Here is a 93,564-nt window from a genome sequence, read left to right as displayed (position 1 = left end):
ACAGGTCGTGGTCTCCGAACGTTGAGTTCGGAGACCACGGCTTTTTTGCGTTGTGTCACGTGGAGTTCATGTGGCGTGGACAACATCCGTGGCATGGGATCGACACGGTTGACCGCCGCAGGTGTCCGGGCCGGGGATGACGTGGTGCTGCCGTCCTTCGGGGGCGAGGAGGCAGCCGAGGCCGTGCGGGGGGTGGGCGCCCGACCGGTGTTCGCGGACATCGATCCGCTGAGCCTCTGCCTGGACCCGAAGTCAGCCGAGGCCGCCGTGACACCGCGTACCAGCGCCATCGCACCCGTACATCTCTTCGGGCATCCCGCGGACATGGTGTGCCTGCTCGAAGCAGGCCAGCGACTCGGGCTGCCGGTCGTGGAGTTCGGCGGCCCGGACGTGGGGTCGCGGGTGACGGCGGTGGACGCCGTGCGGCGCCGGCAGCATGCCGCATATCTCGACCGGCGACTGCGCGGGGTGGAGATACCCCACGTGGCACAGGGAGTTGAGCACGCGTACACGGACTATGTGGTGCGGGTGCCGGGGAACGGGCGGCCCGACCGTGACGCGTTCAAGCAGGCGTTGCGCGGGCGCGGGGTGCGGTGCCACGTACCGGTGAAGAATCCGGCGCACCGACTGCCGCAGTTCCAGGTGGACTTGTGGCTGCCGGAGACCGAGCGGGCCGTCGCGGAGACGCTGGCGCTGCCGCTCTGGGCGGGGATGACCAAGCGGGATCTGCACCGGATGGTGTCGGCCTGCAATGCGCTCGGGGGACTGCTCAGCGAACCGGCCTGAACAGGTGCGGAAGACGTCGGCGGGTGGTCGAGAGCACCCGCCGATGTCGTGTAAGGTTTACACCGCTGCGAACGCGAGAGCGAAGCGGCAGGCCCCAATAGCTCAGTCGGCAGAGCGTCTCCATGGTAAGGAGAAGGTCAGCGGTTCGATTCCGCTTTGGGGCTCTCACGAAGGAAGTTGAGCAATGAGAAGGCCCCCGCCGGAAGGCGGGGGCCTTCTTAGTTTTCCCACTCGGTCACTCGGTGGGGACGCGCATCGCGAGGATCGCCATGTCGTCGGACGGCGCGTCGCTGGCGAAGCGCTCCACGGCGCGCATGATGCGCGCGGCGACGGCGCCCGCGTTGAGCCCCGTACAGGTGGTGAGGACGTCGGCGAGGCCGTCGTCGCCCAGCATGCGGGTGCCCTCACGGCGTTCGGTGACGCCGTCGGTGACGCAGAGGAGGACGTCGCCCGGGTCGAGGGTGACGGTCTGCTCGTACAGCTCCAGGTCGTCCATGACGCCCAGCAGGGGCTGGGGTTCGGCGGCCGGCTCGACGGTACCGTCGGGGCGCAGTCGCAGGGGCAGCGGATGGCCGGCGCAGACGACCTTGAGCTCGGCGCTGCCGTCCTCCTGCGGGCGCATCTCGCCGTACAGCAGGGTCAGGAAGCGGCTGCGGGCGCCCTCGTCGAGGATGGCGGCGTTGAGGCGTTCCAGGACGGCGGGGCCGCCGAGGCCCTCGCGGCCCAGGAGGCGCAGGGCGTGCCGGGCCAGGCCGGTGACGGCCGCGGCCTCGGGGCCCGTGCCGCAGACGTCGCCGATGGCGAATCCGTACGTGCCCTCGCTGATCTGGAAGACGTCGTAGAAGTCGCCGCCGACCTCGTTGCCCTCGCCCGCGGCGCGGTAGATGACCTCGACCTCGACGCCGCCTGAGATCTCCGGCAACTCCGGGGGCAGCAGGCTGCGTTGGAGGGACTGGCTGATGGCGGTGCGCTCGGAGTAGAGGCGCGCGTTGTCCAGGGCGAGGGCCGCGCGGCGGGAGAGGTCCTCGGCGAGTTCCAGGATCTCCTGGCGGAAGCGCTCGTCGGTGGGCTTGCCGAGGGTGAGCATGCCGATGACGCGGTTGCGGGCGACGAGCGGCAGGACGACCGTCTCGCCGCCCACAGCGGCCGCTGTGGCCAGTGAGGCGCCCGGTGAGAGGTGCCGGTCCTCCTCGCCCATGACGACGCTGCGCAGCGACGTACGCAGGGCCGCGGAGTGCGCGGCGTCGGAGGGGGCCGTCCAGACGCGGGCGCCCGGGGTGGGGACCGGGTCCGGCGGGTCGACCTTGGCGAGCAGGGCCTTGAGGCTGTCGATGCGGTCCTCGTCCTCGTGCAGGACGTAGCTGAGTTTGGGGTCCGAGCCCTGGTCGGCGACGGTGTACACGGCGCACCAGGTGGCGAGCGTGGGGACGGTCATCTGGGCCATGAGCGCCAGGGTCTGGTCCCGGTCGAGGGTGCCGGCGAGCAGGTCGGAGGCCTCGACGAGGAAGGAGAGCGAGCCGCGGCGCAGCTTCTCCAGCTCGGTGAGGCGGGCGCGCTCGACGGCCAGCGCGATGCGGTCGGCTGCGAACTGGAGGCGCAGGGCCTCCTCGTTGGTGTACCGCCCCGGGGTCTCGGCGGCGACGCCGACCGAGCCCGTGAGCCGGCCCTCGACCTTGAGCGGCACCGTGACCACGGAGCGCATGCCGGTGCCCGCGAGGAGCGGGACCGCGCCCGGCACCACGGTCAGGTCCTCGTGCACGGAGGGCATGCGCGCAGAGCCGTACCGTCCGCTGCCGGCCTCGACCGGTACGCGGGCGAAGCGCTGGCGCGCGGAGGGGAGCCCGGTGGAGGCGCGCACCTCCAGCTCGGTCTCGTCGTCGGTGGCGAGGAGGAGGTACGCGGCGTCGCCGTCGAGCATGTCGCGGGCGCGCTCGACGGTGCGCTGGAGCAGCCCGTCCAGGTCGTCCGGCGCGGGGGAGCCGATGAAGACCTCGAACGGGTCGGCCGTGCCCGCCTGTTCGCCCTCCTGCTGCCGGCCGCTGTCGCCGGCGGGCGCGCGCTGCGGGGACTGCAGGACGGCGCGCTCGTGGTCGCGCACGAGCAGGCACACCGTGGAGGGCTCGCCGTCGCTGTCCCGTACGCGCAGGTGGGAGGCGTAGACGGGGATGGTGCGGCCGTCGGCGCCGCGTACACCGTACGAGCCCTCCCAGCGGGAGAGTTGGAGCGCCTCGGCGATTCCCGTGCCGGTGCCCGGGGTGTGCGGCCAGGCCGCGAGGTCGGTGAGGGGCTTGCCGACGACCTGCTCGGCCGGATAGCCGAAGAGCTGCTGCGCGCCGTCGTTCCATGCGGAGATGGCGCCGCTGCGGTCGATCTGGATCACCGCGACGTGGACCCGCGCGTCGGCCACGGGCAGCGCGGTGTCGGGCAGCGCGGGCCCCGCCGTACGGGTGCCCACGGCGCGCTCGGGCAGGTCGAGGCGGAACCACACGCGTTTGTCCGCCGCGGTGTAGTCGACGCCCCAGCGGGAGGCGAGCGCGGCGCACAGGAGCAGTCCGCGACCTCCCTCCCTGTCCGGGTTCGCGGTGATGTGCCCGGGGTCCTGGAGGGGGAGTTCGCGCTCGGGGTAGCGGTCGACGACCTCGACGCGTACGCAGTCCTCCTCGCGGAGGCAGATGACCTCGGCGGCCGTTCCCGCGTGCACGACCGCGTTGGTGACCAGCTCGCTGGTCAGCACGACGGCGTCGTCGACGATGTCGCCGAGGCCCCAGCCCTGGAGGGTGTCGCGTACGAAGGCACGGGCCGTGGCCACCGAGCGCCCGACCGGTTCGAAGGTGGCCGCGGCCCGTGCGGTGATCACTGGTCTCCCCATGGCATTCCGTTGGTGGCCGGGCGTGGTCTCCGGTGTGCGCTGCGTGGTCACTGACGCGGTGACGGTCCCCACGCCGTCGGCGGGTGCACCCGCGCGCCCGGCGCCCTGCTCTTGCCTCACCGCAGCGCCCCTCCGTTGCCCTTCGTTCACATCGCTGCCCCCTGCACCGCCGCCCGGTCGGCCGGGACACCCCGTCTCAGTGGGCGGGGGCGGATGGACAGCCGGATGCCAGGTTACTTACGTTCGCTGTATACGCGGGCGCCGGATGCCGGTGTTTTCCGTCCGGGACCGGGCGGAGAGCGGTGTGCCATGCTGCCGAACTGTTATCGCCTGGTTCGGGCAGGGTGAAACACTGGGAAGGCTCGGAGTAAAGGCCCGGGTGGAACGGACGGCCCTGCGGGAGGGACACGGTGGAGTCTGGCGCGGCGGCGCGTAGCACCAACACGCGCGCGAAGGGCGGACGCTCCCGGAAGAGCGGGACGGTCGAGGTCGATGCGGCGGCGCTGAACAGGCTGCTGTCCGCGTTGGTGTCGATGCGGGACGGCAACTTCCGCAAGCGTCTGACCGTCACCGGCGAGGGGCCGATGGCGGAGATCTCGGCGGTCTTCAACGAGGTCGCCGATCAGAACCTGCATCTCACGGGCGAGCTCGCGCGGGTACGCAGAGTGGTCGGCCGGGACGGCAAGCTCACAGAGCGGCTGGATCCCGGCACCTGCGAGGGCTCCTGGGCTTCCGCGATCGACAACGCGAACGCGCTGGTGGATGACCTGGTGCGTCCCGTCTCCGAGGTCGGCAGGGTCCTCTCCGCGGTCGCGGACGGCGACCTGGAGCAGCGGATGGACCTCCGCTCGCGGGGATCGGACGGAGCGGGTCACCCGCTGCGCGGCGAGTTCCTGAAGGTCGGCCGCACGGTCAACGGCCTGGTCGACCAGCTCTCCACCTTCACCGACGAGGTGACCAGGGTCGCCAGCGAGGTCGGTACGGAGGGCAAGCTCGGCGGTCAGGCGCGGGTGCGCGGCATGTCCGGCTCGTGGAAGGACCTCACGGACTCCGTCAACACCATGGCCTCCCGGCTCACGGCGCAGGTGCGGGACATCGCGCTGGTGACCACTGCGGTGGCCAAGGGCGACCTCTCGCGCAAGGTCACCGTGCACGTGGCCGGCGAGATGCTGGAGCTCAAGAACACCGTGAACACCATGGTGGACCAGCTCTCCTCGTTCCAGTCCGAGGTGACCCGGGTGGCCCGCGAGGTGGGCACCGAGGGCGAGCTGGGCGGCCAGGCGCGCGTGCAGGGCGTCGCGGGCGTGTGGAAGGACCTCACCGACTCCGTCAACCTCATGGCGGGCAACCTGACCTCGCAGGTCCGCGAGATCGCGCAGGTCACCACCGCGGTCGCGAACGGCGACCTGTCGCAGAAGGTCACGGTGAACGCGCGCGGCGAGGTCGCGCAGCTCGCCGAGACCATCAACACCATGACCGAGACCCTCCGTACCTTCGCCGACGAGGTGACCCGCGGGGCCAACGAGGTCGGCACCGAGGGCGTGCTCGGAGGTCAGGCGCAGGTGCCCGGCGCTGCCGGCATCTGGAAGGACCTGACGGACTCGGTCAACACGGCTTTCCGGAACCTGACGGGTCAGGTCCGGGACATCGCGCAGGTGACGACGGCTGTGGCCAACGGTGACCTGTCGCAGAAGGTCACCGTCGATGTGTCCGGCGAGATGCTGGAGTTGAAGAACACCGTCAACACCATGGTGGACCAGCTCTCGGCGTTCGGCGCCGAAGTCACCCGCGTCGCGCGGGAGATCGGCGTCGAGGGCGAGCTGGGCGGCCAGGCCCAGGTGCCCGGCGCCGCCGGCACGTGGAAGGACCTGACGGACTCGGTCAACACCGCGTTCCGGAACCTGACGGGTCAGGTGCGCAACATCGCGCAGGTGACCACGGCTGTGGCCAACGGCGACCTGTCGCAGAAGGTCACCGTGGACGTCTCCGGCGAGATGCTCCAGCTCAAGAACACCGTGAACACGATGGTGGACCAGCTCAGCTCCTTCGCCGAGCAGGTCACGCGGATGGCGCGCGAGGTGGGCACCGAGGGACGGCTGGGCAACCAGGCGCGGGTGGACGGCGTGTCCGGCACCTGGAAGGACCTCACGGACTCCGTGAACTTCATGGCGGGGAACCTCACCTCGCAGGTGCGCCAGATCGCCCAGGTGACGACGGCGGTGGCGCGCGGCGACCTCTCGCAGAAGATCGAGGTGGACGCGCGCGGCGAGATCCTGGAGCTCAAGAACACCATCAACACGATGGTCGACCAGCTCTCCGCGTTCGCCGAGCAGGTGACCAGGGTCGCCCGCGAGGTCGGTACGGAGGGACGGCTGGGCGGTCAGGCGCAGGTGCCCGGCGTGGCCGGCGTGTGGCGCGATCTGACGGACTCGGTGAACTTCATGGCCGGGAACCTCACCGCGCAGGTGCGGAACATCTCGCAGGTGGCCACGGCCGTCGCGCGCGGTGACCTCTCGCAGAAGATCGAGGTGGACGCGCGCGGCGAGATCCTGGAGCTGAAGACGACCATCAACACGATGGTGGACCAGCTCAGTTCGTTCGCCGAGCAGGTCACGCGGGTGGCCCGCGAGGTGGGCACCGAGGGCATCCTGGGCGGCCAGGCGGAGGTCAAGGGCGTCGCCGGCACGTGGAAGGACCTCACGCAGTCGGTGAACTTCATGGCGAACAACCTCACCTCGCAGGTGCGGAACATCGCCGAGGTCACCACCGCCGTGGCGCAGGGAGACCTGTCCAAGAAGATCACCGTGGACGCCAAGGGCGAGGTGCTCGCGCTGGTCACCACCGTGAACACCATGGTGGAGACGCTGAGTTCGTTCGCCGAGCAGGTCACGCGCGTGGCCCGCGAGGTGGGTACGGACGGGCAGCTCGGCGGCCAGGCGCGGGTGCGCAACGTGTCGGGCATCTGGAAGGACCTGACCGACAACGTCAACCTGATGGCCAACAACCTGACCAGCCAGGTGCGGAACATCTCCCAGGTGGCCACGGCGGTCGCCAACGGCGACCTCACCAAGAAGGTCACCGTCGAGGCGTCCGGCGAGGTCGCGCAGCTCGCCGACACCGTCAACACCATGGTCACGACCCTGAGTTCGTTCGCCGACCAGGTGACCAGGGTCGCGCGCGAGGTGGGCACGGACGGCGTGCTGGGCGGCCAGGCACGGGTCGCCGGTGTGGCCGGCACCTGGAAGGACCTCACCGAGTCGGTGAACTCCATGGCGCAGAACCTCACCGGTCAGGTGCGGAACATCGCCATGGTCACCACCGCCATCGCCAACGGCGACCTCACCAAGAAGATCGACATCGAGGCGAACGGCGAGATCCTCGAGCTCAAGACGACCATCAACACGATGGTCGACCAGCTCAGCTCCTTCGCCGACCAGGTGACGCGGGTGGCCCGCGAGGTGGGCACCGAGGGCGAGCTGGGCGGCCAGGCGCGGGTGCAGGGCGTGGCCGGCGTGTGGAAGGACCTCACCGAGTCGGTGAACGAGATGGCGGGCAACCTGACCCGCCAGGTGCGCGCGATCGCCGAGGTGGCCACGGCCGTGACCCGCGGCGACCACAACGTGCGCATCGACGTGGAGGCCGCCGGCGAGATCCTCCAGCTCCAGGGCTACCTCAACACGATGATCACCAACCTGCGCGAGACCACCCTGGCCAACCAGGAGCAGGACTGGCTCAAGGGCAACCTCGCGCGGATCTCCGGCCTGATGCAGGGCCGCCGGGACCTCAACGACGTCGGCGGGCTCATCATGAGCGAGCTGACCCCGGTGGTCTCCGCGCAGCACGGCGCCTTCTTCCTCGCCGTTCCCACCAGCGAGGACGGCGACGGCAAGGGGGTCGGCGCCGTGGAGGGCGGCGAGGGCTCGTACGAGCTGCGGATGCTGGGCAGCTACGGCTACTCGACCGGCACCATGCCGACCACCTTCGGGCCCGGCGAGTCGCTGGTCGGGACGGCGGCCCAGGAGAAGCGCTCGATCCTGGTGGAGAACGCGCCGCCCGGGTACCTCAAGATCGCTTCGGGGCTCGGCGAGGCGCCGCCCGCGAACGTGATCGTGCTGCCGGTGGTCTTCGAGGGCACCGTGCTCGGCGTGATCGAGCTGGCGTCCTTCCAGCCCTTCACGCAGATCCAGAAGGACTTCCTCAGCCAGATCGCGGAGATGATCGCGACCTCGGTCAACACCATCTCCGTCAACACCAAGACCGAGATGCTGCTGCGTCAGTCGCAGGAGCTCACCGAGCAGTTGAAGGAGCGTTCCGCCGAGCTGGAGAACCGGCAGAAGGCGCTCCAGGAGTCCAACGCGCAGCTGGAGGAGAAGGCCGAGCAGCTCGCGCAGACCAACAGCGACATCGAGATCAAGAACCGCGAGATCGAGGAGGCGCGCCAGGTCCTGGAGGAGCGCGCCGAGCAGCTCTCGGTCTCGATGCGCTACAAGTCGGAGTTCCTGGCGAACATGTCGCACGAGCTGCGCACCCCGCTCAACTCGCTGCTCATCCTCGCCAAGCTGCTCGCGGACAACGCGGAGGGCAACCTCTCGCCGAAGCAGGTCGAGTTCGCCGAGACGATCCACGGGGCGGGGTCCGACCTGCTCCAGCTGATCAACGACATCCTCGACCTGTCGAAGGTCGAGGCGGGCAAGATGGACGTGAGCCCGACGCGGATCGCGCTGGTCCAGCTCGTGGACTACGTGGAGGCCACGTTCCGGCCGCTCACCGCCGAGAAGGGCCTGGACTTCTCCGTACGGGTCTCGCCGGAGCTGCCGGCCACGCTGCACACCGACGAGCAGCGGCTGCTCCAGGTGCTGCGCAATCTGCTCTCCAACGCGGTGAAGTTCACCGACAGCGGCGCGGTGGAGCTGGTCATCCGCTCGGCGCGCGGGGACGTACCGGACCAGATCCTGGAGCAGATGCTGGAGCACGGCTCGCTGCGGGACGCGGACGCGGACCTGATCGCGTTCTCGGTGACCGACACCGGCATCGGGATCGCGGCCAGCAAGATGCGGGTGATCTTCGAGGCGTTCAAGCAGGCGGACGGCACCACGAGCCGCAAGTACGGCGGTACGGGGCTCGGCCTCTCCATCAGCCGCGAGATCGCCCGGCTGCTGGGCGGCGAGATCTACGCGGCCAGCGAGGCGGGCCGCGGCTCGACCTTCACGCTGTACCTGCCGATGAACCCGACCGAGCTGCCGCCGCAGGGCTACCCGCAGCTCGGCTCCGGCACCCTGGCCATCTCCGCCGCGGCCTCGACAGGCGCGGCGGCGGCCGAGCCTGTCGAGCAGCCGGGCCCCGCCCAGGCCCAGGAGCCCGCGGAGTCCGACGTACCGTCAGAAAGCCACGGCGGTACGGGATCTGACGGCGGGTCCGGCGCGGAGGCCGAGGACGGGGGCCACGCGCGCACGCCCGAGCAGTCGGACGCGGCGGGGCCCTCCGAGCACGCGGCGGGCGACGGGTCAGGGCGTACCGAGGAGGGCGCGGACGGCGCCGAGGCGGGCGCCGGGGCGGCCGACGACCCGGTGGAGGCCGCGGCGGCCGAGGCCGAGCGCGCGGCCGCCTCGCTGGCCAGGCGGCGGCGCCAGCGAAGCGCCGAGGCCCTGGAGGGCGTGGCGCTGCCCCCGGAGGCGCAGCCGAGCCCGCAGTCGGCGCACGGCAACGGGCAGCGCGAGACGGGCGGCTCCGGAGGCGCGCAGGACGAGTCCTGGCTGCACAGCGGGCAGGACCTGGTGGACCCCGGGCCCGGGGGCGACTTCTCGGGTGAGAAGGTGCTGATCGTCGACGACGACATCCGCAACGTCTTCGCGCTGACCAGCGTGCTGGAGCAGCACGGCCTCCAAGTGCTCTACGCGGAGAACGGCCGGGAGGGCATCGAGGTCCTGGAGCAGCACGACGACGTCGCCGTGGTGCTGATGGACATCATGATGCCGGAGATGGACGGCTACGCGACGACCGCGGCGATCCGCAAGATGCCGCAGTTCGCCGGGCTGCCGATCATCGCGCTGACCGCGAAGGCGATGAAGGGCGACCGCGAGAAGAGCATCGAGGCGGGCGCCTCGGACTACGTCACCAAGCCGGTGGACACCGATCACCTGATGTCCGTCATGCGGCAGTGGATGCACTCCCGGTAAGTGTGAAACGGTGCGCTGGTACGGTCAGATGCTGACGGAGGGTGGTCAAGGACGTGTGGAAACGCGGTAAACCGGGAACCTTTTGGTCTCTCGGGACGTTTCTGCTACGTGCACAGTGACATCACGGTGACAGGGTGTGGCGGACCGCGGGGTGCGGCTACCATGACCGGCACAAGGACGGGCGGCGGCATGAAGGAGCCGCTCCCAGGGGCGGCGTCCGAGGGGCTGCCGGGGCGAGGAGGACGGGCCATGGTGCAGAAGGCCAAGATCCTCCTGGTCGATGACCGGCCGGAGAATCTGCTGGCGCTGGAGGCGATCCTCTCCGCGCTCGATCAGACGCTGGTGCGGGCATCGTCAGGGGAGGAAGCGCTCAAGGCGCTGTTGACCGACGACTTCGCGGTCATTCTGCTGGATGTCCAGATGCCGGGCATGGACGGTTTCGAGACCGCCGCGCACATCAAGCGGCGGGAGCGCACCCGGGACATCCCGATCATCTTCCTCACCGCGATCAACCACGGGCCGCATCACACCTTCCGCGGCTATGCGGCGGGCGCCGTGGACTACATCTCCAAGCCTTTCGACCCGTGGGTGCTGCGCGCCAAGGTCTCGGTCTTCGTCGAGCTGTACATGAAGAACGTCCAGCTCCGCGAGCAGGCCGCGCTGCTGCGCCTCCAGCTGGAGAGCGGCGCCCAGCAGCCGGAGACCACCCCGCCGGAGGAGGAGAGCGCCGCCGCGGGCGAGCCGCTGGGCCTCCTCGCGGAGCTCTCCGCGCGGCTCGCGGCCGTCGAGGAGCAGGCCGAGGCGCTGTCCAAGCAGCTCGGCGACTCCGCCGACCAGGCCACGGTGGCGACCGCCGCGCACCTGGAGCGCAAACTGACCGGGCTGCGCAGGGCACTTGACGCCCTGGAGCCGGGCAACGGGGACAACGGCGGGAGCGGCGACTCCGCGCAGGTGCCCTCGCAGAACTGATCCGCGCGGAGCGGGATCGGCGGGCTCCGGGCCTGACGCTCCGTCAGCAGCGGCGAATCTGCGTCCCTTTCGCACTGCTGTGCCCCCGGGTGTCCGTGCCTCAGCCGTCCGCCGACGGTAATCTCGCCCCCATGGCCTCACGTACGTCCGGAAGCGGCAAGGCAGCCAAGAAGGCGCCCGCGAAGAAGGCTGCCCCGAAGAAGGCACCGGCGAAGCAGGCCCAGCCCAAAAAGGCGGCGGCCAAGAAGGCGCCGGCGAAGAAGACCGCGAAGAAGGCGGCGCCGAAGGGCAAGGGCAGGCCCGCGCCGAAGCCCGCGCCGAATCCGACCAATGTCGTCTTCCGCGGGGTCCGCGCCTGCTGGCTGGGCGCGGCGCACGGCGTCGGCGCGGTGTTCCGCGGCATAGGCCGCAGCGGCAAGGGCCTCGACCCCGCGCACCGCAAGGACGGGCTGGCGCTGCTGCTGCTCGGCCTGGCGCTGGTCATAGCGGCCGGGACCTGGTCCAACCTGCAGGGTCCCGTGGGCGACCTCGTCGAGCTGCTGGTCACCGGGGCCTTCGGCCGGCTCGATCTGCTGGTGCCGCTGCTGCTGGGCGGGATCGCCGTACGCCTGATCCGGCACCCGGAGAAGCCGGACGCCAACGGACGCATCGTCATCGGGCTCTCGGCCCTGGTGCTCGGAGTGCTCGGTCTCGTGCACCTGGGATGCGGCGCCCCCGGGCGCGGCCAGGGCGACGACGCGCTGCGGGACGCCGGCGGCTTCATCGGCTGGGCGGCCTCCCGCCCGCTGGTCTTCACGGTCGGCGAGGTGCTGGCGGCGCCGCTGCTGGTGCTGGTCACGGTCTTCGGGCTGCTGGTGGTCACCGCGACCCCGGTGAACGCCGTTCCGCGCCGGGTGCGCGGCTTTCTGGAGCGCCTCGGGGTGGTCGCCCCCGAGGAGCCCGAGGAGGACGCGTACGAGGACGAGGCGGCCGAGCGCGCTCCGCGCAAGCACAGCATGCGCAAGGACAACCTCGACTCCTCGCTCGCCGAGAAGGAGGCGCTGGACAGCCGCCGCCGGAGCGCGAAGGGGAAGAGGCGCGCGGCCGAGGACGAGGAGTACGAGGGCGCGGGGTCCCGGGACGCCGTGGACGTGGCAGCCGCTGCCGCGACCGCGCTGGACGGCGCCGTGCTGCACGGGGTCCAGCCGTCCCCGCTGGTCGCCGACCTGACCACGGGGGTGCAGAAGAAGCGCAAGGCCGCGAGCGGCAAGGAGGGCGCCGGGGAGGGCGCGGCGAGCGGTGCCGTGCCCGGCGCCCGCGCCGACGCCGAGCCCTCGGAGCGCAACGAGGTGCCCGACCTCACCAAGGCCGCTGCGCCCCCGGACCCGGCCGATCTGCCGCCGCGCGCCGAGCAGTTGCAGCTCGCCGGGGACGTCACGTACGCGCTGCCCTCGCTGGACCTGCTGGAGCGGGGCGGCCCCGGGCGGACCCGCAGCGCGGCCAACGACGAGGTCGTGGAGTCGCTGACGCAGGTCTTCACCGAGTTCAAGGTGAACGCGGGGGTCACCGGCTTCACCCGCGGCCCGACGGTCACCCGGTACGAGATCGAGCTCGGGCCCGGCGTGAAGGTCGAGAAGATCACCGCGCTGGCCAAGAACATCGCGTACGCGGTGGCCAGCCCCGACGTGCGGATCATCAACCCGATCCCGGGGAAGTCGGCCGTCGGCATCGAAATCCCCAACAGCGACCGGGAGATGGTCAACCTCGGGGACGTGCTGCGCACCGCGGACGCCTCGGAGGACGAGCACCCGCTGCTGGTGGGGCTCGGCAAGGACGTCGAGGGCGGCTACGTCTCGGCCAACCTCGCGAAGATGCCGCACATCCTCGTCGCGGGCGCCACGGGTTCGGGCAAGTCCTCCTGCATCAACTGCCTGATCACCTCGATCATGGTCCGTGCCACTCCGGAGGACGTACGGATGGTGCTGGTCGACCCCAAGCGCGTCGAGCTCACCGCGTACGAGGGCATCCCGCACCTCATCACGCCCATCATCACCAACCCCAAGAAGGCCGCCGAGGCCCTCCAGTGGGTGGTGCGCGAGATGGACCTGCGCTATGACGACCTCGCGGCCTACGGCTACCGGCACATCGACGACTTCAACCAGGCGGTCCGCGAGGGCAAGGTCAAGCCGCCCGAGGGCAGTGAGCGCGAGCTCGCTCCGTACCCGTATCTGCTGGTCATCGTGGACGAGCTGGCGGACCTGATGATGGTGGCGCCGCGCGACGTGGAGGACGCGATCGTGCGCATCACCCAGCTCGCGCGCGCCGCGGGCATCCACCTGGTGCTGGCCACCCAGCGCCCCTCGGTCGACGTGGTCACCGGGCTCATCAAGGCGAACGTGCCGTCGCGGCTGGGCTTTTCGACCTCCTCGCTCGCCGACAGCCGGGTCATCCTGGACCAGCCGGGCGCCGAGAAGCTCATCGGGAAGGGCGACGGGCTCTTCCTGCCGATGGGCGCGAACAAGCCCGTCCGCATGCAGGGCGCCTTCGTCGGCGACGGCGAGGTGCAGGCCGTCGTCCAGCACTGCAAGGACCAGATGGCCCCGGTCTTCCGGGACGACGTGACCGGCGGGCAGCAGCAGAAGAAGGAGATCGACGAGGAGATCGGCGACGACCTCGATCTGCTCTGCCAGGCGGCCGAGTTGGTCGTGCAGACCCAGTTCGGCTCGACCTCCATGCTGCAGCGCAAGCTGCGCGTGGGCTTCGCGAAGGCCGGGCGGCTGATGGACCTGATGGAGTCGCGCGGGGTGGTCGGGCCCAGTGAGGGGTCCAAGGCCCGGGACGTACTCGTCAAACCCGATGAATTGGATGGCGTGCTCGCGGTGATCCGCGGGGAGAATCACCCGTAAGAACCAGCGAGGCAACCGATCTCTCCGCCGGTACGTCAAGGGGAGGGAAGGTCCTGCGGGATGTGTCGGTGCCGCCGTCGCGTGGCACTCCCGATGGCGTACAAAGTCCGTCCGCCCGCTTGCCCCACCCTTTCGCACCGGACCTAGACTGAACGCCCAGCAGGTGGCTACACGCTCGAAAGGCGCCCCCGTGTCCATCGGCAACTCCCCCGAAGAGGACCGCCCTTCGGTCCCGGAAGAGAACCGGCCCCCGGTCGGTCGAGCCCTCCAACAGGCCCGTATCGACGCACGGCTGACCGTCGAGGAGGTCAGCGCGTCCACCCGGGTGCGCGTGCCCATCGTGCACGCCATCGAGCAGGACGACTTCTCGCGCTGCGGCGGCGACGTCTACGCACGCGGGCACATCCGTACGCTGGCGCGCGCGGTCGGCCTCGATCCCGGCGCGCTCGTGGAGCAGTTCAACCAGGAGCACGCGGAGGAGGCGGCCCCCGCGGCCCCGGCCTCGCTCTTCGAGGCCGAGCGGATCAAGCCCGAGCCGCGACGCCCCAACTGGACCGCCGCCATGGTCGCGGCGATCGTGGCGGTCGTCGGGTTCGTGGGCTTCACGCTCGCCGGCAGCGGCGGTGGCGGCGACTCGGGCAAGCCGGTCGCCGGGGACGCTCCCAGCAAGAACGCCAAGCCCTCCGACACCGCGCACCCCAGCCAGGGCAAGGGCGGCAAGAACGGCAAGACCGCCGACCCCAAGCCCAGCGACAGCGCGATCGCGGCCGCCCCCGCCGACAAGGTCACTGTCAAGATGACCGCGGAGAAGGGCAACAGCTGGGTCTCGGCCAAGAACCACAACGGCCGCCTGGTCCACGAGGGCGTCCTGAAGAAGGGCCAGTCCAAGACCCTCACCGACGACAAGCGGCTCGACCTGGTGCTCGGCAACGCGGGCGGGGTCAAGCTGTATGTCAACGGCAAGGAGGTCAAGCACGTTGGCGAGGTCGGCCAGGTCGAGCGCGTCAGCTACACGAAGGGCGATCCGGAAGCCGGCTGAGCCCCTGGCGGAAGGGACTGTCGGTACGACGAAGTAGGCTGAGGCCATGCCTGAACGCCGTACCGTCGCACTTGTCACCCTCGGTTGCGCCCGTAACGAGGTGGACTCGGAAGAGCTCGCAGGCCGCCTGGCGGCGGACGGCTGGGACCTCGTGGAGGAGGCCGGAGACGCCGACGTCGCCGTGGTGAACACCTGCGGATTCGTCGAGGCCGCCAAGAAGGACTCCGTCGACGCCCTGCTGGAAGCCAACGATCTCAAGGCCGCCGCCCGCGAGGGCGGCGGCCGCACGCAGGCCGTGGTCGCCGTCGGCTGCATGGCCGAGCGGTACGGCAAGGATCTGGCGGAGGCCCTGCCCGAGGCCGACGGCGTGCTCGGTTTCGACGACTACGCCGACATCTCCGACCGCCTCCAGACCATCCTCGGCGGCGGCGTGCACGCCCCGCACGTGCCGCGCGACCGCCGCAAGCTCCTCCCGGTCAGCCCCGCCGAGCGGCAGGACGCCGCCGTCGCGCTGCCGGGCCACGCGCAGGAGCCCGCGCCGGCGCCCGCCGACCTCCCCGAGGGGGTCGCCCCGGCCTCGGGGCCGCGGGCACCCCTGCGGCGGCGGCTCGGGGGCAGCCCGGTCGCCTCGGTGAAGCTGGCCTCGGGGTGCGACAGGCGCTGCTCGTTCTGCGCCATCCCCTCCTTCCGCGGCTCCTTCGTCTCCCGGCGCCCCTCCGACGTGCTGGGCGAGACCCGGTGGCTGGCCGAGCAGGGCGTGAAGGAGATCATGCTGGTCTCGGAGAACAACACGTCGTACGGCAAGGACCTCGGCGACATCCGGCTGCTGGAGACGCTGCTGCCGGAGCTCGCCGCCGTGGACGGCATCGAGCGCGTGCGGGTCAGCTATCTGCAGCCCGCCGAGATGCGCCCCGACCTGATCGACGTGCTCGCGGGCACCGACAAGGTCGCGCCGTATTTCGACCTCTCCTTCCAGCACTCGGCGCCCGGGGTGCTGCGCGCCATGCGCAGGTTCGGGGACACCGACAGGTTCCTCGGGCTGCTGGAGACGATCCGCGCGAAGGCCCCCGAGGCCGGCGTGCGGTCCAATTTCATCGTCGGCTTCCCCGGCGAGAGCGAGGCGGACGTCGAAGAGCTGGAGCGCTTCCTCGGCGCGGCCCGCCTGGATGCGATCGGCGTCTTCGGATATTCGGACGAGGACGGCACCGAGGCCGCGACATTCGCCGAGGCGGACAAGAACGACCCGGAGGCCGTCGCCGAGCGCCTCGAGCGGGTGTCCAGGCTGGCCGAGGAGCTGACCGCGCAGCGCGCGGAGGAGCGCCTCGGCGAGACCGTGCGCGTCCTGGTCGAGGCCGTGGACGAGGAGGACGGGGCGATCGGCCGCGCGGCGCACCAGGCCCCCGAGACCGACGGACAGGTGCTGCTGTCGGGCGGTGACGAGGAGCTGGGACAGGGCTCGGCCATCGGACGTATGGTCGAGGCGAAGGTGGTCGGGACGGAAGGCGTCGACCTGGTCGCCGAGGTGATCGGCGGGGTCGGCGGAGCCGCGGGAGCCGGTGAGGAGGCGAGCGGATGACGGGAATGTCGGCCTCCGCCTCCAGTGGCGGCGCGGTGGCCCAGCGCAAGACCGCGGCGACCGCACGCAAGGTCAGCCTGTGGAACATCGCCAACATCCTCACGATGGTCCGGCTGCTGCTCGTGCCGTGCTTCGCGGTGCTGATGCTGTGGGCCGGCGGCCACGACCCGGCCTGGCGGTCCTTCGCCTGGGCGGCGTTCACCATCGCGATGATCACCGACCTCTTCGACGGCGAGCTGGCCAGACGGCACAACCTGGTCACCGACTTCGGCAAGATCGCCGACCCGATAGCGGACAAGGCGATCATGGGCGCCGCGCTGATCTGCCTCTCGGCGCTGGGCGATCTGCCCTGGTGGGTCACCGGCGTGATCCTCTTCCGGGAGCTGGGCATCACGCTGATGCGGTTCTGGGTGATCCGGCACGGGGTGATCCCGGCCAGCAGGGGCGGCAAGCTCAAGACCCTGACCCAGGGCGTCGCGGTCGGGATGTATGTGCTGATCCTGACGGGACCGCTGGCCACGCTGCGCTGGTGGACGATGGCGGCCGCCGTGGTGCTCACCGTGGTGACCGGGCTCGACTACGTACGGCAGGCGTTCGTGCTGCGCAGGGCCGGGCTCGCGCGGCAGCGGGCCGCCGCGGCGGCTGCCGCCGATACGGGCGATGCGGGCGAGACGGGTGGCCGTGCGGACGCGGACGGCGGTGTGGACGCTGCCGGCGCCGCTTCCGGTGGCGGGGCGACTCCGGCGAGCGCGGTGTGCGCGGCCTCGTCCGCGTGTACGGCGGAGGCGCCGGGGGCGCAGCACCGGCCGGAGGGAGCGAACGGGCAGGCGGCCGGAGCAGAGCAGCCGTGAAGGGCGTGAACGGGGAGAACGACCGCGAGCCCGCCCCCTCGGGGGAGCCCGCGGGAGCGCGGGCTGATGACCGGGGTGGCGCCGGGACCGGTTCCGGCGCCGGCGACGAGGGCGGGCTGGCCGCGCGGACCGTGGAGCTGCTCGCGGGGCGCGGCGAGACGCTGGCCGTCGCGGAGTCGCTGACCGGCGGCCTCACCGCCGCCGAGCTCACCTCCGTACCGGGGGCCTCGCGGGTCTTCGTCGGCTCCGTCACCGCGTATGCGACCCGGCTCAAGCAGCGGATCCTGGGCGTGGACGAGGCCCTGCTCGACCAGCGGGGCGCGGTGGACGCCGAGGTCGCGCGGCAGATGGCCCGCGGCGTGCGGGAGGCCCTGGGCGCCGACTGGGGCCTGGCCACCACCGGGGTCGCGGGGCCCGAGCCGCAGGACGGGCAGCCGGTGGGCACGGTGTTCGTGGCCGTCGCGGGGCCCGACGGCGGGGTGCTCGCGGAGCGGCTGTGGCCGCACGGGGACCGCCCGGCGATCCGGGAGGCGAGCGTCCAGGGCGTACTCAGACTGCTCTGCCATGAATTGACCGAGACAGGGCGGGCAAAGGATAGGGAACAACCAGGGGGGAATGGATGTTTGCAGCCCTGAGTGAACACGACATCGCTCCCCGCACGGGCACAGCCCGAGGCGGTACGGTGGAGCCTGTAAGTTCCGGGCCCGGCACGCCGGTCGGGAACAGGCTGTGGAAGACGCCGCGCGTTGAGAGGGAGGAGCACCGATGATTCTGCTCCGTCGCCTGCTGGGTGACGTGCTGCGTCGGCAGCGCCAGCGCCAGGGCCGGACCCTGCGCGAAGTCTCTTCTTCCGCCCGTGTGTCGCTCGGCTATCTCTCCGAGGTCGAGCGCGGGCAGAAGGAAGCGTCCTCGGAGCTTCTCTCGTCGATCTGCGAGGCCCTCGACGTACGGATGTCCGAGCTCATGCGGGAGGTCAGCGACGAGCTGGCGCTCGCGGAGCTGGCCGAGTCCGCCGCGAGCGACTCGGTGCCCGCGATGCGTCCGGTGCTCAACCCGGTCTCCGTGACCTCCGTCACGGGCGTTCCGGAGGAGCGCGTCACGATCAAGGCGCCCGCAGAGGCCGTGGACGTGGTGGCCGCGTAGCGCACCGGTGGTGCGTCGCCCGCGGCCCGCGGCGGGGTACGGCGAGGTCCGTGCCCACCGCGAGGAAAGCCCCGCTGGGACCCGCTCGACGGGTCGCGGCGGGGCTCGTTGCGTTCATGCGCCGGATGGGCTCCGTGCGCTGAGCGGGCTTCGTGCGTCGGGCGGGCTTCGTGTGCTGAGCGGGGTGCGTGCGCTTCTTCGGGGGTGTGCGCCGCGTGGGTTGCTCGGTGCGCGTGCTCGTGGGGTGCGCGGGCTGCCGGGGGCGCGTGGGCTCCGTGGGCTGCCGCGGGTGTGTCAGTACGCCGTGTACGGGGTGGGCGTGCTCGCGACCCTCGGGTGGCTGTGGGCCGGGTGGCGGCTGGTCACCGGGGACGGCGGGGCGGTCGAGGCGGCGCTGCTGGCGGGCGGCTGGGGGCTGAGCGTGGTGCCGGTGCACGTCACCACGGCATCGCCACGCCGCCGTTCGGACGGAGGATCTGGCCCGTGGTGAAGGCCGAGGCGTCCGAGGCGAGGTGCAGCACGGTGTGCGCGATGTCCTCGGCGGTACCGGTCCGGCCCAGGGGTGACATGCGCGCCATCGCGGCCTCGGTCTGCTGCTGGTCCTCGGCGCTGTTCTTCGCGGTCATCGGGGTGCTGACCCAGCCGGGGGCGACGCAGTTCACGCGCAGGCCGTGCCGGCCGGTCTCGGCGGCGAGGGTGCGGGTGAGCTGGACGACGGCCGCCTTGGCCGCGCTGTAGCAGAGCAGCCCGGGGGCCGCGGCGTCGACGGCGCCTGAGGCCATGGTGACGATGCTGCCCCGGGTGCCCGTGCCGATCATGCTGCGGGCCGCGGAGCGGCAGGTGCGCAGGACGCCCTTGAAGTTGACGTCCAGTACGCGGTCGAGGTCCGCCTCGTCGGTCTCCAGCACCGGGCTGCGGTGCATGATCCCGGCGATCGCCGCGGTGATGTGCAGCGCGCCGCCGGTGCGGGCCGCGGCGTCGACGGTCTCCTGCACGGCCGCGGGGTCGGTCACGTCGGTGGTGTGCGGGTGGGCCGTGCCGCCCGCCGCCGCGATGAGGGCCGCGGTCTCCTTGATGCCCGCGGCGTCGCGGTCGGCGCAGTGCACGGCGGCTCCCGCCTCGGCGAGCAGCAGCGCGGTGGCCCGCCCGATGCCGCCGGCCGCGCCGGTGACCAGGGCGGTGCGGCCGGTGAGGTCGTACGCGGTGAGCGTCATGGGCAACGACGCTACGGAGGAGCTGACGGGGCGTCAATTGGTGTGCGCGGAGCCTTCGTTGGCCTCCTGGGCGGGGCCCGGCTGGCAGCGCGGGCAGTACCAGACCGTGCGGGCGCGCTCGGGCGGCCCGTAGGTGCCGGTGCCTACGGGGGTGCCGCAGCGGTGGCAGGGGCGGCGGGCCCTGCCGTACACCCACAGCGCCCGGTCGCTGTCGTACGGGGCGTTGCCGGGCGCGCGCAGGGCCGCCTTGGTGGTGCGGCGGTCGTACGTGTCCTTGTTGGCGTCGAGGAGGCGGCGGGCCGTGGCGAGCAGGCGCGGGAGCAGGCCCTCGCGGAGCGAGCCCACCGGGGCCCAGGGCGAGGTGCCGGCGAGGAAGCAGAGCTCGGCGGCGTAGACATTGCCGATCCCGGCCAGATTGCGCTGGTCGAGCAGGGCCTCGGCGAGGGGGCGGTCCGGCGCGGAGAGCAGGCGGCGTTCCGCCTCCTCGGCGTCCCAGTCGGGGCCCAGGAGGTCGGGACCGAGGTGGCCGAGCGCGGTGGGCTCCTCGGCGGTGCGGAGGATTTCGAGGAGGGGCAGCCGATAGCCCGTGGCGGTCTGCTCGGCGGTCACCAGCACGGCGCGGATGTGGTGCGCGGGGCCGCGGGGCGCCCTGCCGGACGGTGCGAGCCGCCAGGAACCGTCCATGCCCAGGTGCGAGTGCAGGGTCAGGCCGCCCTCGACGCGGGTGAGGAGGTGCTTGCCGCGCGGGGTGACGTCCAGGACGCGGCGGCCCGCGAGGTCGGCGGTCGCCAGGCGGGGTACGCGGAAGTCGGTGCGGGTGAGGGTGCGCTCCGCGAGGGCGGCGTGGAGGCGGCTCGCCGTGTGCCAGACGGTGTCTCCTTCGGGCATGTTCCTATTTTGCGGGTGGGGGCTTCTTGGGCGCGGGTGTTGCGTTCCGCTGTGTGCCCTGCTTTGTGCGTGTGTGCTTATGCCGCCGGACGGCTTTGTGCGCTTATGCCGCCAGTTTGGGTGCGTGGTTGCCTTTCGCTGCGGCGGATGTGGGTTTGTGGTCGCTACTGCCTTGTGCGTTACGGGCCCCCTACGACGCTCCGCGCCTCCGGCCGCCCCCCCCCTGCTTCGAGCGGTGGCGCGCCTGTGGTCGCTTCTCGCGGGTGTGCTGCTTCTTGACTGGTCAGTCTGCGCGCAGGCGTAGCCCCCTTGGGGTCGCGTGGAAACCTGACTGCTCCAGGAGGTGGGACAGCGGGGAATTCAGGGCGGGGGAGCCGTTTACGCGCTCCACCGTGACCGTGGAGCCCAGGGCTCCGTCCCGGGCCGTGGCGGCCAGCGCCTCGGCCGCTGCGCGCAGTTGGGGCGTGGCGCCGTCAGCGCCGGGGTCCTCCGCGCCGGGCCAGGCGAGGAGGGTCTTGCCGCCGCGCTCCACATAGAGCGCCAGCTCGCCGTCGACCAGGACGACGACCGCGCCCGCCTTGCGGCCCGGCTTGTGCGTGGAGCCCTCCAGGGGCTGGGGCCAGGGGAGGGCGGCGCCATACGCATTGGCCGGGTCGGCGGCGGCGAGGACCGCGGTGCGCAGCGGGCGCTCGCGCTCCCTCGCGGTGTGCACCGCGCGCAGCCGGTCCACCGCGCCGTCCATCGCGAACTGGGCCGCGCCCAGCCCCTCCACCACATAGCCGCGGCGGGCCTGACCGGTCTCCTCGAAGGCGGCGAGGACCCTGTACGCAGCGGAGAAGCCGCCCTCGACGCCCTCGGCCGTGACGGCGCCGCGGGTGACCACGCCGTGCCGGTCCAGGAGGGTGCGGGCCAGCGCGTGGGCGCGGTGCGTGGGGTCGGTCTCCGGGGCGGGGAGGAGGGACCAGCGGCCCGCGACGGTGGGAGGACCCGTACGGGAGGCGGTGGGTCTGTTGGTGCCGGTGCGGGTGGCGGCCGCGGTGAGGGAGCCGTAATGCCCGCGCGGGACCGCTCTCTTGGCGCGGTGCGCGGTGGACCCCGCGGTGCGGCCCGAACCGAGGAGGGCGCGCAGGGGCGCGAGGGTGTCGTTGGTGACCCGCCCCGACCAGGCCAGGTCCCACAGGACGTCGGCGAGCTGGGGGTCGGTGGCGTCGGGGTGTCCCGCGGCGCGCACCTGGTCGGCGATCTGGCGGAAGAACAGGCCATATCCCGGGGCGAGGACGTCCAGCACCGCCTGGTGCAGGGGCGACAGCTCCAGCGGGAGGGGCTGGGGGAGCAGCAGCGGTGCGGTGTCGGCGAGGTGGAGGGACACCCAGCCGTCCTTGCCCTGGAGCGCGCCCATGCCGGCCCACACCACCTCGCCCGAGGCGGTCAGCTCGTCGAGGAGGGAGGGGCTGTAGTCGGTGACGCGGGAGGGCAGCACCAGCTTCTCCAGCGCGGAGGCGGGGACCGGGGCGCCCTGGAGCTGTTCGATCGCGCGGACGAGGCCGTCGATGCCGCGCAGGCTGCGGGTGCCCAGGTGCTGCCACTGGGGCAGGAACGCGGCGAGCGCGGCCGGCGGCACCGGCTCCAGCTCCTCGCGGAGCGCGGCGAGGGAGCGGCGGCGCAGGCGGCGCAGCACCGTGGCGTCGCACCATTCCTGACCTGCGCCGGAGGGGTGGAACTCCCCTTGCACGAGGCGGCCGTTGGCGGCGAGGCGGTGCAGCGCCCCGTCGGCGACGGCCTGGCCGAGACCGAAGCGGGCGGCGGCCTCGGCGGTGGTGAACGGGCCGTGGGTGCGGGCATAGCGGGAGAGGAGATCGCCGAGGGGGTCGGCGACCGGCTCGGTGAACGCCTCGGGGACGCCGACCGGGAGGGCCGCGCCGAGCGCGTCGCGCAGGCGGCCCGCGTCCTCGATGGCGCACCAGTGCTCCGTACCCGCGATGCGGATGCGCAGGGCGCGGCGCGCGGCCTCCAGCTCCTCGGGCCAGGACGGGTCGGCGCCGCGCTCGGCCAGCTCGGGGCCGGTGAGCGGGCCCAGGAGCCGGAGCAGGTCGGCGACGCCCTCGGCGTCCTTGACGCGGCGGTCCTCGGTGAGCCACTGGAGCTCGCGCTCCAGCTCGTGGAGGACGTCGGGGTCGAGGAGCTCGCGCAGCTCGGCCTGGCCCAGCAGCTCCGACAGCAGCCGGGAGTCGAGGGAGAGCGCCGCGGCACGGCGCTCGGCGAGGGGGGAGTCGCCCTCGTACAGATACTGCGCGACGTAGCCGAAGAGCAGGGAGCGGGCGAAGGGGGAGGGCTCGGGGGTGGTGACCTCGACCATGCGGACGCGGCGCGCCTCGATGTCGCCCATCAGCTCCTTGAGGCCCGGCACGTCGAAGACGTCCTGGAGGCATTCGCGCACGGCCTCCAGGACGATCGGGAACGAGCCGAAGTCGCTGGCCACCTGGAGCAGTTGGGCCGCGCGCTGGCGCTGCTGCCACAGCGGGGTGCGCTTGCCCGGATTGCGCCGGGGCAGCAGCAGCGCGCGGGCCGCGCACTCGCGGAAGCGTGCCGCGAACAGCGCCGAGCCGCCGACCTGATCGGTCACCGTCTGCTCGATCTCGTCCCTGTCGAAGAGGACGTCGGAGGCGCCCACGGGGGCCTGCTCCGGATCGTACGTACGGTCGTCGGCGCCCGAACCCGTCGCGGGGGCCGCGTCGTCCAGCAGGTCCAGGCCCAGCAGGTCGGCGTCGGGCAGGCGCAGGACGATGCCGTCGTCGGCGTGCATGACCTGGGCGTCCATGCCATACCGCTCCTGCAGCCTGGCGCCGAGTGCGAGTGCCCACGGGGCGTGCACCTGGGCGCCGAAGGGGGAGTGCACGACCACGCGCCAGTCGCCCAGCTCGTCGCGGAAGCGCTCGACCACGATGGTGCGGTCGTCGGGGATGTGGCCCGCGGCCTCGCGCTGCTCCTTGAGATAGGCGAGGTAATTGCGCACGGCGAGCTCGTCCAGGCCCGCCGCGGTCAGCCGGGCGTGTGCGGCGTCGGGGGCGAGGGCGCCGGTCTCGCGGAGGAAGGCGCCGAGGGCCCGGCCCAGCTCGAGCGGGCGGCCGAGCTGGTCGCCCTTCCAGAACGGGAGGCGGCCCGGGACGCCCGGTGCGGGGGACACCAGGACCCGGTCCCTGGTGATGTCCTCGATGCGCCAGGAGGTCGTGCCGAGGGTGAAGACGTCGCCGACCCGCGACTCGTACACCATCTCCTCGTCCAGCTCGCCGACGCGGCCGCCGCCCTTCTTCGGGTCCGCGCCCGCGAGGAAGACGCCGAACAGGCCGCGGTCCGGGATCGTGCCGCCGGAGGTGACGGCGAGCCGCTGCGCGCCGGGGCGCCCGCTCACCGTGTGCGCGACCCGGTCCCACACCACGCGCGGGCGGAGCTCGGCGAAGGCGTCGGAGGGATAGCGCCCGGCGAGCATGTCCAGCACGGAGTGGAACGCGGATTCGGGGAGCGCGGAGAACGGCGCCGCGCCCCGCACGAGGGCGAGCAGCTCGTCCACGTCCCAGGTGTCCATGGAGGTGATCGCGACGAGCTGCTGGGCCAGCACGTCCAGCGGGTTGGCGGGGACGTGCAGGGCCTCGATGGCGCCCTCCCGCATCCGCTCGGTGACCACGGCCGACTGGACCAGATCCCCGCGGTACTTCGGGAAGACGACGCCCGAGGAGACCGCGCCGACCTGGTGGCCCGCGCGGCCGACCCGCTGGAGGCCGGAGGCGACCGAGGGCGGCGACTCGACCTGCACGACGAGGTCCACCGCGCCCATGTCGATGCCCAGCTCCAGGCTGGAGGTGGCCACCACGGCGGGCAGCCGCCCCGACTTGAGGTCCTCCTCGACCACGGCGCGCTGCTCCTTGGAGACCGAGCCGTGGTGCGCCTTGGCGATCAGCGCGGGGGCGCCCTTCTCCGCGCCCGCGTTGCCCATGAGCTCGGCCGGTGAGTGGTGCTCGGGGAGGGGCTCGCCGGTGGTGCGCTCATACACGATCTCGTTGAGGCGGTTGCACAGACGCTCGGCGATGCGGCGGGAATTGGCGAACACGATGGTCGAGCGGTGCGCCTGCACGAGATCGACGATGCGCTCCTCGACCGAGGGCCAGATGGAGGGCTTGGCGCCGCCGCCAGGGCCGTCGCCGCCCGCCTCCTGCGCGGGCGAGGCGGCGAGCTCGCCCATGTCCTCGACCGGGACGACCACCGAGAGGTCGAAGCGCTTGCCGGACGGGGGCTGGATGACCTTGGCATTCCGCTGCGGGGAGAGGAAGCGGGCCACCTCGTCGACCGGGCGGACGGTGGCGGACAGGCCGATGCGGCGGGCCGGCTTGTCGAGCATGCGGTCCAGCCGCTCCAGGGAGAGCGCGAGGTGGGCGCCGCGCTTGGTGCCCGCGACCGCGTGCACCTCGTCGAGGATCACCGTCTGCACGCCGGAGAGCGCGTCCCTGCTCGCCGAGGTCAGCATCAGGAACAGGGACTCGGGCGTGGTGATCAGGATGTCCGGCGGGCGGCGCGCGAGGGAGCGGCGCTCGGCCGCCGGGGTGTCCCCGGAGCGGATGCCGACGCGGATGTCCGGCTCGGGCAGGCCGAGGCGTACGGATTCCTGGCGGATGCCCGTGAGGGGGCTGCGGAGGTTGCGCTCCACGTCCACGGCGAGGGCCTTGAGGGGGGAGACGTAGAGCACGCGGCAGCGCTTGAGCGCGTCGGCGGGGGGCGGGGTCGCCGCCAGGTGGTCGAGGGAGGAGAGGAAGGCGGCGAGCGTCTTGCCGGAGCCCGTGGGGGCGACGACCAGGGCGTCCGACTCCTCGGCGAGGGCGTGCCAGGCGCCCTCCTGTGCGGGGGTGGGGCCGGTGAAGGCGCCGGTGAACCATGCCCTGGTCGCTGGGGAGAAGTGGTCTAGTGCGGGTTCGCTCGCCATGGGGTCCATCGTGCATCTTGGGTCTGACAACGGCCCCGTTTGCGTGTGGAGCTCGCCGCTACGGGATGAGGGCCGGTGCCCCCGGACCCTTCGGGGCTTCGCCCCGGACCCCCTTTTGAGCGGGGCTTCGCCCCGGCCCCTTTTCGCTGTGGGTGCGTGGGGCCGGGGGCTGCGGTTCCGGTGTGCCCACCCGTTCCGCCCCTTGCGGAACGACTGCCCACACCTCGGTGGGGGGGGGACGGTCAGCAGTCGTCTATCAAGCCGACTGTGAAGTTCGGGGTGCTGTTGGTGGGGGAGCCTGCTGCCCAGTTGTAGATTCCGCGGGCCATCGTGGAGGTCTCGGACGCCGCTCGGTGCGCGTAGATCTCGGAGCGGGTCTTGGCCACCTCGGGGTCGTCGGGGGCCGCCTGGCCGGCGAACTCGGCGAAGTGCGTGGCCAGGCGCGGCTCGCCGGCCTCCAGGAGCGCGTGCGCGCGCTCCGCGAGCCGCTCCGCGCCACCGGCCGCCTCCGCGATCTCGGCCGCGAGCGCCGCGTCGGGGGCCGGCTTGAGGTGGGCCGGGTTCTGGTCGTACCAGCCTCCCCACAGGCGCCACAGATTGCGGACCACGAACTCCGGCTCGTCGTACGCCGGGTGGAGATACGGCTTGTCCAGCAGTTCCTGCGGGACCCGCACGCCGTGCAGCACCTCGTCCAGCCGCTTCCCCTCGTTCATCAGCGCGCGGGTCTGCTCGCACAGCGTCTCCAGCAGCGCCGCGCTGTCGCCGAGCGCCTGGTCGACGCGGTCCGCGCCGGTGATCGGCACACCGTGTCCCGGCAGCAGCACCTCGGCGCCGAGCCGCTGCATCTCGCGCAGGGCCGCCGCCCACTCCTCGGGGTAGCGCTGCACCTTCTGCGGGTTGCCCGCGTTGGGCGCGTTCCAGATGAACAGGTCGCCCGTGCACAGCGTGCGCAGCTCGGGGATCCACACGTACGTGGCGTCGTCGGTCTCGCCGCGCGCGTGCACCAGCTCGAAGGTGAGCGCGCCGCGCCGCACGGTCGTCCTGTCCCGGTACGTGGTGTCCGGGTAGCGGTAGCTGGTCGGCCATCGGAGGGCCGGCACACCGAACTGCCGCCGGTTGATCCACGCGTTGTAGCCCGCCGTGTCCACGTACCGGTCGAAGCGCTCGGCGATCAGTTCGTGCCCGATGACCTGGGGCGGTTCGGTCCCGCGCTCCGCCGCCTCGCGGTCGAAGGGCGCGACGCCGAAGACGTGGTCCACGTGGCCGTGCGTGAAGACCACGCCGCGCACCGGCGCGGAGGACCAGCCGCGCACCGCCTCATGCAGGGTCTCCGCCGTGCGGACGTCGCCGGAGTCGACCAGGACCAGGCCGTCGCCGGTGTCGAAGACCGCCACGTTCGCGAACGCCGGGAAGAAGCCTGTGCGTTCGCCGAGGCGCACCAGCTCGGGGCCGGTGAACTCGCCGGTCAGGTGCGCGCGCAGGCTCTCCTCGCCGCGCCACACGCGGTCCGCGTACGCGGCGTACCCGTCATGTCCGCCGGCCTTGTGCTCCGTCATAGTGTGTGCCTCCTCGCCTTCCGCTGGGATCTTCCGTTCGGGAGTGCGGGACCGAGTCTCGGGCGGGGTACGGGCGCGCGGTACCGGCTCGCGTCACACCCGGCGGCCGTGCGCGCTGTGACCCGCCACAACCACCGCGACCTGGAGGCCCCGTGGAGCTGTCGGACGCCGCGCGCGGACTCGCCCGGCGCTGCGAACCGCGGGTGAACGAGCTGGCCCGGCACATGGTGCGGGAGACCTTCGAGCGGCTCCCCGGGTACGCGGCGATCCCCGGCGACATGAGGGAACTGGAGATCGCGGCCACGGCGCGGCACGGCATGCGGCGGTTCCTGGACCGGGTGCGCGACCCGCACGGGGCGCACGCCGACGACGCCCTGTTCCGCGAACGGGCGGCCCAGCGCGCCGAGGAGGGCGTGCCCCTGCAACTCCTGCTGCGCACCCACACGCTCGGCGTGTACGTGCTGTGGCAGGCGCTCCGCGACGCCTGCGCGCCCGGCGAGGAGGCCGCGCTCATCGAGCTCACCGAGCTGCTGATGCGCGCGCACGAGAGCACCGTGGGCGCGGTCGCCGAGACCTATCTGGAGGAGCGCGCCGCGCTGGAGGCCGAGCGCCGCGAGCACCGCCGCAGCCTCGTACGGGCGCTGCTGGACGGCACGTTGGGGGACGGTACGGCCGCCGCGCCGCCGCCCGAGGGGCTGGGCCTCGACCCGGCGCGGCCGTGCCTGGTGCTGGTGCTGGAGATCCCCGGGGACGGGATCGAGGGGGCGCGGGGGAGTGCGGGCGTGGGGCGGCGGCGTGTGCTGCGGCGCGTGCAGACCCTGCTCGACCAGGCCTTCGGCGCCGAGGTCCCGGCGCTCCTGGAAGCGGACGTGGAGGCGGAGGCGCGGCGGCCGTGCGGCACCGCCGTGGTGCCCGGCGCGCAGGACGTGCCCGAGGGGTTCGCCGGCCGGCTGCGCCGCGCGTGCGGCGAGGGTGTGCGGGCCGCCGCCGTGCGCTCACCGGATCCCGCCGAGGTGCCGGAGGCCGCGCACACGGCGTCCGAGGTGCTGCGGGTGGCGCGCGCCGCGGGGCTGCCGCCAGGGGTGCACCGGCTGGACGACGTACTGCTGGAGTTCCACCTCTCGCGGCCCAGCGCGGGCAGCCGGGCCATCGCGGCGCTGCTCGACCCCGTCGCCGACGCGCCCGAACTGCTGCGGACCCTCCGCGTACACCTGGAGGCGCGGCAACGGCGGCGCGGCACGGCCGAGTTGCTGGGCGTGCATCCGAACACCGTGGACAACCGGCTGGCCCGCATCTCGGCGGCCACCGGACTCGACCTGGCGGCGCCCCGCGGAGCGGCGCTGGCCATCGCGGCGCTGCTCCTCCGCGAGGACGGCGGGGCCGAGCAGCGGGAAGCGGACTAGCCGAGCAGTGGAAAGCGGGCTGGCCGAGCAGCGGGAAGCGGGCTAGAGGCGGCCGTACGCGCGGAGGGTCAGCAGCGCCTCGATGGTCACCGCCGGGCGCGCCTCCAGCTCCGTGCCGGGCGCCCACAGCCGCCAGGTGACCGGCCAGCCGCCGTCCTCGCGCTGCCGCGCCGCCAGCGCGTCCAGGCTGGCGTCCAGCTCCGCCTCGGTGAACCAGCGGCGGGCCAGCGAGCCGGGGGTGCGCGCGAAGTCGGTCACGTAGTGGTGCTCGCCCGGCGCGTACCCCTCGGGGACCGGGAACGCCGTGGGGTCCGAGACCCGCTCCGGATCCGTCACCGCGAGCCGCTGCTCGCGCACCATCCGGCCCAGCCGGTCGGCCGCCGCCTCGGCGCGCCGGCGGTCCGGCACGTTGTCCAGGAAGGCGACGGCCGCGTGCACCTCGTACGGATGGGTCTTCTCCAGCGACTCGACGGCGGCCCAGCAGAAGTCCGTCGCGCGGAACAGCCACGCGTGCCAGACGTCGTTGCGGTGCAGCATCCCCACCACGGGCCCCGTGGCCAGCAGGTCGCTCGGCGGATCGTCCTGCACCGGGATCCACGGCGCCGCCGGATAGCCGCGCTGCGAGGGGTGCACGGCGGGCAGCGCGCCGTCCCGGGTGGAGATCCCCGTCAGATAGCGGCAGACCCGCTCGGCGGCCTGCCCGCGGCAGCGCCCGGTCTCGTCCAGGATCCGCAGCGCCGTGGCGGTGGCCAGCGGCTGGCTCACCGGGCCGCGCAGATCGGGCTCCAGCGCGTGCCCGTACCCGCCGTCCCCGTTCCGGTACGCGTCGAGCGCGGCCAGCACGGCGTCGGCGTCCGTACCGTCCTTGAGGAAGTGGAAGGCGAACCGGCGCTGTTCGAGCACGCGGGCCGTCAGCCACACGAAGCGCTCGGCACGGGAGAGGGGCGTCGCTGAAGTCGCTGCCATCTTCCGACCCTAGGGCCGCGCGCGGCGGCGGCGCAGGGCACGGGGAGTACCCACCCCCGCGGGCGGGATACTGGACGCATGCGGTTGACGGACTTCTGGCAGCGGATGGCGGACCACTTCGGCGGCTCGTACGCGGACTCCTTCGCGCGCGACCACGTCATGTCCGAGCTCGGCGGACGCACGGTGTACGAGGCACTGGCGGCGGGCCGGCCGGCGAAGGAGGTGTGGCGCGCGGTGTGCGTCGCGGTGGAGGTCCCGCCCGACAAGAGATGACCCGAGAGGGGACGAGCCGCCGAGGGGATGGGCTGCCGAAGGGATGAGCCGCCGCCCGACAAGACCGACAAGAGGCGTCTTGAGGTGCGTCGAGTGCACGGTGCACCGGCCGGTGGTCCAGACTGCTCCCCGTGGGTGAGCGAGAGGACGACGCGGTACAGCGGCGGGAGTTGACGCAGGACACGGGGCCCGTGCCGGGCTCCGGGGAGCGCGGGGCACGGGACGCGCGGGGCACGGGGGAGGCGCCGGGCACCCGCGAGGAGCCCGTGCCGCCTTCGCCGCGGCAGCCCGAGGGCACGGTGGCCACGCACGGCGCGGGCGGCGGCGCCGGGGCGGGCGCCGGACAGGGCGACGCGGGGCGCGGCGCGCACCGCTCGGGGCGCGTGCCGCCGGGCGGTGCGCGGGGCGGGCGGCCGCCGGGCGGTCCGCACTCCGCGCAGGCCGACGACCGCGAGAGCCGCATGCCGCGCTGGCTGCCCCGCGCCTTCGTGCTCGCGCTCGCGCTGCTGGGCTGCTTCCAGCTCGGCACCTGGGCCTTCCACCAGGTGACCGGGCTGCTGCTGAACATCCTGATCTCGTTCTTCCTGGCGCTGGCCATAGAGCCCCCGGTGGACAAGCTGGCCTCGTACGGGATGCGCCGCGGGTTCGCCACCGCGCTGGTGTTCCTGGCGCTGTTCGTGCTGGTCGCGGGCTTCTTCGGCGCGCTGGGCTCGGTCTTCGCCGAGCAGGTCACCCGGATCGTGGACAACCTGCCGTCCTACGTGCAGGACGTCGTCGTGTGGATCAACAAGACCTTCCACACCAAGCTCAGCGTCAACAAGCTCCAGGACAACGTCCTGCACTCCGACTGGCTGCGGAACTACGTGCAGGAGAACGCCGAGCACGTCTGGGGCTGGTCGGCGACCGTGCTGGGCACGCTGTTCCAGCTGCTGACCATCTGCCTCTTCTCCTTCTACTTCGCCGCCGACGGGCCCCGGCTGCGCCGCGCGCTGTGCTCCGTGCTGCCGCCCAACCGGCAGGCCGAGGTGCTGCGCGCCTGGGAGATCGCGGTCGCCAAGACCGGCGGCTACATCTACTCGCGCGCCCTGATGGCCCTGGTCTCGGGCTTCGCGCACTACCTCTTCCTGCAGTGGCTCGGGGTGCCGTACGCGCCGGCGCTGGGCGTCTGGGTGGGCGTGGTCTCGCAGTTCATCCCGACCGTCGGCACCTATCTGGCGGGGGCGCTGCCGATACTGCTGGCGTTCACCGTCGAGCCCTGGGCCGCGGTGTGGGTGCTGGTCTTCGTCGTGGTCTACCAGCAGTTCGAGAACTACATACTGCAACCGCGCATCACCGCGAAGACCGTGGACATCCACCCCGCCGTCGCCTTCGGCTCGGTGATCGCCGGGACCGCGCTGATGGGCGTGGTCGGCGCGCTGATCGCGATCCCCGCGACGGCCACGCTGCAGGGCTTCCTCGGCGCGTACGTGAAGCGGTACGACGTGACGGACCCGAGCCTGCGGGTGGCCCAGCGGCGCGGGGTGCGGGGGCTGTGGCGGCGCCGGAGAGGCCACGAGGACCCGGACGAGAGCGGGTCACCGGAGGCCGGCGGGTCCCCGGAGGACGGGGGCGCCGGCGGCCGCGAGGACGGCGCGGGGGACGAGCGGGACTGACCCGTACGGGAGGACTGACCCGTACGGGAGGCGGCCCGTAAGAGCGGGACCGGGCGCGTCCCCCGGCGCCCGGTTCACAGCCCGTGCCGCCGCAGGAAGTCCGTGATCAGGGACTGCCAGCCGGCCGGGTCCTCCACCATCGGCAGATGACCGGTCGCCAGCTCCGCGTACTCGGCGCCCGGCACGAGCTCCGCGACCCGGCGCGAGTGCGCGGGCGACACCAGCGTGTCCTGCGTGGTGGCCACGACCAGGGTGGGAACGGTGATTCCCGCCAGGTCGGCCGTGGTGTCGGCGGTCTGTACGAGGGCCGCCTGCTCCGGGGCGCCGGGCGGCACGGTGTCCGCGATCTCCGGGAGCAGCGCGGCCAGTTCCTCCTCCGTGAGGGAGTCGAGGTGGTCCGCGCCGAAGGCGGTGAGCGCGTTGAAGCGCGCGTACGCCGCGGTGTCCCCGCGCCCGAGCAGGTCACGCCACACGCCCATGGACAGCCGCAGCCTGCGGTCGGCCCGTGCCAGTCCCGCCGTGAGCACGAGGCCGCGCACCCGCTCCGGGTGCCGTGCGGCCAGCCGCGCCGCGACCGCCGTGCCGAGCGAGTAGCCGAGCACCGTGAAGGTCCCGGCCCCGGCCCGTACCGCCGCGCCGGCCAGGGAGTCGGCCAGCGCGTCGAGGTCCAAGGGCTCCGGAGAACGGGGCGTGTCCCCGGAGCCGGGGTAGTCGCCACCGATCACGGTGTGCTCCGCGGCGAGCGCGGGGACGAGCGGCGCGAAGTTCGCCGCGACGCCCCCGCCGGCGCCGTGCGCGAGCAGGATGCCGGGGCCCGACCCTGTGACGGTGGTGGCCAGGTCGTACGGGAGGGCCTGCGGGGGTACGGGGGCGGGCGCGGGGCGGCCGGAGATCTGTGTCATGGGCGACAGGCTGCGCCCTGACATGGGTGTGAGGGTCAAGTCCGGCGGGGTGCGGGGGCGTGGGGCGGGTCACCAACATCGCCCGGTGCCGCGGTCGTTGGGGAGGGGGAGGGGCGGCGCGCCGGGGGTGATCGGCTTGACGCAAAAATCGAACATGGATTCTTATAGGTGACCGACGCAGACGGCCCGGCGGGAGCCTGGGGGCCGATTGTCAGTGGCAGCCGCTAGCGTCGTTGGACGTGAAGCGAACGACTCAGACGAACCGGGTGACACCCATGGCAGAGACCGACCGCGAGAAGGCGCTGGAGACAGCCCTCGCGCAGATTGAGCGGCAGTTCGGCAAGGGCGCCGTCATGCGGATGGGAGAGCGGCCCAACGAGCCGGTCGAGGTGATCCCCACCGGCTCCACCGCTCTCGACGTGGCCCTCGGCGTCGGCGGCATCCCGCGCGGCCGCGTGGTCGAGGTCTACGGCCCGGAGTCCTCCGGCAAGACGACCCTGACCCTGCACGCGGTGGCCAACGCGCAGAAGGCCGGCGGCACGGTGGCCTTCGTGGACGCCGAGCACGCCCTGGACCCCGAATACGCCAAGAAGCTCGGCGTGGACACCGACGGCCTGATCCTGTCCCAGCCGGACAACGGCGAGCAGGCGCTGGAGATCACGGACATGCTGATCCGCTCCGGCGCGCTCGACCTGATCGTGGTCGACTCGGTGGCGGCCCTGGTGCCGCGGGCCGAGATCGAGGGCGAGATGGGCGACTCGCACGTGGGTCTCCAGGCGCGGCTGATGAGCCAGGCGCTGCGGAAGATCACCGGTGCGCTCAGCCACTCCAAGACCACCGCGATCTTCATCAACCAGCTCCGCGAGAAGGTCGGCGTGATGTTCGGCTCCCCGGAGACCACCACGGGTGGCCGGGCGCTGAAGTTCTACGCCTCGGTGCGCCTCGACATCCGCCGCATCGAGACCCTCAAGGACGGCACCGACGCGGTGGGCAACCGTACCCGCGTCAAGGTCGTGAAGAACAAGGTGGCCCCGCCCTTCAAGCAGGCCGAGTTCGACATCCTCTACGGCCAGGGCATCAGCCGCGAGGGCGGCCTGATCGACATGGGCGTGGAGCACGGCTTCGTCCGCAAGTCCGGCGCTTGGTACACCTACGAGGGCGACCAGCTCGGCCAGGGCAAGGAGAACTCCCGCAACTTCCTGCGGGACAACCCCGACCTGGCCAACGAGCTGGAGAAGAAGATCAAGGAGAAGCTGGGCATCGGGGTCAGGCCCGAGGAGCCGGAGGCCGAGCCGGGCGCGGACGCCGCGAGCGGAGAGGCCCCCGCCGACGCCGCCAAGTCGGTCCCCGCACCGGCCTCCAAGGGCAAGGCGTCCAAGGCGTCCTCGACCGCCAAGAGCTGATCCGTGACACGGCGCACCCACTGGCCGGAAGAGGAGGACTGCGGCGGTCCCGCCTCGTCGAGGGCCGAGGCGGGGCCGTCGCGCACGGCCGAGGGCTCGCGGTGGCGGGGGGACCGCGAGCCCGAGGACGGGCACGTCGGCGAGCACGACGGGGGGTACGAGGGCGCGTACGGCGGTGAGTACGGGGCCGCGTACGACGGCGACGGCGCGGGGCCCGAGGGGGAGGGCCGCGGGCGCGGCAAGGGGAAGCAGCGGGGGGCGTCCCGGCAGAAGTCCCGGGAGAAGTCGCAGCGTGAGGCGCAGCGGGAGCTGGAGCAGCGCGATCCCGTGGAGCGGGCCAGGTCGATCTGTCTGCGGCTGCTCACGGGGAGCGCGCGCACCCGGCAGCAGCTCGCCGACGAGCTGCGCAAGCGGGAGATCCCGGAGGAGGCGGCCGAGGAAGTGCTGGCCCGCCTGGAGGGGGTCGGGCTGATCGACGACGCCGCGTTCGCCGAGTCCTGGGTGGACTCCCGGCACCAGAGTCGGGGGCTCTCCCGGCGCGCGCTCGCCCGTGAGCTGCGCACCAAGGGCGTGGACTCCGAGCTGATCGACGAGGCCGTCGGCAGGCTGGACGCCGACCAGGAGGCGGAGACGGCGCGCGAGCTGGTGGAGCGGAAGATGCGTTCCACCCGCGGCCTCGACCGGGAGAAGCGCATCCGGCGGCTCGCCGGGATGCTGGCCCGCAAGGGCTATTCCGAGGGCCTGGCGCTGCGGGTCGTGCGGCAGGCGCTGGAGGAGGAAGGCGAGGACCCGGAGCTGCTGGAGTCCCATCTGCCGGACGCCTGAGGCGCCGGACGCCTGAAGTCCCGGACGCCTGACGGGCGTTGCCGGACACCCCGCGCGGAGTGTCCGGCAACGAACAGCTCGTTCAGGTGCGCCTCACCGGGTCACTGCCTCACTGCCTCACTGCTTCGCGGGGCAGAGGCGGTGTGTCTGCTTCCCGTTCTGGAGCTTGGCGTCCGCGCAGCCGGCGGGGAGCGAACCGTAGGGCTTGGAGCCGAAGTTCGCGGTCACGGTCAGCTTGCCGTGCCCGAAGTCGGAGCGCTGCACCGTGTTGTCGCCGGTCAGCCGCTGGAAGCCGGTCATGGGCTCGGTGCCGGCGGCCTTGTGCAGCGGGGCGAAGGAGCGCTGGAGCGCGGCCATCTCCTTGCCGGTGGACTTCAGGTTCTTGCTGCCGAGCGTGAAGTTGAGCGGGGTGTTGTAGAGCGCCGACATCAGCGCCCGGTCCTTCTTCTGGTCGGGGAGCTTGTCGTACGGCATCTCCCAGCGGTCGGCGTTGATCACCGAGCCGTGCAGCGCCGTCTCGTACAGCGGGATGCGGTAGCGCGGGTCGAACATCGCCTTGGCCAGCGAGGACGGCAGCTTCACCGGCTTGAAGAAGATCTTCGGCGCGCCCTCGGGCGCGTAACCGCCCCACTTCTGCTTGTCCTTCTGGAGCTTCCACAGGCCGTCGGTCACCGGGGTCTGCGCGCCGTGGTTGAAGGAGAGCACCGGCGCCGACCAGGCCGCGGCGGACTCCGAGCCGAGCACCAGCTTCCGCTTGCCGGAGATCTCCGCCATGCGCTGGAGGCGGTTGGCGCGGTCCTGCTTCTTGTTCATCCGGTGGCCCTTGGAGGCGTCGGTGAACAGTTCGCCCGCGGCGTCCACGTCCAGGAAGTAGCTGTCCGCGCCGTTGGCGGTCATCTTCGTGACCCGGTCGCGCAGATAGTGCCTGCTCGGCTCGGCCTTCTTGAACGCCTCGGAGCTGAGGTAGCAGCCGCGGCCGTGGAAGCCGCCCTTGGGCTTGCCCTTCCAGTCGCGTACGCAGAAGTCCGGGTAGACGGTGCCGGGCCACTTGGACGAGGGGTTGTCGGCGCTCTTGGCGGGCTGCCCGTTGTCGTAGGAGTCGTACGGGCCGACGAGGTAGCCGTTCTTCTTCGCGGCCCGCACCGCCTGCTTGGTCATCGGCTCGTCGTCCGAGTCGTAGCCGAGCCACAGCCGCGAAACGCCCATCTCGTGCAGCTCGTCGACGGCCTTCGCGCTCCGGGCTCCGCCCCAGGCGTACGCGTGCACGGCGCCGAGCAGCTTCGCGTTCTCCGGGTTGTCCTTGATCTTGTCCTTGAGGGTGCGGAGCCTGCCGTGCTCGGAGAGGTACGAGCGGTACTCCTTCGCGGCGGCCACCGGCGAGGAGCCCGTGAGCGAGAAGTGCACGGTGTAGTCGCGGGTCTGCTCGCGCTGCGAGAACTCGTGCTTCGCTGTGGCGCCGAGCCGCCCTGAAGCAGAGGCGAAGCCGAGGGAGGTGCCGACCTCCTCGGGAACCATGTAGCCGACGCCGTGCCTGCCCTGGGTGTAGCCCCACAGCGGCAGGGTCAGGCCGCCGGACAGGTCGGCCTCGGTGTCCTTGAGCCCGGCAGCGCCCGAATTCCAGAAGCGGTCGGCGACCGGCACGGAGATCCCCTCGCCGCGCGGGATCTGGAGCGAACCGTTCGTGCCCGCCGGTGCCTTGGTGCTCGGCCAGGAGAGGTTCTGGTCCTCCTGCGCCGTGGAGCGCACCGTCATCCGCAGCCGCCCGTGCTCGGACGCGGCGGAGACGCTCAGGTGCTTGCCGGGATACGACCAGCGCGCGGTGCCTCCGTCCACGGTCACCTCACCGGGCTTGCCCAGGTGCTGCGCGGCGGCGCCGGACACGGGGAGGCTGCTGCCGTCGGCCGTGCGCCCGGTCACGCGCAGCGAGCCGGTGTCCACGGAGGCGGTGCCGCCGCGCACCGTGAAGTCGACGGTGCCGCCGTGCGCGCGGGGCGGCGCGGGGGCGTCGTCCGGGGTTCCCGCGCTGGCCAGATAGCCGGCCGAGGCGGTGGTGGCGGTTGCCACGACGGCGGCCGCGATGCCATAGGTGCGCAGCCGCCGCTTCCGCACCTGCCGCCGGTCGCGGTGCGAGGGCGTCGGGTCTCGGTGTGTGGGTGTCGAGTCAGTCACGGGGCGAGCGTGCGGGCCCGGCTTAAGAAGGTTCTAAGAACGGGGAGTTGCCGACCCCGCGGGCGCCGAGCCCTTCTCCGTACCGGAACCCCTGCCCGTACCGCTCTCGCCCGTACAGCCCTCGCCCGTGACGCTGCCGCCCGCGACCGCCTCCGCTATGGCGCCCAGCGAGGAGGCGTGCGCCGCCGGGAGGGCCGTGACCAGGTGGCCGTCGGCGCGCACCACCAGCAGGGTGTGCGGTGCCGCGCCCGGGTACTCCTCCGTGACCAGCAGCTCGGCGCGCAGCGGCAGCGAGTCCACCGCGCCCGCCAGCTCGGGCATCATGCCGGCCGACAGCCAGTGCCTGCTGTCCCATACGGCGGTGCCCGGCGCCACCAGCAGCACCAGGAGCTCGCCCCCCACACCGCCCAGCCGCTCGCGCAGCCGCCCGCGACGGCCGTCCCGACCGGTCACCTGGACATCCCGTACGGGCTCTCCCGGTGCCGTCTCCACCGGGACCGAGGCCACCGTGCTCCGGGCCGGCAGCAGCGGCGAGGCGGTGTGCGCCGCGGGCCCTCCGAGCCTGCCGCGGCCCAGGTGCGCGTCGGTCAGCATGCCGAGCTGGGCGCGCACGCCGCCGCTGGGCAGCAGTCCGCGGAGCCCGCCGCCCTCGCGGCGTACGACGGTCATCGCGTGGTCGACCGCGCGCAGCCGGGCGCCCACGGCGGCCCTGCGCTCGGCCTCGTAGCTGTCCAGCAGGGCCTCGCTGTGTCCGTGGTGCCAGGCCAGCGCCAGTTTCCAGGCGAGGTTGGCCGCGTCCCGCAGGCCCTCGTCGACCGACTGCACGCCCAGCGCCCCCACCAGGTGCGCGGCGTCCCCGGCGAGGAAGGCACGGCCCACGCGCCAGTGCCGGGCGAGGCGCTGGTGCGCGGTGTAGACGCCGGTGTCGACGAGTTCGTACGGTCCCGGACCCGTGGATCCCGGGTTCTCGGCGCGGTGCCACATGCCGAGGGTGGCGTGCACGCGCTCCAACAGCTCGTCGGGGGTGACGAGTTCGCCGCGCGGGGGCAGCAGCCAGTCGAGGCGCCAGCCCTTGCCGGGCAGCGGGCGTGCGGTGATCTCGCCCGGGGCGCCGCCCGGATCGCGGTGCAGCAGCGCCTCCTCGGGCCAGGGCAGCCGGGCGCGCAGCGCGGCGACGGCGTACCGCTCCACCCCGGTCCGCCCGGCGAATCCCACCTTGAGCTGGCTGCGTATCGTCGAGCGGGCGCCGTCGCAGCCGACCAGGTAACCGGCCTTCCAGCGGCGCCCGTTGGCGCCCCCGGTGTGCGCGGTGACGCCGTGCGCGTCCTGTTCCACGGAGCGCACATGACTGCCGGTGACGATGCGGGCGAGGTGCTCGCGCTCCAGCGCGGCGCGCAACGCGCGCTCCAGCGCGTGCTGTTCGAGGTGGACGGGCGCCTCGTCCCTGCCGAGCTCGGCGCGTTCGACCAGCTCGTCCTTGCGCTGCACGCGCCAGTGCGACCAGCGGGTGCCGAACACCGGGGGCAGCAGCGCCGCGGTGTCGGGGCGCAGCACGCAGCTCTGGGCGGCACGCGTGGTGACCTCGCCCGAGCCGGAGTCCAGCACCACCGTGGGCACCCGGTGGCGCGCGAGGAAGAGCCCGAGGGCGAGTCCGGCGGGTCCCGCGCCGACGACGATCACTCCGGAGTCGGTCACGCGGGCAGCTCCGGGCGGCGCCGTGCGGAGCCGGCGGCGGCCGCGGGGTGCGGTGCGTGAGGATGAGGAGCCGTACGGGTGCGAGGAGTTGAAGCCAGAGGTGCCCGGTGCGCGATCACAGAAAGTATGCAACCCAGTGGCTGGCCCACCGTCAAGCTGAGGGGGCGGCGGCCGCCGTACGGCCGCCGCCCCGCCGGACATTCGGGGGCAGAGCGCCCCTCGGAGGTCCGGCCGGAGTCCGGCTAGAGCGCCTTCCCCGCTGACTGGTCGCCAGTGGCGTCCGGGCCCTCGGGCGCCTCGGTCATGTCGGTGTGGGCCACCGCGATGCCGGTCTTGGCTCGGCGGCCGCGCCGCTCGACCCAGTGCGCGAGCGCGGAGAGCGCGAGGCACATCGCGATGTAGATGGCGCCGGTCACGACGACCACCTGCACGTACGGGTTCTCCCCGTCGACGATGGTGTTGGAGGCCAGGAGCTGGCCCGCCTTGAGCAGTTCCTCGTAGGTGACGACGAAGCCGAGCGAGGTGTCCTTGAGGGTCACCACGAGCTGGCTGATGATCGTCGGCAGCATCGAGCGCACGGCCTGCGGCACCAGCACCGTGACCATCACCTGGGTCTTGCTGAGGCCCAGCGCGTACGCCGCCTCGGCCTGGCCCTTGGGCACCGCGAGGATGCCGGCCCGCAGGACCTCGGCCTGCACGGCCCCGTTGTAGAGCGTGAGCCCGAGGACCACGGCCCACATCGGGTCGCTGACGAAGAAGCCCTGCCACAGCAGGTAGATGGTGATCAGCAGCGGCACGGCGCGGAACAGCTCGATCACGCCGGTGGCGACGTAGCTCACCGGCTTGTGCTCGGAGAGCCGCGCCACGGCCAGCAGCACGGCCAGGGCCAGCGAGAACACCGCGGCGAGCCCGAACGCCTGGAGCGTCTTCACGATGCCGTTGGCGATGGATTCGCGTACGCCCGCGTAGTTGAAGATGTCCCACAGCGCGGGGTCGAACTGGCCCTTGCTGTTCAGCCGCAGGACGATCCACACCAGCAGGGCCAGCACGGCGGCGCCGCCCAGCACGGAGTAGACGACGTTGCGGCTGCGGGCCCGCGGTCCGGGAGAGTCGAAGAGGACGGAAGAGCTCATCGGGCGACCCCCATGCGGCGCTCCAGCGCGCGGAAGAGGGCGCTGATGGCGAAGACCAGGACGAGATAGGCGAGGGCCACCCAGAGGAAGATGACCATGACGTTGAAGCCCTTGTCGCTCAGCACCTTCTGGACGCTGAAGAGTTCGAAGTTGTTGAAGGCGCCGGCGATGGCGGAGTTCTTGGTCAGCGCGATCATGATGCTGCTCAGCGGCGGCAGCACGGTGCGGGTGGCCTGCGGCAGCACGATCAGCCGCAGGGTCTGCACGAAGGTCATGCCGATGCTGCGGGCGGCCTCCGCCTGGCCGAGCGCGACGGTGTTGATGCCGGAGCGCACCGCCTCGGCGACGAAGGACGAGGTGTAGAAGCCGAGCGCGAGCACGCCCAGCAGGTAGGAGCTGGTGCCGGGCGCGAGCACGACGGGCACCACGAAGAAGGCCGTCATGAACAGCAGCGTCAGCGGGGTGTTGCGCAGCAGCGTCACCCACACCGTGCCGAAGACGCGCAGCGGCGGCACGGGGGAGACGCGGAAGCCGGCTATCAGCACGCCGAGGACCAGGGCGAGCAGGGCGCTCGCCGCCGTCAGCGAGACCGTTCCGACGAATCCGTCGCGGAACAGGTCCAGGTTGTCGAGGAGTACGTTCATTCGGTTACCTGCACAGGGATCTCCGCGGGGCGGCGCGAGGGGTCGGGAACGGCGCGTCCCGCACGCCCGCCGTGCGGCGGACGGGCGTGCGGGACACGGGAGTTACGGAGTTACGGGCAGCGGTCTGTCACCGGGCTCCCCGGTCAGGGGCGCTCCATGGCCGGCGGCGCCTTGTACGGGGAGCCCGACTTGCCGAGCGTGGCCTCGTACGCCTTCTTGTAGCTGCCGTCCTTCTCGTGCTTCTCGACCGCCTTGGTGACCGCCTCGGTCAGCGCGGTGTCGCCCTTCTTGAGGCCGATGCCGTACGGCTCCTTGGTGAAGGTCTTGCCGACCACCTTGAGCTTGTTCGGGCGCTCCGCCGCGTACCCCTTGAGGATCGCGTCGTCGGTGGTCATGGCGTCGACCTGGCCGCCGAGGACCTGGTTCACGCAGTCGCTGTACTTGCCGAACTCCTGCGTCTCCGCGCCGAACTTGGCCTTGTTCTCCTTGATGTTCTGGAGCGGGGTGGAGCCCTGGATCGAGCAGACCTTCTTGCCCTTGATGCTGTCCGGTCCCTTGATCTCCTTGTTGTCCTTGCGGACGAGGAGGTCCTGGCCCGCCATGTAGTACGGGCCGGCGAAGTTGACCTGCTTCTTGCGCTCGGCGTTCATCGTGTAGGTGCCGACCATCAGGTCGATCTGGCCCTTGGCGATGGCCGTCTCGCGGATCGAGGAGTCGATCGTCTTGAACTGGACCTGCTTCTCGGGGTCGAAGCCCAGGTCGGCGGCGACCATCTTGGCGACCTCGACGTCGAAGCCCTCGTACTTCTTGGTGTTCTGGTCCTGGAAGCCCAGGTAGGGCTGGTCGGCCTTGGAGCCGATGATCAGCTTGCCGCGCTTCTTGGCCTTCTCCCACACCGGCGAGTCGACCTTGGCGGTCTTGTTCACCTCGTACTTGAGGCTCGAGGTGTCGGTGTCGCCGCCCGGCTTGTCGCCCGCCGAGCCCTTCTTGCCGCCGCATCCGGTGGCGGCGAGGCTGACGGTGAGGACCACGGCCGCGGCTGCGGCGCTCTTGCGGAACTTCATGGTGAACATCCCTTGCTCGATCAGCGTTGATCAGCGGCCGACTGCGTCGGAGACACCGCGGCGGCGGTCGTGCGGCTGCGGTACCGCGTCGTGCTGCGGCGGTACTGCGGGGCAGCGGTGCCGCGTGGCGGGTCCGCGTCCGCGGGTCCGCGTCAGTGATGGAGGATCTTCGCGAGGAAGTCCTTGGCGCGGTCGGTGCGCGGGTTGTTGAAGAACTGGTCCGGGGTCGCCTCCTCGACGATCCGGCCGTCGGCCATGAAGACCACCCGGTTCGCCGCGGACCGCGCGAAGCCCATCTCGTGGGTCACCACGATCATGGTCATGCCATCCCGGGCGAGCTGCTTCATGACCTCGAGGACCTCATTGATCATCTCCGGGTCGAGGGCCGAGGTGGGCTCGTCGAAGAGCATCACCTTCGGGTCCATGGCCAGCGCGCGGGCGATCGCCACGCGCTGCTGCTGGCCGCCGGAGAGCTGCGCCGGGTACTTGTCGGCCTGGTTGGCCACGCCCACCCGGTCCAGCAGTTCCCGCGCCCGCGTCTCGGCCTGGGCCTTGGGGGTGCGCCGGACCTTGAGCTGGCCCAGCATCACGTTCTCCAGCACCGTCTTGTGCGCGAAGAGGTTGAACGTCTGGAAGACCATGCCGACGTCCGAGCGCAGCTTGGCCAGCGCCCTGCCCTCCTGGGGCAGCGGCTTCCCGTCGATGGAGACAGCGCCCGAATCGACGGTCTCCAGGCGGTTGATGGCGCGGCACAGCGTGGACTTCCCCGACCCCGAGGGGCCGATGACGACGACGACCTCGCCCCGCGCAATCGTCAGGTCGATGTCCTGGAGCACATGCAGCGCACCGAAGTGCTTGTTGACGCCTTCCAGCACGACCAGGTCCTCCGCCGGAACGGCTTCCTTGGTCACCGGTACTTCGCTCATCGGCGTGCAGCTCCGTCCTCGTCGATTGCGAGGACTGTATTCAGCGGCCGCGAGCAGCGTCATTACATCTGAGCGGAAATTGAGCATAACGATCCGGCCGCATCCGGGCACCGCGGGTCAAGGGGCCGCAAGGTGTCCGGCACGTGTTCCACCGGCAGCCCAATGGAGACCTCCGCGTGACCTGCGGCCTCTTGACTCGCCTGGACGCCATGGCGCCGCCGGTCCGGTACGCGGCCGGCACCGGACCGCGCGAACCCGCGGGGCACGCGCGCGACTCCGCGCCAGACCGCACGCGCCGGTCCGCATGAGGGAGCGCCGGGCGGCGCAGACAGAAAGGGAGGGGGTCCGCATGAGGCTGCTGCTCGTCGAGGACGACGACCATGTCGCGGCGGCGCTGGGCGCCGTGCTCACCCGGCACGGCTTCGAGGTCGCCCACGTACGCAGCGGGGAGGACGCGCTGGACGCGCTGCTCCCCGACGCGGCCCCGCCCTTCGGCGTGGTGCTGCTGGACCTGGGGCTGCCAGGCGCCGACGGATTCGAGGTGTGCGGGAGGATCCGGCGGCTCACCCACACCCCGGTGATCATGGTGACCGCGCGCTCCGACGTGCGCTCCCGGATACACGGGCTGAACCTCGGCGCCGACGACTACGTGGTCAAGCCCTACGACACCGGCGAACTCCTGGCCCGCATCCACGCGGTGAGCCGGCGCAGCACGGGCGAGGCGGCCGAGGACGCGGGGCCCGCGCCGGCGGGCGGCGAAGCCGAGGGGCTGCTGCGGCTCGGCGAGGTCACCATCGAGATGCCGACCCGCAGGGTCTCGGTGAGCGGTACCGAAGTGCCGCTCACGCGCAAGGAGTTCGACCTGCTCGCGATGCTGGCCCAGCGTCCAGGGGTGGTGTTCCGCCGGGAGCAGATCATCTCCGAGGTGTGGCGCACGAGTTGGGAGGGCACGGGGCGCACCCTTGAGGTGCATGTGGCCTCGCTGCGCTCCAAGCTGCGGCTGCCCGCGCTGATCGAGACGGTACGCGGGGTCGGCTACCGGCTCGTCGCGCCGGCCGCCTAGGCGCGGGCGGAGGCGTGCGGAACAGGCTCCTCACCCTGCTGACCCTGCTGCTGGCCGGGGTGCTGCTCGCGCTGGGCTTCCCGCTCGCGGCGAGCCAGGCGGCGGCCGAGCAGCAGCGGATGGTGGTGGACAGGATCGACGACGCGGCGCGGTTCGCCGCGCTGGCCCAGTTCGTGACCGCGCCCAGCGACGCGAGGGAGCGCCGCGAGGCCCTGCGCGCCGAACTCGCCCGCTACCACGAGCTGTACGGGATCAGGGCCGGGGTGTTCTACCGGGACCGCAAGGCCATGGCGGTCGCGCCTGAGGGCTGGAGCGTGCCCCGTACCGGCGAGGGCGACCGGGCCTTCGGCGAGGCGCTGGCCGGGCGGCGCAGCCACGATCCGCCGCAGGTGTGGCCGTGGAAGCGGTCCCGGATCGCGGTGGCCTCGCCCGTCGTGCGGGACGGCGACGTGGTGGCCGTGGTGCTCACCGACTCGCCGACGGGACGGCTCGGCGCGCGCATCCTCAGGAGCTGGCTGCCGGTGATCGTGGGGGAGGCGGCGGCCATGCTGCTGGCCGTGGGCGCGGCGCTGCGGCTCACGGGGTGGGTGCTGAAGCCCGTGCGGACGCTGGACCGCGCGGCGCACGAGATCGCCACGGGGCGCTTCGCCTCGCGCGTGGCGGTGGCCGGAGGGCCGCCCGAACTGCGGCTGCTGGCGCGGTCGTTCAACGACATGGCGGACACCGTGGAGACGGCTCTGGAGCAGCAGCGGGCCTTCGTCGCCGATGCCTCGCACCAGTTGCGCAACCCGCTGTCCGCGCTGCTCCTGCGCATCGAGCTGCTCGGTCTCGAACTGCCCGAGGGCAGCCCGGAGTTCGCCTCCGTGCAGGCCGAGGGCAAGCGCCTCGCGCGGGTGCTGGACGGGCTGCTCGACCTCGCGCTGGCCGAACACGCCCCCGCCGACCTGCGCCTCACCGACGTCGCCGAGGTGGCGGCCGAACGGGTCGAGGCCTGGCGCCCGGTGGCCGAGCGCAAGGGCGTCTCGCTGGAGTCGGGGGGCCCGGCGCACGTCACCGCGTGGGCAGACCCGGTGACGCTGTCCAGCGCGCTGGACGCGCTGGTGGACAACGCGGTCAAGTTCACGCCGGAGGGCGAGCGGGTGACCGTGGCCGTCGCGGCGCGCGGCGAAGCGGTCACCATCGAGGTCGCGGACGGCGGCCCCGGGGTGGAGGAGGACGAACTGGAGCGGATAGGCGACCGCTTCTGGCGCAGCAGCAGGCACCAGAACGTCTCGGGCTCCGGCCTCGGCCTCTCCATCACCCGCGCCCTGCTCGCCGCGGGCGGGGCGGAACTCTCGTACGCGCACAACACGCCGCACGGGCTGCGCGCGACGGTCTCGGTGCCGCGCAGCGCCCCCGTGGGGGAAGGCCCCTAGGGGCACTGCGCGGCAATGGTTCATCCGCGAGGGGTCATGCCCTGCTGAGCCGCAGCGTGCGGATCTCGAAGGGCCGGAGGGTGAGCGCGAAGTCGCCGTCGGCCGTCGGCTCGTACGGGTCCGTGCCGTTCGGCCGTTCCAGCAGGTCGGTGGCGGTCACCGAGGACACGGGGAAGCCGGGGGAGAGGCGGGCGTGCGCGCGGCCGCCGCGCGCCTCGTAGAGCCTCAGCACCACGTCGCCGCCGCGGTCCTCGGCGAGCTTGACCGCCTCCACCACGACGTGGTCGTTGTCCACCGTGACCAGGGGCGCGACGGGGGTGCCCGCGCCCCTGACCGTGCGCTCGGGGAGGTGGAGGCGGTGACCCTCCCGTACCGCGTCCGGGATGTCCGCGCCGGGGGCCAGCGCATAGCGCAGGCGGTGGACGCCCTGGTCGGTCTCGGGGTCCGGGTAGCGGGGCGCGCGCAGCAGCGAGAGCCGGACCGTGGTGGTCTGGCCGCCGTCAGGGCGGATGTCGCGGGTGACGTCGTGGCCGTACGTGGAGTCGTTGAGCAGCGCGGCGCCCCAGCCGGGCTCCGCCACGTGCAGCCACCTGTGCGCGCAGATCTCGAACTTGGCCGCCTCCCACGAGGTGTTGGTGTGAGTGGGCCGGACGACGTGCCCGAACTGGGTCTCGGCCGCCGACCCGTCCGCCTTCACATCCAGCGGGAAGGCCGCCTTGAGCAGCGTCTCGCTCTCCCGCCAGTCCACCTCGGTTCCGATGTCCAGCACCGCCGAGCCGGCGCGCAGACCCAGGCGCTGGACCACGGAGGAGTCACCGAAGGCGCGGGCCACCCGCACCGTGGCCCGGCCGTCCTCCGCCTCCTCCAGGGCCAGTTCCGTTGCCTCGGTCAGATCCGTGACCCGGTGCCGGTAGAAGGAGTCCACGTCCCAGGCGTCCCAGTGGTTGGGCAGGTCGGGGTGGAGCTGGAGGAGATTCGCCGCCCGGCCCGGCGCGACGGCCTCGCGCCCATTCCGCAGGTCGTACGCGGAGACCACCAGGCCCTGCGCGTCGACCTCCACCCGCAGCAGCCCGTTCGCCAACGTCCAGCCGCCGCCCTCGCGTTCCGCGACGGTGACCGGATCGCCGGTGAACTCGGCGCGTGCGGGCAGCGCGCCGCCCGCCGGCACGCCCCCGCGCGCATGCGGCGCGCCGTTGAAGGCCACCGGCACCTCGCCCTCACCGGCGAGCGCACGCTGCGCCGCGTCGATGATCGCCTCCAGTTCGGCGCGCACCCGCTCGTACGTCTCCCGCGCCTCCCTGTGCACCCAGGCGATCGAGGAGCCGGGCAGGATGTCGTGGAACTGGTGCAGCAGCACCGTCTTCCACAACGCCTCCAACTCCTCGTACGGATAGGGGTGCCGGACCCGCACCGCCGCCGTCGCCGCCCACAGCTCGGCCTCGTGCAGCAGGGACTCGCTGCGCCGGTTGCCCTGCTTGGTCTTCGCCTGCGAGGTGTACGTGCCGCGGTGCAGCTCCAGATACAGCTCGCCCACCCACACCGGCGCCCGCTCCGCGTACTCCGCGTGCGCCTTCTCGAAGAACGCCGCGGGCTTCTCCACCGTGATCCTCGGCGCCCCGTCCAGGTCGCGCTGCCGCTCGGCGCGGGCCAGCATCTCGCGGGTGGGGCCGCCCCCGCCGTCACCGAAGCCGAAGGGGACGAGGGAGTGCGAGGCCGCGCCCTTCTCGCGGAAGTTGGCGGCGGCGTGGCCCATCTCCCGCCCGCCCAGGTCGGAGTTGTAGGTGTCCACCGGCGGGAAGTGGGTGAACACCCGCGTCCCGTCGATGCCCTCCCACCAGAACGTGTGGTGCGGGAACGGGTTGTCCCGGCTCCACGAGATCTTCTGCGTCAGGAACCACTCGGCCCCGGCCTGCCGCACGATCTGCGGCATCGCGGCCGTGTAGCCGAAGGTGTCGGGCAGCCACACCTCCTTGGTGTCGATGCCGAACTCCTCCAGGAAGAACTTCTTGCCGTACAGGAACTGCCTGGCCATCGCCTCGCCGCCGACCATGTTGGTGTCCGACTCCACCCACATGCCGCCGACCGGCACGAACTGGCCTTCCGCCACCTTCTTCTTGACCCGCGCGTACACCTCGGGCCTGTGCTCCTTGATCCAGGCGAGCTGCTGCGCCTGGGACATCGCGAAGACGAAGTCCGGGTTGCCGTCCATCAGGTCCGTCACGTTGGAGGCCGTGCGCGCGACCTTCCGCACCGTCTCGCGCAGCGGCCACAGCCACGCCGAGTCGATGTGCGCGTGACCGACCGCGCTGACGTGGTGCGCGGAGGAGCGCGCGGGCGCGGTGAGCACGCCGCGCAGCGCGGCCCGCGCCTCGTCGGCGGTGCCCTGTACGTCGGCCAGGTCCACGGAGTCCAGGGCCTGTTCAATGGCGCGCAGCAGCTCCCACCGGCGCGCGTCCTCCAGCGGGAGCGCCCTCATCAGCGAGCCCGCCACCTCCAGGTCCTGCACCAGCTCCCACACGGCGGGGTCGAAGACGGTGAGGTCCATGCGGTTCAGCCGGTACAGCGGCCTGTCGCCCGAGGTCAGCCTGTCGCCCTCGTACGTGGGGAGCTGCGGGGTGTTCACGATGGGGTTGGAGGCGGCCTCGACGTACAGCTCGATCCGCTCGCCGCCCTCGGCCGCGTCCGCGATCCGCACCCAGTCGTTGCGCGGGTGCAGTCCCTTCACCGGCTCGCCGTCGGCGCGGTAGACCATGCCCTCGCACTGGAAGCCCGGCATGTTCCGGTCGAAGCCCAGGTCCAGCACCGCCTCGACGGTCTGCCCCGCCCACGCGCGCGGCACCACCCCGGTGACCCGGAACCACGTGGTCCCCCACGCGGGCCCCCACTCCGCACCGGCGCGCACGGGCTCGTACGGCGCCGCCAGCCCCTCGCGCACCGGCGGAGGTTCGCCCGGCGCGTCCCAGCGCGCGAGCTCCAGCGGCGCGGAGTGCGGGCGCACGGCGGGCGCGATGCGCTCGGCGAGCACCCGGCGCAGCCGGTCCTCGACGAGTCGGCGGTCATCGTGCATAAGGGCGGCTCCGAAGGTCGGCGGCAATCCGTCACTCAGGCATGCGTGCGTGCCGGCGGCGTTCGCGACCGCTGACAGCGCTCGGAGAAGAGCTTCCCCTCGCGGCCCCCGGCCAGCCCTTCCCCTTCCCCGGAGGCCCCGCGCTACGGCTTCACCGAGCGGTAGTAGCGCGCCGCGCCCCGGTGCAGCGGCAGCGGGTCGGTGTAGATCGCGGTGCGCAGGTCCACCTTCTGTGCCGCGTGCACCTCGCGGCCGATCACATCCCGGTTCCTGATCACCGCGCGGGTCATGCCCTCGGTCAGCGCCGTGTCCGTGCGCACGGTCGTGACCAGCAGGTTCGCCACCGCGATGGTCTTCACCGCGTGCCCGTGCTGCACCGTCGGATACGCGTCGGGCGGCATCACCGCGCTCCGGTAGTAGCGCGTCTCGGGGCGCTGGGTGTGCAGCCGGGGTACGAGGTCGCCGAGCTGCACCAGGCGGATGTCGGTGCGCGCGGCCAGCCGCTGCACCGCGGTCGTCGGCAGCCCGCCGGACCAGAAGAACGCGTCGAGCTCGCCCCGCTCCAGCAGCCCCGGCATGGTGTCGATGCCCGCGTGCACCGGGTCGATGTCCCGTTGCGGGTCGAGCCCGCCCGCGCGCAGCAGCCGGCCCGCGATCAGGTTCACGCCCGAACGCTCCTGCCCCACGCCGACCCTGAGCCCCTTGAGGTCCCGCGCGCTGCGCACCTTCGAGCCCGCGGGCACCACGAGCTGGATGTAGTCGTCGTACAGCCGGGCGCAGGCCCGCAGCCCGTCCTCCCCGTGCCGCTCGCGGTACTGCTCCACCGCGTCGGCCGCCGCGACCGTGAAGTCCGCCTCGCCCGAGGCCACGCGGTCGAGGTTCTGCACGGAGCCCTCGCTCGGCTGGAGCCGCAGCCGCACGCCGGGCAGCTCGCCGGGAAGCCGCTCCTTCAGCAGCTCCCCGTACCGCTCGTACACCCCGGTCGGCACCCCGGTGGCGAAGGTGACGTCGCCGCGCGGGCCCTCCTCGTCGCGCGGCACCAGCCACCAGGCCAGCAGCCCGAGCACGAGGAGCAGCGCCACGGCACCCAGGGGCCGGGGGTGTGATACGCGGAGCGGTGCCATGGCCGGTGATCCTGCCAGCGCGGATGCGGCGGCGGAACCGTCGGCGACCGGTGACCGGAACCGCGGGAAACGGCCGGAAATCACTCAACTCGCCCGGTTCCTCGCAACGTTCGCGCCGCCCCGGAGGTCCCTTACGCGGACGGCCCGGGAGACGACATGAGAGGACAGCGGATGAGATTCCGTACGGGATTAGTCGGCGCGGCCCTGGCGGCGGCCCTCACGACGGGCGCGCTAGCCGCCCCCGCGGTGGCGGGCGAAGCCACCGCGTCCGCCGCGCAAGCGCCCGCGGGACCGGCGCGGCACGGCCACGCCGCGACCCAGCGCGCCATGGAGGAGGCCGTACGCGACGGCGTGCCCGGAGTGACGGCCGGGGCCGAGGACGCGCGCGGCCCGTGGAAGAGCGCGGCCGGCATCGGCGACCTGCGCGACGGGCGCCCGCGCGGGGCGGACGACCACTACCGCGTCGCCAGCGTCACCAAGACCTTCGTGGCCACCGTCGTGCTCCAGCTCGACACGGAGCGCAGGCTGCGCCTGGACGACACGGTCGAGCGGTGGCTGCCCGGCGTCGTGCGCGGCCACGGACACGACGGCCGGCGCATCACGCTCCGCCAGCTCCTCAACCACACCAGCGGGATCTACGAGTTCCTGGAGGACAAGGACTTCCGCTCCCGCTTCTCCACCCGGGAGGCCCTGGAGAAGCACCGCTACGACACCGCCACGGCCCGGCAGCTCGTCGACGTCGCCATGCAGCACGCGCCGTACTTCCCGCCGGGCACGGACTGGCACTACTCCAACACCAACTACCAGCTCCTCGGCATGGTCATCCGCAAGGCGACCGGGCACTCGTACGCGCAGGAGATCCGGCACCGCATCCTGCGCCCCCTCGGCCTGCGGCACACCTACGTCCCGCACACCGACCCGCGCATGCCGCGGCCGAGCAGCCGGGGCTACACGAGGTTCTCCGCGGACCCCGACGAGCGGCCGTACGACGTCACCGAGTTCAACCCGAGCTCGGCATCGGCCTCGGGCGGCATGATCTCCACCTCGGCCGACCTGAACCGCTTCTACTCGGCCCTGCTGCGCGGCCGCCTGCTGGACGCGAGGCATCTCGCCGCCATGAAGACCACGGTCCCGGCGGAGGCCGAGCACCCGGGCGCCCGCTACGGCCTCGGCCTGATCGAGCGCAGGCTGAGCTGCGGTCGCACGGTCTGGGGCCACACCGGCGGCATCGTCGGCTCGGCCACCGAGGCGGTGACCACGGCGGACGGCCGCCACTCCCTCGCGCTCAACTTCAACGGCGACTGGGCGGACACCGCACACGCCGACGCGATGCTGGAGGCCGAGTTCTGCGGGAGGTGATCCGCGTTCGCGTGATCGGCAGCGGATGAGCCGCGCCGCGCGGGGGCCGCGTCCCGCCAGCCCGGAACCACCAGCCGGGAACACCGGAGCGGGAGGGCGCGGCCACCGCGTACCCTGGTCGACTGAGATGAGTGCGAAGACTTATGAGCTGCGGACGTTCGGCTGCCAGATGAACGTCCACGACAGCGAGCGGATGGCGGGCCTGCTCGAGGACGCGGGCTATGTGCGCGCGCCCGAGGACGCCGACGGTGCGGATGTCGTCGTCTTCAACACCTGCGCGGTGCGGGAGAACGCGGACAACAGGCTCTACGGCAATCTCGGCCAGCTCGCGCCGAAGAAGGCCGCGCGGCCCGGGATGCAGATCGCGGTGGGCGGCTGCCTCGCGCAGAAGGACCGCGACACCATCACGAAGAAGGCCCCCTGGGTCGACGTGGTCTTCGGCACCCACAACGTCGGCAAGCTGCCGGTGCTGCTGGAGCGCGCCCGCGTCCAGGAGGAGGCGCAGGTCGAGATCGCCGAGTCCCTGGAGGCGTTCCCCTCGACCCTGCCCACCAAGCGGGACAGCGCGTACGCGGCCTGGGTCTCCATCTCGGTGGGCTGCAACAACACCTGCACCTTCTGCATCGTTCCGCAGCTCCGCGGCAAGGAGAAGGACCGCCGCCCCGGCGACATCCTCGCCGAGGTCGAGGCGCTGGTCTCCGAGGGCGTCACCGAGATCACCCTGCTCGGGCAGAACGTCAACGCGTACGGCCAGGACATCGGCGACCGCGAGGCGTTCAGCAAGCTGCTGCGCGCCTGCGGGCAGATCGAGGGCCTGGAGCGGGTCCGCTTCACCTCGCCGCACCCGCGCGACTTCACCGACGACGTGATCGCCGCGATGGCCGAGACGCCGAACGTGATGCCGCAGCTCCACATGCCGCTGCAGTCGGGCTCCTCGCAGGTCCTGAAGGCCATGCGGCGTTCGTACCGCCAGGAGCGCTTCCTCTCGATCATCGAGAAGGTGCGCGCGGCGATGCCGGACGCGGCGATCTCCACCGACATCATCGTGGGCTTCCCCGGCGAGACCGAGGAGGACTTCCAGGAGACGCTGCACGTGGTGCGCGAGGCCCGCTTCGCGCAGGCCTTCACCTTCCAGTACAGCAAGCGCCCCGGCACCCCGGCCGCCGAGATGGACGGGCAGCTCCCGAAGGCGGTCGTGCAGGAGCGGTACGAGCGCCTGGTGGCCCTCCAGGAGGAGATCTCCTGGGAGGAGAACAAGAAGCAGGTCGGCCGCACCCTGGAGCTCATGGTCGCGGAGGGCGAGGGCCGCAAGGACGGCGCCACCCACCGCCTCTCGGGCCGCGCGCCGGACAACCGCCTGGTCCACTTCACCAAGCCCGAACAGGCCGTCAGGCCGGGCGACATGGTGACGGTCGAGGTCACGTACGCGGCCCCCCACCACCTCCTCGCCGAGGGCCCGACCCGGTCCGTACGCCGCACCGCAGCAGGCGACGCCTGGGAACGCCGCAACGCGGCCCCCCAGGAGGACACGAAGCAGGGCGTCATGCTGGGCCTCCCCACGGTGGGAGCCCCCGCACCGCAGCCCGCTGCCGACACGGGCGGCTGCAGCATCTGCTGAGGGAGCGCTGCGCGGGGCGCGTACGGGTCCGGGCCGCACACGGGGAGGGCACATGGCGCGCTGGGCGCTGCTGCTGGAGACGAGCGAACCGCGCCATGTGAACGACCCGCACCATCAGCGCGTGTGGGAGTGGACGCTGACCCGCGTCGGCTACGCCGAGGGCACCAGGGAGGACGCTCTCGGCCAACTGCGCGCGCACGCCGAGCAGCTCATCCCGCACCGACCCTCGCTGCTCCGGCGCAGGTCGGTGTACGCCGTGTCCGACGGCTACGTCGTGGAGGCCGAGGGCAAGCGGCGGAGCCACTGCTACCGCTTCACCCTGGGCGAAGTGCTGGAGGAGCGGGACATGCGGGGCGTCGAGCTGCGCAGCGAGCCGGAGGACCGGCAGCGCCCCGACTACGGGCGGCTGTAGCGCCCCGACTACGGGCGGCTGTGAGGCCGGCTCGGCCGGTCAGCCCGGTCGCGGCTCCGCCGCGAGGCCGCCCGCGAGGCCGCCCGCGAGGTCGTGCGGGGCGGCTCCGTGAACCCTCGCGGGGGACCCCCGTGTCCTGATGTGGACGGCGTGGAGGTGCTCACCGGCGCGGGCGTGGACGGGCTCGGGGGCCGCGCCGCTAAGCTGCCCGGCATGCTAGTCGCCGCTGCCGTATGTCCCTGTCCGCCCCTGCTCGTCCCCCAGGTCGCGGCCGGTGCCGCGCACGAGACCGAGGACGTCAGGAACGCCTGTTACGACGCGGTCGGAGTGCTGGCCGCAGCCCGACCCGACCGCCTGTACGTGACGGGACCCGCCGCGCAGCCCGGCCGGGGAACCCACCCGCAGGGCGCGCACGGCTCGTTCCGCGGGTTCGGCATCGACCTGGACGTGACCCTGGGCAAGGGCGATCCGCCGCCCGGCACCAGGGAACTCCCCGCCTCGCTGGCCGTCGCCGCCTGGCTGCTGAACCGTACGGACTGGACGGGCTCCCCCGTCGAGGGCATCGGCATCGGCGAGCCCCTCACCCGGGACCGCTGCGTGACCTCGGGCCGCGAACTCGCCGCGAGCGCCGAGCGGGTGGCCCTGCTGGTGATGGGCGACGGCACCAACTGCCGCACCCTGAAGGCCCCCGGCTACTTCGACGAGCGCGCCGCCGCCTTCGACGCCGCCGCCGCGCGCGCCCTGGGCTCGGCCGACACCGAGGCGCTGCTCGCCCTGGACGAGGAACTCGCCTACGACCTCCAGGCATCGGGCCGCGCCGGCTGGCAGCTCCTCGCGGGTGCGGCGGAGGGCGCGAACCTCAAGGGCCGACTGCTCTACGACGACGCCCCGTACGGCGTGGGCTATCTGGTGGCCGGCTGGTCGTGAGCCGCGCCGCGCGGTGCTCGGAAACGGGCCCAACGCCCCTGCTGGGAGGGGGAGTTGGGCCCCGCTCATGCGGTCGTACGGGTGCCGCGCCCGTGTGTCGTACGGAGTCCGGCGCGGGCCCCCGGTGCGGGACCGTGGCGCGGGACCGCGGTCCGGGTCGGGACGTGCGGCGGCCCCGGGAGACCGGCTGTGCGCCGGGCGCCCGGGGCCGGGACGCCGCTCAGTGACGGGGGCCGCCGCCGGAGGAGCCGGAGGGGCCCGAGGGGCCGGTGCCGCCCTGCCCCGTGCCGCCGCCCTCGTTGCCGAGACGGTTCGCCGCGTCCTTGGCCTTCTCCGAGCCGGACCTGATCTGGTTGCTGTACTTGCCCTTGGTCTTCGAATCGGCCACCTTCGCGGCCTGGTCGATCCCCTTCGCGACCTTGTCCCCGTGCTGGCCCAGCAGTCCCTTGATCTTGTCCATGAAGCCCATGGCGGTCACCTTCCTCCCGTCCTGAGACCTGGGACTTTTACCGTCCCTTGGAGAACAACCTACTTGTGCGCGCTGTCACCGGTCTCGTTGTCCGCCGCACCTTCCGCCGACTGCTGCTTGGGGATGCCGAGCGAGGCGCCGCCCTCCGGTGCGCTCTCCGGGGCGGCCTCGGCGGTGTCCTCGGCCCCGGCCTGCTGCTCCGGTCCCGCCTCGGACACCGCCTCCGGCTCCGTACGCCCGCCGTCGTCGCCCTCGGCGCCTGCGCTCTCGCCTCCGTTCTCGGCGACGGAGTCGGAGTCGGCGTCGGGGTCGGCGTCGACATCGGAGCCGGCCGCGGCCTCCGCGGTGTCCCCGGCCTCCTCATCGGAAGCACCCGCGCCCGCAGCGGCGCCCGCCTCCGCGTCCGCGCCCGCGCTCGCGTCGTCAGGGCGCGGGGCCGCCGCCTCCGCGCCGGGGCCCGCGGCCTCCGCCGCGCCCGTCTCACCCGGCTCGTGCCGAGCGTCCGCACCGGCCGTCCCGGAGTCCGCCGCAGGGGTGGTCCCGGCGCCCTCCTCGGTTGACGCGCGGGACGATCGACGGAGAAGCCTCGCAAAGACGCCCATATCTGCTCCTGACCTTGCTCGTGTGGGTGAAATCCCGCGTCGGCCCGCAGTGCCCGATCGCACGCCCGGCCGGGGCCGCGCCGAAGCCGACCGGCGGAATCACGCCCGGCCAACGACGCCGGTTCCGCGGTGTCACGTCGCTCGTTCGAGATGCCGTCGCGGGGTTTGCGAGACTTGCTGCGTGAATGCCGCAGCTCATGCTCCCCGTACCGCCCCTCCGGTCGTCGCCGTCGTCGGACCGACCGCGGCGGGCAAGTCCGACCTCGGAGTCGCCCTCGCGCGACGGCTGGGCGGCGAGGTGATCAACGCGGACTCCATGCAGCTCTACCGCGGCATGGACATCGGCACCGCCAAGCTCACCGCGGAGGAGCGCCGGGGCGTGCCGCACCATCTGCTGGACATCTGGGACGTGACGGTCGCGGCGAGCGTCGCGGAGTACCAGCGGCTGGCCCGCGCCGAGATCGACAGGCTGCGCGCGGCGGGCCGGGTCCCGGTGCTGGTCGGCGGCTCGGGGCTGTATGTGCGCGGCGCCATCGACGCGATGGAGTTCCCGGGCACGGACCCGGCCGTACGCGCCCGCCTGGAGGGCGAGTTGGCCGAGCACGGACCCGGCGCGCTGCACCGCAGGCTGGCCGGGGCCGACCCGGAGGCGGCCCTCGCGATCCTGCCCAGCAACGGGCGGCGCATCGTCCGCGCGCTGGAGGTCATCGAGATCACCGGCCGCCCCTTCACCGCCAACCTGCCGGGGCACGAGTCGGTGTACGAGACGGTGCAGATCGGCGTGGACGTGGCGCGCCCCGAGCTGGACGCGCGCATCGCGGAGCGGGTCGACCGCATGTGGGAAGCGGGCCTGGTCGAGGAGGTGTGGAAGCTGGAGGCGCAGGGCCTGCGCGAGGGCCGCACCGCCTCACGCGCGCTCGGCTACCAGCAGGTGCTCGCCGCGCTGGCCGGCGAGTGCACCTGGGAGGAGGCGCGGGCCGAGACGGTGCGCGCCACCAAGCGCTTCGCGCGCCGCCAGGACTCCTGGTTCCGCCGCGACCCCCGGGTGCACTGGCTCAGCGGCGCGGCCGAGGACCGCGCGGAACTCCACGACCGGGCCATGACGTTGCTCGAGGGACTGGACGGCGCGGTCACGGCGTGAGGTGCCGCGAGGCTGTCGAGGTGCCATCGCGCCTCGGGGTGCTGCCGCGCTCGGAGATGCTCCCCGAGGTGACCGTGGGATGACGGCCGACGGGCCGGGAAGAGGCGGTCGCGACCCGGAAAGCGGACGCAGCAAGAGAAGCGGTCACAGCCTGATCACGTGATGGCATCGGGACGCGCCGGTGGTCATCCGCGACTGCGTGGGCGTGCCATCATCAACCATCGTTCGGAGCCGTGCAGCCGGAGTTGGGAGGGCAGGTGGCGATGGAGGCCGGCCCTCGTGACAACGGAGAGACCACCGCCCGCGACCGGGGCGAAGGCCCCGAGGCCGTGGGCGTCGAGGCCCGCGCCGGCGGCCCGGGCGACGCGCGGGGCGCGGCCCTTCCCGGCCAGGCCGAGCCGGCGGACGCCGAGCCCGGCGGGGCCGAGGACGCCGCGGCGCAGGACGGTTCCCGCGCCGACGGCGCCGACGCCGCGCCCGTCGAGCCGCAGGAGCTGCGCCCGCAGCGGAAGCTGCGGCTCTGGCAGCTCGCCCCGATCGTGGGGCTCGGCGCGATCGGCTCGCTGATGTTCGCCTTCCCGCTCGCCTTCGAGCCGGGCGGCGGCTCGGGCGCCGTGGTCGCCATGCTCGGGCTGCTGATCTGCGCCTGCGCGGCCGGCTGGGGAGTGATGGCCGCGCGCAGGGTCGGCCAGACCTGGCCGGGACTGCCCGCGCGGGGTTCGGGCCGGCGCGCGGACTGGCGGGTGATCGCGCTGTACGCCGTGGTGGTGGGCACCCTGATCGCGCTCGCCATCTGGCGTGTGGCCAGGCTGCGTTAGGGCTCCCGTGCCTCTTCCGCACCCGGCGACGCGGGACTTGGGGGCGGCGGAGGCCCATGAGACGGCACAGCGTGAGCAGTTCGTGGCGCTGCGTATTCAGAACGCGGTGGCACCGCGCGTGCACGCCGCGTCGCGATACGGCTTGCGGAGCGCTTCCGGGAAACGGCCGGTGCGGGAAAACTCGCACGATGGAGTGATCCGGTTCACGGTCAGCGGGACCCCGTCGGCGGCACGTGATGGGGTCGGTAGCATCGCAGGCCCGGACCTGCGGGGATGTGCCGGGGACGTGCCGAGACCGGGAGGTGCCCTTGAGTGCCGTACGTAATCTGCGCAGTCTGCGCATGCTCGGCCGGGCCGCCCTGCTGGGCAACCTCGGGACGCTCGGCGGCGCGGCGCGGCGGCAGCGCATGCCGGACGCCATGGAGCACGTGGCGAAGGTGCACCGCGCGCACCACCCCGGCGCCGACCTGGACCCGCTGCACCGCGCCTATGTGCTGGCCGAGTCCTCGCACCGCGGCCAGATGCGCAAGAGCGGCGAGCCGTACATCACGCACCCCCTCGCCGTGACCCTGCTGCTGGCCCAACTCGGCGCCGAGACCACCACGTTGACCGCCTCGCTGCTGCACGACACGGTCGAGGACACGGACGTCACGCTGGAGCAGGTGCGCACCGGCTTCGGTGCCGAGGTCGCGTATCTGGTGGACGGCGTCACCAAGCTGGAGAAGGTCGACTACGGGGCGGCGGCCGAGCCGGAGACCTTCCGCAAGATGCTGGTCGCCACCGGCAGCGACGTGCGCGTGATGTCGATCAAGCTCGCCGACCGGCTGCACAACATGCGCACCCTCGGCGTGATGCGCAGGGAGAAGCAGGAGCGCATCGCCAAGGTCACCCGGGACGTGCTGATCCCGCTCGCCGAGCGTCTCGGCGTGCAGGCGCTCAAGTCCGAGCTGGAGGACCTGGTCTTCGCGATCCTGCACCCCGAGGAGCACTCCAGGGCGCGGGAGTTGATCGCCGAGCACGCCCGGCTCCCCGACCCGCTGACCGGCATCGCGACCGAGGTGCGCCGGGTGCTGCGGGACGCGGGGATCGGCGCGCAGGTGCTGATCAGGCCGCGGCACACGGTCTCGGTGCACCGGCTGCACGCCAAGCGGGGCGAGCTGGGGGAGTGCGACTTCGGGCGCCTGCTGATCCTGGTCGAGGAGGACGCCGACTGCTATGCGGTGCTGGGCGAGCTGCACACCTGCTTCACGCCGGTGATCTCGGAGTTCAAGGACTTCATCGCGGTACCGAAGTTCAACCTGTACCAGTCGCTGCACACCGCCTTCGCCGACCCCCGCGGCCGCGTCGCCGAGGTCCTCGTCCGTACGCGGCGCATGCACAAGGTCGCGGAGGCCGGAGTGATCGCCCTCGGCAATCCGCACGCCGCGCTCAACGGTGACCAGCAGCCCGCCGAGGGCGCCGAGGACACAGCGGAGCGGGCCGACCCCACGCGCCCCGGCTGGCTGTCCCGGCTGCTGGAGTGGCAGAGCCACGCGACGGACACCGAGACCTTCTGGGCCGAGCTGCGCGAGGAGCTGTCCCAGGACCGCGAGATCACCGTCTACTGCGCCTCGCCGGGGTCGGCCCCCGCGCCGAGCGGCGGGGCGCTGCACATGCCGGCGGGCGCGAGCTGCGTGGACGCCGCGTATGCGCGGTACGGCGAGTCCGCGCACCGCTGCATCGGCGCCCGCATCAACGGCAGGCTGGCCGCGCTGACCACGGCGCTGCGGGACGGCGACGCGGTCCAGCTCTTCCTGGAGCCCGCCGCCACGGCGGGGCCCGCCTCCGGGCCCTCGCCTGCGTGGCTGGAGCACGCGAAGACGCCCGCGGCGCGCATCGCCATCCGCCAGTGGCTCAAGGACAGGCCGGAGCAGGGCGCGGCGGAGGAGCAGGCGACGGTCGAGTCCGCTGCCGTGGAGCCCGCGGTGGACTTCCTCCCGGGGGAGACCCCCAAGCCCTCCTCGGCCCCCAAATCCCCCAAGACCCCGTCCGCCGAGGGCACTTCGGCCACCGAGCCGCCCGCCGCCGGTTCGCCCGCCACCGACGCACCCGCCTCCGAGGCATCCACTCCGGAGGCACCCGCGCCCGAGTCGCCCCGCGCCCCGCACACGGGCACGGTGGTCGCCGGACATCCGGACGCCGTCGTACGCCTCGCCCGCTGTTGCACGCCGGTCCCGCCCGACGCGGTGACCGGCTTTTCCGTACGCGGCGGCGCTGTCACCGTGCACCGCGACGACTGCCAGGCGGTGTCCCGCATGACCGCGGCAGGCCGGGACGCCGTGCCGGTGCGCTGGGAGCGCGGCGAGCCCGGCGAGGGCGTCGAGGGGTACCGGGTCACCCTCCGCGCCGAGGCCTTCGGCCGCCCGCACCTGCTGGCCGACCTCACCGAGACGATCGCCGCGCAGGGCGTCGCCGTGGTCTCGGCCGACGTGGAGCCGCCCCGCGAGCAGCGGGTCCGGCACACGTACACGCTCCAACTCCCCGACGCCACCGGCCTTCCCGCGCTGATGCGCGCGATGCGCCGCGTGCCGGGGGTGTACGACGTGACCCGCTCCGTGCGCCGCCTCCCCGCGGGCTGACACCGGGCGCCGTCCGAGGACCGGCACCACCGCACGCGCCGGCGGGCCGAACGCGCCACCGGGGCGCGCTGGTTCACGCGCCGCAGCCGCGCCCTTCTTTCGGGTGGGCCGGTGGCGGAGCCGCACGGCACGGGCGCGCCGCACTGGTAGCCGTGGTCCATGGTCACCTCCTCCGCCGCGCGGGCACGCCGCTCACCGGCCCGCCGCAGAACCGCCGGATGCGCCGCGGCCGCGGCCGTCTTCGCGCTCGTCGCCGCCGCGCTCCCCGCGCCGCACTCCGAGGGCGTCGGCGACCGGCTCTACCCGCACCTGGGCAATCCCGGCTACGACGTGCAGTCCTACGACATCGCGCTCGACTACGGCGGCCACAACACCCGCCCCCTGCAAGCGCGTACGCGCATCGCCGCCCGCGTCACCTCCGCCGAGCTGCCGCGCTTCAACCTCGACTTCGCGGGCGGCGAGGTCCGCTCCGTACGGGTCAACGGGCAGCCCGCGCGGCACACCCGCACCGGCGAGGACCTGGCCGTCACCCCGGCGCGGCCGCTGCACCTCGGCGAACCCCTGGACATCGACGTGGAGCACACCAGCGTCCCCACGAAGAAGGGCGGGGGCTGGGTGCGCACCGCCGACGGGCTTGCGGTCGCCGGGCAGCCGGACGGCGCGCACCGGGTCTTCCCGGGCAACGACCACCCCTCCGACAAGGCCCTGTTCACCTTCCGCGTCACGGCGCCCAGCGACCTGACCGTGGTCGCGGGCGGCGAGCAGCAGGGGAAGCGGCGCAGCGGGGGCCGCACCACCTGGACGTACCGCCAACCGCACCCCATGGCCACCGAGTTGGCGCAGGTGTCCATCGGGCGCTCCGAGGTGCTGCGCGGGCGCGGCCCGCACGGGCTGCCGCTGCGCCACGTCGTGCCGAAGGGCCAGGCCGAGAAGCTGCGCCCGGCGCTGGACCGCACCGGACGGCAGATCGCCTGGATGGAACGGCAGGCGGGGCCGTACCCGTTCGGCAACTACGGGGTGCTGGTCGCCGACGCCACGACCGGCTTCGCGCTGGAGACCCAGACGCTGTCGCTGTTCGAGAAGCGCGTGTTCACCACCGAAGGGGTTCCCGGCTGGTATCGGGACTCGCTGATGATGCACGAGCTCGCGCACCAGTGGTTCGGCGACAGCGTCACGCCGCGGACCTGGGGAGACCTGTGGCTGAACGAGGGACACGCCACCTGGTACGAGTGGCTGTACGGGCAGCACGGCGGCGGCCCCAAGGCGGCCGAGCGCGCGAAGGAGGCGTACGAGCAGTCGGACGGCTGGCGCAAGAAGTACGGCCCGCCCGCCAAGCTGCACGGCAAGAAGGGCGGCGAACAGCTCGCCCTCTTCAGCCCGATCGTCTACGACGGCTCGGGACTGGTCCTCTACGCGCTGCGCCAGAAGATCGGCCCGGCCGCCTTCGAGCGCCTGGAGCACGCCTGGACCGCGCAGTACCGGGACGGCAACGTCTCCACGGCCGACTTCATCGAGCTGGCCGGCACCGTTTCCGGCCAGGACCTGAGCGGCTTCCTGAAGCGGTGGCTGTACGCGGAGAAGACCCCGCGCATGCCGGGCCACCCGGACTGGCGGTCGCTGTGAGGGGATGCCCGCGCGCCCCTGACGCGGCCCCAGGGGGAAACCCTGATGACTCCGGCACCCGGCCGTGCGACCATCCTGTACGGCGGCGCGCAGGCGCCGGCCGCCGGGAGCAGTGCCGGAGCGGGGGCCGGGAATCAATCCGGCCGCACAGGCGTTGTTCCGGCACATCCCATTCCCATCGACGTAAAGGATCAGATGACCTTCTCCTCTTCCCTTCCACAGAACGGCCAGCAGCAGAACGGCCAGCGCCCCGGCGGCACGGACCGCCGAGCCGACGCCCTGATGGAAGAGGACGTCGCTTGGAGTCACGAGATCGACGGGGAGCGTGACGGCGACCAGTTCGACCGCTCGGAGCGCGCCGCGCTGCGACGGGTGGCGGGGCTCTCCACCGAGCTGGAGGACGTCACCGAGGTCGAGTACCGCCAGCTTCGCCTGGAGCGCGTGGTGCTGGTCGGCGTGTGGACCTCGGGCACCGTGGCGGAGGCCGAGAATTCGCTGGCCGAGCTCGCCGCGCTGGCCGAGACCGCGGGCGCCGAGGTGCTGGACGGCGTGATCCAGCGCCGCGACAAGGCCGACCCGGCCACGTACATCGGCTCGGGCAAGGCGCAGGAGCTCCGCGACATCGTCCTGGAGACCGGCGCCGACACGGTGATCTGCGACGGTGAGCTGAGCCCCGGGCAGCTCATCCACCTCGAGGACGTCGTCAAGGTCAAGGTGGTGGACCGCACCGCGCTGATCCTCGACATCTTCGCCCAGCACGCCAAGTCCCGTGAGGGCAAGGCCCAGGTCGCCCTGGCCCAGATGCAGTACATGCTGCCCAGGCTCCGCGGCTGGGGCCAGTCGCTGTCCCGGCAGATGGGCGGCGGTGGCTCGGGCTCCTCCGGCGGCGGCATGGCCACCCGCGGTCCCGGTGAGACCAAGATCGAGACCGACCGGCGCCGCATCCGCGAGAAGATGGCGAAGATGCGCCGGGAGATCGCGGAGATGAAGACCGGGCGCGAGGTCAAGCGCCAGGAGCGCCGTCGCAACAAGGTGCCCTCGGTCGCCATCGCCGGCTACACCAACGCGGGCAAGTCCTCCCTGCTCAACAGGCTCACCGGCGCCGGCGTCCTGGTGGAGAACTCCCTGTTCGCCACCCTGGACCCCACCGTGCGCAAGGCGGAGACCCCGAGCGGCAGGGCGTACACCCTGGCGGACACCGTCGGCTTCGTGCGGCACCTCCCGCACCACCTCGTCGAGGCGTTCCGCTCCACCATGGAGGAGGTCGGCGACTCCGACCTGCTGCTGCACGTGGTGGACGGCTCGCACCCGGAGCCCGAGGCGCAGCTCGCCTCGGTGCGCGAGGTGATCCGCGACGTCGGCGCCGCCGACGTCCCGGAGATCGTCGTGATCAACAAGGCGGACGCCGCCGACCCGCTGGTCCTCCAGCGCCTGCTGCGTACGGAGAAGCACGCGCTGCTCGTCTCCGCGCGCACCGGCCAGGGCGTCGAGGAGCTCCAGGCGCTCATCGACGAGGAGCTCCCGCGCCCCTCCGTGGAGCTGGAGGTCCTGGTCCCCTACACCCAGGGCAAGCTGGTCTCCCGTGTGCACGCCGAGGGCGAGGTGCTCTCGGAGTCGCACACCGAGAAGGGCACCCTGCTCAAGGCCCGTGTGCACGAGGAGCTCGCGGCGGAGCTGCGGATGTTCGAGCCCGAGCCGGCGGGCTGACCACCGGCACGGACGGTCGTACGGAGAAGGGCCCGCACCCCAGGGGTGCGGGCCCTTCCGCGCGATGAGGCGGGGTTGGCCGGTCAGCCCAGGATCAGTTCCGGCCCGCGTACTTCTGGCTGACGCCGTCGAAGACGCCCTTCGCGTCGCCGCCCAGGCGCGGTCCCGCGAGCCAGGTGGCGGGCTGCGGGCCGATGGAGTTCACCGACACCAGCTCGGGCTTGCCGCCCCGGCCCTTCATCAGCCAGGCGCCGCCGGACGAACCGCCGGTCATGGTGCAGCCCATGCGGTACATCGGCGCCTGCGTCGGATCGATGGTCAGCTTGGCGGGCTTGGCCGTGCAGCCGTACATCTTCGCCCCGTCGAAGGGCGGCGCCGCCGGGTAGCCGTAGTTGCTCAGCCCCGAATAGCGCTCCACCCGCGGCGCGTTGAAGTTGACCTCGACCGCGTTGCCGACGGTCTCCTCCAGCGACTTGCCGGTCCGCTGCTCGGGCTTCACGTGCAGCACGGCGAAGTCCTGCTGGGCGCCGCCGCCACCGGACTTGGCGCCCTTCTGGATCCAGTAGTTCGTGGTCGCGGCCCACTGGCCCCACCACTGCCCGTACGGGGCGACGTCCTGCGGCTGCGCGCTCTGCACCTGCTGCGGCGAGAGGCCCCTGTTGTTGTACGCGGGCACGAACATGATGTTCCGCAGCCACCCACCGGACTTCCCGGAGTGCACGCAGTGCCCCGCGGTGGCGACCATGTTGGACTTGCCCGGATTGCGTGGGTCCTTCACGACGGTGCCGGAGCAGACCATCGGGCCCTCGGGGGTGTCCATGAAGATCTTGCCCGCGGGCGCGGCGTTGCGGGTGTACGGCGTGGCGACCGGCCGGGCCTTCACGGGGCGCGGCTCGGGATCGGTGGCGCTGGGCGGCGCCGACCCCGCCGTGGACTCCACGTTCTTGGGGACCTGCTTCTCGTTGTCCTCGGCCTGCTTCATCCGGCCGGCCTTCCAGTGGTCCTTGATGTAGGGGTTCACGAAGTCCCGGGCCTGGCGGACCCATTCCTTCCTGTCCCAGTTGTTCCACTCGCCGCCGCGCCACTTGTCCAGGTCCTGGAGCGACTCGGGCAGGTCCTTCGGGATCTTGCCGTCCGGCAGCCCGAGGCCGCCGGGCCCGTCCTGGCCGCCGGACGAGCCCTCGCTCGCGGACGGCTCGGCCTGCGCGTCGGCGGATTCGCCCCCCGACTGGCAGGAGGTCAGGGTGAGGGTCAGCGCGGCGGCTGCAGCGGCGGCGGTCAGCACGGTGCGGCCGCCTCGTCTGCGTATCGGTGACATCGAAAAGGGTCCCTCGCTGTGCTGTTGTGAGCTGTGTTGTGGAGCTGGGCAGCGGTGATCGGCGGTGATCGGATCGGTGGGGATCAGCGGTGATCACCGGCGGTGTGGCGCGCGTGGGCCCCGTACGGGCAGGCCCTCGGGGCCCACGCGCGCCGCGGAGAGGCTCGGCCTCAGTCCTGCTGCTTGCTGACGCCGTCGAAGACGGACTTCGCCTGGCTGCCCAGCCGCGGCCCGGAGAGCCAGCCGCCGTCGACCGGGCCGATGGAGGTGACGGAGAGCAGCTGCTTGCCGCTCGGGCTGAGCCAGCCGCCGCCGGAGGAACCGCCGGTCATGGTGCAGCCGATGCGGTACATGGTCGGCTGGTTCGCGTCCAGCGTGATCCGCCCGGGCTTGTCCGTGCAGTTGTACATCTTCGACCCGTCGAAGGGCGGCGCGGCGGGGTAGCCGTTGGCCTGGAGGCTGCGGACCGACTTCACGCGCGGGGTGTGGAAGTTGACCTGCGCGGCGTCGCCGACCGACTCCTCCAGCGACTTGCCGGTGGCGGACGCCTGCTCCGGCTGCACCTTCATCACCGCGAAGTCCTGCGGGGCACCGCCGCCGCCCGTGGTGGACCCGTTGTCGATCCAGTGGGTCGTGGTCCGCGCGTACTTCGCCCACCACACGCCGTGCGGCGCGACGTCCTTCTGCTGCGCCGACTCCAGCTCGGCGTTGGACATCCCGTTCGGGTTGTACTGCGGTACGAAGACGACGTTGCGGAACCAGCCGCCCTTCTTGCCCGCGTGCACGCAGTGCCCCGCGGTGGCGACCATGTTGGACTTGCCCGGGTGCCGCGGGTCCTTCACGACGGTGCCGGAGCAGACCATCGGGCCCTCGGGGGTGTCCATGAAGACCTTGCCGACAGGGCCCGCGTTCTGCGTGTAGGGGGTCTTCACCGGCTTCGCCGCGACCTTCGGCGGGGTGGGGTCGGTGACGCCCTCGTCCTCGCCGGTGCCGTTGTCGCCGCCGCTCGGGCTCTTGTCGATGTCCGAGTCGTCGACCTGGCGGTCGTCCTTCTTGCCGTCGTTCTCGTCCGCGTCCTTCATGCGGCCGGGCTTCCACAGGTCCTCGATGATGGGGTTCACGAAGTCCTGGGCCTCACGCAGCCACTGCTTCCTGTCCCAGTTCTTCCACTCGCCGTTCTTCCACTTGTGGAGGTCCTCGAGCGAGGTGGGCAGGTCCTTCGGGAGATCCTTGGGGAGCCTGTCGCGCAGATCGCCCCCCGGCTTCTGCGCCTGGGTCTCCGAGTCGCTCGGCTGCTTGTCACCGGAACCGGATCCCCCGTCCGCGCCGCAGGCCGTCGTCGTCACCGCCAGTGCGGCGACCACCGCCGCCGCGGCCAGCGCCGTACGGCGGCGCCGGGTGGACGTGGCTATGGGTGGCATGTGGCAATTCCCCCTGAATTGATTCCCGTTGGTCCCGCTGCGTGTGAACTTGTCATGCACCTCGCGGGCGATGAGCGGCCCCCACTATGCCCGGTGGGGGTGGGGACGGGTGCGGGAGGGTCCACGGTTCCGCCCCGGTCATGCCAGAGATCTTCACGACGGCCGTGATCCGGCGCGATCGGCTTCGTTGGTACGGACGGGGGACAGCGGCCCGCTCACCAGCGCGCCGAGTCGACACGCGAGGAGACTTCTGTGAACGCGCGCTCCGGATCCGAGGGGTCACCGCGAGGCCCGGTACGCAAGCGGCTCGCCCGCATGATGGAGCCCGTCGTGCCACGCCAGAACGGCAGGAGCGCGCAGTACGGGGCGGGGGCGGAAGCGGAGGCAGAAGCGGACGCGGAAGTGGGCGCGGAAGCGGACGCGGAAGCGAGCGCGGAGCCGGACGTCGGCATGGGCCCCGCCCCCCGGGGCGCGCGGCCCGTCACCGGAGGCGCGGCCGACCCCTTGGAGCACCCCGACCCCGTGGCCGCCGCCGGCGCCGCGGCGACCGAGAACCTGCTCAGGTGCTGGGTGCGCGAGACCGGTCTGCCGGGCCCCGGCGAGGACGGCCTGCTGCGGGTGCCGCTGCGGGCGACGGACACGGCGCTGAGCGTTCCCGTCCTGCACTGGTCGGCGACGGGCCGGCACCGCTTCGGGCCGCCGCGGCTCGAAGGCGCTCCCGAGGGCACCGCCCCCGTGGACGCCGCCACCCTCGCGGCGCTCATCGCCCGCGAGGCGGCCCGGCCCTGCACTGGCGCGGAGGGCGCTGACGAGCTGTCCGGCTCGGGGGACGCCTCGTACCCCCAACGCCCCCCGGAGACCGCCGAACTGGTCGGCCGCGTCACCGACTCCCTCCAGCACACGGCGGAGTTCCTCGCCGACCGGCGCGCACACCCCGAGGCGCCCGCCGGGACCCCGCCCTTCCTGGACGCCGAACAGGCCCTGATGCTGGGCCACCCCCTGCACCCTGCGCCGAAGAGCCGGGAGGGGCTGTCGGAGAGCGAGGCCAGGAGCTATGCGCCGGAGCTGCGCGGCTCCTTCGCGCTGCACTGGATGGCGGCCGACCCCTCGGTGCTGGCGCAGGACTCCGGCTGGACGGAGCGCGGCAGGGCGGTGAGCGCCGAGAAGCTCGCGCGCAGGCTCGCGGGCGAGGAGGTCTGCGCCCGTCTGCCCCAGGGCGCCGTCCCGCTGCCGCTGCACCCCTGGCAGGCCCGCGAACTCCTGCATCGCCCGACCGTCGCCCGCCTCGTTGACCAGGGCCTGCTGACCGACCTCGGCACCGGCGGCGACGCCTGGCACCCCAGCTCCTCGGTCCGTACGGTGCTCAGGCCCGGCAGCCCGGTGATGCTCAAGCTCTCGCTCGCCCTGCGCATCACCAACTCCCGCAGGGAGAACCTCCGCAAGGAGGCGCTGCGCGGCCTGGAGGTCCACCGGCTGCTGCGCGGCGGCCTGTTCGCCGAGTGGCAGGCCGTGCACCCCGGCTTCGACATCGTCCGCGACCCCGCGTGGCTCGGCGTGGACGGCCCCGACGGCGAACCGCTCGCCGGCTTCGACACGGTCCTGCGGCACAACCCCTTCGGGGGCGGGGAGGACGCCGCGTGCGTGGCCGGGCTCACCTCGCCGCGCCCCTGGCCGGGTGCCCCCGAGGGGGTGCTGCGCAGCCGGCTCGCCGACGTCGTACGGAAGCTGGCGGGCCGTACGGGGCGGCCGGTGGCGGCGGTCGCGGCCGAGTGGTTCCTGCGCTATCTGGAGAGCGTCGTGCGGCCCGTGCTGTGGCTGGACGGGCACGCGGGCATCGCCCTGGAGGCGCACCAGCAGAACACGGTGGTCCTGCTCGACTCGTACGGCTGGCCCTGCGGCGGCAGATACCGGGACAACCAGGGCTACTACTTCCGCACCTCGCGCCGCGCCGAGCTGGAACGCCGCCTTCCCGCGGCCCAACTGGGCGTGGCCAGCGACTCGTTCGTGCCCGACGCCGTGGTGGACGAGCGCTTCGCCTATTACGTCGGCATCAACAACGTCTTCGGCCTCATCGGCTCGTTCGGCGCGGAGGGGCTGGCGGACGAGGAGCTGCTGCTCGCCGCGTTCCGCCGGTTCCTGGAGGCGGAGGCGCGGGCGAAGGGGGCGGACGCCGGTGACGAGGGGCGCGTGTCCCCGCTGCCCGCGCTGCTGCTGGAGTCCCCGGTGCTGCGCTGCAAGGCCAACCTCCTGACCCGCGTGCACGGGCTCGACGAACTCGTCGGCCCCGTCGAGACCCAGTCCGTCTACGTCTCCGTCCCCAACCCCCTCGTGTCCTGACCCCAGACCCCCGACTCCCGGCCCTCACCCAGAGGAGGCGTCGTCATGCAGCCCGACCCCGCAGCGCCCGCAGGCCCCGCACCCCCGCCGGAGCCCGAGGCCGGTGAACGCCGCGGCCCCGAGGTCACGGCAGGCACCGACGCCGACGACACGATGGACCTCTACGACCCCGCCGAACTCCACGCGGCCCTCGCCGCCGACGGGTACGCGGGCGGCGCCGGCGGCCACGCGGGCGAGTACGCCGAGGAGTACGGGGAGTTGGACGCCGGCGGGGACGACGGGACCGCCCGTACGGACCCGCAGGCCGGCGACGACCTGCTGGACCACGTCGGGAGCTGGCCCGCGACGCACACCCCCGTGGGCCGGCTCCGGCTCGTGCCGGTCCGGCTGCCGCGCGACCTCGGCCTGATCGCCTCCTGGATGAACGATCCGGCGGTAGCCGCCTTCTGGGAGCTGGACGGTCCCGAGGAGCGCACGGCGGAGCACGTACGCGCCCAACTGGACGGCGACGGGCGGAGCGTGCCCTGCCTCGGCCTGCTCGACGGCAGACCGGTCGGCTACTGGGAGATCTACCGCGCCGACCTCGACCCGCTCTCCCGCTACTGCCCCATGCGCCCCCACGACACCGGCCTGCACGTGCTGCTGGGCCGGGTCTCCGACCGGGGGCGCGGCGTGGGCACCGCGCTGCTGCGCGCCGTAGCCGATCTCGTGCTGGACCAACGCCCGGGCTGCGCGCGGGTGTTGGCCGAGCCCGACCTGCGCAACATCCCCTCCGTGGCGGCCTTCCTCGGCGCCGGGTTCCGCTTCGGCGCCGAGGTGGACCTGCCCGACAAGAGGGCCGCGCTCATGGTGCGGGACCGGCGGCTGCGCTCCCTGCTCTGACCGCCCGGCGCCCGGCCGCCCTCGCGCGCCGGGCGCCGCATCCGTACCCCCACTCGTCCACCCACCCGCCCGGATTCCGCCCCTACGGGTTCTCTTCCGTCCGTACCGGGACCCCACCGGAATCCCCGAGACGTCCCCCGCCCCCGACCGAGGAGCCCTTGGTGACCGGAACCCCCGACCATGTTTCCCCCGACTCCCCGCCACACGACCACGACCGCGGCGCGCTGTCCGCCCCCTCCGAGCTGGACCGGGAGGGCTGGACGCGCGCCTCTTCGCGTCTGCTCGTCAAGATGCTCTCGGAGTTCGCCTACGAGGAGATCATCGCGCCCGAGCCCGACCCCGAGGCCGTCCCCGACGCGGACCCTGACAGCGCCCCGGACACCGGCCCCGAGACCGCGTACGCCTCCTACCGGCTGCGCGTCGCCGACGACCTCACCCTCCGCTTCCGCGCGCGCCGTACCGCGTACGGGCACTGGCACATCGACCCGGGCTCGCTCAGCCCCGCGGGCACCGGCCCCCTCGACTTCCTCACCCGCGCGCACGACGGCCTGCTCGGTCTGAGCGGGGACACCACGGGCCATCTGATCCGCGAACTGATCGCCACGCTCGCCGCCGACGTACGCCTCGACCGGCGCACGCCGCCGGCCGCCGAGCTGGCCGAGCTCGGCTACGCGGAGCTGGAGGGGCACCAGACGGGCCACCCCTGGATCGTCGTCAACAAGGGGCGGATGGGCTTCTCCAGCACGGACACCGCACGTTGGGCACCCGAGTCCGGCGTGCCGCGGCGGCTCCCGTGGATCGCCGTGCACCGCCGCATCGCCGACTACCGCGGCGTACCGTCCCTGGAGGAACCGCACCGGCTGTACGCGCGTGAGCTCGGGCCCGGCACGCTGGTGCGCTTCGAGCAGCTGCTGCGCTCGCGCGGGGTGGAGCCGGGTGACTATCTGCTGCTGCCCGTGCACCCCTGGCAGTGGGACGAGACCATCGCGCCGCTCTTCGCCGAGGCGCTCGCCACCGGCGACATCGTGCCGCTGGAGGAGGACCCGGACCTGCGGCTGCCCCAGCAGTCCATCCGCACCTTCCTCAACACCGCGCGCCCCGACCGCCACACGGTGAAGCTCCCGCTGTCCATCCTCAACACCCTGGTGTGGCGCGGCCTTCCGACCGAGCGGACCCGCGCGGCGCCCGCCGTGACCCGCTGGATGCACGAGCTGCGGGACTCCGACCCGTACCTCTCCGAGGAGTGCCGCGTGCTGCTGCTCGGCGAGGTCGCCTCGCTGACCGTGCCGCACCCGCAGTACGACGCGCTGCCCCATGTCCCCTACCAGTACCGCGAGTTGCTCGGCTGCATCTGGCGCGAGCCGCTGACGCCCCGGCTGGAGGCGGGGGAGCGCGCCCGTACGCTGGCCGCCCTGCTGCACACCGATGCGCAGGGGGCGTCCTTCACCGCCGAGCTGGTGCGCCGCTCGGGCCTGGAGCCGGTCGCGTGGCTGCGCCATCTGTTCGCCGCCCTGCTGCCGCCGCTGCTGCACTGTCTGTACCGGTACGGCACGGTCTTCTCCCCGCACGGCGAGAACGCCATCGTGGTCTTCGACGAGCACGACGTCCCCGTACGGCTCGCGGTCAAGGACTTCGTGGACGACATAAACCTGAGCGCGCGCCACGTGCCCGAGCTCGACGCCATGCCGGACGAGGTGCGCGAGGTGCTGCTCACCGAGGAGCCGGAATTCCTGGTGCAGTTCATCCACTCGGGGCTGTTCGTCGGGGTGTTCCGCTACCTGGCGCCGCTGTGCGAGGACGCCCTCGGCGTGCCGGAGCGCGATTTCTGGGCGGCCGTACGTGACGAGATCGACCGCTACCAGGCGCGCTTCCCGCAGATGAAGGAACGGTTCGAGACCTTCGACCTGCTCACCCCGCGCATCGACCGGCTCTGCCTCAACCGCAACCGTCTGCACCTGGACGGCTACCGCGACCGCGCCGAGCGCCCGCACGCCGCCGTGCACGGTACGGTCGCCAACCCGCTGTACGCGCCGTGACCCCGCACCCCCACCGGTACGCCCCGGACGGCGCGGCGGCGGCCCCGGCGCTCCCGGGGCGCGCCGCGCGCGCCCGGCCGCGGCGGACCGGTGGGGGACCGGCCCGGGGCCGTTTGTCGGACCCGGCACGTAAGGTTCGGTATCTATGAGCAAGCCCGCCCTCACCGAACTCCTGCACTCAGCCGTCACCGCCGTGGGCGGCACGGAGCGCCCCGGCCAGGTGGCCATGGCCGAAGCCGTCTCCGAGGCCGTCGAGGACGGCACCCACCTGCTCGTGCAGGCGGGCACGGGCACGGGAAAGTCGCTCGGCTATCTCGTGCCGGCCCTGGCGCAGGGCGAGCGCGTGGTCGTCGCCACCGCGACCCTCGCGCTCCAGCGCCAGCTCGTCGAGCGCGACCTGCCGCGCACGGTCGACGCGCTGCACCCGCTGCTCCGGCGCCGCCCCGAGTTCGCGATGCTCAAGGGCCGCTCCAACTACCTCTGCCTGCACCGATTGCACGAGGGCGTGCCGCAGGACGAGGAGGAGGGCCTGTTCGACCCCTTCGAGTCGGCCGCCCCCACCTCCCGGCTCGGCAAGGACCTGCTGCGGCTGCGCGACTGGTCGGACGAGACCGAGACCGGCGACCGCGACGACCTCACCCCCGGCGTCTCGGACCGCGCCTGGTCCCAGGTCTCGGTCACGGCCCGGGAGTGCCTGAGCGCCTCCAAGTGCGCGTATGGCGCCGAGTGCTTCGCCGAGGCGGCCCGCGAGCGCGCCAAGCTCGCCGACGTGATCGTCACCAACCACGCGCTGCTCGCCATCGACGCGATCGAGGGCGCCCCGGTGCTGCCGGGTCACGAGGTGCTGATCGTGGACGAGGCGCACGAGCTGGTCTCCCGCGTGACCGGCGTGGCCACAGGCGAGCTCACCCCCGGCGGGGTCAACCGCGCGGTGCGCCGCGCCGCCAAGCTGGTCGACGAGAAGGCCGCCGACCAGCTCCTCACCGCGGCGGAGACCTTCGAGCGGCTGATGGAGCTGGCCCTTCCCGGGCGCCTGGAGAAGATCCCCGCGGACCTGGACCACGCCCTGATGGCGCTCAGGGACGCGGCCCGCGCCTGCATCACCGCGCTCGGCAACACCCGCGACCGCTCCGTGCAGGACGAGGACGCCGTGCGCAAGCAGGCCCTCGCCTCGGTGGAGAACGTCCACGCCGTTGCCGAACGCGTCCTGGAGGGCTCCGAGTTCGACGTCGTCTGGTATGAGCGCCATGACCGGTATGGGGCCTCGCTGCGCGTCGCCCCGCTGTCGGTTTCCGGGCTGCTGCGGGAGAAGCTGTTCGAGGACCGCTCGGTGGTCCTCACCTCGGCCACCCTCAAACTCGGCGGCGACTTCCACGGCGTCGGCGCCTCCCTGGGCCTGCGCCCTGAGGACGTACGGGAGCCCGCCGGCGCCGCGCAGGCCGGGGGCGACGCCTCGGCCGAGGGCGGCCGGGAAGCGGCCCGGGAGCAGGAGGCCGAGGACGGGCAGGCCGAAGGCGAGCAGGCGGAGCGGGACGGCGAGGGCGGTCCCCGCTGGCGCGGTCTCGACGTCGGCTCCCCCTTCGACTACCGCAAGCAGGGCATCCTCTACGTCGCCAAGCACCTGTCCCAGCCGGGCCGCGAGGGCTCCCGCAGCGACATGCTGGACGAGCTCGCCGATCTGGTGGGCGCCGCGGGCGGCCGCACCCTCGGCCTCTTCTCCTCCATGCGCGCAGCGCAGGCCGCGGCCGAGGAGCTGCGCGGACGCCTCGACCAGCCGATCCTGCTCCAGGGCGAGGAGACCCTGGGCGAGCTGATCCGGCGCTTCGCCGAGGACCCCGAGACCTGCCTGTTCGGCACGCTGTCGCTGTGGCAGGGCGTCGATGTGCCGGGCGAGAGCCTGCAGTTGGTGGTGATGGACCGCATCCCGTTCCCGCGCCCGGACGATCCGCTGATGAGCGCCCGCCAGAAGTCCGTCGAGGAGGCCGGGGGCAACGGCTTCATGGCGGTCGCGGCCACCCACGCCGCGCTGCTGATGGCGCAGGGCGCCGGTCGCCTGGTGCGGGCCATGGGCGACCGCGGCGTGGTGGCGGTGCTGGACCCGCGCCTGGAGCGCGCCCGTTACGGAGGGTATCTGCGCGCCTCCATGCCCGACTTCTGGTACACCACCGATCGCAACCAGGTCCGCCGCTCCCTCGCGGCGATCGACGCGGCGGCGAAGAAGGGCTGAGTGCCCGAGAGGGGCTGAGGCATCGGCGCGGGGAGCTGCCCGCGCGTGGAAACGCCCCCGCAGGGAGCCCGCGGGGGCGTTCGTACGCGACGTACTCGGCGTACTTGGTGTACTCGGCGGCGTGTGCGCTCGAAAACAGCGCACGCCGACAAAAGCTGGGCCGCCGGTCCCGGCGCAGCTGGGAAACGGCGGCCCGTCCAGGGGCGGTGACGCGCGGAGCGTGGGTGGGGCGCGGGGCCCTCAGACCCTGCGCAGCACGGCGACGACCTTGCCGAGGATCGTCGCGTCGTCACCGGGAATGGGCTGATACGAGGCGTTGTGCGGGAGCAGCCACACATGGCCGTCCTCGCGCTTGAACCGCTTCACGGTCGCCTCGCCGTCCAGCATCGCGGCCACGATGTCGCCGTTCTCCGCGACCGGCTGGCGCCGCACCGTGACCCAGTCGCCGTCGCAGATCGCCGCGTCGACCATGGAGTCGCCGACGACCTTGAGGACGAACAGCTCGCCGTCGCCGACCAGCTGGCGGGGGAGCGGGAAGACGTCCTCGACGGACTCCTCCGCGAGGATCGGTCCGCCCGCCGCGATGCGGCCGACCAGGGGGACGTACGAGGCCGAGGGCTTCCCCGTCGTGTCCGCCGTGGTCTGCGTGCTGGGCGTGTCCGAACCGCGCACCTCGTACGCACGGGGCCTGTGCGGGTCGCGCCGGAGGAAGCCCTTCCGCTCCAGGGCCATGAGCTGGTGCGCGACCGACGAGGTGCTGGAGAGGCCGACGGCCTGCCCGATCTCCCGCATGGACGGCGGGTATCCGCGCCGCTGCACCGAGTCGCGGATGACCTCGATGACCCGGCGCTGCCGGTCGGTCAGGCCGGAGCTGTCCGCCCGGATGCCTGGTGGCCTCCCGGGCAGCGAGCGCTTCGCCTGTGGATTGTCTTCGGGGTCGGGGTGCGCGGGCGTGGCGTCGTTCATCTGCGGAATCTGCTCCAGCGCCTGGCCTGTTCGGTTCTGGGAGGTGATGGTGGCGCTGTCTGCGGTGGTGGTCACGTCGGCCCCTCTCGGCGAGCGGTTCTCCCTAGTAGGCCAACGCTAGTGGGTTTCGAAAGGTTGCGCCAAACACACGTTCGAGTGAAAATCTCTGGTTTGCCTGTCCCGATCTGAGTGCGGGGTGTATAGCTCCACCGGGTTCCGTGTGTCCCGCGAGCGGGATCACAGTCTCGCAGCCCCTCCCGTGGCGCGTTCCGGCAGCCCGTTTCGCGTAGGCTCGGAGCCGCCGGTGCGGCGCGACACGCGTACTGCCGAAGTTGACGCCCCAGCACCAGATCTAGTGCTTTGATGAGCACGTGCCACCACAAGTTGTGGTCCCCGGTGCACCGCGCCGGGGTCCGTCACCTATGCTGGTGGCTGCTTCGGAGGGGCCCTCGTCGCGGGCCCGCCGTAGGCCGTAACAGTCATGCGCGTCGTGGGCTTCGAAGGCTCGAGAAGGGTTGGGGAAACCATGCACTGTCCCTTCTGCCGGCACTCCGACAGCCGCGTCGTCGACAGCCGTACGACCGACGACGGCACCGCGATCAGGCGGCGCCGTCAGTGCCCGCACTGCTCGCGCCGCTTCACCACGGTGGAGAACGCGTCACTCACGGTGATCAAGCGGAGCGGCGTCACCGAGCCCTTCAGCCGGGACAAGGTGATCGCCGGGGTCCGCAAGGCGTGCCAGGGCCGGCCGGTCACGGAGGACGCCCTCGCCCAGCTCGGCCAGCGGGTCGAGGAGGCGGTGCGGGGCACCGGGAGCGCCGAGCTGTCCACGCATGACGTCGGCCTCGCCATACTCGGTCCGCTCCAGGACCTTGACCTCGTGGCATACCTGCGATTCGCCTCGGTCTACCGGGCGTTCGAGTCGCTGGAGGACTTCGAGGCCGCCATCGCCGAGCTGCGCGATGCCCGGCCTCCGTCGGAGGAGCGCGGGGAGGCCGGCGAGGAAGCCGGCCCCGTGCCCGCGCCCACTGCCGCCGCCGACTGAGAGCGGCGGGACGCAGCAGACAGCGAGACGTGACCGGAGCGCACACGGTGGGTGCTCCGGTCTTCAGACAGGCACCGTGCCTCGGAACATATGGGGCGCAACAGGGCGTTATGCCCGAACAGGGAGGCGGAATGACTGAGACGACGAGCGGTCCGGCACGCGGGGGCTCCCGCTCCAAGGGCGGCGGCAAGGCCAACAAGGGACTGCGCATCGAACGCGTGCACACCACCCCCGGCGTGCACCCGTACGACGAGGTGGTCTGGGAGCGCCGCGACGTCGTCATGACCAACTGGCGCGATGGCTCGGTCAACTTCGAGCAGCGCGGTGTCGAGTTCCCCGAGTTCTGGTCGGTGAACTCCACCAACATCGTGACCAGCAAGTACTTCCGCGGCGCCGTGGGCACCCCGCAGCGGGAGAACAGCCTCAAGCAGCTCATCGACCGTGTGGTGAAGACCTACCGCAAGGCCGGTGAGGACAACGGTTACTTCGCCTCCGAGTCGGACGCCGAGATCTTCGAGCACGAGCTGGCGTACGCCGTGCTGCACCAGATCTTCGCCTTCAACTCGCCGGTCTGGTTCAACGTCGGCACCCAGCAGCCGCAGCAGGTCAGCGCCTGCTTCATCCTCTCCGTCGACGACTCCATGGAGTCGATCCTCGACTGGTACAAGGAAGAGGGGATGATCTTCAAGGGCGGTTCGGGCGCCGGTCTCAACCTCTCCCGCATCCGCTCCTCCAAGGAGCTGCTCTCCTCCGGCGGCAACGCCTCCGGGCCCGTCTCCTTCATGCGCGGCGCCGACGCCTCCGCCGGCACCATCAAGTCGGGCGGCGCCACCCGCCGCGCGGCCAAGATGGTCGTGCTCGACGTGGACCACCCGGACGTCGAGGCCTTCATCGACACCAAGGTGAAGGAGGAGGAGAAGATCCGCGCCCTCCGCGAGGCGGGCTTCGACGTGGACCTGGGCGGCGAGGACATCACCTCCGTCCAGTACCAGAACGCCAACAACTCGGTCCGCGTCAACGACGAGTTCATGAAGGCCGTCGAGGCCGGCGAGAACTTCGGCCTGCGCAGCCGCATGACCGGCGAGGTCCTCGAAGAGGTCGACGCCAAGCGGCTGTTCCGCAAGATGGCCGAGGCCGCGCACGCCTGCGCCGACCCCGGCATCCAGTACGACGACACCATCAACCACTGGCACACGTCGCCGGAGACCGGCCGGATCACCGCGTCGAACCCGTGCAGCGAGTACATGCACCTGGACAACTCGTCCTGCAACCTCGCCTCGCTGAACCTCATGAAGTTCCTCAAGGACGACGACGCGGGCAACCAGTCCTTCGACGCCGAGCGCTTCGCCAAGGTCGTCGAGCTGGTCATCACGGCGATGGACATCTCCATCTGCTTCGCCGACTTCCCGACCCAGAAGATCGGTGACACCACCCGCGCCTTCCGCCAGCTCGGCATCGGCTACGCCAACCTCGGCGCCCTGCTGATGGCCACCGGCCACGCGTACGACTCCGACGGCGGCCGCGCCCTGGCCGGCTCCATCACCTCGCTGATGACCGGCACCTCGTACAAGCGCTCCGCCGAACTGGCCGGCGTGGTCGGCTCGTACGACGGTTACGCGCGCAACGCCGAGGCGCACAAGCGCGTCATGAAGCAGCACGCGGACGCCAACGACGCCGCCAAGCGCATGGACGACCTGGACACCCCGGTGTGGGCCGCGGCCACCGAGGCCTGGCAGGACGTGCAGCGGATCGGCAAGAAGAACGGATTCCGCAACGCGCAGGCCTCCGTGCTGGCCCCCACCGGCACCATCGGCCTGATGATGGACTGCGACACCACCGGCGTCGAGCCCGACCTGGCCCTGGTCAAGTTCAAGAAGCTGGTCGGCGGCGGCTCCATGCAGATCGTGAACAACACGGTTCCGAAGGCCCTGAAGCGCATGGGCTACCAGCCGGAGCAGGTAGAGGCGATCGTCGAGCACATCGCCGAGCACGGCAACGTCGTGGACGCGCCGAGCCTGAAGCCCGAGCACTACGAGGTCTTCGACTGCGCGATGGGCGAGCGCTCCATCTCGCCGATGGGCCACGTGCGGATGATGGCGGCGGCCCAGCCGTTCATCTCCGGCGCCATCTCCAAGACCGTGAACATGCCCTCCACCTCCACGATCGAGGACGTCGAGGAGATCTACCTCGAGGGCTGGAAGCTCGGTACCAAGGCGCTCGCCGTCTACGTCGAGAACTCCAAGGTCGGCCAGCCGCTCTCCGCCAAGTCCAAGGACGAGAAGGAGGAGAAGACGGAGGAGAAGGAGCCGGAGAAGGTCATCGAGTACCGCCCGGTCCGCCGCCGCCTCCCCAAGGGCCGTCCCGGCATCACCACCTCCTTCACGGTGGGCGGCGCCGAGGGCTACATGACCGCCAACTCCTACCCGGACGACGGCCTGGGCGAGGTCTTCCTGAAGATGTCCAAGCAGGGCTCGACCCTCGCGGGCATGATGGACGCCTTCTCGATCGCCGTCTCGGTCGGCCTGCAGTACGGCGTCCCGCTGGAGACCTACGTCTCAAAGTTCACCAACATGCGCTTCGAGCCGGCCGGCATGACCGACGACCCGGACGTGCGGATGGCGCAGTCGATCGTCGACTACATCTTCCGCCGCCTGGCGCTGGACTTCCTGCCCTTCGAGACCCGTTCGGCACTCGGCATCCACTCGGCGACCGAGCGCCAGCGCCACCTGGAGACCGGTTCGTACGAGCCGGCCGAGGAGGACGAGGTCGACGTCGAGGGCCTGTCCCAGTCGGCGCACAAGGCGAAGCCGGAGACGGTCGGCGAGGCCAAGGAGAAGGCCAAGGAGAAGGTGCAGGCCGAGGCGAACCAGCCCGACCCGCAGCAGGCTCCGGCCCCGACCCAGGCGCACAATTCCACCGAACTGATGGAAATGCAGCTCGGCTTGAACGCCGACGCGCCGCTGTGCTTCTCCTGCGGCACCAAGATGCGCCGCGCCGGCAGCTGCTACCTGTGCGAGGGCTGCGGCTCCACCAGCGGCTGCAGCTGATCGCGGCTGGACGCGGGTGAGCGTGGCTGAGCGCGGCTGACGCCGTGTCCTCAGCGTGAGTGAGGGCGGGCCCCGGGATCTCCCGGGGCCCGCCTGCTTTTTGCGTGTGCGGGTCTTGCGTTTGCGGGCTTTGCGGCTTCAGGCGTCGCGCCGCTCCCCGCACAGCCGGTCGAGGTGGCCTTCCAGTACGCCGAGCGCATCCGCGGGGGAGAGGTGCCCGATCAGAACGTGCGTGGTCAGGCCGTCCGTGAGCGCGAGCAGTGCCCGCGCCTCCCGCTCGGCTGACGCCTCCGAACTCCCCTCCGCCGCCTCACGGACGAGCCGTACGAGGAGGGGGTGCAGCTCCGCGTAGCTTTCGCGAACCACCTCCGCCAGCGACGGAGTCACCGCCGCCTGCGCCACGAAGGCCAGCCACACGCGGGCCTCGCGCTGTCGCTCCTCCGCGACGAGCGCGACCTCGCCGGTGATACGGGTCAGGGCGTCCCGCGCGGATTCGCCGCCGGGCGCGGCCTCGTCCCGTGCCCCGATGCGCTCCGTGACCCGCGCGCTGACGTGGCTCAGCGCGAAGACGAGCATCTCCTCCTTCGTACGGAAGCAGCGCTGCACCGCGCCCATGGACACCTCCGCCCTGGCGGCCACGTCGCGCAAGCGCACGCCCTCCAGCCCGTGTTCGTCGGCGAGCAGGCAGACCGCCTCGGCGATCCGCACCCGGCGGCCCTCGTGATCGATCCGACGCGGCACGGCGTCGCCTCCCTGGTCCCTCGCATAATCCGATGCGCCTGTATCGGTTACAGGCTACGATGGCGAACGTTGTGATGCAGGTGCATCGGTACGGGGTATGTGCGCGGGGCGGCGGTGCGCTGGAGCGGTGACGGTCCGCGCGGGTGCCGACGTCGGCGCTGGGTCCTGGGTGCTGGCGCCGGAGCCGGAGCCCGTGCCGCACCGTCCGTGATGCGGAAAGGAGCGTGGGCAGTCATGAGCGGCGAGTGGTGGCGGCGCGAGGCGACGGAGGTCGCGGCGGCGGTGCGGAACGGCGAGGTCACGGCCGTCGAGGTCCTGGAGAGCTCTCTGTCGCGGATCGCCGCGGCGAACCCGCAGCTCAACGCCGTCACCCAACTCCGCGCCGACCAGGCGCGAGCCGAAGCGGCGGCCCTCGACGCGCGGCGCGCGGCGGGCAGGGAACTGGGGCCGCTGGCCGGCGTGCCCTTCACGGTGAAGGAGACCACCGCGATCGCGGGGCTGCCGACCACCTTCGGCGCCAAGCGCTTCGCCCACTTCACCGCCCAGCGGGACGCCCCGCCGGTGGCCCGGCTGCGCGCGGCCGGCGCCGTGCCCGTCGGCCACAGCAACATGCCGACCCTCGTCCTGGCCGGTATCCACACCCGCAGCGAACTGTTCGGTGAAACGCTCAACCCCTTCGACCCGCGGGTGACCCCCGGCGGCTCCAGCGGCGGTGACGCGGCGGCCGTGGCCTCGGGCATGACGCCGCTGGGGCTGGGCAACGACGCGGGCGGTTCGGTGCGGCTGCCCGCGGTGTTCTGCGGCGCCGCGGGTCTCAAGCCCACTACGGGGCGCTTCCCCGCCGATCACCGGGTCGGCCCGGAGGACCCCGCGCTCGGCTCGCAACTCCTCGTGGTCGACGGCCCGTTGGCGCGTACGGTGCGTGACCTCCGCGCCGCCTTCGAGGTACTGGCGGGCCCCGGCCCCGCCCCCGAGGACCCGCGCTTCGTCCCCGTACCGTCCCCGCTGCCCGCCCCCGACGGGCCGCCGAAGGTCGGGGTGCTCGCCGATCCGGGCGGTACGGGGGTCCATCCGGACGTGCGGGCCGCGATCGACGCGGCGGCCGGTGCGCTCTCCGACGCGGGGTACGCGGTGGAAGAGGTCACCGAGCCGCCGCCGGTGCGGGAGGCCATGGACGCGTACTCGCGGCTCACGCTGACCGAGTTCAGCCAGAGCTGGCCCGTGGTCAAGACCCTGCTGGGCGAGGGCGGCGACCGCTACATCCAACTGGCCATGGACCAGGCCGAACCGGCCTCCCTCGCCGACTACATCGCACTGCCCGGCCTCCGCCTCGGGCTCCAGCGCAAGTGGGCGCACTTCCAGCAGGACTACCCGCTGCTGCTGGGCCCCGTGTGCACCGAGCCTCCCTTCGCCCCCGATGAGGAGAAGCGCAGCACGGAAGACCGCGACCGCCTCACCCGCGCTGTGCAGCTCAACAGCGTGACCTCCTTCCTCGGCCTGCCCGCCGTCGCGGTGCCGGGCGGCGTCTTCGGCGGCCTGCCGCAGGGCGTGCAGGTGATCGGGCAGCAGTTCCGCGAGGACCTGTGCCTGGACGCGGCTGCGGCAGTCGAACGCGGAGTCGGCACATTCGCGCCACTCGACCGCCTCCACGCCAACTCCTGAACTCCCGGGGAGAGTTGGAACGTCGGGCTTCGCGGTGCGTGTGCGGACCGTCACCGCGATGCCCGTACGATGGCGCGGTGCTGGTCAAGTGGATGCGCTGTTCCGTGGTCGACCGTCGGGGCTTCGAGCGCGGGCAGCGGAAATGGGCGGGTCTGCTCGGCGAACCGGGCTTCCGCGGGCAGGGCGGCGGCTGGAGCCGGGCGCGCGCCGGCGTGGCGCATCTCTTCGGCTTCTGGGAGAGCAGGGCCTTCTACGACTCCTTCATGGCGCGCTCGCACGACCGGCTGCACGCCGCTCAGATCGGCACCTACAAGGACATGCGGGTGCGGCTCTTCGACTACCGCTTCGACGTGAAGACGGGCTTCCGGCCCGTCTTCACCGACGCCGACCTGCTGCGGGTGGCCCACTGCCGGGTCCGCAGCGACCGCGTCGAGCACTACACGCACATGCAGGAGAAGGTGTGGAATCCGGCCATGGCCGGCTCACCCGGGATGCTGCGCGGGGTCTTCGCCCAGGCGTGCGCCGAGGATGAGTTCCTGGTGCTCTCCATGTGGGACTCCGCGGCGGAGCACGGCAAATACCGGACGGAACGTGTCGAACGGCTCGCCTTCCGTGCCCAGACCGGCGCCGATGTGACGGGCATAGCGGGCGATGTGATCGATCTCGAACCGTCCTGGACCGTATGAGTCCGTAAGTGAATCTACAGTGGGCCGCATGGCACGTCCCCGTCGCATCGTCCTGGTCAGACACGGAGAGTCGGAGGGCAACACCGACGACACCATCTACGAACGTGTCCCCGACCACGCCCTTGCCCTGACCTCCCGCGGCCTGCGGCAGGCCGAGACCACGGGTGAGCAGCTCCGGAAGGTCTTCGGCCAGGAGCGCGTCTCCGCCTACGTCTCTCCCTACCGCCGCACCCACGAGACCCTCGCCGCCTTCGGCCTGGAGCCCTCGCTGCTCCGGGTGCGCGAGGAGCCCCGGCTCCGCGAACAGGACTGGGGCAACTGGCAGGACCGGGACGACGTGAAGAAGCAGAAGGCCTACCGGGACGCCTACGGCCACTTCTTCTACCGCTTCGCCCAGGGCGAGTCCGGCGCCGACGTCTACGACCGGGTGGGCGCCTTCCTGGAGAGCCTGTGGCGCAGCTTCGAATCGCCCGACCATCCGCAGAACGTCCTGCTCGTGACCCACGGCCTCACCATGCGGCTGTTCTGCATGCGGTGGCTGCACTGGACGGTCGCGGAATTCGAGTCGCTGTCCAACCCCGACAACGGCGAGACCCGCACCCTCGAACTCGGCCCCGACGGCAAATACCACCTGGACCGCCCCTTCGACCAGTGGTGCACACCCCGTCCTTACGGGGTCTGCGGTTAAGGTCGGCCCACGATGACCGCTGAACACTCTCCCCACTCCGTACGCGACCAGCGGGCCGCCCGCGCTCTCGCCGCCCTGCGCGGTCTCGCGGTGGGCGACGCTCTGGGGTCGCAGTTCTTCGTCCCCGTACATCTCCCCCTGCTGCGCCGCCGCGAACTGCCGCCCGGCGAATGGCAGTGGACCGACGACACCGAGATGGCCGGCTCGATCCTCACCGTCCTGGTGGAGCACGGCGAGATCGACCAGGACGCCCTGGCCGCCGCCTTCGCCGAGCACCACGACTTCGACCGGGGCTACGGGCCCGCGGTGAACCGCATGCTCCGGCAGATCCGCCAGGAGGGCGCCGACTGGCGGGAACTCGCCGCCGCCCTCTTCGACGGCGCGGGCTCCTGGGGGAACGGCGCCGCGATGCGAGTCGCCCCGCTCGGCGCCTGGTACGCCGACGATCCGGAGCGCGCCGCCGACCAGGCTGAGCTCTCCGCCTACGTCACCCACCAGCACCGCGAGGCCGTCGCCGGGACCCGCGCGGTGGCGGCGGCCGCCGCCGTACTGGCGGGCCACGACGAGCCGTCCGCCCCCGACGGCCCCGAACTCCTCGGGCGCGTACTGGAATTGGTGCCCCGCAGCGCCGTACAGGCCGGGATCCGCCGGGCGCGCGACATGCTGGACTACGCGGACGTGGGCACGGTGGCCGCCGTGCTCGGCTGCGGGCGGCGCACCAGCGCGCACGACACCGTGCCCTTCTCCCTGTGGGCGGCGGCCCGCCACCCCGGCGACTTCGCCGCGGCCTTCTGGGACACCGCTCAGGCAGGCGGAGACGTCGACACGACCTGCGCCATCGTCGGCGGAATCGTGGCCTCGGGCCCTGCGGGAGCCCCGCCCGAGGAGTGGGCACGTCATACGGAACACCTCCCTGAGTGGTTGCCGAAGGTGGAGGGATAACCAACCTTCGCTGGGCGGGTCAGCGGACGTCGCGCCCGAAGGGCCCCGGAGAGCTGCCGCCGTCTGTGCTGGTGGGCGTCCTGCCTGGAAGCTTCCGGAGGGCTGCTGCCTCAGGCCTTCGCCGCCCCGGGACTGCCCTCGACCGCCGCTTGCCCCGTACCCTCGCCGCCACCGCCCCTGCCGGCGAGCGCCTCCAGGTCGCTCTTGCGGACCCGTATGACGGTCGAGGCCACGAGCAGCGCCACCAGGACCAGGCCCGTCGCGGCCATGAAGGCCGAGGACATGCCTTCCGCGAGCACCTTGTCGCCCCAGGTGCCGGGCAGCCGGTGCGTCGCGGCGAACTGCGCCTTCTCCGACGCCGAGGCGTTCGCCAGGAAGTCGGGTATCTGGTGCTTGGCCTCGTTCCTGCTGGTGGTGCCGAAGACGGTCATCAGGATGGAGAGGCCCAGCGAACCGCCCACCTGCTGGGTCGCGTTGAGCTGTCCCGTCGCGGCCCCGGTCTCGTGCTGCGGGACCCCGGACACGGCGGTGAGGGTCAGCGTCACGAAGTTGAGGCCCATGCCGAAGCCGAAGACGAGCATCGGGCCGAGGATTCCGCCCACGTAGCTGCTCTCCGGGTCGATGAAGGTCAGCCACCCGAGGCCGACCGCGGCGAGCGTCGAGCCCGCCACCATGAACGGCTTGGGTCCCAGAACCGGCAGCAGGCGCTGCGATATCCCCGCGGCCACCACGATCACCCCGGACACGGGCAGGAACGCGACGCCCGCCCGCAGAGGGCTGTAGTGCAGCACGTCCTGCACGAACAGGACCAGGAAGAAGAACATCCCGAACATCGCCGCGGCCAGGCACAGCATGATCGCGTAGGTGCCGGAGCGGTTGCGGTCGGCGAACATCCGGAGCGGCGTGATCGGCGCGCGGGCACGCCTCTCGATCCCCAGGAAGGTGGCGAGGAGCACCACGGCGAGTCCGAACGCGGTGAGCGTGTACGGATCGCGCCATCCCTGGTCGGCGGCGCGGATGAAGCCGTACACCAGGGAGATCATCCCGGCCGTCGAGGTGAGCGCCCCGGCGAAGTCGAAGCGTCCCGGGTGCCGTTCGGACTCCGAGATGAACCGCGGCGTCAGGGTCGCGATCAGGATGCCGATGGGTACGTTCACGAACAGCACCCAGCGCCAGTCGAGCCATTCGGTGAGCATGCCGCCGGCCAGCAGGCCGATGGCCGCGCCTCCGGCGGAGACGGCCGCGAACACGCCGAACGCCCTGTTGCGCTCCGGCCCTTCGCGGAAGTTGGTGGCGATCAGCGCGAGCGCGGTCGGAGAGGCGATGGCCCCGCCGACGCCCTGCAGGGCCCGGGCCGCGAGCAACTGCCAGGGCTCCTGGGCGAGTCCGCCGAGGAGCGAGGCGAGGATGAAGAGCAGGACGCCGGTCATGAACATCCGGCGCCGCCCCAGGATGTCCCCGGCACGGCCGCCGAGCAGCAGCAGCCCGCCGAAGGCCAGGGTGTACGAGGTGACCACCCAGGAGAGGCTGGTGGTGGAGAAGCCCAGGGCGGTCTGGATGTGCGGAAGCGCGATGTTCACAATCGTGGCGTCGAGCACAACCATCAGCTGGCAGGCGGCGATGACGGCCAGAGCGATCCCGCGTCGCCCCGAGTGCCGCGCCGTCCCCGGGCTTCCGCCGGGTCGGCCCTCGGCTAAGGAAGAGGTCGCTGAACTGGTCACGAGATTCCCCCACTTGAGACCCAGTGAACGGTGGCGTTCACTAGTGGGCACTACTCTAGAGAGGTCGAGTAGTGAACGCAAGCGTTCACTAACGCTTCTCTGGTCGCTCCCTGGCGGGCGGCGCGATTGCGCTACACGCGAACCCTCGTCCCCAAGGCCCTTGAGAACACGGAGAGATGACGATGCCCCCCACGAAGTCAGCGGAGTCCGGCGAGAAGCGGCCCCCCGCCGCCCGCCGCCGCGGCGCCGAACTCGAGCGCGCGATCCTCGACGCCACGCTCGAAGCGCTCGGCGAGGTCGGGTGGTCAGCCCTCACCATGGAGGGCGTCGCCACCCGCGCACGTACGGGCAAGGCCGCCGTCTACCGCCGCTGGCCCTCCAAGGCCGAACTCGTCGCCGAGGCCCTGTATTCGGGGCTCCCCGGGGTCTCCGTGCCGCCCGACAGTGGTGATCTCCGGGCGGATCTGATCGAGCTGTGCCGCCGGATGCTGAGCGCCATGTACTCGCAGTCCGGCTGCGCCCTGCGGGCCGTGCTCGACGAGTGCGACCGCACCGAGGCGGAGCGCTTCCACGAGCTGATCATGGGCGGCGTGGTCCAGCCGGGGAAGCAGGTCATGTCCGATGTGGTGCGGCGCGGAATAGAGCGGGGCCAGGTGCGCGCGGACGCCACGGGGGAACTGGTGGCCGACGTGCTGCCCGCGATGATGATGTACCGTCACAAAGTCACCGGCGGCGAGCTCGCCGAATCCGACCTGGCGGACGTCGTCGACCAGGTCGTCCTCCCCCTCCTGGAGCCCCGCGGCCGATGATCGGGGCAGGCTGACCAGGGACGAAGCCGGACCAGTGGCAGAACGACGTTTTCCGTCGGTCCGCCACGAGTGACAATGGAGGTGCGACGGACCCGTGTCCGCCCGCACTCGACACAGCCGCTACGCTTATTGTCGCCATGCCGTACGAGCCCCCAACACACCGCGTCGAGCGCTCGCTCCGCGCCACCACCGGAGCGAAGGTCGTTGCGGGAGTCGACGAGGTGGGCCGCGGCGCTTGGGCCGGGCCCGTCACGGTGTGCGCGGCCGTCACCGGGCTCCGCAGGCCGCCCGAAGGTCTCACCGACTCCAAGCTGCTCAGCGCCGCGCGGCGCGACGAGCTCGAGGAGCAGCTGACCGGCTGGGTCACGGCATACGCACTCGGCCACACCGCCCCGGAGGAGATCGACGAACTGGGGATGACCGCCTCGCTGCGCCTGGCCGCGGTACGGGCACTGGAAGCCCTGCCCGTGCGCCCCGACGCGGTGATCCTGGACGGCAAGCACGACTACCTCGGACCGCCATGGCAGGTCCGTACCGTCATCAAGGGCGACCAGAGCTGCATCGCGGTGGCGGCCGCCTCCGTGATCGCCAAGGTGCGCCGGGACGCGATGATGGCCGAACTCGCCCCCGAATGCGAAGGATTCGCCTTCGAGGACAACGCCGGGTATCCCTCGCCCGTCCACCGGGCGGCGCTCCAGGAGCGGGGCCCGACACCCCACCACCGGACCTCCTGGGTCTTCATGGACGCGCTTCCCCAGTGGGAGCACCTGCGGCGCGGAAAGCGCCCGGACCCCGCGGAGCAGATCGGTCTGTTCTGATTCCACCGAGCTCGCGGGTGGGGCGGCCGGAGCACGGGTCGAACCCGCCGACACGCCCCGCACCCGCGTTTGATAGACATCACCCCATGCCTCTCACCCCTGAGGAGCCACAGATTCACGAGAGTGTCCCGGGCCCCCGCACCACCGCGGGATCGACCCGAACTCCGCAGGCCCCCCGCCCCGCCGCATCCGTTCCCGGCCCCCGGCCCTCGCCCCGTCCCGCCCAGCGCGCGGACAGCAAGGGTCCCGGCTCAGGCCGCCCCGGCACGGTGCGCTCCGGGGGAGCGTCCTCCCCGCGTACGGCGCCCTCGGCGCCCACCGCGCAGATCCAGCTGGTCGCCGCGACCGACGAGACGGCCGTCGAGGCGGCCGACGACACGGTCGACAAGCTGCTGGACGACGGCCGCGAGCCCGGCGAGGTGCTGGTGATCACCACCGGTGAGCAGCACCCCTGGGCGCAGCACGAGCTCTCCTTCGGCGAGGACGCCTACTGGCGCCAACTCGCCGACGGCGAGGACGTGTTCTGCGCGCACGCCGCCGCCATCGGCCGGCTGACCGGCCGCCCCGTCGTGGTGCTCGCCGTGAACGGCGGCACCGACGCCGAGGCCGCCCAGGCCCTTCCCGCCGCCCTGGAGAAGGCCGGCGCCGAACTGATCGTCTGCGGCAACCCGCAGCGACTGGCCGCCCTGCTCTGAGCCCCGGCCCTGTGGCACCGGCTGCCACAGGGCCGCGGCCTCGGGGGAGGCGTTTCAGGATGCGGCCGCCGCGTGCGGCTGCACCTCCGAATCCCCGTCCTCCGTACGCGGTGGGGCGGGCATGACGGGTGGGTCAGCGGCGCGGCCGGCCCTGGGGTAGCGGCCTCCGCGCCCTTCACCCAGCACCTGCCAGCCGTTGCCGGTGAGTGTGACGTAGGCCCCGCAGCGCAGGCCGTGCAGGGTGCAGGCGTCGCGCAGCCCCCACATCCACGCGCCGTCCGTCTCCGTCCAGCGGGGATCTCCGTCCCGGCAGTACAGCAGTACGGCGGTGTGCACCGGGGTGCGGCGGCGCAGGTCGTGCGGGATCACCCTGCGCAGCCGGTCGAGCAGGGCGTTCCGGAACTCCCAGCCGTCCGGGCGGGCCGTACGGTGCGCGAACGACGCGCTGGCCACGAGCCGTTCGCCCGGATCCAGCACGGCGACCACGGCCGTCGACCTGCGCGGCAGATGCCGTTCGCACAGGCCGGTCACGACGTCTCTCGGGTCCCGCAGCAGGGGTATCTCCGCTGCGGACCATTCGGCGATCTCCAGCGTGCGGCCCAGCCGGGCGGCGGAGTCGGTGGAGGGCGGCGGTGCAAAGCCGAAGGACACGTTCCTCCCCTCGTCCGTTGCGAGGCCCCATTTTCCCTGCCACCGTCCCGCCGCGGCAATGCTCCGTAGCTACCCCTGTACGGCGAGGACCAGCGGCAACACCCTCTCTGCGCCCGCCTTTCTGAGCATCCGCGCCGCTATGGCGAGGGTCCACCCGGTCTCCGTACTGTCATCGACCAGCAGCACCGGGCCTCCCGCCTCCGCTATGGACGCGCTCAGCTCAGGGGGCACGGTGAACGAGCCGTGCAGCACCCGCAGCCGCTGTGCGCTGTTGCTCCGCGGCGGGCTTGTCGGCAGGTCGTCCTCCGCATAGGCGACCGTGCCGAGCAGCGGCATGCGCCCGACCTCGGCGATCCGCTCACCGAGCGAGTGGATCAGCTGCGGCCGCGACCGGGAACCCACCGTCACCACGCCTACCGGACGGGCCGGCGCCCCGGGCTCCCCTGAGGCCCAACCCCCGGGCCCACGGGCCCAGTCGGCGAGCACCGTCACGGCCGCGTCCAGCACGTCGTCCGGCACGGGGCCGTCCGGCGCCTGCGGCGCGAGGAGGGGGCGCAGCCGGTTTCCCCAGCCGATGTCCGAGAGCCTGCCGACGGCGCGGCCCGTCTCCGCCTGCTCCCGCTCGGGGATGCGGCCCTTGAGCTCCAGGCCGACGGACGGCAGTCCGGTGGGCCACATGCGGCGCGGCTCCACCTCGACGCCGGGCCGGCCGAGCTCGCCCCGCGCGGCATCGAGGGCCTCGGACGACACCTCGGGGGAGAACCGCGGACCCGCGCAGTTGTCACAGCGGCCGCACGGCGCGGCTTCCTCGTCGTCCAACTGGCGCCGCAGGAACTCCATCCGGCAGCCCGTCGTGCCCGCGTACTCCCGCATGGCCTGCTGCTCCGCCGACCGCTGCCGGGCCACCCAGGCGTACCGCTCGGTGTCGTAGGTCCAGGGCTGGCCCGTCGCCGTCCAGCCGCCCTTCACGCGGCGTACGGCCCCGTCCACGTCCAGGACCTTGAGCATCATCTCCAGCCGGGAGCGCCGGAGTTCGACCTGCGGCTCCAGGGCGGGGAGGGACAGCGGCCGGTCGGCCCCGGCCAGCACATCGAGCGTGCGCCGCACCTGCTCCTCGCGCGGGAAGGCGAGCGAGGCGAAGTACTCCCAGATCTTCTCGTCCTCCGGGCCCGGAAGCAGCAGCACCTCCGCATGCTCGACGCCGCGGCCGGCCCTTCCCACCTGCTGGTAGTAGGCGATGGGGGAGGAGGGCGAGCCGAGATGCACGACGAACCCGAGGTCCGGCTTGTCGAAGCCCATACCCAGCGCCGAGGTCGCGACGAGCGCCTTCACCCGGTTTTCGAGCAGCGCGGTCTCTGCGGCCTCGCGGTCGGCGTTCTCCGTGCGCCCGGTGTACGAAGCGACCTCCTGGCCCTGGTGGCGAAGGAAGGCGGCCACTTCTTCCGCGGCGGCGACCGTCAGGGTGTAGATGATGCCCGAGCCCGGGAGCTGATCCAGGTGATCCGCCAGCCACGCCATGCGGTGAGCGGCATCGGGCATACGGAGAACCCCCAGGCTGAGGCTCTCCCGGTCGAGCGGCCCGCGGAGCACGAGTGCTTCTTCGCCCGTTCCGGCCGCTGCCTCACCGTTGCAGTTCTTGCCGGACTGGCCGCCGGTGCCCAGCTGCTCTGCCACGTCGGCCGTGACGCGGGCGTTCGCCGTGGCGGTCGTGGCCAGCACCGGTACGCCCGGCGGGAGCTCGGCGAGCATCGTGCGCAGACGCCGGTAGTCGGGGCGGAAGTCGTGGCCCCAGTCGGAAACGCAGTGCGCCTCATCCACGACGAGCAGTCCCGTGGACGCGGCGAGCTTCGGCAGCACCTGATCGCGGAAGTCCGGGTTGTTCAGCCGCTCCGGGCTGACCAGGAGCACGTCGACGTCTCCGGCCGCCACCTCGGACTGGATCGTCTCCCATTCCTCGACATTGGCGGAGTTGATCGTCCGGGCCTGGATGCCCGCACGTGCCGCGGCCTCCACCTGGTTCCGCATGAGCGCCAGGAGCGGCGAAACGATCACGGTGGGTCCGCTGCCCCGCTCCCGCAGCAGCGAGGTGGCCACGAAGTACACGGCGGACTTTCCCCAGCCCGTGCGCTGCACGACCAGTGTCCGGCGCCGCTCCGCGACCAGGGCCTCGACGGCCCGCCACTGGTCCGCGCGCAGCCGGGCTGTGCCGCTGGGGTCTCCGACGAGACGGGCGAGTACGGAGTCGGCTGCTTGGCGCAGGGCTGTGTCGGTCATGGCCCCCATGCAACCGGAAGCGGGCGGCAAAGGGCGAACCACGCCTGTGGAAAACCTCAGAACTGTGGGCTTGTATTACTAATACCGAGGGCTGTGGACAGTTTTCAGCAGGCCATCGGCTCTTCGGTCACCGTCTAGGCATGACGCAATCCAACGGCGCGCAGAGCGAATACGGCCAGAACGGCGAAGGCAGCAGCGAGTACGGCGAAGGCGACGAGCACGGCGGATCATGGGAGGGCAGCGGAGCGCGAGAGGGCGGGGCCGGCGCGGATGAGGTCCGCGGCGGCGTGACCGGTGACGACGGGGTCGGGGGCGAGGATCCCCGCGAGTCTGGATCAGCCGCATCGGGCGCCGCCGGTGACATTGACGGCGGCAGTGAGAGTGACGCGCATGATCCGGAGGAACCGGCGGCCCCGAAGGAACCACCGGCCACGAAGGAGCCGCCGGCCTCGAAAAACCCGGCGGAGCCGGACTCGAAGGCCCCGGCAGATTCCAAGCCCCCGACGGACCCAACGGACCCACCGGACGTGCCGGGCTCGGAGGGCCTCACCGAGGACCTGTTCCCCCAGGGCGTCCCCCGCGTATCCCTCCGCAGCTCCGCCGAGCTCGCCGACGCCCTGCCCTATCTGCTCGGCTTCCACCCTGACGACTCCGTCGTAGTGGTGGCCCTGCACGGGGAGCACGGACGCTTCGGTGGCCGCATCAGGCTCGGCATTCCCACAGAGGTGGAGGAATGGTCGGCCGTGGCCGCGCAGGTGGCCGGCTGCCTGGAGAGCGGTTCCCTGGCGCGGGGCGAACGGCCTGACGGAGCACTCGTCTTCATCTGCCAGGACCCCGCAGAGGGGGAGAGCGGGGCCGACGTGATGCGCCGCCTCCGCCCGCTGGCCCAGCGGCTGCGGCTCGCCTGCGGACGGCTGGACATGCCGGTCTTCGAGGCGCTCTGCATCTCCGACCAGCGGTACTTCTCCTATTGCTGCCCCGACCGGAGCTGCTGCCCGCCGGAGGGCAAGCCACTGGCGGAGCCGGGCACCAGCGCAATGGCTGCGGCCGCCGCGTACATGGGCGTGGCCAAGCCCAGCGCGCTGCGCGATCTTGAGGCGCGGCTCGCGGAGCTGGGGCCTCCCGTGGCCTCCCAGCAGGAGCGTGCCCTCGACGCGGCGGGAGCGGAGCTGGTCCCGCGCATGCTGGGCGACGGCGGCATGACCGCGATCCGCGCGGAGACGATGACGCTGGCCGGGGCTCTGCTGAAGAGGTTCAGTGACGCACCGCCCCGGTCCCGTTCCTGGTCTGCGAGCGACGCCCAGGACGACAAGCTCCTGGAGACCGACGAGGCGGCCCGGGTGATTCTCGGACTCCAGGACCGCAAGACCCGCGATCAGGCAGCGGAGTGGATAGAGGGCCAGGACATCCAGCCCGCTGGCCGGCTGTGGCGAGCCCTGGCCCGGCGCTGCGTCGGCCCGTACACGGTGCACTCCGCGGCCCCGTTGACCCTGGCCGGATGGGTCTCGTGGTCGGGCGGCGACGGCCCGGCGGCCCGGGTGGCACTGTCCCGCGCACTGCGCGCCGACCCGGGCTATGTGTTCGCTCAGCTTCTCCAGCGCGCGTGCAACGAAGGCGTGGACCCGGAGCCGCTGCGCCGCAGCATGCGCAAGGAGCGCGACGCACGCCGCGCCGGCCGGAAGCGCGGCAGTACGGGCCAGGTGCCCTGGAACACACCGTGACCCCCGTTGCCCGCGCCCGTTCAGTTCCGTGAAGGGCGTGGGGCGGCGCAACCCCAGCACCCCAGCCCGACGGGCCACCCGGCCCCAGCCCCGTCCTGCCTCAGACCGCCCCCGACTCCGACCCCGCTTCCACCCACCGGAACCCCACACCCCCTCTCCCGGCCCGGCGCGAACAGCCCCGCAAGCCGGACACCCCCACCCCCACTCCACCTCCACTCACCAGGCAGCACAGGCCCGCGCCCACGACCAGCGCGGCAACCCGCCACCACAGCCACTGCCCTCGGGCCAACCACAGCGTTCCGGCCCGCCCGGAGCCGTGGCCGCCAGAGCTCTCGCAGAGAACGGAGCCCCCATGTCCGTGTCACCCCCTCCTCAGCCCCTGCCCTCTCGCCCCCGTTCCGAATCAGCCCCCGCCCTCACCAACTCCACATCGGAGAAAGGCAGTCACAGAACGGCCCCGAAACCCCCTGTCCGCCGTCCACCGGCGTCCCGCCCAGCAGCGCCACCGCCCACCGCGCACTCCTGCCTCATCGGGGTGGCCGCTCCCGCCCTGGTGATCTCGCCGGTCCACGGTCAGTTGACCGGAGAGGGCATGGAGGGGTTCTTCTTGGCCGGTCGCAGGGTCCTGGCGCGCAGTGTGCTGACCGTCGCGGGCCGGGAGCCCGAGCCCCTGCAGGGCAGAGAGCTGAGCGCCGCGGAGACACGCTTCGTGGCCGCGGTCCGTACCCAGGCGGAACCCGGGCCCGACCCGGAGATCACCGTCGAGAGGCTGCGCTCCGCCGACGGCACGGAGCGCTTCACGTTCCACAACTCCGGTGTGCAACAGGTGCGTTTGCTGATTGAGCTGAGGCTGGGCACCGACCTTGCCGACCTCGGCGTGATCGCCGCGGGCAAGGAGAGCCAGACGGTCCCCGCCGCGGTTCACGGCGCCGGCCTCTCCTGGACGGCCGGCGGATGGCGGGCCACCGTGGCCACCGACCCCGCCCCGGAGACGGCGTGGGCCTCCGCAGGGCTGCTGAGCTGGGAATGGGAGGTGGCACCCGGCGCCCGGCGTGTCCTCAGGCTGACGACCGCCCTAGAACCCCAGGCGCAAAGAAGGGAGCCGGGGAAGCGCCACACAAGCGGGCCGGTCCAAGACTCGGCCACCGCCGCGAGGCGCAGCGCCGGACGACCACCACTGCCCTGGGGGACGGCCGAGGCAGAGGGAGACGACGCGCGTCTCGGCGGCCTCCTGCGGAGCTCCCTCGATGATCTCGGAGCCCTGCTGCAGCGCGACCCGGCACACCCCTCGGACCTGCACCTCGCGGTCGGCGCCCCCTGGCGGTGCGCCTTCGGCCCTGCAGAATCCCTGCGCGCGGCAAGGATGTTGCTGCCCTTGGGCACCCGCCTTGCCGCGGGCACCCTGCGCACTCTCGCCCGCGGGCAGCTCGACTCGGGCCAGGACGCCGGACGCCTGCCCGGGCCCCTGCGGCACAACGGTCCGCATGTCGCTCCCGGCTGTACGGGTGTGGAAGCCACCCTGCTTTTCCCCGCTGTGCTGGCCGAGGCATGGCTCTGGGGCCTGCCGGAAGAGGAGGTCGAGCCCCTGCTCACGCCTGCCGAACGCTGCCTTCGCTGGCTGCTTCGTACGGCAGGGGAGGAGGGGTACGTGCCCGACCCGGCGCCCGACGGTCCGTTCCGGTGCGAGGTACAGGCGCACGCGCACCGGTCCGCGATGCTGGGCGCGGCCCTCCTCGAAGGATTCCAAGGCCGAGGCTCCGGCGGGGAGTTGAGGGAGTGGGCGGCCTCACTGCGGCGGCGGTTTCAGGCCGACTTCTGGCTCGAGGACCGCAGCGGCGGGAGACCCCTGGCGGCGCGCACCCGGAGCGGTGACACCGTGCCCCACCTCGGCTCCGCGGCCGCCGAACTCCTCGACACCGGGCTCGGCCGGGGCGGCCAGGCGGCAGAAGGGCTGCTCGACAAGGCGCAGACCGACCAGCTCGCGCGTCTCCTGGGCAGCCCCTCCCTCGACTCCGGCTGGGGGCTGCGCAGCCTCGGCGCGAAGGAGCACCGGTACAACGCCTTCGGCCATCGCGGGGGAGCGGTGCACGTTCCCGACACCGCCACGGCCGTCGCGGGGCTGGCGGCCGCCGGGTACGAGAAGGAGGCCGGTTCGCTGCTGCGCGGGGTCCTGGACGCGGCGGGCGGCTTCGGGCAGCGCCTGCCGGAGATGTACGCGGCTGAGCAGCGCACCGAGGGCAGCGCACCCCTGCCGCATCCCGCCGCGTGCCGCCCCTCGGCGACGGCCGCTGCCGCCGTGGTCCGGCTGCTCGGCACGCTCGCGGGGATCTGCCCGGACGTTCCCGCCGGCACGGTCTCCCTCCGCCCCCTGGTGACCGCGCCGCTCGGCGCCGTACGTCTCACGGGGCTGAGCGTCGGCGGCGCCCCCTTCTCCGTGCGGGTCAGCAGAATCGGCATGGCCGTGGCGGAGGAGGCGGCTGATGGCCTGCAACTTCTCTGCTGAGCTGCTGAGGCGTACCGGAGTTGGAGGTGGCGGGGATGTGCTGGAGTCCGGACTGTTTATCGTCAGGGAGACGACTATGATCGCGCCATGTCCTACGATCCGTCGGCCTTCCCGCCCTTCGCCGTCACCGTCGACCTGGTCGTTCTCACCGTGCGCAAGCACGCGCTCTGCGCTCTGGCCGTGCGGCGCGGTGAGCCCCCGTACCAGGGCTGGTGGGCGTTGCCCGGCGGCTTCGTACGGCCCGACGAGGACATCACAGCGGCCGCCGCGCGCGAGCTCGCCGAGGAGACGGGACTGCGTACGGAGGCGCCCGGCGACCAGAATCCCTGCGCCCACCTGGAACAGCTCGCCACCTACGGCGACCCGCAGCGTGACCCGCGCATGCGCGTCGTCAGCGTGGCCCACCTCGCCCTCGCCCCCGATCTTCCCGCC

66 protein-coding genes and 1 tRNA gene (1 of these 67 cut by a window edge) are annotated in these 93,564 nt (G+C 72.5%); 43 read left to right on the top strand and 24 right to left on the bottom strand.

Annotation, left to right across the window (positions count from 1 at the left end; all coding sequences use genetic code 11):
* Positions 1 to 93: 93 nt before the first annotated feature.
* Entirely contained in the window at positions 94 to 786 is a 693-nt protein-coding gene (locus ABEE00_RS16295) for a DegT/DnrJ/EryC1/StrS family aminotransferase (protein WP_345746181.1), read from the top strand.
* Between the two features lie 91 nt (positions 787 to 877).
* Positions 878 to 950 (top strand) — tRNA-Thr (locus tag ABEE00_RS16290).
* Positions 951 to 1,021: 71 nt separating this feature from the next.
* Here ABEE00_RS16290 and ABEE00_RS16285 read toward each other — a convergent pair.
* On the bottom strand, positions 1,022 to 3,655 hold the full coding sequence (locus ABEE00_RS16285) for a SpoIIE family protein phosphatase (protein ID WP_345746180.1): 2,634 nt from the start codon (positions 3,653 to 3,655) through the stop codon (positions 1,022 to 1,024).
* Between the two features lie 410 nt (positions 3,656 to 4,065).
* Between ABEE00_RS16285 and ABEE00_RS16280 the strand changes: the two genes are divergently transcribed.
* The 9 genes from ABEE00_RS16280 to ABEE00_RS16240 all read left to right on the top strand — a co-directional run bounded on the left by ABEE00_RS16280 (position 4,066) and on the right by ABEE00_RS16240 (position 18,784).
* On the top strand, positions 4,066 to 9,831 hold the full coding sequence (locus ABEE00_RS16280) for a HAMP domain-containing protein (RefSeq protein WP_345746179.1): 5,766 nt from the start codon (positions 4,066 to 4,068) through the stop codon (positions 9,829 to 9,831).
* Positions 9,832 to 10,080: 249 nt separating this feature from the next.
* Positions 10,081 to 10,800: a response regulator gene (locus ABEE00_RS16275; RefSeq protein ID WP_345746218.1), complete on the top strand. Its 720-nt coding sequence runs from the start codon at positions 10,081 to 10,083 to the stop codon at positions 10,798 to 10,800.
* A gap of 131 nt (positions 10,801 to 10,931) precedes the next feature.
* Positions 10,932 to 13,685, top strand: a complete 2,754-nt coding sequence (locus ABEE00_RS16270) for a DNA translocase FtsK (RefSeq protein ID WP_345746178.1) — start codon at positions 10,932 to 10,934, stop codon at positions 13,683 to 13,685.
* Between the two features lie 190 nt (positions 13,686 to 13,875).
* On the top strand, positions 13,876 to 14,724 hold the full coding sequence (locus ABEE00_RS16265) for a helix-turn-helix domain-containing protein (RefSeq protein WP_345746177.1): 849 nt from the start codon (positions 13,876 to 13,878) through the stop codon (positions 14,722 to 14,724).
* Between the two features lie 46 nt (positions 14,725 to 14,770).
* Positions 14,771 to 16,300 (top strand): 30S ribosomal protein S12 methylthiotransferase RimO, encoded by a 1,530-nt coding sequence (gene rimO / locus ABEE00_RS16260; RefSeq protein ID WP_345746176.1) that lies wholly within the window; start codon positions 14,771 to 14,773, stop codon positions 16,298 to 16,300.
* Positions 16,297 to 17,151 (top strand): CDP-diacylglycerol--glycerol-3-phosphate 3-phosphatidyltransferase, encoded by an 855-nt coding sequence (gene pgsA / locus ABEE00_RS16255; protein WP_345746175.1) that lies wholly within the window; start codon positions 16,297 to 16,299, stop codon positions 17,149 to 17,151. The genes rimO and pgsA overlap by 4 nt, the downstream gene beginning before the upstream one ends.
* Before the next feature lie 116 nt (positions 17,152 to 17,267).
* Entirely contained in the window at positions 17,268 to 17,786 is a 519-nt protein-coding gene (locus tag ABEE00_RS16250; protein ID WP_345746217.1) for a CinA family protein, read from the top strand.
* Between the two features lie 130 nt (positions 17,787 to 17,916).
* On the top strand, positions 17,917 to 18,294 hold the full coding sequence (locus tag ABEE00_RS16245; protein ID WP_345746174.1) for a helix-turn-helix domain-containing protein: 378 nt from the start codon (positions 17,917 to 17,919) through the stop codon (positions 18,292 to 18,294).
* A 289-nt stretch (positions 18,295 to 18,583) separates the two neighbouring features.
* Positions 18,584 to 18,784 (top strand): hypothetical protein, encoded by a 201-nt coding sequence (locus ABEE00_RS16240; protein ID WP_345746173.1) that lies wholly within the window; start codon positions 18,584 to 18,586, stop codon positions 18,782 to 18,784.
* Here ABEE00_RS16240 and ABEE00_RS16235 read toward each other — a convergent pair.
* The 4 genes from ABEE00_RS16235 to ABEE00_RS16220 all read right to left on the bottom strand — a co-directional run bounded on the left by ABEE00_RS16235 (position 18,732) and on the right by ABEE00_RS16220 (position 26,924).
* Entirely contained in the window at positions 18,732 to 19,508 is a 777-nt protein-coding gene (locus tag ABEE00_RS16235) for an SDR family NAD(P)-dependent oxidoreductase (protein ID WP_345746172.1), read from the bottom strand. The two genes, ABEE00_RS16240 and ABEE00_RS16235, sit on opposite strands and share 53 nt — an antisense overlap.
* Positions 19,509 to 19,541: 33 nt before the next feature.
* On the bottom strand, positions 19,542 to 20,396 hold the full coding sequence (locus tag ABEE00_RS16230; RefSeq protein ID WP_345746171.1) for an Fpg/Nei family DNA glycosylase: 855 nt from the start codon (positions 20,394 to 20,396) through the stop codon (positions 19,542 to 19,544).
* Between the two features lie 283 nt (positions 20,397 to 20,679).
* A complete protein-coding gene (locus ABEE00_RS16225) occupies positions 20,680 to 25,368 on the bottom strand; it encodes an ATP-dependent helicase (RefSeq protein ID WP_345746170.1) in 4,689 nt (1,562 codons plus the stop codon).
* Between the two features lie 242 nt (positions 25,369 to 25,610).
* Entirely contained in the window at positions 25,611 to 26,924 is a 1,314-nt protein-coding gene (locus ABEE00_RS16220) for an alkyl sulfatase dimerization domain-containing protein (protein ID WP_345746169.1), read from the bottom strand.
* Between the two features lie 152 nt (positions 26,925 to 27,076).
* On the opposite strand from ABEE00_RS16220, the gene ABEE00_RS16215 reads away from it, so the two are divergent.
* The gene (locus ABEE00_RS16215) at positions 27,077 to 28,327 is read left to right on the top strand and encodes a PucR family transcriptional regulator (protein ID WP_345746168.1); all 1,251 of its coding nucleotides are present in this window, start codon (positions 27,077 to 27,079) and stop codon (positions 28,325 to 28,327) included.
* A gap of 42 nt (positions 28,328 to 28,369) precedes the next feature.
* On the opposite strand, the gene ABEE00_RS16210 is transcribed toward ABEE00_RS16215, so the two are convergent.
* Positions 28,370 to 29,293 carry a hypothetical protein gene (locus ABEE00_RS16210; protein WP_345746167.1) on the bottom strand — a complete coding sequence of 308 codons (924 nt, stop codon included), beginning with the start codon at positions 29,291 to 29,293 and terminating at the stop codon, positions 28,370 to 28,372.
* A 78-nt stretch (positions 29,294 to 29,371) separates the two neighbouring features.
* On the opposite strand from ABEE00_RS16210, the gene ABEE00_RS16205 reads away from it, so the two are divergent.
* Both ABEE00_RS16205 and ABEE00_RS16200 read left to right on the top strand, forming a co-directional pair.
* Positions 29,372 to 29,566 (top strand): DUF3046 domain-containing protein, encoded by a 195-nt coding sequence (locus ABEE00_RS16205; protein WP_345746166.1) that lies wholly within the window; start codon positions 29,372 to 29,374, stop codon positions 29,564 to 29,566.
* A gap of 383 nt (positions 29,567 to 29,949) precedes the next feature.
* Positions 29,950 to 31,218, top strand: coding sequence for an AI-2E family transporter (locus tag ABEE00_RS16200; protein WP_345746216.1), 1,269 nt, complete (start codon positions 29,950 to 29,952; stop codon positions 31,216 to 31,218).
* A gap of 74 nt (positions 31,219 to 31,292) precedes the next feature.
* On the opposite strand, the gene ABEE00_RS16195 is transcribed toward ABEE00_RS16200, so the two are convergent.
* Positions 31,293 to 32,120 (bottom strand): alpha/beta fold hydrolase, encoded by an 828-nt coding sequence (locus ABEE00_RS16195; protein ID WP_345746165.1) that lies wholly within the window; start codon positions 32,118 to 32,120, stop codon positions 31,293 to 31,295.
* Between the two features lie 275 nt (positions 32,121 to 32,395).
* Between ABEE00_RS16195 and recA the strand changes: the two genes are divergently transcribed.
* Both recA and recX read left to right on the top strand, forming a co-directional pair.
* Positions 32,396 to 33,523, top strand: a complete 1,128-nt coding sequence (recA, locus tag ABEE00_RS16190; protein WP_345746164.1) for a recombinase RecA — start codon at positions 32,396 to 32,398, stop codon at positions 33,521 to 33,523.
* Between the two features lie 3 nt (positions 33,524 to 33,526).
* Positions 33,527 to 34,348, top strand: a complete 822-nt coding sequence (gene recX, locus ABEE00_RS16185) for a recombination regulator RecX (protein WP_345746163.1) — start codon at positions 33,527 to 33,529, stop codon at positions 34,346 to 34,348.
* Positions 34,349 to 34,465: 117 nt separating this feature from the next.
* Here recX and ABEE00_RS16180 read toward each other — a convergent pair whose 3' ends face one another.
* The 6 genes from ABEE00_RS16180 to ABEE00_RS16155 all read right to left on the bottom strand — a co-directional run bounded on the left by ABEE00_RS16180 (position 34,466) and on the right by ABEE00_RS16155 (position 41,979).
* Positions 34,466 to 36,517 carry a glycoside hydrolase gene (locus ABEE00_RS16180; protein WP_345746162.1) on the bottom strand — a complete coding sequence of 684 codons (2,052 nt, stop codon included), beginning with the start codon at positions 36,515 to 36,517 and terminating at the stop codon, positions 34,466 to 34,468.
* 33 nt (positions 36,518 to 36,550) lie between these two features.
* Positions 36,551 to 38,212 carry an FAD-dependent monooxygenase gene (locus ABEE00_RS16175; RefSeq protein ID WP_451918594.1) on the bottom strand — a complete coding sequence of 554 codons (1,662 nt, stop codon included), beginning with the start codon at positions 38,210 to 38,212 and terminating at the stop codon, positions 36,551 to 36,553.
* A gap of 242 nt (positions 38,213 to 38,454) precedes the next feature.
* Positions 38,455 to 39,345: an amino acid ABC transporter permease gene (locus ABEE00_RS16170; protein ID WP_345746160.1), complete on the bottom strand. Its 891-nt coding sequence runs from the start codon at positions 39,343 to 39,345 to the stop codon at positions 38,455 to 38,457.
* On the bottom strand, positions 39,342 to 39,989 hold the full coding sequence (locus tag ABEE00_RS16165; protein WP_345746159.1) for an amino acid ABC transporter permease: 648 nt from the start codon (positions 39,987 to 39,989) through the stop codon (positions 39,342 to 39,344). The genes ABEE00_RS16170 and ABEE00_RS16165 overlap by 4 nt, the downstream gene beginning before the upstream one ends.
* 143 nt (positions 39,990 to 40,132) lie before the next feature.
* On the bottom strand, positions 40,133 to 41,053 hold the full coding sequence (locus tag ABEE00_RS16160; RefSeq protein WP_345746158.1) for a glutamate ABC transporter substrate-binding protein: 921 nt from the start codon (positions 41,051 to 41,053) through the stop codon (positions 40,133 to 40,135).
* Between the two features lie 152 nt (positions 41,054 to 41,205).
* The gene (locus tag ABEE00_RS16155; protein WP_345746157.1) at positions 41,206 to 41,979 is read right to left on the bottom strand and encodes an amino acid ABC transporter ATP-binding protein; all 774 of its coding nucleotides are present in this window, start codon (positions 41,977 to 41,979) and stop codon (positions 41,206 to 41,208) included.
* A 349-nt stretch (positions 41,980 to 42,328) separates the two neighbouring features.
* Here ABEE00_RS16155 and ABEE00_RS16150 point away from each other — a divergent pair, with 349 nt between their 5' ends.
* Positions 42,329 to 43,042 (top strand): response regulator transcription factor, encoded by a 714-nt coding sequence (locus ABEE00_RS16150; RefSeq protein WP_345746156.1) that lies wholly within the window; start codon positions 42,329 to 42,331, stop codon positions 43,040 to 43,042.
* A 14-nt stretch (positions 43,043 to 43,056) separates the two neighbouring features.
* Positions 43,057 to 44,457, top strand: a complete 1,401-nt coding sequence (locus ABEE00_RS16145; protein WP_345746155.1) for a sensor histidine kinase — start codon at positions 43,057 to 43,059, stop codon at positions 44,455 to 44,457.
* A 34-nt stretch (positions 44,458 to 44,491) separates the two neighbouring features.
* On the opposite strand, the gene ABEE00_RS16140 is transcribed toward ABEE00_RS16145, so the two are convergent.
* Together ABEE00_RS16140 and ABEE00_RS16135 are read right to left on the bottom strand one after the other, a co-directional pair.
* Complete coding sequence (locus tag ABEE00_RS16140; RefSeq protein ID WP_345746154.1) at positions 44,492 to 47,524, bottom strand: alpha-mannosidase; 3,033 nt, start codon at positions 47,522 to 47,524, stop codon at positions 44,492 to 44,494.
* A 143-nt stretch (positions 47,525 to 47,667) separates the two neighbouring features.
* Positions 47,668 to 48,648 (bottom strand): TAXI family TRAP transporter solute-binding subunit, encoded by a 981-nt coding sequence (locus tag ABEE00_RS16135; protein ID WP_345746153.1) that lies wholly within the window; start codon positions 48,646 to 48,648, stop codon positions 47,668 to 47,670.
* A gap of 171 nt (positions 48,649 to 48,819) precedes the next feature.
* Between ABEE00_RS16135 and ABEE00_RS16130 the strand changes: the two genes are divergently transcribed.
* The 4 genes from ABEE00_RS16130 (at position 48,820) to ABEE00_RS16115 (ending at position 52,964) form a co-directional block, all read left to right on the top strand.
* The gene (locus tag ABEE00_RS16130) at positions 48,820 to 50,007 is read left to right on the top strand and encodes a serine hydrolase domain-containing protein (RefSeq protein ID WP_345746152.1); all 1,188 of its coding nucleotides are present in this window, start codon (positions 48,820 to 48,822) and stop codon (positions 50,005 to 50,007) included.
* Positions 50,008 to 50,134: 127 nt separating this feature from the next.
* On the top strand, positions 50,135 to 51,625 hold the full coding sequence (miaB, locus tag ABEE00_RS16125) for a tRNA (N6-isopentenyl adenosine(37)-C2)-methylthiotransferase MiaB (RefSeq protein WP_345746151.1): 1,491 nt from the start codon (positions 50,135 to 50,137) through the stop codon (positions 51,623 to 51,625).
* 52 nt (positions 51,626 to 51,677) lie between these two features.
* On the top strand, positions 51,678 to 52,037 hold the full coding sequence (locus ABEE00_RS16120; RefSeq protein WP_345746150.1) for a hypothetical protein: 360 nt from the start codon (positions 51,678 to 51,680) through the stop codon (positions 52,035 to 52,037).
* Positions 52,038 to 52,250: 213 nt separating this feature from the next.
* On the top strand, positions 52,251 to 52,964 hold the full coding sequence (locus ABEE00_RS16115) for a class III extradiol dioxygenase subunit B-like domain-containing protein (protein ID WP_345746149.1): 714 nt from the start codon (positions 52,251 to 52,253) through the stop codon (positions 52,962 to 52,964).
* 220 nt (positions 52,965 to 53,184) lie between these two features.
* Here the strand turns inward: ABEE00_RS16115 and ABEE00_RS16110 are convergent, their stop codons facing one another.
* Positions 53,185 to 53,433 carry an antitoxin gene (locus ABEE00_RS16110; protein ID WP_345746148.1) on the bottom strand — a complete coding sequence of 83 codons (249 nt, stop codon included), beginning with the start codon at positions 53,431 to 53,433 and terminating at the stop codon, positions 53,185 to 53,187.
* Between the two features lie 59 nt (positions 53,434 to 53,492).
* Positions 53,493 to 54,035 carry a hypothetical protein gene (locus ABEE00_RS16105; RefSeq protein WP_345746147.1) on the bottom strand — a complete coding sequence of 181 codons (543 nt, stop codon included), beginning with the start codon at positions 54,033 to 54,035 and terminating at the stop codon, positions 53,493 to 53,495.
* A gap of 181 nt (positions 54,036 to 54,216) precedes the next feature.
* Here ABEE00_RS16105 and miaA point away from each other — a divergent pair, with 181 nt between their 5' ends.
* The 5 genes from miaA (at position 54,217) to hflX (ending at position 61,942) form a co-directional block, all read left to right on the top strand.
* Complete coding sequence (gene miaA / locus ABEE00_RS16100; protein WP_345746146.1) at positions 54,217 to 55,176, top strand: tRNA (adenosine(37)-N6)-dimethylallyltransferase MiaA; 960 nt, start codon at positions 54,217 to 54,219, stop codon at positions 55,174 to 55,176.
* A gap of 257 nt (positions 55,177 to 55,433) precedes the next feature.
* Entirely contained in the window at positions 55,434 to 55,994 is a 561-nt protein-coding gene (locus ABEE00_RS16095; RefSeq protein WP_451918593.1) for a hypothetical protein, read from the top strand.
* Between the two features lie 236 nt (positions 55,995 to 56,230).
* On the top strand, positions 56,231 to 58,612 hold the full coding sequence (locus ABEE00_RS16090) for a RelA/SpoT family protein (RefSeq protein ID WP_451918592.1): 2,382 nt from the start codon (positions 56,231 to 56,233) through the stop codon (positions 58,610 to 58,612).
* 159 nt (positions 58,613 to 58,771) lie between these two features.
* Positions 58,772 to 60,235, top strand: coding sequence for a M1 family metallopeptidase (locus tag ABEE00_RS16085; protein WP_345746145.1), 1,464 nt, complete (start codon positions 58,772 to 58,774; stop codon positions 60,233 to 60,235).
* Between the two features lie 195 nt (positions 60,236 to 60,430).
* Positions 60,431 to 61,942 (top strand): GTPase HflX, encoded by a 1,512-nt coding sequence (gene hflX / locus ABEE00_RS16080; protein ID WP_345746144.1) that lies wholly within the window; start codon positions 60,431 to 60,433, stop codon positions 61,940 to 61,942.
* Between the two features lie 94 nt (positions 61,943 to 62,036).
* On the opposite strand, the gene ABEE00_RS16075 is transcribed toward hflX, so the two are convergent.
* Together ABEE00_RS16075 and ABEE00_RS16070 are read right to left on the bottom strand one after the other, a co-directional pair.
* Positions 62,037 to 63,260 (bottom strand): trypsin-like serine peptidase, encoded by a 1,224-nt coding sequence (locus tag ABEE00_RS16075; RefSeq protein WP_345746143.1) that lies wholly within the window; start codon positions 63,258 to 63,260, stop codon positions 62,037 to 62,039.
* Positions 63,261 to 63,430: 170 nt separating this feature from the next.
* Positions 63,431 to 64,681, bottom strand: a complete 1,251-nt coding sequence (locus ABEE00_RS16070; protein WP_345746142.1) for a trypsin-like serine peptidase — start codon at positions 64,679 to 64,681, stop codon at positions 63,431 to 63,433.
* A 252-nt stretch (positions 64,682 to 64,933) separates the two neighbouring features.
* On the opposite strand from ABEE00_RS16070, the gene ABEE00_RS16065 reads away from it, so the two are divergent.
* The 4 genes from ABEE00_RS16065 to ABEE00_RS16050 all read left to right on the top strand — a co-directional run bounded on the left by ABEE00_RS16065 (position 64,934) and on the right by ABEE00_RS16050 (position 72,163).
* Complete coding sequence (locus ABEE00_RS16065; protein WP_451918591.1) at positions 64,934 to 67,018, top strand: IucA/IucC family protein; 2,085 nt, start codon at positions 64,934 to 64,936, stop codon at positions 67,016 to 67,018.
* Between the two features lie 45 nt (positions 67,019 to 67,063).
* Positions 67,064 to 67,900 carry a GNAT family N-acetyltransferase gene (locus ABEE00_RS16060; RefSeq protein WP_345746140.1) on the top strand — a complete coding sequence of 279 codons (837 nt, stop codon included), beginning with the start codon at positions 67,064 to 67,066 and terminating at the stop codon, positions 67,898 to 67,900.
* A 161-nt stretch (positions 67,901 to 68,061) separates the two neighbouring features.
* Positions 68,062 to 69,936 (top strand): IucA/IucC family protein, encoded by a 1,875-nt coding sequence (locus ABEE00_RS16055; protein WP_451918590.1) that lies wholly within the window; start codon positions 68,062 to 68,064, stop codon positions 69,934 to 69,936.
* Between the two features lie 145 nt (positions 69,937 to 70,081).
* Positions 70,082 to 72,163 (top strand): ATP-dependent DNA helicase, encoded by a 2,082-nt coding sequence (locus ABEE00_RS16050; protein WP_345746139.1) that lies wholly within the window; start codon positions 70,082 to 70,084, stop codon positions 72,161 to 72,163.
* A 240-nt stretch (positions 72,164 to 72,403) separates the two neighbouring features.
* Here the strand turns inward: ABEE00_RS16050 and lexA are convergent, their stop codons facing one another.
* A complete protein-coding gene (gene lexA / locus ABEE00_RS16045) occupies positions 72,404 to 73,204 on the bottom strand; it encodes a transcriptional repressor LexA (RefSeq protein WP_345746138.1) in 801 nt (266 codons plus the stop codon).
* 451 nt (positions 73,205 to 73,655) lie between these two features.
* Between lexA and nrdR the strand changes: the two genes are divergently transcribed.
* Together nrdR and ABEE00_RS16035 are read left to right on the top strand one after the other, a co-directional pair.
* The gene (nrdR, locus tag ABEE00_RS16040) at positions 73,656 to 74,174 is read left to right on the top strand and encodes a transcriptional regulator NrdR (RefSeq protein WP_345746137.1); all 519 of its coding nucleotides are present in this window, start codon (positions 73,656 to 73,658) and stop codon (positions 74,172 to 74,174) included.
* Between the two features lie 131 nt (positions 74,175 to 74,305).
* Entirely contained in the window at positions 74,306 to 77,221 is a 2,916-nt protein-coding gene (locus ABEE00_RS16035; protein WP_345746136.1) for a vitamin B12-dependent ribonucleotide reductase, read from the top strand.
* 138 nt (positions 77,222 to 77,359) lie between these two features.
* On the opposite strand, the gene ABEE00_RS16030 is transcribed toward ABEE00_RS16035, so the two are convergent.
* Complete coding sequence (locus ABEE00_RS16030; protein ID WP_345746135.1) at positions 77,360 to 77,962, bottom strand: TetR/AcrR family transcriptional regulator; 603 nt, start codon at positions 77,960 to 77,962, stop codon at positions 77,360 to 77,362.
* 234 nt (positions 77,963 to 78,196) lie between these two features.
* Between ABEE00_RS16030 and ABEE00_RS16025 the strand changes: the two genes are divergently transcribed.
* The 4 genes from ABEE00_RS16025 (at position 78,197) to ABEE00_RS16010 (ending at position 81,940) form a co-directional block, all read left to right on the top strand.
* The gene (locus ABEE00_RS16025) at positions 78,197 to 79,624 is read left to right on the top strand and encodes an amidase (RefSeq protein WP_345746134.1); all 1,428 of its coding nucleotides are present in this window, start codon (positions 78,197 to 78,199) and stop codon (positions 79,622 to 79,624) included.
* A 77-nt stretch (positions 79,625 to 79,701) separates the two neighbouring features.
* Positions 79,702 to 80,310 carry a YdbC family protein gene (locus ABEE00_RS16020; protein WP_345746133.1) on the top strand — a complete coding sequence of 203 codons (609 nt, stop codon included), beginning with the start codon at positions 79,702 to 79,704 and terminating at the stop codon, positions 80,308 to 80,310.
* Positions 80,311 to 80,338: 28 nt separating this feature from the next.
* On the top strand, positions 80,339 to 80,998 hold the full coding sequence (locus tag ABEE00_RS16015; protein WP_345746132.1) for a histidine phosphatase family protein: 660 nt from the start codon (positions 80,339 to 80,341) through the stop codon (positions 80,996 to 80,998).
* A gap of 12 nt (positions 80,999 to 81,010) precedes the next feature.
* A complete protein-coding gene (locus ABEE00_RS16010) occupies positions 81,011 to 81,940 on the top strand; it encodes an ADP-ribosylglycohydrolase family protein (RefSeq protein WP_345746131.1) in 930 nt (309 codons plus the stop codon).
* Positions 81,941 to 82,050: 110 nt separating this feature from the next.
* On the opposite strand, the gene ABEE00_RS16005 is transcribed toward ABEE00_RS16010, so the two are convergent.
* Entirely contained in the window at positions 82,051 to 83,661 is a 1,611-nt protein-coding gene (locus ABEE00_RS16005) for an MFS transporter (protein ID WP_451918589.1), read from the bottom strand.
* Between the two features lie 182 nt (positions 83,662 to 83,843).
* Here ABEE00_RS16005 and ABEE00_RS16000 point away from each other — a divergent pair, with 182 nt between their 5' ends.
* From ABEE00_RS16000 to ABEE00_RS15990, 3 genes are all read left to right on the top strand, one after another.
* Complete coding sequence (locus ABEE00_RS16000) at positions 83,844 to 84,470, top strand: TetR/AcrR family transcriptional regulator (RefSeq protein ID WP_345746130.1); 627 nt, start codon at positions 83,844 to 83,846, stop codon at positions 84,468 to 84,470.
* Positions 84,471 to 84,607: 137 nt separating this feature from the next.
* A complete protein-coding gene (locus tag ABEE00_RS15995) occupies positions 84,608 to 85,288 on the top strand; it encodes a ribonuclease HII (RefSeq protein ID WP_345746129.1) in 681 nt (226 codons plus the stop codon).
* 86 nt (positions 85,289 to 85,374) lie between these two features.
* Positions 85,375 to 85,983 (top strand): hypothetical protein, encoded by a 609-nt coding sequence (locus tag ABEE00_RS15990; RefSeq protein ID WP_345746128.1) that lies wholly within the window; start codon positions 85,375 to 85,377, stop codon positions 85,981 to 85,983.
* A gap of 54 nt (positions 85,984 to 86,037) precedes the next feature.
* Here ABEE00_RS15990 and ABEE00_RS15985 read toward each other — a convergent pair whose 3' ends face one another.
* Together ABEE00_RS15985 and ABEE00_RS15980 are read right to left on the bottom strand one after the other, a co-directional pair.
* Entirely contained in the window at positions 86,038 to 86,634 is a 597-nt protein-coding gene (locus ABEE00_RS15985) for a hypothetical protein (protein WP_345746127.1), read from the bottom strand.
* A 69-nt stretch (positions 86,635 to 86,703) separates the two neighbouring features.
* On the bottom strand, positions 86,704 to 88,908 hold the full coding sequence (locus ABEE00_RS15980) for a RecQ family ATP-dependent DNA helicase (protein ID WP_345746126.1): 2,205 nt from the start codon (positions 88,906 to 88,908) through the stop codon (positions 86,704 to 86,706).
* Between the two features lie 527 nt (positions 88,909 to 89,435).
* Here ABEE00_RS15980 and ABEE00_RS15975 point away from each other — a divergent pair.
* From ABEE00_RS15975 to ABEE00_RS15965, 3 genes are all read left to right on the top strand, one after another.
* The gene (locus tag ABEE00_RS15975) at positions 89,436 to 90,629 is read left to right on the top strand and encodes a DUF4192 domain-containing protein (protein WP_345746125.1); all 1,194 of its coding nucleotides are present in this window, start codon (positions 89,436 to 89,438) and stop codon (positions 90,627 to 90,629) included.
* Positions 90,630 to 91,164: 535 nt separating this feature from the next.
* Positions 91,165 to 93,132 (top strand): glycogen debranching N-terminal domain-containing protein, encoded by a 1,968-nt coding sequence (locus ABEE00_RS15970; RefSeq protein WP_345746124.1) that lies wholly within the window; start codon positions 91,165 to 91,167, stop codon positions 93,130 to 93,132.
* An 87-nt stretch (positions 93,133 to 93,219) separates the two neighbouring features.
* Positions 93,220 to 93,564, top strand: partial view of an NUDIX hydrolase gene (locus ABEE00_RS15965; RefSeq protein ID WP_345746123.1) — the 5' end (the start) only. It continues 417 nt past the right edge of the window; only the first 345 of its 762 coding nucleotides appear in the window; it begins with the start codon at positions 93,220 to 93,222; the stop codon falls past the right edge of the window.

Source organism: Streptomyces odontomachicola (assembly GCF_039605595.1).
Lineage (GTDB): Bacteria > Actinomycetota > Actinomycetes > Streptomycetales > Streptomycetaceae > Streptomyces.
This window is presented reverse-complemented; position numbering and strand designations above follow the sequence as displayed.

Bases quoted from the DNA above. Each gene is read 5' to 3' on its own strand.
- ABEE00_RS16245 (WP_345746174.1), top strand. From the start codon at position 17,917: ATGATTCTGCTCCGTCGCCTGCTGGGTGACGTGCTGCGTCGGCAGCGC.
- ABEE00_RS16090 (WP_451918592.1), top strand. From the start codon at position 56,231: ATGGGGTCGGTAGCATCGCAGGCCCGGACCTGCGGGGATGTGCCGGGG.
- ABEE00_RS16075 (WP_345746143.1), bottom strand. From the start codon at position 63,260: ATGTCACCGATACGCAGACGAGGCGGCCGCACCGTGCTGACCGCCGCC.
- ABEE00_RS16295 (WP_345746181.1), top strand. From the start codon at position 94: ATGGGATCGACACGGTTGACCGCCGCAGGTGTCCGGGCCGGGGATGAC.
- ABEE00_RS16120 (WP_345746150.1), top strand. From the start codon at position 51,678: ATGGCGCGCTGGGCGCTGCTGCTGGAGACGAGCGAACCGCGCCATGTG.
- ABEE00_RS16275 (WP_345746218.1), top strand. From the start codon at position 10,081: ATGGTGCAGAAGGCCAAGATCCTCCTGGTCGATGACCGGCCGGAGAAT.
- ABEE00_RS16230 (WP_345746171.1), bottom strand. From the start codon at position 20,396: ATGCCCGAAGGAGACACCGTCTGGCACACGGCGAGCCGCCTCCACGCC.
- pgsA (WP_345746175.1), top strand. From the start codon at position 16,297: ATGACGGGAATGTCGGCCTCCGCCTCCAGTGGCGGCGCGGTGGCCCAG.
- nrdR (WP_345746137.1), top strand. From the start codon at position 73,656: ATGCACTGTCCCTTCTGCCGGCACTCCGACAGCCGCGTCGTCGACAGC.
- ABEE00_RS16085 (WP_345746145.1), top strand. From the start codon at position 58,772: ATGGTCACCTCCTCCGCCGCGCGGGCACGCCGCTCACCGGCCCGCCGC.
- ABEE00_RS16035 (WP_345746136.1), top strand. From the start codon at position 74,306: ATGACTGAGACGACGAGCGGTCCGGCACGCGGGGGCTCCCGCTCCAAG.
- recA (WP_345746164.1), top strand. From the start codon at position 32,396: ATGGCAGAGACCGACCGCGAGAAGGCGCTGGAGACAGCCCTCGCGCAG.
- ABEE00_RS16210 (WP_345746167.1), bottom strand. From the start codon at position 29,293: ATGGCAGCGACTTCAGCGACGCCCCTCTCCCGTGCCGAGCGCTTCGTG.
- ABEE00_RS16235 (WP_345746172.1), bottom strand. From the start codon at position 19,508: ATGACGCTCACCGCGTACGACCTCACCGGCCGCACCGCCCTGGTCACC.
- ABEE00_RS16170 (WP_345746160.1), bottom strand. From the start codon at position 39,345: ATGAGCTCTTCCGTCCTCTTCGACTCTCCCGGACCGCGGGCCCGCAGC.
- ABEE00_RS16010 (WP_345746131.1), top strand. From the start codon at position 81,011: ATGACCGCTGAACACTCTCCCCACTCCGTACGCGACCAGCGGGCCGCC.
- miaB (WP_345746151.1), top strand. From the start codon at position 50,135: ATGAGTGCGAAGACTTATGAGCTGCGGACGTTCGGCTGCCAGATGAAC.
- ABEE00_RS16110 (WP_345746148.1), bottom strand. From the start codon at position 53,433: ATGGGCTTCATGGACAAGATCAAGGGACTGCTGGGCCAGCACGGGGAC.
- ABEE00_RS16115 (WP_345746149.1), top strand. From the start codon at position 52,251: ATGCTAGTCGCCGCTGCCGTATGTCCCTGTCCGCCCCTGCTCGTCCCC.
- ABEE00_RS16195 (WP_345746165.1), bottom strand. From the start codon at position 32,120: ATGACACAGATCTCCGGCCGCCCCGCGCCCGCCCCCGTACCCCCGCAG.
- ABEE00_RS16025 (WP_345746134.1), top strand. From the start codon at position 78,197: ATGAGCGGCGAGTGGTGGCGGCGCGAGGCGACGGAGGTCGCGGCGGCG.
- ABEE00_RS15980 (WP_345746126.1), bottom strand. From the start codon at position 88,908: ATGACCGACACAGCCCTGCGCCAAGCAGCCGACTCCGTACTCGCCCGT.
- rimO (WP_345746176.1), top strand. From the start codon at position 14,771: ATGCCTGAACGCCGTACCGTCGCACTTGTCACCCTCGGTTGCGCCCGT.
- hflX (WP_345746144.1), top strand. From the start codon at position 60,431: ATGACCTTCTCCTCTTCCCTTCCACAGAACGGCCAGCAGCAGAACGGC.
- ABEE00_RS16015 (WP_345746132.1), top strand. From the start codon at position 80,339: ATGGCACGTCCCCGTCGCATCGTCCTGGTCAGACACGGAGAGTCGGAG.
- ABEE00_RS16285 (WP_345746180.1), bottom strand. From the start codon at position 3,655: ATGGGGAGACCAGTGATCACCGCACGGGCCGCGGCCACCTTCGAACCG.
- ABEE00_RS16130 (WP_345746152.1), top strand. From the start codon at position 48,820: ATGAGATTCCGTACGGGATTAGTCGGCGCGGCCCTGGCGGCGGCCCTC.
- ABEE00_RS16105 (WP_345746147.1), bottom strand. From the start codon at position 54,035: ATGGGCGTCTTTGCGAGGCTTCTCCGTCGATCGTCCCGCGCGTCAACC.
- ABEE00_RS16135 (WP_345746153.1), bottom strand. From the start codon at position 48,648: ATGGCACCGCTCCGCGTATCACACCCCCGGCCCCTGGGTGCCGTGGCG.
- ABEE00_RS15995 (WP_345746129.1), top strand. From the start codon at position 84,608: ATGCCGTACGAGCCCCCAACACACCGCGTCGAGCGCTCGCTCCGCGCC.
- ABEE00_RS16220 (WP_345746169.1), bottom strand. From the start codon at position 26,924: ATGACGGAGCACAAGGCCGGCGGACATGACGGGTACGCCGCGTACGCG.
- ABEE00_RS16270 (WP_345746178.1), top strand. From the start codon at position 10,932: ATGGCCTCACGTACGTCCGGAAGCGGCAAGGCAGCCAAGAAGGCGCCC.
- ABEE00_RS16140 (WP_345746154.1), bottom strand. From the start codon at position 47,524: ATGCACGATGACCGCCGACTCGTCGAGGACCGGCTGCGCCGGGTGCTC.
- ABEE00_RS16155 (WP_345746157.1), bottom strand. From the start codon at position 41,979: ATGAGCGAAGTACCGGTGACCAAGGAAGCCGTTCCGGCGGAGGACCTG.
- ABEE00_RS16050 (WP_345746139.1), top strand. From the start codon at position 70,082: ATGAGCAAGCCCGCCCTCACCGAACTCCTGCACTCAGCCGTCACCGCC.
- ABEE00_RS16150 (WP_345746156.1), top strand. From the start codon at position 42,329: ATGAGGCTGCTGCTCGTCGAGGACGACGACCATGTCGCGGCGGCGCTG.
- ABEE00_RS16165 (WP_345746159.1), bottom strand. From the start codon at position 39,989: ATGAACGTACTCCTCGACAACCTGGACCTGTTCCGCGACGGATTCGTC.
- ABEE00_RS16225 (WP_345746170.1), bottom strand. From the start codon at position 25,368: ATGGCGAGCGAACCCGCACTAGACCACTTCTCCCCAGCGACCAGGGCA.
- ABEE00_RS16205 (WP_345746166.1), top strand. From the start codon at position 29,372: ATGCGGTTGACGGACTTCTGGCAGCGGATGGCGGACCACTTCGGCGGC.
- ABEE00_RS16000 (WP_345746130.1), top strand. From the start codon at position 83,844: ATGCCCCCCACGAAGTCAGCGGAGTCCGGCGAGAAGCGGCCCCCCGCC.
- ABEE00_RS16070 (WP_345746142.1), bottom strand. From the start codon at position 64,681: ATGCCACCCATAGCCACGTCCACCCGGCGCCGCCGTACGGCGCTGGCC.
- ABEE00_RS16160 (WP_345746158.1), bottom strand. From the start codon at position 41,053: ATGAAGTTCCGCAAGAGCGCCGCAGCCGCGGCCGTGGTCCTCACCGTC.
- ABEE00_RS16060 (WP_345746140.1), top strand. From the start codon at position 67,064: ATGCAGCCCGACCCCGCAGCGCCCGCAGGCCCCGCACCCCCGCCGGAG.
- ABEE00_RS15990 (WP_345746128.1), top strand. From the start codon at position 85,375: ATGCCTCTCACCCCTGAGGAGCCACAGATTCACGAGAGTGTCCCGGGC.